Source organism: Roseovarius pacificus, assembly GCF_900142665.1.
In the GTDB taxonomy this organism is placed as follows: Bacteria; Pseudomonadota; Alphaproteobacteria; order Rhodobacterales; family Rhodobacteraceae; genus Roseovarius; species Roseovarius pacificus.
On sequence record NZ_FRBR01000011.1, the window covers coordinates 54,710 to 155,678 of the forward strand.

The 100,969-nt window shown below is 59.9% G+C and carries 93 protein-coding genes and 1 pseudogene (1 of these 94 only partly in view); 31 read left to right on the forward strand and 63 right to left on the reverse strand.

Going from position 1 to position 100,969, the window contains the following annotated elements:
• The 8 genes from BUB53_RS16170 to cydX all read left to right on the forward strand — a co-directional run.
• Positions 1-323 carry the 3' portion of a carboxymuconolactone decarboxylase family protein gene (locus BUB53_RS16170; RefSeq protein WP_073035918.1) on the forward strand. 22 nt of this gene lie to the left of the window's left edge, so only the last 323 of its 345 coding nucleotides appear in the window; its start codon lies off the left edge, out of view; the stop codon is at positions 321-323.
• On the forward strand, positions 323-739 hold the full coding sequence (locus tag BUB53_RS16175) for a DUF488 domain-containing protein (protein WP_073035920.1): 417 nt from the start codon (positions 323-325) through the stop codon (positions 737-739). The genes BUB53_RS16170 and BUB53_RS16175 overlap by 1 nt, the downstream gene beginning before the upstream one ends.
• Positions 723-1,763 (forward strand): NAD(P)H-dependent flavin oxidoreductase, encoded by a 1,041-nt coding sequence (locus BUB53_RS16180; protein ID WP_073035922.1) that lies wholly within the window; start codon positions 723-725, stop codon positions 1,761-1,763. The genes BUB53_RS16175 and BUB53_RS16180 overlap by 17 nt, the downstream gene beginning before the upstream one ends.
• Before the next feature lie 150 nt (positions 1,764-1,913).
• Positions 1,914-3,551, forward strand: coding sequence for a thiol reductant ABC exporter subunit CydD (gene cydD, locus BUB53_RS16185; protein ID WP_073035923.1), 1,638 nt, complete (start codon positions 1,914-1,916; stop codon positions 3,549-3,551).
• Complete coding sequence (locus BUB53_RS16190; RefSeq protein ID WP_073035925.1) at positions 3,551-5,221, forward strand: amino acid ABC transporter ATP-binding/permease protein; 1,671 nt, start codon at positions 3,551-3,553, stop codon at positions 5,219-5,221. The genes cydD and BUB53_RS16190 overlap by 1 nt, the downstream gene beginning before the upstream one ends.
• Before the next feature lie 111 nt (positions 5,222-5,332).
• Positions 5,333-6,943 (forward strand): cytochrome ubiquinol oxidase subunit I, encoded by a 1,611-nt coding sequence (locus BUB53_RS16195; protein WP_073035927.1) that lies wholly within the window; start codon positions 5,333-5,335, stop codon positions 6,941-6,943.
• A gap of 5 nt (positions 6,944-6,948) precedes the next feature.
• Positions 6,949-8,097, forward strand: a complete 1,149-nt coding sequence (gene cydB / locus BUB53_RS16200; RefSeq protein WP_073035930.1) for a cytochrome d ubiquinol oxidase subunit II — start codon at positions 6,949-6,951, stop codon at positions 8,095-8,097.
• 17 nt (positions 8,098-8,114) lie between these two features.
• Positions 8,115-8,228, forward strand: a complete 114-nt coding sequence (gene cydX, locus BUB53_RS16205; RefSeq protein WP_073035932.1) for a cytochrome bd-I oxidase subunit CydX — start codon at positions 8,115-8,117, stop codon at positions 8,226-8,228.
• An 83-nt stretch (positions 8,229-8,311) separates the two neighbouring features.
• Here the strand turns inward: cydX and BUB53_RS16210 are convergent, their stop codons facing one another.
• Genes BUB53_RS16210 through BUB53_RS16225 form a run of 4 tightly spaced genes read right to left on the reverse strand, consistent with a single transcriptional unit; the run spans position 8,312 to position 19,113 of the window.
• Positions 8,312-9,631 carry a hypothetical protein gene (locus BUB53_RS16210; RefSeq protein WP_073035934.1) on the reverse strand — a complete coding sequence of 440 codons (1,320 nt, stop codon included), beginning with the start codon at positions 9,629-9,631 and terminating at the stop codon, positions 8,312-8,314.
• On the reverse strand, positions 9,628-10,206 hold the full coding sequence (locus BUB53_RS16215; RefSeq protein ID WP_073035935.1) for an SCO family protein: 579 nt from the start codon (positions 10,204-10,206) through the stop codon (positions 9,628-9,630). The genes BUB53_RS16210 and BUB53_RS16215 overlap by 4 nt, the downstream gene beginning before the upstream one ends.
• Positions 10,203-12,035, reverse strand: a complete 1,833-nt coding sequence (locus BUB53_RS16220) for a hypothetical protein (protein ID WP_143163248.1) — start codon at positions 12,033-12,035, stop codon at positions 10,203-10,205. Before BUB53_RS16220 ends, BUB53_RS16215 begins: the two co-directional genes overlap by 4 nt.
• Entirely contained in the window at positions 12,016-19,113 is a 7,098-nt protein-coding gene (locus BUB53_RS16225) for a hypothetical protein (protein WP_159437851.1), read from the reverse strand. Before BUB53_RS16225 ends, BUB53_RS16220 begins: the two co-directional genes overlap by 20 nt.
• Positions 19,114-19,260: 147 nt before the next feature.
• Here BUB53_RS16225 and BUB53_RS16230 point away from each other — a divergent pair, with 147 nt between their 5' ends.
• On the forward strand, positions 19,261-20,304 hold the full coding sequence (locus BUB53_RS16230) for a trypsin-like serine peptidase (protein WP_159437852.1): 1,044 nt from the start codon (positions 19,261-19,263) through the stop codon (positions 20,302-20,304).
• A gap of 91 nt (positions 20,305-20,395) precedes the next feature.
• Here the strand turns inward: BUB53_RS16230 and BUB53_RS16235 are convergent, their stop codons facing one another.
• From BUB53_RS16235 to BUB53_RS16280, 10 genes are read right to left on the reverse strand one after another with little or no spacing between them, the layout of a single operon-like run.
• Positions 20,396-21,115 (reverse strand): SDR family NAD(P)-dependent oxidoreductase, encoded by a 720-nt coding sequence (locus BUB53_RS16235; RefSeq protein WP_073035943.1) that lies wholly within the window; start codon positions 21,113-21,115, stop codon positions 20,396-20,398.
• Between the two features lie 4 nt (positions 21,116-21,119).
• A complete protein-coding gene (locus BUB53_RS16240; protein WP_073035944.1) occupies positions 21,120-23,318 on the reverse strand; it encodes an alpha-ketoacid dehydrogenase subunit alpha/beta in 2,199 nt (732 codons plus the stop codon).
• Positions 23,319-23,347: 29 nt separating this feature from the next.
• Positions 23,348-24,511, reverse strand: a complete 1,164-nt coding sequence (locus BUB53_RS16245; protein ID WP_073035946.1) for an iron-containing alcohol dehydrogenase — start codon at positions 24,509-24,511, stop codon at positions 23,348-23,350.
• A 44-nt stretch (positions 24,512-24,555) separates the two neighbouring features.
• On the reverse strand, positions 24,556-24,882 hold the full coding sequence (locus BUB53_RS16250) for an AtuA-related protein (RefSeq protein WP_073035948.1): 327 nt from the start codon (positions 24,880-24,882) through the stop codon (positions 24,556-24,558).
• On the reverse strand, positions 24,879-26,216 hold the full coding sequence (locus tag BUB53_RS16255; RefSeq protein WP_073035950.1) for an acyclic terpene utilization AtuA family protein: 1,338 nt from the start codon (positions 26,214-26,216) through the stop codon (positions 24,879-24,881). Before BUB53_RS16255 ends, BUB53_RS16250 begins: the two co-directional genes overlap by 4 nt.
• Before the next feature lie 51 nt (positions 26,217-26,267).
• The gene (locus tag BUB53_RS16260) at positions 26,268-27,536 is read right to left on the reverse strand and encodes a hydroxymethylglutaryl-CoA reductase, degradative (RefSeq protein WP_073035952.1); all 1,269 of its coding nucleotides are present in this window, start codon (positions 27,534-27,536) and stop codon (positions 26,268-26,270) included.
• 31 nt (positions 27,537-27,567) lie between these two features.
• Positions 27,568-28,332: an SDR family NAD(P)-dependent oxidoreductase gene (locus tag BUB53_RS16265; RefSeq protein ID WP_073035954.1), complete on the reverse strand. Its 765-nt coding sequence runs from the start codon at positions 28,330-28,332 to the stop codon at positions 27,568-27,570.
• 10 nt (positions 28,333-28,342) lie between these two features.
• Complete coding sequence (locus BUB53_RS16270; protein ID WP_073035956.1) at positions 28,343-29,686, reverse strand: TRAP transporter large permease; 1,344 nt, start codon at positions 29,684-29,686, stop codon at positions 28,343-28,345.
• The gene (locus tag BUB53_RS16275) at positions 29,679-30,257 is read right to left on the reverse strand and encodes a TRAP transporter small permease subunit (protein WP_073035958.1); all 579 of its coding nucleotides are present in this window, start codon (positions 30,255-30,257) and stop codon (positions 29,679-29,681) included. Before BUB53_RS16275 ends, BUB53_RS16270 begins: the two co-directional genes overlap by 8 nt.
• Before the next feature lie 7 nt (positions 30,258-30,264).
• Entirely contained in the window at positions 30,265-31,302 is a 1,038-nt protein-coding gene (locus tag BUB53_RS16280) for a TRAP transporter substrate-binding protein (protein ID WP_073035960.1), read from the reverse strand.
• A 131-nt stretch (positions 31,303-31,433) separates the two neighbouring features.
• Between BUB53_RS16280 and BUB53_RS16285 the strand changes: the two genes are divergently transcribed.
• From BUB53_RS16285 to BUB53_RS16305, 5 genes are read left to right on the forward strand one after another with little or no spacing between them, the layout of a single operon-like run.
• Entirely contained in the window at positions 31,434-32,132 is a 699-nt protein-coding gene (locus BUB53_RS16285) for a GntR family transcriptional regulator (protein ID WP_073035962.1), read from the forward strand.
• 26 nt (positions 32,133-32,158) lie between these two features.
• Positions 32,159-32,938, forward strand: a complete 780-nt coding sequence (locus BUB53_RS16290; RefSeq protein WP_073035964.1) for an SDR family oxidoreductase — start codon at positions 32,159-32,161, stop codon at positions 32,936-32,938.
• Positions 32,938-33,888, forward strand: a complete 951-nt coding sequence (locus BUB53_RS16295) for a 3-hydroxyacyl-CoA dehydrogenase (protein ID WP_073035966.1) — start codon at positions 32,938-32,940, stop codon at positions 33,886-33,888. Before BUB53_RS16290 ends, BUB53_RS16295 begins: the two co-directional genes overlap by 1 nt.
• Positions 33,889-33,906: 18 nt before the next feature.
• The gene (locus BUB53_RS16300) at positions 33,907-34,842 is read left to right on the forward strand and encodes a 3,5-dioxohexanoate:acetyl-CoA acetone transferase (protein ID WP_073035969.1); all 936 of its coding nucleotides are present in this window, start codon (positions 33,907-33,909) and stop codon (positions 34,840-34,842) included.
• A complete protein-coding gene (locus tag BUB53_RS16305; RefSeq protein WP_073035971.1) occupies positions 34,829-35,587 on the forward strand; it encodes an SDR family oxidoreductase in 759 nt (252 codons plus the stop codon). The genes BUB53_RS16300 and BUB53_RS16305 overlap by 14 nt, the downstream gene beginning before the upstream one ends.
• 77 nt (positions 35,588-35,664) lie before the next feature.
• Here BUB53_RS16305 and BUB53_RS16310 read toward each other — a convergent pair whose 3' ends face one another.
• Genes BUB53_RS16310 through BUB53_RS16330 form a run of 5 tightly spaced genes read right to left on the reverse strand, consistent with a single transcriptional unit; the run spans position 35,665 to position 41,438 of the window.
• Positions 35,665-36,984, reverse strand: a complete 1,320-nt coding sequence (locus BUB53_RS16310) for a TRAP transporter large permease (RefSeq protein ID WP_073035973.1) — start codon at positions 36,982-36,984, stop codon at positions 35,665-35,667.
• 41 nt (positions 36,985-37,025) lie between these two features.
• Positions 37,026-37,526 (reverse strand): TRAP transporter small permease, encoded by a 501-nt coding sequence (locus BUB53_RS16315; protein WP_073035975.1) that lies wholly within the window; start codon positions 37,524-37,526, stop codon positions 37,026-37,028.
• Positions 37,527-37,583: 57 nt separating this feature from the next.
• Positions 37,584-38,669 carry a C4-dicarboxylate TRAP transporter substrate-binding protein gene (locus BUB53_RS16320; protein WP_073035977.1) on the reverse strand — a complete coding sequence of 362 codons (1,086 nt, stop codon included), beginning with the start codon at positions 38,667-38,669 and terminating at the stop codon, positions 37,584-37,586.
• A gap of 39 nt (positions 38,670-38,708) precedes the next feature.
• Complete coding sequence (locus BUB53_RS16325; RefSeq protein WP_073035979.1) at positions 38,709-40,262, reverse strand: class I adenylate-forming enzyme family protein; 1,554 nt, start codon at positions 40,260-40,262, stop codon at positions 38,709-38,711.
• A 3-nt stretch (positions 40,263-40,265) separates the two neighbouring features.
• A complete protein-coding gene (locus BUB53_RS16330; RefSeq protein ID WP_073035981.1) occupies positions 40,266-41,438 on the reverse strand; it encodes a thiolase domain-containing protein in 1,173 nt (390 codons plus the stop codon).
• 106 nt (positions 41,439-41,544) lie between these two features.
• Between BUB53_RS16330 and BUB53_RS16335 the strand changes: the two genes are divergently transcribed.
• Positions 41,545-42,123 (forward strand): response regulator transcription factor, encoded by a 579-nt coding sequence (locus tag BUB53_RS16335; RefSeq protein WP_073035983.1) that lies wholly within the window; start codon positions 41,545-41,547, stop codon positions 42,121-42,123.
• Between the two features lie 98 nt (positions 42,124-42,221).
• On the opposite strand, the gene BUB53_RS16340 is transcribed toward BUB53_RS16335, so the two are convergent.
• On the reverse strand, positions 42,222-42,890 hold the full coding sequence (locus BUB53_RS16340) for a c-type cytochrome (protein ID WP_084729227.1): 669 nt from the start codon (positions 42,888-42,890) through the stop codon (positions 42,222-42,224).
• Positions 42,883-44,265 (reverse strand): sulfite dehydrogenase, encoded by a 1,383-nt coding sequence (gene soxC / locus BUB53_RS16345; RefSeq protein ID WP_229709575.1) that lies wholly within the window; start codon positions 44,263-44,265, stop codon positions 42,883-42,885. The genes BUB53_RS16340 and soxC overlap by 8 nt, the downstream gene beginning before the upstream one ends.
• Before the next feature lie 83 nt (positions 44,266-44,348).
• Here soxC and BUB53_RS16350 point away from each other — a divergent pair, with 83 nt between their 5' ends.
• The gene (locus BUB53_RS16350) at positions 44,349-45,086 is read left to right on the forward strand and encodes an IclR family transcriptional regulator (RefSeq protein ID WP_073035985.1); all 738 of its coding nucleotides are present in this window, start codon (positions 44,349-44,351) and stop codon (positions 45,084-45,086) included.
• Between the two features lie 128 nt (positions 45,087-45,214).
• Here the strand turns inward: BUB53_RS16350 and BUB53_RS16355 are convergent, their stop codons facing one another.
• The 4 genes from BUB53_RS16355 to BUB53_RS16370 all read right to left on the reverse strand — a co-directional run bounded on the left by BUB53_RS16355 (position 45,215) and on the right by BUB53_RS16370 (position 47,325).
• Positions 45,215-45,703 (reverse strand): VOC family protein, encoded by a 489-nt coding sequence (locus BUB53_RS16355; protein WP_073035987.1) that lies wholly within the window; start codon positions 45,701-45,703, stop codon positions 45,215-45,217.
• Between the two features lie 128 nt (positions 45,704-45,831).
• Entirely contained in the window at positions 45,832-46,185 is a 354-nt protein-coding gene (locus tag BUB53_RS16360) for a DUF1428 domain-containing protein (protein WP_073035989.1), read from the reverse strand.
• Positions 46,182-46,901, reverse strand: a complete 720-nt coding sequence (locus tag BUB53_RS16365; RefSeq protein ID WP_073035991.1) for a glutathione S-transferase family protein — start codon at positions 46,899-46,901, stop codon at positions 46,182-46,184. Before BUB53_RS16365 ends, BUB53_RS16360 begins: the two co-directional genes overlap by 4 nt.
• Positions 46,891-47,325, reverse strand: coding sequence for a VOC family protein (locus tag BUB53_RS16370; RefSeq protein WP_073035993.1), 435 nt, complete (start codon positions 47,323-47,325; stop codon positions 46,891-46,893). Before BUB53_RS16370 ends, BUB53_RS16365 begins: the two co-directional genes overlap by 11 nt.
• Before the next feature lie 67 nt (positions 47,326-47,392).
• Here BUB53_RS16370 and BUB53_RS16375 point away from each other — a divergent pair, with 67 nt between their 5' ends.
• The 3 genes from BUB53_RS16375 to BUB53_RS16385 all read left to right on the forward strand — a co-directional run bounded on the left by BUB53_RS16375 (position 47,393) and on the right by BUB53_RS16385 (position 49,173).
• Complete coding sequence (locus BUB53_RS16375) at positions 47,393-48,076, forward strand: winged helix-turn-helix transcriptional regulator (RefSeq protein ID WP_073035995.1); 684 nt, start codon at positions 47,393-47,395, stop codon at positions 48,074-48,076.
• Positions 48,077-48,367: 291 nt separating this feature from the next.
• Entirely contained in the window at positions 48,368-48,709 is a 342-nt protein-coding gene (locus tag BUB53_RS16380; RefSeq protein WP_073035998.1) for an ArsR/SmtB family transcription factor, read from the forward strand.
• On the forward strand, positions 48,706-49,173 hold the full coding sequence (locus BUB53_RS16385; protein ID WP_073036000.1) for an SRPBCC family protein: 468 nt from the start codon (positions 48,706-48,708) through the stop codon (positions 49,171-49,173). The genes BUB53_RS16380 and BUB53_RS16385 overlap by 4 nt, the downstream gene beginning before the upstream one ends.
• Positions 49,174-49,430: 257 nt before the next feature.
• Here the strand turns inward: BUB53_RS16385 and bktB are convergent, their stop codons facing one another.
• The 19 genes from bktB to hemN form a co-directional block, all read right to left on the reverse strand.
• A complete protein-coding gene (gene bktB, locus BUB53_RS16390; protein ID WP_073036002.1) occupies positions 49,431-50,621 on the reverse strand; it encodes a beta-ketothiolase BktB in 1,191 nt (396 codons plus the stop codon).
• 89 nt (positions 50,622-50,710) lie between these two features.
• Entirely contained in the window at positions 50,711-51,751 is a 1,041-nt protein-coding gene (locus BUB53_RS16395; RefSeq protein WP_073036004.1) for a phosphotransferase family protein, read from the reverse strand.
• A gap of 6 nt (positions 51,752-51,757) precedes the next feature.
• Complete coding sequence (locus BUB53_RS16400) at positions 51,758-53,359, reverse strand: AMP-binding protein (RefSeq protein WP_073036006.1); 1,602 nt, start codon at positions 53,357-53,359, stop codon at positions 51,758-51,760.
• A 14-nt stretch (positions 53,360-53,373) separates the two neighbouring features.
• On the reverse strand, positions 53,374-54,585 hold the full coding sequence (locus tag BUB53_RS16405) for an acyl-CoA dehydrogenase family protein (protein ID WP_073036008.1): 1,212 nt from the start codon (positions 54,583-54,585) through the stop codon (positions 53,374-53,376).
• A gap of 9 nt (positions 54,586-54,594) precedes the next feature.
• On the reverse strand, positions 54,595-55,338 hold the full coding sequence (locus BUB53_RS16410; protein WP_073036010.1) for an SDR family NAD(P)-dependent oxidoreductase: 744 nt from the start codon (positions 55,336-55,338) through the stop codon (positions 54,595-54,597).
• Positions 55,335-57,395, reverse strand: a complete 2,061-nt coding sequence (locus tag BUB53_RS16415) for an acetate--CoA ligase family protein (protein WP_073036012.1) — start codon at positions 57,393-57,395, stop codon at positions 55,335-55,337. Before BUB53_RS16415 ends, BUB53_RS16410 begins: the two co-directional genes overlap by 4 nt.
• Positions 57,392-57,757 carry a Zn-ribbon domain-containing OB-fold protein gene (locus tag BUB53_RS16420; RefSeq protein ID WP_073036013.1) on the reverse strand — a complete coding sequence of 122 codons (366 nt, stop codon included), beginning with the start codon at positions 57,755-57,757 and terminating at the stop codon, positions 57,392-57,394. The genes BUB53_RS16415 and BUB53_RS16420 overlap by 4 nt, the downstream gene beginning before the upstream one ends.
• A 4-nt stretch (positions 57,758-57,761) precedes the next feature.
• Positions 57,762-58,910, reverse strand: coding sequence for a thiolase family protein (locus BUB53_RS16425; RefSeq protein WP_073036015.1), 1,149 nt, complete (start codon positions 58,908-58,910; stop codon positions 57,762-57,764).
• A complete protein-coding gene (locus BUB53_RS16430) occupies positions 58,907-60,781 on the reverse strand; it encodes a TRAP transporter permease (RefSeq protein WP_073036017.1) in 1,875 nt (624 codons plus the stop codon). Before BUB53_RS16430 ends, BUB53_RS16425 begins: the two co-directional genes overlap by 4 nt.
• A gap of 71 nt (positions 60,782-60,852) precedes the next feature.
• Positions 60,853-61,791: a TAXI family TRAP transporter solute-binding subunit gene (locus tag BUB53_RS16435; RefSeq protein WP_084729233.1), complete on the reverse strand. Its 939-nt coding sequence runs from the start codon at positions 61,789-61,791 to the stop codon at positions 60,853-60,855.
• A 24-nt stretch (positions 61,792-61,815) separates the two neighbouring features.
• The gene (locus tag BUB53_RS16440; RefSeq protein ID WP_159437853.1) at positions 61,816-62,727 is read right to left on the reverse strand and encodes an IclR family transcriptional regulator; all 912 of its coding nucleotides are present in this window, start codon (positions 62,725-62,727) and stop codon (positions 61,816-61,818) included.
• Positions 62,728-62,831: 104 nt separating this feature from the next.
• Positions 62,832-63,170 (reverse strand): AtuA-related protein, encoded by a 339-nt coding sequence (locus tag BUB53_RS16445; RefSeq protein WP_073036023.1) that lies wholly within the window; start codon positions 63,168-63,170, stop codon positions 62,832-62,834.
• A 9-nt stretch (positions 63,171-63,179) separates the two neighbouring features.
• A complete protein-coding gene (locus tag BUB53_RS16450; RefSeq protein ID WP_143163251.1) occupies positions 63,180-64,523 on the reverse strand; it encodes an acyclic terpene utilization AtuA family protein in 1,344 nt (447 codons plus the stop codon).
• A gap of 35 nt (positions 64,524-64,558) precedes the next feature.
• A complete protein-coding gene (locus BUB53_RS16455; RefSeq protein WP_073036028.1) occupies positions 64,559-65,650 on the reverse strand; it encodes an NAD-dependent epimerase/dehydratase family protein in 1,092 nt (363 codons plus the stop codon).
• 15 nt (positions 65,651-65,665) lie between these two features.
• Complete coding sequence (locus BUB53_RS16460; RefSeq protein WP_073036031.1) at positions 65,666-66,940, reverse strand: TRAP transporter large permease; 1,275 nt, start codon at positions 66,938-66,940, stop codon at positions 65,666-65,668.
• 5 nt (positions 66,941-66,945) lie between these two features.
• Positions 66,946-67,491, reverse strand: coding sequence for a TRAP transporter small permease (locus BUB53_RS16465; RefSeq protein ID WP_073036033.1), 546 nt, complete (start codon positions 67,489-67,491; stop codon positions 66,946-66,948).
• Positions 67,492-67,593: 102 nt separating this feature from the next.
• Positions 67,594-68,613: a TRAP transporter substrate-binding protein DctP gene (gene dctP, locus BUB53_RS16470; protein WP_073036035.1), complete on the reverse strand. Its 1,020-nt coding sequence runs from the start codon at positions 68,611-68,613 to the stop codon at positions 67,594-67,596.
• Positions 68,614-68,664: 51 nt separating this feature from the next.
• A complete protein-coding gene (locus BUB53_RS16475) occupies positions 68,665-69,714 on the reverse strand; it encodes a cyclase family protein (protein WP_073036037.1) in 1,050 nt (349 codons plus the stop codon).
• Positions 69,715-70,493: 779 nt separating this feature from the next.
• Positions 70,494-71,849 (reverse strand): oxygen-independent coproporphyrinogen III oxidase, encoded by a 1,356-nt coding sequence (gene hemN / locus BUB53_RS16480; protein ID WP_073036039.1) that lies wholly within the window; start codon positions 71,847-71,849, stop codon positions 70,494-70,496.
• A 98-nt stretch (positions 71,850-71,947) separates the two neighbouring features.
• Here hemN and BUB53_RS16485 point away from each other — a divergent pair, with 98 nt between their 5' ends.
• Complete coding sequence (locus tag BUB53_RS16485; RefSeq protein WP_073036041.1) at positions 71,948-72,163, forward strand: DUF1858 domain-containing protein; 216 nt, start codon at positions 71,948-71,950, stop codon at positions 72,161-72,163.
• A gap of 10 nt (positions 72,164-72,173) precedes the next feature.
• On the opposite strand, the gene BUB53_RS16490 is transcribed toward BUB53_RS16485, so the two are convergent.
• Entirely contained in the window at positions 72,174-72,869 is a 696-nt protein-coding gene (locus BUB53_RS16490) for a Crp/Fnr family transcriptional regulator (RefSeq protein ID WP_073036043.1), read from the reverse strand.
• A gap of 100 nt (positions 72,870-72,969) precedes the next feature.
• Here BUB53_RS16490 and BUB53_RS16495 point away from each other — a divergent pair, with 100 nt between their 5' ends.
• The 5 genes from BUB53_RS16495 (at position 72,970) to BUB53_RS16515 (ending at position 78,714) form a co-directional block, all read left to right on the forward strand.
• Complete coding sequence (locus BUB53_RS16495; RefSeq protein ID WP_073036045.1) at positions 72,970-73,398, forward strand: pseudoazurin; 429 nt, start codon at positions 72,970-72,972, stop codon at positions 73,396-73,398.
• Between the two features lie 69 nt (positions 73,399-73,467).
• On the forward strand, positions 73,468-74,667 hold the full coding sequence (locus BUB53_RS16500; protein WP_073036047.1) for an NnrS family protein: 1,200 nt from the start codon (positions 73,468-73,470) through the stop codon (positions 74,665-74,667).
• A 138-nt stretch (positions 74,668-74,805) separates the two neighbouring features.
• Entirely contained in the window at positions 74,806-75,924 is a 1,119-nt protein-coding gene (gene nirK, locus BUB53_RS16505; protein ID WP_073036049.1) for a copper-containing nitrite reductase, read from the forward strand.
• 191 nt (positions 75,925-76,115) lie between these two features.
• The gene (locus BUB53_RS16510; RefSeq protein WP_073036097.1) at positions 76,116-78,263 is read left to right on the forward strand and encodes a malate synthase G; all 2,148 of its coding nucleotides are present in this window, start codon (positions 76,116-76,118) and stop codon (positions 78,261-78,263) included.
• Positions 78,264-78,285: 22 nt separating this feature from the next.
• Positions 78,286-78,714, forward strand: coding sequence for a GlcG/HbpS family heme-binding protein (locus BUB53_RS16515; protein ID WP_073036051.1), 429 nt, complete (start codon positions 78,286-78,288; stop codon positions 78,712-78,714).
• Positions 78,715-78,872: 158 nt separating this feature from the next.
• On the opposite strand, the gene BUB53_RS16520 is transcribed toward BUB53_RS16515, so the two are convergent.
• The 7 genes from BUB53_RS16520 to BUB53_RS23025 form a co-directional block, all read right to left on the reverse strand.
• Positions 78,873-79,367: an SDR family NAD(P)-dependent oxidoreductase gene (locus BUB53_RS16520; RefSeq protein WP_268238469.1), complete on the reverse strand. Its 495-nt coding sequence runs from the start codon at positions 79,365-79,367 to the stop codon at positions 78,873-78,875.
• 15 nt (positions 79,368-79,382) lie between these two features.
• Positions 79,383-79,547 carry a hypothetical protein gene (locus tag BUB53_RS23015; RefSeq protein ID WP_200797811.1) on the reverse strand — a complete coding sequence of 55 codons (165 nt, stop codon included), beginning with the start codon at positions 79,545-79,547 and terminating at the stop codon, positions 79,383-79,385.
• 20 nt (positions 79,548-79,567) lie between these two features.
• On the reverse strand, positions 79,568-80,623 hold the full coding sequence (locus tag BUB53_RS16525) for a glycerol dehydrogenase (RefSeq protein WP_073036053.1): 1,056 nt from the start codon (positions 80,621-80,623) through the stop codon (positions 79,568-79,570).
• Positions 80,624-80,628: 5 nt separating this feature from the next.
• Positions 80,629-80,814, reverse strand: a complete 186-nt coding sequence (locus BUB53_RS23020) for an ABC transporter permease family protein (RefSeq protein ID WP_200797812.1) — start codon at positions 80,812-80,814, stop codon at positions 80,629-80,631.
• Between the two features lie 24 nt (positions 80,815-80,838).
• Positions 80,839-81,471 (reverse strand): carbohydrate ABC transporter permease, encoded by a 633-nt coding sequence (locus tag BUB53_RS16530; RefSeq protein ID WP_200797813.1) that lies wholly within the window; start codon positions 81,469-81,471, stop codon positions 80,839-80,841.
• Positions 81,468-82,328: a carbohydrate ABC transporter permease gene (locus BUB53_RS16535; protein WP_073036056.1), complete on the reverse strand. Its 861-nt coding sequence runs from the start codon at positions 82,326-82,328 to the stop codon at positions 81,468-81,470. The genes BUB53_RS16530 and BUB53_RS16535 overlap by 4 nt, the downstream gene beginning before the upstream one ends.
• A gap of 73 nt (positions 82,329-82,401) precedes the next feature.
• On the reverse strand, positions 82,402-82,677 hold the full coding sequence (locus tag BUB53_RS23025) for a hypothetical protein (RefSeq protein ID WP_200797814.1): 276 nt from the start codon (positions 82,675-82,677) through the stop codon (positions 82,402-82,404).
• Between the two features lie 29 nt (positions 82,678-82,706).
• Here BUB53_RS23025 and BUB53_RS16540 point away from each other — a divergent pair, with 29 nt between their 5' ends.
• Positions 82,707-83,348: an IclR family transcriptional regulator gene (locus BUB53_RS16540; RefSeq protein ID WP_200797815.1), complete on the forward strand. Its 642-nt coding sequence runs from the start codon at positions 82,707-82,709 to the stop codon at positions 83,346-83,348.
• A gap of 68 nt (positions 83,349-83,416) precedes the next feature.
• On the opposite strand, the gene tcuA is transcribed toward BUB53_RS16540, so the two are convergent.
• From tcuA to BUB53_RS16570, 6 genes are all read right to left on the reverse strand, one after another.
• A complete protein-coding gene (tcuA, locus tag BUB53_RS16545) occupies positions 83,417-84,895 on the reverse strand; it encodes an FAD-dependent tricarballylate dehydrogenase TcuA (RefSeq protein ID WP_073036057.1) in 1,479 nt (492 codons plus the stop codon).
• Positions 84,896-84,997: 102 nt separating this feature from the next.
• Positions 84,998-85,711: an ABC transporter ATP-binding protein gene (locus tag BUB53_RS16550; protein ID WP_073036058.1), complete on the reverse strand. Its 714-nt coding sequence runs from the start codon at positions 85,709-85,711 to the stop codon at positions 84,998-85,000.
• Positions 85,708-86,481: an ABC transporter ATP-binding protein gene (locus BUB53_RS16555; protein WP_073036059.1), complete on the reverse strand. Its 774-nt coding sequence runs from the start codon at positions 86,479-86,481 to the stop codon at positions 85,708-85,710. The genes BUB53_RS16550 and BUB53_RS16555 overlap by 4 nt, the downstream gene beginning before the upstream one ends.
• A complete protein-coding gene (locus tag BUB53_RS16560) occupies positions 86,478-87,464 on the reverse strand; it encodes a branched-chain amino acid ABC transporter permease (protein WP_084729237.1) in 987 nt (328 codons plus the stop codon). The genes BUB53_RS16555 and BUB53_RS16560 overlap by 4 nt, the downstream gene beginning before the upstream one ends.
• Positions 87,465-88,334 carry a branched-chain amino acid ABC transporter permease gene (locus BUB53_RS16565; RefSeq protein ID WP_073036060.1) on the reverse strand — a complete coding sequence of 290 codons (870 nt, stop codon included), beginning with the start codon at positions 88,332-88,334 and terminating at the stop codon, positions 87,465-87,467. It abuts the gene before it with no gap.
• 59 nt (positions 88,335-88,393) lie between these two features.
• On the reverse strand, positions 88,394-89,512 hold the full coding sequence (locus BUB53_RS16570) for an ABC transporter substrate-binding protein (protein WP_073036061.1): 1,119 nt from the start codon (positions 89,510-89,512) through the stop codon (positions 88,394-88,396).
• Positions 89,513-89,733: 221 nt separating this feature from the next.
• Here BUB53_RS16570 and BUB53_RS16575 point away from each other — a divergent pair, with 221 nt between their 5' ends.
• Genes BUB53_RS16575 through BUB53_RS16590 form a run of 4 tightly spaced genes read left to right on the forward strand, consistent with a single transcriptional unit; the run spans position 89,734 to position 94,432 of the window.
• Positions 89,734-91,206, forward strand: a complete 1,473-nt coding sequence (locus tag BUB53_RS16575) for an aldehyde dehydrogenase (RefSeq protein ID WP_073036062.1) — start codon at positions 89,734-89,736, stop codon at positions 91,204-91,206.
• A 23-nt stretch (positions 91,207-91,229) separates the two neighbouring features.
• Positions 91,230-92,213: an NAD-dependent epimerase/dehydratase family protein gene (locus BUB53_RS16580; protein ID WP_073036063.1), complete on the forward strand. Its 984-nt coding sequence runs from the start codon at positions 91,230-91,232 to the stop codon at positions 92,211-92,213.
• Positions 92,214-92,229: 16 nt separating this feature from the next.
• Complete coding sequence (locus tag BUB53_RS16585; RefSeq protein ID WP_073036064.1) at positions 92,230-93,015, forward strand: N-acyl homoserine lactonase family protein; 786 nt, start codon at positions 92,230-92,232, stop codon at positions 93,013-93,015.
• Positions 92,933-94,432, forward strand: coding sequence for an MmgE/PrpD family protein (locus BUB53_RS16590; protein ID WP_084729239.1), 1,500 nt, complete (start codon positions 92,933-92,935; stop codon positions 94,430-94,432). The genes BUB53_RS16585 and BUB53_RS16590 overlap by 83 nt, the downstream gene beginning before the upstream one ends.
• A gap of 6 nt (positions 94,433-94,438) precedes the next feature.
• Here BUB53_RS16590 and BUB53_RS16595 read toward each other — a convergent pair whose 3' ends face one another.
• From BUB53_RS16595 to BUB53_RS16615, 5 genes are all read right to left on the reverse strand, one after another.
• A complete protein-coding gene (locus tag BUB53_RS16595) occupies positions 94,439-95,131 on the reverse strand; it encodes a GntR family transcriptional regulator (protein ID WP_073036067.1) in 693 nt (230 codons plus the stop codon).
• Positions 95,132-95,526: 395 nt separating this feature from the next.
• Complete coding sequence (locus tag BUB53_RS16600; RefSeq protein WP_073036069.1) at positions 95,527-97,440, reverse strand: TRAP transporter permease; 1,914 nt, start codon at positions 97,438-97,440, stop codon at positions 95,527-95,529.
• A 6-nt stretch (positions 97,441-97,446) separates the two neighbouring features.
• A complete protein-coding gene (locus BUB53_RS16605; protein WP_073036071.1) occupies positions 97,447-98,427 on the reverse strand; it encodes a TAXI family TRAP transporter solute-binding subunit in 981 nt (326 codons plus the stop codon).
• Between the two features lie 205 nt (positions 98,428-98,632).
• Positions 98,633-99,778 (reverse strand): 2-methylaconitate cis-trans isomerase PrpF family protein, encoded by a 1,146-nt coding sequence (locus tag BUB53_RS16610; protein ID WP_073036073.1) that lies wholly within the window; start codon positions 99,776-99,778, stop codon positions 98,633-98,635.
• Positions 99,779-99,802: 24 nt separating this feature from the next.
• Entirely contained in the window at positions 99,803-100,717 is a 915-nt protein-coding gene (locus BUB53_RS16615; RefSeq protein WP_073036075.1) for an isocitrate lyase/PEP mutase family protein, read from the reverse strand.
• Positions 100,718-100,874: 157 nt separating this feature from the next.
• On the opposite strand from BUB53_RS16615, the pseudogene BUB53_RS22555 reads away from it, so the two are divergent.
• Positions 100,875-100,969 (forward strand): annotated as a pseudogene (locus BUB53_RS22555) (electron transfer flavoprotein subunit beta/FixA family protein); the annotation flags it as partial.

Genomic DNA, 100,969 nt, shown 5'->3' on the forward strand with positions numbered 1-100,969 from the left:
AACCCACCAGGGACCTTGTCGACCGGCGTCATGCCCTGGCACCCGATACCGAAGACGCATTCCGCGCGTTCTCGAAAGCGGTGTTCGCCGAAGGGGCACTCGATACACACACCAAGCAACTCATCGCGGTGGCTGTGGCGCATGTGACCCAATGCCCGTGGTGCATCGAAGGCCATGTCAAGGCGGCCAAGCGTGAGGGGGCCTCGGGCGAACAGATCATGGAAGCCATCTGGGTTGCGTCTGAAATGCGCGCCGGGGCGGCTTGGGCCCATGCGCTTAAAGCGGTAGATCTGATCGACGACGCGGGCCAACGGGACAGCTGATGCCGACCCGACCGTCCGTCTCTGACACCCCCGCCGGGCGCATCCGCATCAAGCGGATTTATCGCGCGGCGCGGGTCTCGGACGGCAAGCGGATTCTGGTCGATCGTCTTTGGCCACGCGGCGTGGCGAAGGACCGCGCCCGGCTGTTCGGCTGGTGCAAGGACATCGCGCCGAGCGATACGTTGCGGCACTGGTTTCATGCCAATCCCGATCAGTGGCAGGACTTCGTCACGCGCTACCGGGCGGAACTCGCCACGCGCGAAGATTTGGTGTGCGAGCTTGCCGGATACGCGAAGGGCGATGTCGTCACGCTGCTCTATGCCTCTAAGGACGAAGAACATAACAACGCCATCGTGCTGCGGGACTACCTGCGCCGATGGTTGGAAAGGGAGGGGAAAAATGATGGACCGGCCTAATGACGAGCCTCTGCGAACGCCGCTTTGCGATCTGCTTGGATGCGAGGTGCCCATTCTGCTGGCGGGCATGGGTGGCGTGTCCCGGTGGGAACTGGCGGCGGCGGTGGCCAATGCGGGGGGCTACGGGATGTTGGGGATGGTGCGCGAACCCACCGACCTGATCACACGGGAAGTCACCGCGATGCAGGCGGCAACGGACCGGCCCTTTGCCGTCAACTTGATCCCGGCGGCGACAGAGCCGCAGTTGCTTGAGGCGCAGATCGCCTGTTGCCTCGATCTTGGGGTGACAGCCTTCTGCTTTTTCTGGGATGTGATGCCGGATGTGGTGGCGCGGGTGAAAAACGCGGGATGTCTCGTATTGCATCAGGTCGGGACGGAGGCCGCCGCGCGACTGGCCGAAAAGGCCGGGGCGGATATGATCATCGCACAGGGGATCGAGGCGGGCGGCCATGTGCACGGGCGAAGCCCGGCCTTCGGGCTGGCGGACCGGATACTGGCCGGGACCGACCTGCCGGTCGTCGTCTCGGGCGGGATCGCGACGGGTGAAGGGCTTGCCGCCGCGTTGGCGATCGGCGCCAGCGGCGTACAATGCGGCACCGCCTTTCTGGCGACGGAAGAATCCTTTGCGCATTCCTATCACAAATCCCGCATCGTCGAGGCCAAGGGCGAGGATACGGTGCTGACCGATGTGTTCGTTCTGAACTGGCCGAAGGGCGCTGCGGTGCGGGTGATCGGCAACAGTGTGACCGAAGGACTCAAGGGCAACTATCTTGGCCACGACCCGGACAGCCTGCCGCGCGAGACCATCGCCCATGACGACGATCAGCCCCGCCTGCGCTTCAGCACGGATTCACCCTTGCGCACGACAACCGGCGATCTGGAAGCGATGGCGCTCTATGCCGGTCAAGGCGCGGGAAATATTCCCGATATCGTCCCCGCCGCGACACGGCTTGCCGGAATCGCCTCGCAAGCCAGAAACATACTGGCAAGTACAGTCCGGGAGGGTTCTGGCCCGGCTTCATGAGCGATTTGGCAAAGGCCCCCAGAGGCGCATAGGGAGAGCCTGTGACAAAGCTGGGACTTTAGAAATATGCCGGCAAGACATATTGACTGTCGGCATGATCGAATCCGTCACACGCCAGCGCCAAATGACGAGCATCGCCATGCCAGAGCCATGCGACACCGATTAGATGCCGATCCCGTCGCGCAGGTGGCCTGGGCCGTTTCAGCGCTGCTTTGGATTCCGCAAGCCTGGTTTGCGGCCTCACTGATTGCTGGCTTGCTGCAACAATCGTCAACGCAAGACATGACTACGAAACTCGCCCTGTTCGCGCTTTTGGGCGGTGTGCGCGTCGGTCTGGATCATTTCGCTCAAACGCGGCTCGTCCGGGATGCGCGACGCTCCGTCGCAACGCTTCGGCAAGACCTTCTGAACCGCGAGGCCGGGCGCAGCCCAAGCGATGACGCCCGGCCCGATTCCGGCGCTCTGGCGGCGCTTCTTACCGAAAAACTGGACATGCTGATCCCCGCGCTGACGCGCTACCAACCCGCGATGATGCGGGTTCGGACAGTTCCGCCTGTCATTCTCGTTCTGGCGCTGTGGCACTCATGGGCCGTCGGATTGGTCCTGCTGGTGGCCGGGCCGCTCATTCCGGTGTTTCAGGCATTGGTCGGAATGGCCGCGAAACAGGCCAGCGCGCAGCAACTGGAAGAGGTATCTACCCTGAACACGATGCTTCTGGACCGCTTGCGCGCCCTGCCCGACCTTCGGCTTCTGGGGGCCGTGGGACGCATGACCGAGGATTTCCGGCTTCGGGCAGATGCCCTGCGCGAACGGTCGATGCGTGTTCTGCGTCTGGCCTTCCTGTCATCGACCGTGCTCGAACTGTTTTCCGCCATCGGTGTTGCCATGGTGGCGGTCTATGTAGGCTTTCTCCTGTTGGGGCAAATCGACTTTGGCTACTGGGCCAGCCCACTGAATGCGACCGAAGGTATCTGGCTGCTGATGCTGGCCCCGGCCTTTTTCGAACCCCTGCGCGAACTGGCCGCCGCCTGGCACGACAAGGCCGCCGCCGAGGCGGTCAATGACGAACTGGACGTACTGCAAGCGGGCGAATTTCTGCCCTTGCCCGGCGGCACCGGCAGGGCACCGGCCCTTCAAGGTCCGGCACATATCCGAACCCGCTCGCTTGGCGTGCAACTGGCGGATCACCGGATCGTTTTTCCCGATCTCGATATCCCGCCGGGTGCACGCGTGGCCCTGACCGGCCCCAGCGGGTCGGGCAAAAGCACGCTTCTGGCTTGTCTCGCGGCCCTGCGCACCCCCGATCACGGGACAATCGAGGTTGCCGGTCATGTGCTCGATCCGGCAACAGCCGCCGCATGGCGCGCACGCCTGGGCTGGTTGCCGCAGGATGTCCATTTCCTGAACCGCAGTCTTCTGGGCAACCTGTTGTTGAACGGGCGCAAGGTTGACGACCCCACTCTGCAAAGCGCCCTGCAAAAGGCCCAGGCTGACAGGATCGTGGCGCGGCTGCCGCATGGGCTGCACACCCGGCTTGGCGAAACCGGCGTGGGGGTCTCGGGGGGCGAGGCGCGGCGGCTGCTTATCGCCCGCCTGTGGCTTTCGCAGGCCGACGTGATCCTGGCCGACGAACCGACGGCGGATCTGGACCGTATAACTGCCGACGCGGTGACCGACGCGCTTCTGGACCTGTCGGCATCGGGGCGCACCCTGATCGTGGCGACACATGATGCCGCACTGGCGGACCGGATGGATCGTGTCGTTTCACTCGACGGAGGGGTGGGCTGATGCGCTGGCTCTGGCGGATCTACCGGCTGCTTTGGCGCTCCGACCGGGTGGCGATGCGGCGCGGGCTTGCCCTTTCGGTCGCGGTCCTTGTCGCGGGTGCGGCGCTGTTGGGATTGTCGGGATGGTTCATTACCGCCGCCGCCGGTGCCGGGCTGATCGGAATGGGCGCCGTTTTCGATGTCTTCCGCCCCAGTGCCGGGGTACGGTTCCTTGCGCTTGGAAGGACAGCCGCGCGCTATGGTGAGCGTGTCCTGACGCATGATGCCACGCTGCGCGCCCTGGCCAACCTGCGCGTGCGGCTTCTGGCAGGCATCGCTGCGCGGCCCTGGCGGCAACTGACGCGGATGCGTGGCTCGCAAACGCTGAACCGGATCGTCGCCGATGTCGATGCGCTGGACGGGGTGATGCTGCGCCTTGCGATCCCGTTCCTTGCGGGTGCATCGACCCTCGGGCTTGGGCTCATGGTGCTGGCTTGGCTGGTCGCACCGGTCGTTGCGCTGTGGGTGGTGGCCGTTCTTGGGCTGGGCGGCGCGGCAGGTCTGGGTATGGCGGCGCGGCGTTCACGCCGGGCGGCCCGACGGGCCGAGGCGGCAATGCAGGCCCTGCGAACCCGGAGCATGGACATGATGCGCGCCAAGACCGATCTGGCCATGCTTGGCGTGCTGGATCGCGCACAAGCAGATTTTCACAACGCGGCAAACCGGATGGAAGCGGCCCGCGCCGAGGTGGACCGCGCCGAACACCGCGCCGCGCTGGCCCTTGGCCTGTCGGCGCTTCTGGCTGCCACGGGCGCATTGGGCCTTGGCGCATCGCTGACGCAAAGCGGCACGCTGACCCCGGCACAGGCCGCATTGGGGTTCTTTGCGGCACTTGCCCTTGCCGAGATATTCGGCCCCCTGCGGCGGGGCATGGCGGATCTGGGGCGCATGACAGACGCGGCTCGCCGTGTCGGGCGGCAACTCGACACGGCAACCGTATCGCATGACCCTGCCGATGTCGAAGGTGACGCCTCGCATACCCGATTGAGCTTGCAGGATGTCGGCTGGCAGGACAACAACGCGTGCGCCCCGGTCATATCGGATGTGACACTGGAACTCGGCCCCGGCGACATGGTCGTGCTTACCGGACCAAGCGGGTGCGGGAAAAGCACGATCCTGCATCTTGCCGCCGGGCTCCTGCATCCGACCGAAGGCCATGCGCTACTCGACGGGCGTAACCTTGCCGACTGGAATGAAATGGAACTGCGGGCGCGCACGGGCCTGCTTGCGCAACGCAGTGTCCTGACACGCGGCACGGTGGCAAGCATCCTGCGCGTGGCCAAGCCCGAAGCCAGCGATGAGGAAATGCGCGCGGTTCTCGACGCCGTTGCGCTGTGGCCGGTCCTGGCCCGGCGTGGCGGATTGCAGGCGGAACTGGCCGAAACCGGCACGGGCCTGTCAGGCGGAGAAACGCGCCGACTGGCGCTGGCGCGGGTTCTGATCCGCCGCCCGGCGATCCTGCTGCTGGACGAGCCCACAACCGGTCTCGATCCGGCAACGGCTTGCGCGGTTCTGGATGGGGTACGGACAATTTGCCCCGACAGCGCAATACTCCTCGCCTCGCATAGCCCTGTCGAAACCGAATGGGCGCGCGCGGCTGGAGGATCAATCATATCAATCGGCAAAGGATAGGAATTTCTGAATATTACTTTGACCTGAATCAAAGATTTATTTGCAATACACCTTATTGATCTACTTGTACCCACGCCAGAAGGCGCCCTTCGGGGCCGGAGAGTAGACATTATGGAACTCGACATTGTTGAGCTGTCTCGCCTGCAATTCGCGATGACAGCCATGTATCACTTCCTGTTCGTACCGCTGACACTGGGCCTGTCGATCCTGATCGCCATCATGGAAACGGTCTATGTGATGACGGGCCGCCCTATCTGGCGGCAGATGACCAAGTTCTGGGGCACGCTGTTTGGCATCAATTTCGTGCTGGGGGTCGCGACCGGCATCACCATGGAATTCCAGTTCGGCATGAACTGGAGCTATTACAGCCATTATGTCGGCGATGTGTTCGGCGCACCCCTGGCCATCGAAGGACTGATGGCTTTCTTCCTTGAAGCGACCTTCGTTGGCCTGTGGTTCTTCGGCTGGGACAAACTGTCCAGGGTGGCCCATATGGTGGTCGGCTGGCTGGTGGCCATCGGATCGAACTTCTCGGCGCTTTGGATTCTGATCGCGAACGGCTGGATGCAGAACCCCGTGGGAGCCGAATTCAACCCCATGACCATGCGCATGGAAATGACCAGTTTCTTCGACGTGATGTTCAACGAGGTCGCGCAGGCGAAATTCGTTCACACGGTATCGGCAGGTTATGTCACCGCCTCGGTCTTCGTGCTTGGGGTTTCGGCATGGTACCTGCTCAAGGGGCGGCATATCGAACTGGCCCGCCGGTCGATGACCGTCGCCTCGAGCTTTGGATTAGCCGCCGCGCTGTCGGTTGTCCTGCTGGGCGATGAATCCGGCTACAGCGCCACCCACACGCAGCGCATGAAGCTCGCCGCGATGGAGGGCATGTGGCACACCGAAGAGGCCCCCGCGCCCTTCACCCTTGTCGCCCTGCCCGATCAGGAAGCGCGCGAAAACCACTATGCGATCAAGATTCCCTATGCGATGGGCCTGATCGCCACGCGGTCCCTAAACAAGCCGATTCCCGGTATCAACGATCTGGTGGCCGAGTCCGAAGAGCGCATCCGCTCGGGTCTCATCGCCTATGACGCGCTGATGACTATCCGTGACGCTCGGGAAAACACCGCGCCTGCGGTTCTTGAAACCTTCGAGGAACACGGCGGCGACCTTGGCTATGCGCTACTGCTGAAACGCTATGTCGAAGACCCGCGCGAGGCCACCGAGACGCAGATCGTGCAGGCCGCCAACGATACCGTGCCCACAGTCTGGCCGCTGTTCTGGTCCTTCCGCATCATGGTGGGGCTTGGCTTTGGCTTCATCGGCGTGATGGCCTACTTTTTCGTGCGCTCCAACTTCGGCAGCCGCAGCTATCCGCGTTGGGCGCTGTGGGCGGCAGTCGCAATCATTCCGACCCCGTGGATTGCTGCCGAAATGGGCTGGTTCGTGGCCGAATACGGCCGCCAACCATGGACAGTGGACGGTGTCCTGCCGACGGCGTTGTCCGTCAGCCACCTGTCGGTCACGTCACTGCTGCTGACGCTGGCGGGGTTCATCACCTTCTACACCGTTCTCTTCGTCATCGAGATGGGCCTCATGCTGAAATTCATCGGCAAGGGTCCGGTTCAGGATGTCGAGGAAACCGAGAAATGGCGCATTCGCCACGAACACCGCCTGCGCACCCATGACGGGCGCGATCCATTTGCAAACCCTGCGGAGTAATCGCCATGATCCTGCATGAAATGATCGACTTCGACATCCTGCGCGTCATCTGGTGGGGCCTTCTGGGCGTGTTGCTGATCGGCTTTGCGCTGACCGACGGCTTCGATATGGGCGTCGGCGCTCTGTTACCCTTCATCGCCAAATCGGACGAAGAGCGCCGTCTGGTCATCAACACCATCGGCCCTGTCTGGGAAGGCAATCAGGTGTGGTTCATCCTTGGCGGCGGAGCGATATTTGCCGCGTGGCCACCGCTCTACGCTGTCAGCTTTTCGGGGTTCTACCTTGCCATGTTCATCATTCTGGCCGCCTTGATCCTGCGGCCCGTGGCCTTCAAATATCGCTCCAAACGTGAGGATCACCGTTGGCGCAACTCCTGGGACTGGGCGTTATTCGTCGGCGGTGCGGTTCCGGCGCTGATTTTCGGCGTTGCCGTGGGCAACGTGCTGCAAGGCGTGCCCTTCCGCCTGACGGATGATCTGTTCTCGCTCTACGAAGGGTCGTTCTTTGCTCTGCTCAACCCGTTCGCCCTGCTGGCCGGGGCGGTGTCGCTGACGATGCTCATCGCCCATGGCGCGGCCTGGGTGGCGGTCAAGGCCGAAGGGCCGGTCGTGGACCGCGCACGCCGGTTTGGCACATTCGCCGGGCTTGCCGCGATGGCGGGCTATGCGCTGGCCGGTCTCTGGCTGGCCGTGGGGATCGACGGTTATACCATGACCACTGAGGCCGTGGTAAACGGCCCCTCGAACCCGCTACTAACCGAGGTTGCGCGCGAAGGTTCGTGGCTGGCGGCCTATGCCGCCCGCCCCTGGATCGTGATCGCCCCCGTGATGGGTTTTGCCGGGATGACGCTGGCCTACCTGTCGCTCTGGCGCGGTGGCGAGGTTTCGGCGCTGCTGTTTTCGAAACTGGGGATCACCGGCGTCATTTCCTCGGTCGGGCTGACGATGTTCCCGTTCATCCTGCCCTCGTCGATCGACCCGCGCTCATCGCTGACGGTGTGGGACAGTTCCTCGTCACACCTGACGCTGTTCGTGATGCTGGGCGCCACGGTGATCTTCATGCCACTGATCCTGCTTTACACCGCCTGGGTCTACAAGGTGCTGTGGGGCAAGGTCACCATGGACGAGATCACGGAAAACAAGAACGCCTATTAAGGAAAGGAGCCCTAACCATGTGGTATTTCGCCTGGATTCTCGGCCTTCCGCTGGCCGCGCTGTTTGCCATCCTCAACGCGATATGGTTCGAGGTGCGTGAGGATTCCCGCCTGATGGAGGACACGGATTAACACCTTCCTGGAGCGCGCCCGCCAAACCGTTCCAATCAGGCAGGGCCACATATGACAGCGCATTGTTTCGGCCACATGCACCCTCACTCCGGCTGCCCGCCTCCCGTTTCAAACGTGACGGATTGAAGGATCACTTCCTCTGAACCAGCCGGTGTGCCTGTTGGAAATCCGATCCCGAGGTCCGGCCGCGAGACGGCTCCCACCGCAGAAAGCAGACTCGTCCGGGTGAGATCCCGACCGGCAATCCGGAGAGCATCGTGCAACACCTCACCGATCAACACGGCATGGGCTCGTATCACCTCGATGTCCTCGGCAACTGCAAGGTCGAGCGCCGTTGTCTCGTGGCGTCCGACAACGACCGTCCCGTCGAAACCGTCAAGCGAGTTGAGTAAATCGACGACATGCGCCCCCGGAACATAGATCGCCCGGGGCCTGCCGATATCCTGCCATGTCAGGGTGCCGGGGTTTCCGGACAGGAAGAACGCACATCCGGCATGTCCCTCCAAATCGCGCGAAACCTCCAGAGACGCCCGGTTCTTTGGAACAAGTCGTGCTTGCACGTCCCGAAATTCCGCCTCCGTCGCAGTCAGGAGAGAGAGCTGTCCGCAGCCATCAGTACCCATCTTGTCGATGAGTGACCCAATAACACGTTCCCGCGATGCGTAAAGACTACGGATCAGGGTGTGATCGTCGTCTTCGGACACCGCCGCAAGTGGGAAGAGAACCGGGATACCGGAGCCGGTAAAATGGGAATGGTCAAACCGGCCTGAAGGGACAGGAGACAACACCGCAACGGTCTGACGCCGCGCCTGATCCACGATCGACGGAAGATCACCCACAAGAGGCCGCAGTTCCACCCGCCTGCCATAGAGACCATTGCGCGGAATTTTCGCCGCAATCACAGCGTCGAGGTTTTGAATCAGGCGACGCCCATAGGCTTCGTGACCCGTCGGAACGGGAACGCCGAAAACGATCCTGTCCGGATGGATGCCTGTCTTCTGCTCTGCCGTAAGCACAGAAAGATATGCAACCAACGAGCCCAAGGTTTCATCGTCGAACTCATATCGGGGCATCAGGTGGCTGATCCGCTTGCCCGACGGTGCAACACCGATTGCGAGCAGATCGCTGAACGACCCCCTGTCATAGGCGGGCCTGCCATGTGCAGGTCGGGAAAGATACTCCCACGCTATCGGAGGGGCATCGCCCTCTCCCCCACCGCGTCCGTCGCGGCGGTGGCATGTTCGGCAAGGGAAGCGGGATGCCTCAACCTTGTTGCTGCCTATGGCAGCATGTCCCGGCACTCCGGCCAGACCTTCGAAAACGGCGCGGCCCGGACCCGGAGGATCGGCGACACCCGGAAACGCCCAGAAACTCAGAAAGATGACCGCCCGAAGCAGCGTCATGCCTCGAAACTGTTGAGCATTCGGATGAGTTCATCCGCATCGGGCATCGACAGAGAGCGGAAATAGCGGCCCGATCCGATCTCTCCGACCAGAAACACCGGATCGTGAAACTCGATATCTGCAACATTCGCATCAGCCGCTTTGAGGATTTCGGAAATCACGGCTGGCGAAGAGGTCAGCCAATGCCATTTCTCACTGGCGCCAAACGCCTCGGCCGCCTCCCGCATCTTTCCGGGCGTATCATGGGCGGGATCTATGGTGATCGTCAGGAGGTGCACCGACCTTGTCACCTCATCTCTGCGATCATCGACGAACTGCAAAATCTGGTTGCCAAGGGGGCAGATCGACTCGCATGTCGTATAGCTGAAGTTGATCACGACAAGCGCGTCCCGATCTATATCGCCCCGCAACCGAAATGCGCGGGCGGACGCATCGAGCATTTCGGCATCGGGCAGGTCAATCCGCGCCTCCTGAAAATTCTCGGGGCCGGATTGCCCAAACGTGGTGAACCCGACAACAGCGGCGGCAATGGGCACGGCCACGAGGATGGAAAACAGAATTGTTTTACGAATCATGACGATACCTCGAGTAATACAGCACTTTTGAGATGAAGATTCTCCGGCAGGGCGAGTGGTTGCAGGGCATAGGGCCCGGGATGGGGAAACCGCACGCGCCCCCTCAGCTTGCCATCCGGTGCACGCAGAGCGGTCATCCTGCCGATCCAGGAGGATGACAGGCTGGGCATCAGAAACTCGACGCGATCGACGGCAATCGGATTGCCCGAACTGTCGTGGAAGGCCAGCTCGATCTCGACATCCTTGCCTGCGGGAACATGGCCCTGTCCGGCATCGACACTCAGGGTAACCAGGTTCGCCTGCTGCATGTCCACCGGGCCGCGCACCCTGAAATCGAGACAGGCGGTCATGCCGCCAATGCCTGTCGTCAGGACAAGTTCGTGATCTCCCCCCGGAACAAGAGCAACGGTTTCGAACACGCCAGGGTCAGTTTCGCGAAAACTGCGGTCAATCACCGCGACACGCGACGGGACACCGCCGCGAAGCCGGACGGAATCCATCGGAGGCATCTCTCCAACCGCCTGATCGTCGTGAAGCAGCCACCCCGTTTGGGTTTCGGGCGAGACGGCAAGCACCTGTGGCGATGGCCAGAGAGGAACCAAAAGGCCCTCCGTGCTCCGGGGCTGCGCCGATTTACGGGCGAGGTCGATCTTTCGAATCTGCGCCCCTCGTCCGGGCGAGACCGAGGACAGGTCGATCAGACCGGCAAAACCGCCGTCCAGACTCAGAAGATAGGCCGCATCGTCGGTAAAAGTGACCTCGGCAAGTGTGCTGTCGGTCAATTCGAGCGGCTGAACCACTTCGGCCCGTGCAACGTCAATCACGACGGCGGCAGCGCCGCCGGGGGTGTATGCGATAGCATAGCGGCCATCCGGGCTGGCAACGACACGCCTTGCCTTGAAACCGAGCGGGACGTCGATGGAGTCGCCCGGTGCGTCCGGATAAGCGATCCGTGCCACCCTGCCGGATACAGGAACAGTTATTGCCGAACCGTCCTGAAGAAGCGCGAGATCGCCGAGAGGCTCGAATTGGGGGGCATCGACCACCGCGCGGCCTGTTGCACCATCGAACACCAGAAGCCCGCCCTGATCGGCAAAGGCGGCCAATAATGGACTTTCCGGTTCGCTGGACTTGCGAAATGTAACGGCGCCATCCCCGACACGGCGAAGGGCATCCGGAGCGTCGAAGGGAAATATGTGACCATCGACCCGTCCGACCCAGATACCGCGTTCGTTTCCTCCTGCAACATCGGACAGCGGTGGCTGACGTTCGAAATGCTGTTTCAGAGCGCCCGTCAGCAACGACAATGACGATATTCCCGCCCCTTCGGCATTCACGAACAAAGCCCGAAAACTGCGTACGTCCACCGCCATGGCCAAGGGACTCCCGTCGAGATTGGCGGCCGCGATCATGTTGGAGGATTGCAGGTTCAGCTTGGGGTCAATAACGCCAACACTGGCGTCTTCGTTCAGCGAAACAAGCAGGATACCGTTCAGGTCAACCGACCCGACCGGCGGCTGCGCCGTCACCCGAAACGCCTGAGCCGCCTCTTCACAGCTTGTATTTCCCTGTGCCTTACTGCGGACCCACCCCGCAACAGTCAAGCCGCGTGGCGCTCGTCCGGTCGTGACATCGGTCAGCGAGACACGCAGCCCGACCGCTGTTCCCGCCTCGGGCCTGACAGGGCGGTGCGTTTCGGGATCGAAGAAGTCCAGCTCCGCAGCAAGGCTCGCCCGCGCGTCCTGTGCCCCGGCGATTTCAGGACCGACAGCCAGCGATATGACCGCCACGACCAGCGCAGCAATAAACCTAGTTGCAGGATGTATCATCGGTATCCAGCCTGCCGGAGGGCACGACATCCAACAGGCCCCATGTTCCACCGGAGCGAAGATGCAAAGGCCCGTCGAACCAGAGATAACAGCCTTCGCGCATGACTTCTGTCAGCGATGCGCTCATTGATTTTCCGGGCGCCAGCAAGGCGGAATGCGGGAATCCGAAATCCGGAAACAGATCGTCGTAATCCTGCGCAATGGTCACGAATGCCCGCTGACGCGCCCGCCCACCCGGATGCACGAGATGGATGACGACTTCTTCTCCGGCTTCGGCGCGCAACACCGGCGTTGCCGCATTGGCCTTGAACACACCATCGCTGAAATCAAAGGCGTTCAGGTTGTAATGGCGCTCAATCGTATCGCTGTTACCGTTTCGTCCGCGCAACACCCGCCCGAAGCTGGCGCTGCGATAGTTTACGCCCTGATCGCCAAGATCATAGCTGTCGTCGCAAACCTCGCATTCGGCGACCAGGCTGGGCGTGACCGCCGTGGAACTTCCGGGGGGCAGATAGCCCTTAAAGATGTCCCCGGTATCGCTGTCGCGCAGGTTCAGCCCGTCCTGCCAAAACAACGTGAACTGGCGGATCGGATGCGTCGTTCCGGCAAGGTCCGTTTCAATCCTGCTGATCCAGACGGGTTGCGATTTCATCGGCGCGGCAACGAAATGGCCCGGAGCGATCTCGGTTCTTGTTTGCCCATCCTCCAAAGTCGCGCTCTTGGGCATGATGTTGACCGACCCGAAAAGCCCATGCGCCCCATGTCCGATGATATCGCCCATCGACTTTATGGGAAGTGCGCCATAGGCATAGGGGATGAAATGGACACCATCCAGAATTGCCGCCTGCGCGTCGCCTGTCAGGTCATCGAGAAGCGCCTGCATAGCCCGATGCCGGTCGGCGGGCAGAATGTTACGCATGACCTGAGGTCCGCTGGCGGCAAGCACACCGATATCCACCAGACGGCTACCGACATGGAACACCGCCTCCGATTGTTCGCTGGGGGTGATCTCGCCAAAGGCAACGAACCCCTCGGATTCAGCGGCAAGCCTGATCTGCGTCCATGCGGTATCCGTCGAACCGAAAGCAGAGCCAAACGCCTCGGAAACCTGTTCTATCGGATCGAAATCCAGATCCTTCGGTGCCGATGCCCGACCCGCGTAGAAAGTCAGAAGTTCGATCTGGCTGTTTCGGGGACTGTCAGGCATATCCATGCACTCATCCGCCGCGCCGCCGCCACCCGGCACCGGGCAGATCGACAATGCCGGATCTTCCACAGCCGGTATGCCCGCAAGCGCCCATGAGCCATTGCCACCGAACGGCATGGCGACATTCTGGCGGTGGTTCAGGACAGGCAAAGGAAAGGTCAGCGCCAGCCGCGCCGAGGGGCGCAGATTGACCGTTTCGGTCTGTTCGAACGTCCATGGCTCGTTTCCGTCGCCTTCGGTATGGCTCCAGACCGGTTCAACATTGAGCGGCACGATGGGCGGCATTCGTGCGTCTCCGAGATCGTCCCAAAGCCCGCTCGGATCGCCCTCACCCGTGTCGCGCAGCGCATTCAGGACGGCGAGTTTTACGCAATCGCCCGCATTCACCGAAAGGACGAACGGTTCGGGGCGGTCGTATTTCCGGATTATCGCCTCGCTGATGGTCGAAAGCCTGATACCCTTCCAGCGCTGCGTGTTACCAAGGTCTTCCGGCGTCACGCTTGCGGGATTTTCCGGCGCAAGAAGCTCTCTTGGATCGACGAGCGCCAGAAACAAGCCGTTCCGGTCGTAATAGCGCGGGCCGTATGGGGTGCCCCAGTCTCCCGCCTCCGAAAGGTGGCCGAACACCGTGCTGGCTTCGATTGCGACGACGGCGGCATAGACACGCGGCGCCTCGTTGGCGCAGCCGAATACCTGCGTCGGCGGGAAGGTGGCGAGAGTGGACGCAATCGCTTCGTTCCCATCCGCAAGCAGCAGCCGACGACTGTTTTCAAGCGCCACGATATCCGTTTCCCCGGCGTTCTCGTGGACCCGGAACAAACCCCAGGCGCCGTTCCACAGGGCATCTGACGACCCGAAGTGAAGCAACGTGTCCGACGCGCGGTCCTGAAGCGAGGGAACAGCCTCGAGTCCCGTCGCCTCCTGCCGGAAAACACCCTGAAACTCGAAATGCTCCGAGATACCGACTTCCTGCGCGGGGATGCGCCCGGTTGCGTTGAAACATTCGCCCAGGAAGGTTTCATATGCGTTCCAGTAGTCCCGGTCGCCCGCATTCGCGAACGCTTCCGGCCCCAGACGCAGCCACATGGAATACTGATCCGGTCGCCCCATGCGCGCTGCATCCAGACGGGTGCAGGCATGGGTCAGGGTTCCTGCCGCGGTAATGTCGTCCAGTATCGGACTGCCGGCGGGAAAGGCCTGATCGATATGGCGCGGCCATGTGTACCCTTCCAGCGTGAAGGTGTGCTGCACTTCCTGCGCACCTTGTATCAGGCGGAACTGCACCTTGTCGCCCGACAGGCTTTCAAAGACCGGCGTGGCCGGATCGCCATGCACCGCCGACAGGAAGACATTCGCCATGTCGCCCCGATCTCCCGGGCGCTGTTGTCTGACCGAACAGGTTTCACGCACACCGGTTTCCAAAGAGGCCACCCAGTGATCGAGCTCCTTCAGATCACAATCCTCGCCTTCCATATTACCTTTGCCCACACGCAGGGGTATGGGCTCCCCGCGATAGTTGACGAGGTAGGGATCGTGGTGATCGACCGAAATGCTTTCGGGGCGCTGCGGTGCGACAACGGGTTTGGCGAGCGGCGCGGCAGGATCTGCGTCCGGGTCATAGCCTGCCGCCTTCTGGCGGTAGGCCATCATCTCCTTGCGCAGATCGTCGAACTCCGTTGCGACAATTTCAACGCCGGGGCTGATATCATGCCCCGAGATATCTCCCGGACGTCCATTCGCGATCCATGCCGGAGCCGCGTTTCCGGCGGGTGCGAAAAACCTGGTTGGATCACTCTCGTCTGTCGCGATTGCCGATCCACAGATATCGCGCAGCTTCTCCGGATCGTCCTGATACCTCGCTTCGCAGACCAGCGTCCCCATACCTTTGAACGTATGCCCTGCCGTTCCGTTCAACGCCGCATCGAACTCCGCCGGGTCCAGCCTGTCCCTTGGATCGTAGAGCAACGCAAAATCGGCCACCGCAAGCGCGAACTCTCGATATGTCCGATCCTCGATGCTGCCGGGACCATTCAGAGACCCGGCCACCGCCTGATCAATCAGCGCCTCGTCGAACCTGTCCACTATATCGGGGTCGTGAATCACCTTGCGCGCACCGACATCGCTGTCGTCAGCAAGAACAAGGGCACGGTCGTTCCTCTGGTCGGTGCATCCGCTGGCCGTGCCAATGCTGTTTGCGGGACAGGTCTGCGAACGCTGTGGCTCGATGACCAGCGCAGTGTAGAAACCGTGCTGCTGAATCGAGGACGGACCGAAATGATCGTGGCTGAAAACGGTCTTCAGCGTCCGGTCGGCAAAACTGTCGCCATCTCCATCGGCGCGCGTCGCGCTGAGGATCGGATCGGCAAACCAGCGTTGTACCGTTGTCTGGAAAAGCTTGCGGTTTTCACCCTCCTGCAATGCCTTGCGCCAGATATCCTTGAACTCCTCCGCAACTTGCCACTTGCCGTCTTTTTCAACGCACAATCCCTCTGCCTCGCGCAATTCCAGCGCGGATAGCGGCCGGTTCGGATTGGTCGCCGCACCGCCGTTCTTCGCGGCGCAGATTCGCAACGCGATTTCATCCGGCGCAAATGTACCGTCCTCGTAATTGAACCCGTTGCCCGACCCGTCGGACGAAGTGACATCGAACTTCACAAGGTGAATGTGCTGGCCGATCGTATCGGTTGGGGTCTTCACCTGGAAATCGTCGAGTTCCAGTTCTTTCGGCAACTCATTGGTATGCCGGAATTCGATGCACTCACCTGAAAGCGCGCGGAAGAAGAACGGCTCTTCACTCGCACTGATCACCGGAGAAATCCGGCGCTGACTGGCAATATCCGCATTCTTGTACTTGCCGGAATTGCGGGTGAGTACGTTGATGCGTGCCTGCGGATCGTGCCAGCCCGCACGGTTGGTCACCAGATCGAGCTGTACCGCGGACGCCTCATAGCGCCGATACCCGACGACCGCCGGATCGGCCGTGAAAACACCGGCAATTTCGGTATCCACAAGGAACGGGTCCGCTTCGGTAATCTGTATCGGACCGATGATTTCCTGCTGTGTGCCGTCATCACCGACCGTGTAGAGTTTCGGGCGATCCTTCGGCGTGGCGTCGGGGTGCACGCGTTTGACCCATCCCGTCACCTCCAGCGCAGTCGCTTTCTTGCGGTCCGCCTCCGGGATGATCGTGGTCGAGAGATCAACGTCACCATCGACGAAGAAAACGGTTCTCTGCTGGTGCATGTAGGAATCCACAGCTTCCGTGACGCTGCCGAGCGTATCAGGAGCGCCGCAAGGATCTGCATAAGGGGCACCGGGTTTACCCGGAGCACCATTCACCGAATAGACACCACCCGGCGACGTATACCCACCCAATACCGGATCGTAAGTGCTGGGTGATCCGTCAGCGGCCTTCAGCGTCAGGCCGGAACCGTCATGATGAAACGCCATCGCCGCGCGCTCGAGCGGCGTGCCATCGTAATCGAGCAGGTTCAGGTCCATCGTCTCGATCTTCATCGACATGTCGCCAAGCGCCAACGCCTTGGCGACAATCTGTTCCTGTCGGATTTCGCGGTCCGTTTTCTCGCCGCCATTCAGCGCATCCTCGAACTCCGCCGCCGTTGGGACGGGATCGAGGTCAGGAACCTCGAACGGAAAAATGCGTTTCCCCGCATTCACGACATGCCGGGGAAGACCGCCGTCAAGGAATTCATCGCCCGGTTCCGAGACCGGATTCCGCGCAATATCCATCGGTGGCTGCGGAGGCCGATGGCCGGGCTGTCCGGCAATGTAGAACGGATATCCCGGCATGGCGTCGACGGTGTCCGTATCGGCCGGCGTATCCGGATCGCCATAGGTGGGCAGTACAGGCCAGGGCTGTCCGGGAAGTGGGACCACAGCCGGGATCGGAGTGCCAAGCTGGCGCGCCAAAGGAAGACCATCCGCATCGGATGCAGGAGCGTTCCAGGCGCCGGTCACCGGATCGACCGAGCCAGGACGGCTTAACTCACGGATTTCCTTCTTCATCTCCGCCAGCGACAGGGATGGCTCCCACTGCCCATCGGGAAGCTTGCGGCTTCCGTCTTCCAACGTATCGTGGACGCGCCATAGCTCCCACATGCCTTGGGCGAAATGCGGATAAAGGTGGCAATGAAAGATCGAATCCCCGACCGTACGGTTGCGGTTGCCCGAACCCAGCGTGTCATACCAGCCGGTCTCGCCGTCCTCGCCACGGCGGTAAATCTCCATCCCGCCGCCGTAGATGCGATATGTGAACCCTTGCTGAGGCGCCACCGTCTGCGAGTCGAGATATGCGCCGCGATTGGCGTCGTTGCCGCTGAACCACTGATGTGCATGGAGGTGGAAAACATGAGTTTCTTTCGGACCGGCATGAAAATTCCGAAAGACGACCGGATCGTTCAGATAGGAATGGTGAACGTTCGACGGATCTTCGCTGAATTGCTCCAGCAATGCGGGATCTCCGTTTGCCCATGACGTCAGAAAGAACTCTTCATACAGGCATTCGATGCAATCCGCGGCGGGGCCGATTCCCTTGCGGTTGGCAAGAACCATCGCACCCATACCGCTGGAACCATAGTTGATCGCGAAACCGTCCTTCACCCCGGCAAGCTGACCTTCGGCGAAAAGACCGAGTTCTTCGTAATTTCGGGTCACGAACGTCTTGAGCTCATCGTGGAAGAAAACCGAAAACTCGCGGTAGATAACGCCTGCCCTGTCAGGATCGCCGTCATATTCCGGAGCGCGGTGAACGATCGCGTTCAGATCACTGTGGACGATTTCATACGCATCGCCGTCCAGTTCGCGCAGCATGTTGAGGATCGGAACATCACTCGGCCCCAGAGCCTCATACGGCGCCATGTCTCCGGCGTTCGTCACCGCATCGAGCTGACCATCTTCCAGACGATCAACGCTCCATGCCGCATCGAAGGCCGCTTTCGAAACCTGGCTCCGGTACCATTGGGTATCCGCCGGTTCCGCCACCACGGCACCAAACAGCCCGTGGGTCAACGAACCACCATCGCCCTCGCCCCCCGATGGTGCTGCGGTCGAAGCCAGAAAATAAGGCCCTTCGCGCTGAATGGCATAAAAACACTCGACAGGATCACCCTGAACGACCGGCGCCAGCCCGATACAGCGATCATCAGGGCGCCCATCGGCCTGTTTGTCATGCGGGTTCGCCACTGCGCGCAAACCCTGGATCGCAAAATTCACGCTTCTGGTGCGGGGCCAGTCTCCACCCTCCGGGGCGGACTCCGGCGACTCCGCGGTCTTGCTTGCGTCACAGGTGGCTTCGCCATGATCGACGCGTGCCTTGTCTCCCCAAGTCACCCAATCGCGCAGTTTCGTCAGAAGAGTGTCGGCCCCGTCCGGTTGCTTACGACAGAACGTCTCGGAAATGCCAGGCGCGGCCTCTCTCAGCAGGTTGTCCAACCGGACATGCAACAGATCACCGACATTTGCCCGCAACGTGAGGGGGCGCGGGCGCTTGCAATCCCTGAGCCGGACTTCACCGGGCCTCAGCGGGCTGCCACCGGCCTCGGTTCCCAGCAAAGCGTCGCAAGCATCGGCGGTGTAATGTTCGGGCGCATCGCTCATCGGTGCAACGTCACGCCGCAGCGCAAAGATCATCCCATAAGGATTGAACGAACCGAACCGATTGTAGACCAGGACCTGATCCAGCGCGACGACATCAGCACAAACCGTTCTCTTCAGGCTCAAGTCCGCAACTTGGTCATGAACGGGTTCGCAGTTCATCGCTGTGCTGTCGTCACTCTCGGCGGCGACAGTAAAAGGTGCTGAAACGAAGACAAAGCAGGCGGCAAATGCGCCCTTGAGGAAAATACGGGACATGAAAAATAACCTCGGGCAGTAAATAAGTTACGCGCGAAATACATGCGCACCACAACCAAAGCCTGCCCGATATGTTATGTTTCTACTATAGCGAGCGAATCTATTTACGTCAAAGAGTGTTGTTTCGACGATTCCAGGGAGGGTTGCATGTCTGATCGCCGATTGAATTTCGAAGAGCGCATTCTTCGGAGACTGCCGCGAAGTCCCGCAAACGAAATCATCTCACGCCGACGCCTCCGGGACAGCAGGCTCGACATTGCGCGCATCAACCGGCTAATGGACCGGGTCCGTGCCGGTGAGACGCTTGACGAAACCGAGACGATCACGCTTTTCTCGATCATATCGCCCGAGCTGCGGCCCGCGATCCCGGTGCTGAACGATCTTCCCGAACCGACGGACCATCCCCTGTGGCTGGACCTGAACGAAAGCGCAACCCAGGACATACTGGGAAAGGTCTGCAAGGCGACCGGACGGATCGAGTACAGTTCCGGCGCAGAGTTCAAACCTTACGGAAGCGGCTTTCTCGTCGCGGACGACCTGATCCTGACCAACCGGCATGTTGCGGATGTGTTTTCGATGTCGGTGCGCGGTATCGGGCATTTCCTGAAGTTCGGTTACGATGTGAGGATCAATTTTTGCCGCGAAATCGACCGCTGGGATACCGATCCGACCTGCACCAAAACGATAACCGAGGTGCTGATGCTGCACCCGTGGTTCGATCTCGCGCTCCTGCGGATTCAGGAAAAACCGGACGGCGCAGAGCCGCTGTCCCTGGCTGTCGCGGATGCTGACACAATTCAGGATACACGCGTTGCAGTCGTCGGGTATCCCTCACGAAATCTGGACGAGAACGTCGATATCCAGCGGCAGGTGATCCGGGAATTCGACAGCAAGCATGTTTCGCCGGGCTTCGTGGACGAGGTCGCCGTAAAATCGTTTGACGGCAAGACCGGGCGGGCGATCGGGCACGATAGTTCCACACTTACGGGAAACTCGGGGTCACCGGTTGTCGATCTGCAAACCGGCAATGTCGTCGGCCTGCATTTCAGGGGAAATGCCGATGGCCTGAACTGGGCGGTACCTGCCTCCGATATCGCTTCGGATACCCGCATCATAGATGCCGGGATATCGTTCGATGGCATCGCTGTGGCACAACAAGGCCCATGGGATACCGCCTGGGCCGTCGTTTAACGGCTGGCGGTCATGCGCAGGTGTTTTACCCCGGCAATGGCAGGCCGGTCGCCTGGCCGCCGGATATGCCTCGGGTCGGCTCCGACCCGCTTCAAACCATGTAGACGCCGCCGTTCACGTCCATTGTCGCGCCGCACATATAGCTTGCCGCTCCGGAACACAGGAAAACGATTGGCTTCGCGATTTCTTCGGGTTTCGCCATGCGGCCGATGGGGATCGACGACGCATCTATGTTGGAGGAGTCCACCATGACCGTCGCTGTCGCTCCGGGGGCAACGGCATTGACATTGACACCATGAGGGGCGGCCTTGGCCGCCATCCATTTGGTCATGGAAATGACACCACCCTTGGCCGACACGTAATGCGGACTGGCACGCAACCCGCCCATGCGCCCGGCAACCGACGCCACCAGAACCGCTTTGCCGTGTTTTTGCGCGATCATCCGGGCGATGGCGGGCCGCATGACATTGATCACCCCCTTGAGGTTGATATCGACCACCCGGTCAAAGGTATCGTCCCAGTCCCCATCGTTCCAATCGTCCCAGGGGCAAAAACCGGCATTGGCAACAATGGCATCCAGCCTTGGCTGCGCGCCGATGAACGCCTCGGCTTGCGCGCGGTCGCGGATATCGAATGCCGCCGTTACCACACTGGTGCCAGCGTCGCGCAGTTCGTCGGCCAGATCGTCGCAACCTTCAAGATCGCATAGCGCCAGATCGGCCCCCAGGCCGGAAAGGATACGCGCGGTTTCCGCCCCGATGCCCCCGGCAGCACCGGTGATCAACACGGTCTTTCCTTCGAATGACAGCATGGCGTTACACGGCCTCCTTTCCGGGTTCGGGCAGGGCGCTGTCGCGCAGCATGGCCAACAATTCCTTGGTGATGTCGTCCTCACCGGCCAGCGCCGCACGCTCCAGCACCCGCGAAACGGTCGGCGGCGCCCAAGCCCCGGTGACACGCTTGACCGGCTGATCGAGATAATCGAAAAAGCGCCGCTGAATCTCGTCCACCAGAAACGCCCCGAACGCAGCCCCGCGCGTGGTTTGCTCGATGATCGCGACGCGCCCGGTCTTGCGCACGGACTGCCCGATCAGGTCATAATCAATATCGCGCTGAGACAGGCTGCGCAGGTCGATCACATCTGCGCCGATCCCCAGGCTGGCCACCAGATCCTTGCAGGTCTCGACCATACCGAGCGACGTCAAAAGCGTCAGATCGCGGCCTTCGGCCACGCGCTTGGCCTTGCCGATAGGGATGTAATAATCCAGATTCTCCGGCACCGGACAGCGGCGTTTATGCAGCGCTTGCGGCTCGATGATCAGAACCGGATCGTTGCAGCGCATCGCGGCATTCATCAGACCCACATAATCGAACGCGTTCGACGGCGCGAGGATATGCCAGCCCGGAAACAGCGCGAAAACGCTGGTCGGGTCCATCGAATGCTGCGATCCGTACCCTTCCAGCCCCGGAAGCCGACACCGCAACACCATCGGAACCTGCGCCGTGCCGTTGAACAGATGCCTGATCTTGCCAGCCTGATTGAACAACTGGTCCGCCGCGACAAGAAAGAAATCGCTGTACATCAGCTCGACGATGGGCCGCAGCCCCGACATCGCCGCCCCGACGGCCAGTCCGCAAAATCCGTTCTCGGTGATGGGAGTGTTGACGATCCGGGTATCGAAGAACTCGGACAAGCCGCGCGTCGCACCGACGGTTCCGCCCCCCATATTCGCCACGTCCTCGCCGAACAGAACGATACCGGGGTCGCTTTTCATCGCAGCGCCCATGGCGGCGGGGATCGCCTCGATGAACGTCATCTCGCGCATCTGTTCGGACGAGAAATCCTCTGCCTCCGCCGCGCGAAGCCCCGAGAATTCCGACATGTCCGAGGTCAGGTGATCGTCAACGCCCGCAGGGTCGGGCCAATGCCCGGCGGGGATCGCCATGGCCGATCCCTTGCCCTCGGTACAACTGTCCGCCGCCGCCTGCATCGCCTCCGACACCGCGGCATCGATGGCGTTCAGTTCGTCCTCGCTGACGATACCGTGCGAGATCAGCTTGTCGCAGAGGAATTCCCAAGGGGACCGGGCGCGCCAGGCCTCCTCCTCCTCTTTGGTGCGGTATCCGAACACACTGCCCGGAAAGGGCGATGACTGATGATAATACCGATAGACATCCGCCTGCACGAAGGCTGGGCGGCCCTGTGTGCGAATGTGATCTTCGGCCCACCGCGTGGCCAGCCAGACGGCCAGAGGGTCCATTCCGTCAACATGAACGCTTTCGATACCATGCGCGCAGGGGCGGGTGTTCAGGTTGGTTTCGAAAGTGGATTGTTCAATCGTCGTCGAAACGGCATAGCCGTTGTTTTCGCAGAAAAACAGAACCGGCAGACGATAGAGCGCGGCAAGGTTCATCGCCTCATGCGTTGTGCCCTGATGAACGGCCCCATCTCCGAAGAACGATACCGTGATCCGCTCGCCGCCCTGCTGCTTTTCGGCGAAGGCATGACCGCAGGCTATCGGCAAGCCCCCCGCGACGATGGCGTTCGTACCCATCACTCCCAGATTTTCCCGCCGCAAGTGCATCGAGCCGCCACGCCCACCGGTCCAGCCATCCTTGAGCCCCAGAATTTCGTGCATCATGCGTCGGATTTCTTCGCGCATCTCGTCCCGCAGGACAGGCTCCGCCGATGGATCGTAATTGTCTGTGTAAAGCGCATTCACGATCTTGGCGACGACCTGATGATGCGCCCGATGAGAGCCGTTCATCATCGTGTCGATGGGCAGCGCCGCAAGGCACCCCCCTGCCCCACCTTCCTGCCCCAGACTGGAATGCGCCGGGCCGTGAACCAATCCGCGCTTGTCCAGCGACAGGATCGTTTCCTCGAACCGGCGCGCGGACAGAACCAGCGTGGTAAGCCGCTTGGCGTCTTTCGTCGATAGCTGCGCCCAATCCGAGTCCTCGGTGACAAGGCGGCGCATGCCGGTTTTCATTTCAAGCTGGGTGAACTTCATCCTCGCCTCCTGCCGGTTCGGGTACGCATTCAATAGGCCGTCTGCAAAAGGTTCAGGAATTCCTGCTGCGTGGTGTGGCGCGGGTTCCAGCGGTTATAGTTCAGCGCATGGCAACGCTCTGCGATCTCGGGCAGGGCCGCCTTTTCGACACCGATATCTCTCAGGCGCGACGGCACGCCCAGATCATCGCAAAGGGCCTCGATTGCGCTGATGGCCCGGCGCCCGGCGGTCAACTCGTCACAGCCGCGCACATCCTCGCCCATGGCCTCGGCGACCTGCGCATACCTGCCGGGCGCGGCGATGAAATTGAAGCGCGCGACATGCGGCAGGCAGGCGGCATTCGCCAACCCGTGAGGCACCGGGTAAAGCCCGCCAATCGCCATCGCCATGCAATGCACGTTCCCGGTTCCGGTTGTGCCAAAGGACATGGCCGCCATGGAGGCCCCGCACAGCATATTCAGCGCGGCATCGGCATTTTCCCGGTTCGCGACATAGGGGCGAATGTTCCCCGACAGGACCCGCATGGCCCTGAGGTTCCATGCGTCCGTGAACGGGTTCGCCAGTTTCGACAGGTAGGATTCAAAAGCGTGAACAAAGGCATCGACCCCGGCATGAACCGCAACATGGCCCGGAACCGTCGCCACCACCTTCGGGTCGAGAACGGCATGGGCCGCAGGACCGAACCGGGCATGGCGGATCGCCATTTTCACATTTCGGGAGGTATCGGTGATAACCGCCGCCCCCGACACCTCCGAACCCGTACCCGCCGTCGACGGGATCACGATCAATGGCAGGGGCGCGACATCGAAGGCATCGACCCCTTCGTAATCCGCGATACACCCACCATTGGTGGCGACAATGGCAGCCGCCTTGGCCACATCGATCGCGCTTCCTCCGCCAATGGCGATGACGGCATCGGCCCCTGCGGCGTTCAGCACATCGAGCGCGCCGTCGACATTGATATCCTTGGGTTCGGGATCGACACCCGAGAATTCGCAGAACTCGACACCGGCCCTTGACAGATCGTCAATCAACCGCTTGTACGCCACCCCGCCGACAAGCGCCGGATCGACGACCATCATCACCCGCGACCATCCCGCCCCGGTCACGATCCGCGTCACCGCCGCCAGTGCGCCATGCCCGAAATGCAACCGTGTCGGGCAATGAAAACTGACGATGTCACCTGACAACATGGAAAATCCCTCCCTTGAAACCGGCTCGCTGTCTCGGATTCATGTCAGCCCCCGTCGCGATCTGTGCTACTGCCAATCGGCAGGCCAAGCAGCGCCGAACTCATGGATTTGCCATGCGTATCCAGGGTCAGCGATCCGACCACCCCGCCTGACAACGCATCCTCCAACACGAAATTCAGCGCCCCGAGCGTCGGCACCTCATAGCGCGTGACCCGGCCCTTCACCTTGTCGCGCAAGAACTCCGCCACACGCTCCTGTGTCACTTCACGACAGAGCAAATCGTAATCGTCAGGGTCACGGGCGATGACAGCGATATTCAGGGTGTTCCCCTTGTCGCCGCTTCGGCAATGGGCGATGTCTCGCAGGATCATGTGGGCTGTGCCTCGTAAAAGGTGACATCGGGGTCGACAACACGCTCATCCAGCAAGGCAGAACACAGCGACACCGCTGCACGCACAGATTTCCATGCCCCGCCACCGCCGGCCGGTCCGTTGGTGTAAAGCGCCTCGACCTCCTGTCCGATCATGCTTGCTGCATCCTTGTCGTCGCTCCGGCCAATGGCGCGCAGGCGCACCTCGTTGGGGGCCGCCGCAGCCCCCGGCAAAGGCCCGTGCAACGCATCGACACCGATCAGATCGACCCGGCCTTCGCGCAAACCCAAAGGCTCCAGCCGCTGCCGGATGACCGAGCGCGCCAACTCCGCCCGCGCCACCGCGCCGGGCCCGGCATAGGAAATCTGTCCCTCTCCAATATATCCGTCATGATAGCTGATCGTGGCCTTGACCTTGCCGGTCCGGGGATGCCCGGTTGCGCCGGTCACACGTACATGATCGGGGCCGATCTGTTCGACTGCGACGTTCGAGAAATCCGCGATCACGTCGGGCTGAAGGTATCGGGCCGGATCGAGAATCTCATACAGGATCTGTTCCTTGACGGTGGCGGGCCGGATCGCGCCGCCCGTGCCGGGCAGTTTGGTGATTTCGACACCACCTTCGGCGTCGATCAACCCGATGGGAAACCCCAGATTGGCGAGGTCCGGCACATCGTTGAACCCCGGATCGGCAAAGTACCCGCCGCATATCTGGCCTGCACATTCCAGAAGATGCCCCGCCAGCGTCCCCTTGCCCAGCCGATCCCAGTCATCCATTCGCCATCCGAAACGGTGAATGAGCGGCGCAAGAAACAATGCCGGATCAGCCACACGACCCGTCAGAACGACATCGGCACCGTTTTCCAGTGCCCGAACGACAGGACCCGCGCCGATATAGGCATTGGCCGAAATGACACGCGGTGCGATATCCGCAAAGTTCAGACCGTTGTCGAGATCGGGCAAGGCCGACCGGCAATAGGCCAGCACATCGTCCCCCGTGACAGCCGCAACACACAGCCCTCCGACACCCAGTTCCGTCGCCAGCCTGGCCACATGGCGGGCAGCAGCCAACGGATTGGCCGCGCCCATATTGCTGATGATCCGCGTCCCGTTGGCCTGACAAATTGGCAGAACTGCCCGCATCCGGGCCTCGAGATGCGGATCGAACCCGCCTTCGGAATCTGACAGGCGGTTCAGTTGCGCCTGAGCGATGGTACGCTCGGCTAGGCATTCGAAGATCAGAAAATCCAGCTCTCCCCTTCGTGCCAGATCGACAGCCGGTCCGATCCGATCCCCGGAAAAACCCGCGCCTGCACCTATTCTGATCGCGGTCATTTCAATGCCCCGCCATGCTCGCAGAAATGCCTGGCCGTGATCTGAACCGGGTCACCCTCGCAACTCCTTCAGCAGCCGCGTTGCGGTGCGTTCGTTAATGTCACCGCTGGCCTTCATCGCCTCGGCAATCCGGACAATCTCGTCACCTGTCGCACCGGCCGTAATCGCGATGTTCTGGGCATGCAACGCCATGTGCCCTTTCTGGATGCCATCCGTCGCCAGGGCCCGCAATGCGCCGAAATTCTGCGCCAGCCCGACCGCCGCCACCATGCGCGACAGTTTCTCGGCGCTGTCTGCGCCCATGATCTTCAAGGCAAGCTGCGCAACGGGGTGAATACGTGTGGCCCCGCCCACGATCCCCAGCGACAAGGGAATCTCGATCGACCCCGCCAGATCGCCGTTCGCGGTCTTTTCCCACCGGGTCAGCGGGCTGTACTGCCCGGATTGTGCCGCGAATGCGTGCGCACCGGCCTCGATGGCGCGGGTATCGTTGCCGGTTGCCAGCACGACAGCGGACACACCGTTCATGATACCCTTGTTATGCGTCGCGGCGCGATACGGGTCGATCACGGCGAAATCCGCCGCCTCCAGCATCGTCTCCACCACCTCCGGGCCGCCGATCTCGTCAGCGGGCCACACGGCTTCGGCCCTGACGATGCGCCGGTCGGCAAGGTTGGACAGGATGCGCAACAAGGACCGCCCGCCGACCCAGTCCGCCAGAACCGGGGCCAACCGCTCGGCCATGGTGTTCACGGCATTTGCCCCCATGGCATCGCGCGTATCCACGATCAGATGCACGACCATGACAGTGCCCTTGCGCCCGTTCAGCAGGCGAACATCCACATCCTGAAACCCGCCGCCAAGTTCGACAAGCACCGGGTCGATATCGTCACAGAACGCCCTGATCTCATCGGCTCTGCGCAAAATCTCGAGACGCGCCCGATGCGGATCGGCCACATCCAGAAGCTGTATCTGCGCAATGGTCAGCGACCCCGCATATGAGGTGCGAAACCCGCCGGTCGAACGACAGCGCCGCGCCGTATTGCACACCGCCGCGATGACCGAGCTTTCCTCGGTTGCCATCGGAATCAGCACGTCCTCGCCATCCACGATCATGTTTGTGGCCAGACCAAGGGGCACCGGCATGACACCGATGGCGTTTTCGATCATCCTGTCCACCAGATCGTCAGGCAAGGCGTCCAACCGGTCCAGTGCGCCAGTCGCCCCCTCGCCCTCGTCAATCCAATCCGACAGGATCCCGAGCCGCTTTTCGCGGCTGAGGGTTGCAAACCCGGACAGTCTTGAGGTGCGTTCGCTCATTTGATTTCACCTTCCATTTCAAGGGCAGGCGTTACGCCCGCATCACAAACCCGCCATCCACCGGGATCGCCGTACCGGTCACAAAACGCGAGGCCGCAGTGCTCAGAAACAGGATGGTTCCGGCAATATCCTGCGGGTCCGCCCATCGGCCAACCGGAGTTCTGTCCCGAACGCGCGCATCCAGATCGGGCATGTCCAGCCGCGCCTGCCGGGTCAGCGCCGTGTCCACCCACCCCGGAAGAACACAGTTCGCCCGGATTCCATCTTTGGCCCATGCCGCCGCCAGACTGCGGGTAAGCTGAACGACACCGCCCTTGGCCGCGGCGTAGGGCGCTGTCATATCGTTGGCCAGAACCGACAACATCGACCCGATGGTGACGATCCGCCCATCTCCCGACTGGCAAAGCTGCGGATAAAAGGCCCGCGCCGTCACGAAGGTGCCGCGCAGGTTCGCATCCATGACGGCATCCCAGTCTTCGAGGCTCAGATCCTGCGGCGCGCCCCGCCGGTTGATCCCGGCGGCGCAAACAATCGTATCGACACCGCCCATATGCGCCTTGGCCGTTTCGGCCAGCTTCTCGACGTCGGCCTCATCCGATGCGTCGGCGGCACAGAACCAGACATCCTCCTTGTCCGCGAGATGCCCAAGCGCCGCCTCACCGCGGTCTTTGGAACGCCCCGAGATCGTCACCCGCGCTCCGGCTTCCAGAAAGGCCTGGGCAGCGGACAATCCGATGCCGCTCGTCCCGCCCGTGATCACAACGCACCGTCCCGTCAGATCGAAAAGATCACTCATGCGAACCCCCTCAATTGACGGTCACGCCCGGCAGCCAGAGCACCAGCGCCGGAAACAGAATACACAGCAAAAGCCCCAGAATCTGGATCAGAACAAAAGGAACGATCCCGGCATAGATATCGCGGATACCCAGCTCCGGCGGCGCGATGCCGCGCAGGTAGAACAGGGCATACCCGAAAGGCGGGGTCAGGAAAGACGTCTGAAGGTTCACCGCAACCAGCACGGCAAACCACGTCAGCGTGATAGCGGAGTTCTCGAATCCGAAATCCAGCCCCGCGATGATCGGCGCGAAAAGCGGCAGCACCACATAACTGATCTCGATCCACTCGAGGAAAAATCCCAGAACAAAGATCAGCCCCATGATCAGGAAAAGCGTCTGATAGGGCCCCGATGCAATCGCCATGACCGCGTCTTCGATCATGTAATCGCCGCCAACACGCTTGAAGATCGCGCTGAACACGGTTGCGCCGATGGCCACGGTCAGGATCATGGCCGTTGTCAGCGCTGTCTCCTGAACGCAATCCACAAGGTTTTTCCACGTCAGTTGCCGCATCACCGCCGCCAGGATCGTGGCCCCGAGGGCGCCGATGGCCGCCGCTTCGGTCGGTGTCGCGACACCCGCGACGATGGACCCCAGCACACCGAGGATCAGAAGCACCGGGGCGATCAGGTGCTTGACCAGAACGGCCAGCGCCTCCAGCGTCGAAACCTTTTCCCCGCGTTCGCTCGGAGGTGCGATGGACGGGTCGATATGCGTGGTGATCAGAATATAAAGCGCATAGAGCCCACCGAGGATCAGGCCGGGGATTACCGCCCCCATGAACAAATCCCCGATGGAGATTTGCAGGATATCCCCGACCAGCACCAGCATGATCGAGGGCGGGATAAGAATACCGAGCGTCCCCGCCGAGCAGATCGTCCCGGCTGCCAGCCGCATGGAGTAATTCTGTTTCAGCATGACCGGCAAGGCCATCAGCCCCAGCATGACCACCGAGGCCCCGATGATCCCGGTACTCGCGGCCATCACGACACCGACGATCGTCACCGACAGGGCCAGCCCGCCGGGGCGCTGCGCGAACAGGCGTTCGAGCGCAAGGAGCAGATTCCTGGCGATATTGGACTTTTCCAGCATCAGCCCCATGAAGACGAACAATGGCACCGCCATCATCAGCCAGTTCGTCAGGGTGCCGGTAAAGATCCGCGATGAAATCGTATTGAGAAAGATCAGCGGCACATCACCGATGAACGTGAAAAGTATCCCCACACCGGCCAGCACCAGCGCAACGGGATACCCCGTGAAAATGCCACCGACGAGCATCAGCACCATCGCGATCGGCAAAATGTATTCAGTCATGCTGTCGGTCTCCGCGCGCAAACAATTCGCCAAGATGCATCAGGATTCGCCCGATCCCCGCCAGACCCAGAAAGACAAAGCCAATCGGCAGGATGGCCTTGATCAGATACCTGTCGGTCAACCCGCCGTAATCCGATTGCTCGCCGGTGTTATAGGCAAACTCGACAAAGCCCAGGCTCAGCCAGCCGATGATGATGCAGAACGGCATGAGGAACAGAAGGTCGCAAACCAGATTGACCCCGGCAGTGACACGCGGTGAAAACCGCGCCGACAGCATATCGACCTGAACATGCGCATTGCGCGACAGCGCATAGGACATACCCAGCATCACGATGACCGCCTGAATATGCCACTGCAATTCAGCCAGCCCCGTCAGGGTCAGTTCCGAGCCGAAAAGCAGAATATCCACATCCCATCTGGCGATCTGGCCCCATTTCATCAACGAGCCGACGACAGCCAGTAATACCAGCGCGATCATCGGCAGGAGCAGCCAGGCCGCAAGACGACCGGGCCATGCGCTTGCCTCGACAAGCGCATGACCGACCCGCTCCAAAGTGGAACGCCGGGTCATCTGGCAATCACTCCGAAGGTGCGGGGATTGTCTGCAGGTTCGACCAGATTTCGGCGTTGGCAAGGTAATCCTGAATGGATGCGTATGCCTCGGCAAAAATCTCGTCATTCGCGGCTTGTTCTTCCAGAACCTCGTTCGCAGCAGCCCTCAGAGCTTCAAGAACCTCGTCCGGGAACCGCCTGGTCTCGACACCCTGCGCGCGGAACTCCTCGATGGTAGCGCCTTGCGGAGCGGGCGCGGTCGCAAGCGACCAGGTCACCGTCGCACGGCAAGCCATCATGATCTGGTCCTGGGTCTGCTCGTCAAAGCCGTTCCAGACATCCATGTTCACGATCAGCGAATTCCAGCTCGCGGGCTGATGCCAGCCGGGGAAATAGTAGTATTTCGCGATTTCCGAGAACCCGAGGGCCTTGTCCACAACCGGCAGCGAGAATTCCGTCGCGTCGATACGGCCACGTTCCAGAGCCACGTACAGCTCCCCGCCCGGAATCAACTGCGTTGAAACGCCCAGCTTGTTGAGAACCTGACCGCCCATACCGGAAATCCGCATGCGAAGCCCCTTGAGGTCTTCCACGCTGTTGATTTCCTTGTTGAACCAGCCGCCCGGCTCGGGTGCCGTCACGTGACAGGGCAACAGCTTGATATTCAGCGGATCATAGGCCTTCTGGACGATTTCAAGCCCGCCCCCTTCCCACATCCAGCCAACAAACAGATCGGGGCCGGGGCCGAACGGCATGGAACCTGCCAGCGAGGCCACTGGGATCGTACCGCCCCAGTACCCGACATAGTCCCAGCCCGCCGGGATCGCGCCCGAGCTCACCTGGTTCAACACCTCCAGCGCCGGAACCAGATCGCCCGCGCCATGAACGCGCAGCTTGACCTCGCCGCCGGTCGCGGTTTCGATATTCTGGGCCAGAACCTCGGCACCTTCACCAAGAAACGTCAGATTCTTTGGAAAGGTGCTTGCGACATCCAACGTTTCGGCCTGCGCCGGAACGGTGGCCGCCGCGGTCAGAGCAGCCAGTAAAGTTGCCTTTAATTTCATAATATTCCTCCCTTTATCCCTCCCGGAAAATCCGGGTGCATCGCGATCGTGGATTGCGGGGTTCACTTGACTTCCTCGGCCCTACACTGCAATCTGAGATCGCAGATCAACGATAACCATAGAAAAACAATATGCAAGACGTTTCCGAGACTCGCCTGACCTTCAAGGCTGCCACCCTGAGGCGCGACAGTCTGCAACAGCAGATTTACGATCACCTCCGCAGCGACATCATGACGGGGGTGTTCAGGCCAGGTGAAACACTCTCCAGCCGCAGCCTTGCCACCGAACTCGGCGTCAGCGCCATGCCCGTCCGCGAAGCACTGACACGCCTGACCACCGAAGGCGCATTGGAGCTCACGACCAGCAGAACACTCCGCCTCAGGCTCCTTACCCCCGAGGATTTCGACGAAATCACCGCCATCCGAACCGACCTGGAAGGCATGGCCGCCGAACGGGCCGCCGAACAGATAACCGGCGATTCACTGGCCCGGATCGGCAAGCTGAATGACGACCTGACTGCCGCCGCCAATAGCGGCGATGCCGACAGGTATCTCAAGGCCAACGCCACATATCACGCCGAAATCTACAAGATATCGGGCTGGCCGCTTTTGCTCAGCATGATCGAACGCCTCTGGCTGATCGTCGGCCCGTCGATCCGGACATGCGTACCCGACCGCGACCATATGGCGACATCGCAGGGCTTTCATGATGCGGTCATGACCGCCCTGACCAAAGGTGATGCCAAGGCGGTACGCGCCGCGATTGTCGATGACATCCAGACCGCCGCCCATGACATCCGTGCGTTTCTCGCCTCGGGCCAGAAACATTGAACGAACGCAGTGAAGGACATAACACGATGACAGCTCCGGCCACCCTCACACCGCCCCCCGGGCTGCGCGTCCTTGTGACCGCAGGAGCCGCCGGGATCGGCAAATCCATCGCCGAAGGTTTCGCAGCCGTCGGCGCACGGGTCCATATTTCGGATGTGGACGCCGACGCCGTCAGCGCCACATGCTCGGACAGGATCACCGGCACCGTCGCCGACGCCGCAAACGAAGATGCGACGCGCGACCTGTTCGGCGAGGCCCGTGAAACCCTCGGCGGTCTTGATGTGCTGGTGGCCAATGCCGGCATCGAGGGGCCGACCGGCCCGATCAGCGATATCAGCGCCGGAGACTGGGACAAAACCCTCGATATCAACCTGAGGGGGGCCTACCTTGCCGCGCGCTTCGCCTCCGAAGACCTGATCGCGAGCCGCGGCAGCTTCATCGGCATCGCCTCGGTGGCGGGCCGCCTGCCCTTTGCCTACCGGACACCCTATGCCGCCTCGAAATGGGGTGTGGTGGGGCTCGCGAAAAGCCTCGCCTCCGAACTGGGTCCACAGGGCGTGCGGGCCAATGCCATCCTGCCGGGGATCGTCGAAGGCCCCCGAATCGACCGGGTCATCAATGCCCGCGCCGAACGCCTTGGCCTGTCCTACGAGGAAATGCGCGAACGCAACCTCGAAAAAGTCGCCCTTCGCCGCATGGTCAGCCCGGATGACATCGCGGCGATGTGCCTGTTCCTCAACACCCCCGGTGGCAGCAACATCACCGGACAGGCGCTGAGCGTCTGCGCCGGCGTGGAGACCCTGTGATGAAGCAAGCCACGAAAACCGCCATCATCGGCAGCGGGCTGATCGGCTGTGCCTGGGCCGTCGCCTTTGCGCGGGGGGGCTGCACCGTGGCCCTCTACGATCAGAACACCGCCGCCGCCGGACAGGCAAAGGACACGTTGACCAACCTCGCCTCCGAACTGGAAGAGGCCGACATGCTGAACGGCCAGACTGCCCACGACATCGTGCAGCGCGTCGGCATTGCGAACACCCTGGAAAGCGCCCTGTCCGGGGCAGCCCATGTGCAGGAAAACGTCCCCGAAAAGCTGGACATCAAACAGCAGGTTTTCGCACAGCTCGACGCAACGGCCCCGCCGGATGCCATCCTGGCCAGTTCCACCTCGGCGCTCCTGCCCTCGGCCTTTACCGAACACCTGACCGGGCGCCACCGCTGCCTTGTCGCTCACCCGATCAACCCGCCCAGCCTGATTCCGGCGGTCGAGATCGTGCCGGCCCCCTGGACCGAACCCGAGGCGGTCGAACGCTGCGCCGCGCTGATGGAGCGGATCGGCCAGAAGCCCATTCGGATGACGCGCGAAATCGACGGTTTCATCATGAACCGCCTGCAAGGCGCCCTGCTGCAAGAGGCCTTCCGCCTCGTCGCGGACGGCATCGCATCCCCCAAGGATGTCGATACCGGCCTGCGCGACGGGCTAGCCCCCCGTTGGGCGCTGCTTGGCCCCTTTGAAACGATCGACCTGAACGCCCCCGGCGGCGTCCGCGATTATGTCGCCCGCTATGGCGCAATGTTCGAAACCATTGCCGCCGGACAGCGCGAAACCCGCGACTGGACAGGCGACACGCTTGACCGGATCGAGCAGTCATGCCGCGCAATGCTTCCTCTGGATCGGATTCCCCAGGCCCAGGCCGAGCGCGACAGTCGCCTGGTGGCCCTGATGAAACATCTCGGACAGCGCAAAACAAACACCTGAACAACCCCGGAGGCCCCGATGCCCAAATCCAACCGCAAGGTCATCATCAGCTGTGCCGTCACCGGCGCCATTCACACCCCTTCGATGTCCCCGCACCTGCCGGTCACCCCCGAGCAGATCATCGCCGACAGCCTTGCCGCCGCTGAGGCGGGCGCAACCATCCTGCACTTGCACGCGCGCGACCCTGAAAATGGCCGCCCCACGCAGGACCCCGACGCATTTCGCGCCTTCCTGCCGCAACTGAAACAGGCGACGGGCGCGGTTCTGAACCTGACCACCGGCGGCAGCCCGCACATGAGCGTCGAGGAACGCATGCGCCCCGCCGCCGAACTCAAACCCGAGGTCGCGTCGCTCAACATGGGATCGATGAACTTTGGCCTTTACCCCATGCTGAACCGCTTCAAGAAGTTTCAGCACGACTGGGAATGCCAGCATCTGGAAAACAGCCGCGATCTGGTCTTCAAGAACACATTCGCGGATATCGAACACATCCTGAAAACCGGCAATGCGAACGGCACCCGCTTCGAGTTCGAATGCTACGATACAAGCCACCTCTACAACCTTGCGCATTTCGTTGATCGCGGCCTCGTCAAGGCGCCGTTCCTCGTGCAAACCGTTTTCGGCCTTCTCGGCGGCATCGGCGCCCACCCCGAGGATGTCTCCCACATGAAGCGCACGGCGGATCGCCTGTTCGGCGACGATTACATCTGGTCCGTCCTCGGGGCCGGGCGCAACCAGATGGCCGTGGCCGCACAAGCCGCGGCCCAGGGCGGCAACATTCGCGTGGGGCTCGAGGATTCGCTGTGGATTTCACCGGGCAAGCTGGCGCAAAGCAACGCCGATCAGGTCCGCAAGGCGCGCGAACTTCTCGCGGGTCTCAGCCTCGAGGTCGCAACCCCGGACGAAGCCCGCGACATGCTGGAGCTCAAGGGGGGCGGGAATGTCGCATTCTGACACCGGCCCGGTTGTCGTCACCGGCGGCAGCCGGGGCATTGGCGCCGCGACGGTGCTGGCCCTGACCCGCGCCGGACGGCCCGTCGCCTTCTCCTACGCATCGAACGATCGGGCCGCGCAGGATCTGACCGCTCGTGTCAGTGCCGAAGGTGGCCGCGCGCTCGCCATCAGGGGCGATGTCACCGACATGGCCGCCATCGAAGACCTGTTCAAAGGCTGTGAACGCGAATTCGGTCGCCCGACCGGCGTTTTTGCCAATGCAGGCATCACCGGCCCGGCAGGCCGTTTCGAAACCCTGCCTCCCGAAACGCTCCGCCGGGTTCTGGACGTGAACATTACCGGCGCGGGCATGACCGTGCAGGCCGCGACCCGCGCCATGTCAACCGCGCATGGCGGATCGGGCGGTGCAATCGTCATGATGTCCAGCCGCGCCGCCGCCCTTGGAGGCGGGAACGAATGGATACAATACGCCGCCTCCAAAGGCGCGATCAATTCCATGACGGTCGGCTTCGCCAAGGAACTGGGCGGCGACGGCATCCGCGTCAACGCCGTCGCACCCGGGCTGATCGACACGGAAATCCACGCTGCCGCCGGTCTCGCCGACCGCCTGCAAACCAAGGCAAAAGACGTGCCGCTCGGCCGGATCGGCACCGCCGACGAAGTCGCCGAAGCGGTGAAATGGCTGCTGTCCGATGCGGCCTCCTATGTCAGCGGGGCGATCCTGGACATTTCCGCAGGACGGTAGGCGCAGGTTTCACACGCAGAACATGACGGCGGCAGAACCGAATGAACCTCGGTTCGACCGGCCTGTGCAACGATCCGTCAATTGACACTCATCAAGGCGGGTAGCCACAGGATGATCTGCGGAAAGAAGAACAAGATGGCGATTGTGACGACCTCCATCAATACGAACCACAATGCACCGCGAAAGATTTGCGGTAGCGGAGTAGACCGGTCGATCCCCGCGATGACATAGCAGTTCAGACCCACAGGCGGCGTGATCAGGCCGATTTCGCACATCTTGACCGTCAGGATACCAAACCAGATCGGATCGAACCCCAGTGATCTTACGGTCGGAAACATGATGGGAATCGCGATAACCATCATTGAAAACGCATCGAGAAACATTCCCAGAGGAACGAATACAAGCAGGAACAGGGCCATGACCAGCAAGGGCGGCAGCCCGGATTCGACCACGAGCTGCGCCAGCTGGTTGGGCACCTGCACCAATGTCAGGAAATAGCTGAACACCGCGGCGCCCATCATGGTGAACAAGATCATCACCGTGGTATTCCCGGTCGAGCGAAAGCTCTCCACCAGCTTGCCCCACAATCCTTCGGAATGTCGCAAGCAATACGCCACCAGCATCAGAAAGGCGGCAAATGCACCCAATGCCCCGGCCTCGGTGGGGGTGACGAGCCCCATGTAGATGCCCCCCATCACCACGATGAACAGCACAAGCACCTGCCAGGCGCGTGTTGTTTCGCGCATGGTTTCATTCCAGCCTGCCTTTTGTGTGACGGCACTGCGTGACGCTCCGTTTCGCGCGATCAGGTAGATACCCGCCATGAACATCAAGGTGGTGAGAAGGCCCGGCACAAATCCCGCGATCAGCATCTTACCGGCTGAGGTTTCCGTAAGTGCCGCATAAAATATCAACAGCACGCTTGGAGGGATCAACACGCCCAAGACACCCCCCGCGGCCACTGCGCCCGCCGACAGGGATGGTTCATACCCCGCCTTTTTCATTTCCGGCATGGCCACGGTGCCGACAGTCGCCGCGGTCGCCACCGACGATCCTGACGTTGCGGCAAAACCCGCACTGGTCAAAATGGATGCCATGGCAAGGCCGCCGGGCAAATGACCGACCCATTTGCTGGCAACGCTGAACAGGCGTTTGCCCACCTGAGCATGATGCGCAAACGCCCCCATCAGCAAGAACAGAGGGATGATCACCAGCGTGTAAACCGCTGTTGTGGAATAGGGCAGTGATTTCAACCGTGTCATCAGAAAGCCGAAATCTTCGACCAGCACGATCCCTGCCGCCCCCGACAGCGCAAGCGCGGCAAAGACCGGCACGCCTGCCCCCATCAGGATGAAGATCAGCGCAACAGCGACATAGGGTGCAAGCGTGGGGTCCATCTGCGGGATCCTTCGATGATTGAAACGTAACCGGCCAAACGTCAGGCTTTACGGGGCTCGGCGACCGTCAGGCAGAGCAATGCGTGAATCGCCATTTGCAGTGCTGCCAGCCAGAGGCCTATGGCAACGCCCGCTTTGGTCCACCAGATCGGCATCTGCACATAGCCCCAGCGGAATTCCCAAATCGAGACAGAGTAGATCGCCTCCTGGGTGGCGGGCCATGCGAACATCAGCAAGGCCAGCGCCCCACCCCCCCAAGCCATGGCGTTGGCAAAACGGCCTCCGCCGCCGCGCAAACGGTCAGGCAACAGGGTGACGCGGATATGTGAATCATCGCGCTGTGCCCACATCGCTCCGAAAAAGACCAGCATCACGAGGCTGAGTTCTGACATCTCGAACACGCCCGAAATCGACTGTCCCAGAATGGCCCGCGCAGCGACATCCAGCGTAATGCCAAACATCAGAAACGCCAGAAAGACCATTGCGACCGCACCGAACAGATTGGACACCACGTTCAGCGCCTTGTTGGCTACGTTTATCATCGTCTTGTCCTTTCGTAGTGCGGTCGCATTGCCTCTCCGGCGAAATAGGCCGGGGCCTTATGCCCTCTGGCTGATCTCGTAGGGACGGCGCAGCGTGCCTTCGGGATCGTATTTGGCGATGGCCGCTTCGATCAGCGATTGCATCTCCTCACCATCTATCCCGGCTTCTTTGGCAGTGGTTTCAACCCATTTCTGAACCTGTGCGGGCTGAACCTCGTTCCGCGCCATTTGCTTTTCGGCATCCGAGATGGTCGAAAGCGTCACGCCCTCGGCCTCGGCGGTCTTGACATAGCGGGCCAACACATCCTCGTAGATGCGACTGAATTCACCGCCATAGATATCGGCCACGATTTCATCCGAAACCTTACGGATGTCATCTGGCAGACCATCGTAAAACTGCTTGTTCATGATGGTGGCTGCCGGTGCGTGCGGGCCATCTCCGATATCGTAGAAGTTAGGTGCGATCTCGTGCAGCTTGTAGGCCACGGCGGTCACGAAATCGAACCCGTAAACCCCATCCAGAATGCCACGCTCGAGCGCCTGATACACCTCGGGGGCGGCCATAGGAACGGCGGTGCCGCCCAGGGCTTCGATCACATCGGTCGCAACGCCGTAACCGCGAATGCGCTTGCCTTTCAGATCGTCCAGAGACTCGATCGGCTCCCGCAGAACAAGGGGGGCATAGTTCCAGTTGGTCCAATAAAGAACCTTGGATCGGTGACGCTGTTCCCATTCGGTCCGCAGCGGGTCGAACTGTTCGTAAACGTCGCGGCAAACCTTTTGCAGCGCGTCGGCATTGTTCATGCGGAAATACCATTCCAGCCCCCGCGTGACCGGCAGCTCCGCCTGATAATAGCCCGGCGAAATCAGTGTCACCTCCGAGGTGCCATCGCGCGCCGCTGCCAGATGTTCACCCACCTTGTTCAGCGACCCCGACCAATAGCGCCGGATTTCCACCTCGCCATTGGTGCGCTTTTCCATTTCGTCGAGATAGTAACGATCGATCCAGGACGGCCCGGCAATGTCCGATACATAACTGTCGAACTTGAACGATGTCGCCGCCAGCGCAAGGCTGGGTGCGCTGGCCACGAAAGCAGAGCCTGCGGCAGCTGCACTGGTTTTAAGGAAAGTTCTACGCTTCATTGGTTCCTCCCTGTAAGCGTGTCGTAAAATGATGCGGCTTCAAACGCTCTCGCTGTGGTCCTCCATCAGCGAAAGCCTTTCGCGAAGGCTGGTTTTCAAAACCTTGCCGTAGCTGTTCTTGGGCAGCTCGGACATGAAGATGTAACGCCGGGGTTTCTTGAACGACGCAATCTGGGATTTGCACCAGGCGTCCAGGGAATCTTTGTCAAGCTGACAGTCCTTGCCGACGACGACGAAGGCTATCACCTCTTCTCCCCATTCGGGATGGGGGGCGCCGATCACTGCCGTTTCGAAGATATCTTCGTGATTGAGCAGCACCTCCTCGACCTCTCGCGGATAGATATTCGTTCCACCAGAGATGATCACGTCTTTGGAACGGTCGGTTAGCGTTACGAAACCATCCGTATCCATCGCACCCAGATCACCGGTACGCAGCCAGCCGTCCACAATCGTTTCGGTCGTGGCTTCGGGATTGCGCCAGTAACCGGCCATCACGGTATCGCCACGCACGACGATTTCGCCCACCTGACCGGGTGCGACTTCATTCATGTTGGTATCGACAATGCGAACCTCGACACAGGATTGCGCAAAGCCTACGGATGCCCGCCGGGCATCGGCGCGCGGATGGGTTGTATCGGCCACGATATCACGGGGCATTGCCGTGATGGTCATCGGGCTTTCGCCCTGCCCGTAGATTTGTATGAATTTCGGTCCGAACACATCCAGCGCATGGTTTATGTCGGCCAGATACATCGGCCCGCCACCATAGGTTACCGATTTGATCCCCTCGCCACGCCACCCCGTGGCCTCGGCGTGAACGAGAAGGCGTTTGATCATGGTCGGTGCGGCAAAGAAAACCAGATTGCCAAGGCTCCGGCCCAGGCCCTCGATCTCGGCAGGGTCGAATCCACAGGATGGCGGAATGACATGCGCCGCGCCCGCACGGACGAACTGAAAGTTATACAATCCGGCCCCATGCGACATCGGTGCAGCATAAAGCGCAACGTCTTGCGGCGTGACGGTATCGACATCCAACGCATAGCTGGTAGCCATCATCCGCAAGTTGTCATGCGTGGTCATGACCCCTTTGGGCCGTCCCGTCGTTCCGGATGTATAGAAAAGCCAGGCGGTTTGATCCCCGCGTGTTTCAGCCGGAGGGAAATAGCTGCCAGCCGAACCGTGGCGCGCAACTTCGGACAACTCTTCCGAATGCAGTCCCAGTTCCTGCGCGGGGTGCTTCAGATCGTCGGTGTTGGAATACAGATCGCCCGTTTCGGTAATGACGACATCGGCCTGAGCATTCTCGACGATCCATGCGGCCTCGCGCGGATGCAATTTGTTGTTGACCGGCACGATAACCGCACCGACCCAAAGCACCCCATAGAGAACCTCCAGGTATTCTGGACAGTTCCTGGCAAAAAGGGCGACGCGGTCACCGGGCTTGATGCCGTATTGTTCCATCAGATGCCGACCGATGGCACAGCTTCGGTGTGCGAACTGCGAATATCGCGCATGCAGCTTGTGCCCGAAATACAGGGCCGGCGCGTCGGGGCGCGTCAGCCCCGACTGGTGAAGCCAATTGGCAAGATTCATCGTTCAGGCCCTGTGTGCTTCCAGAATCGAGACGTAGTTGGCAACAGCAGAACCGCCCATGTTGAATACCAGCCCTAGCTGTGCACCGTCTTTCTGCATTTCACCGGCCTGCCCGGTCAGTTGGCGATAGGCCAGCGCATGCATCGACACGCCCGTTGCCCCTACCGGATGTCCCTTGGCCTTCAATCCGCCGGACAGGTTCACCGGCAACGTGCCATCGCGCAGGACCAGCCCATCGTTGATAGCGCGGGCACCTTCGCCCTTTTTGGCAAGCCCCATCGCCTCGTAGGTCAGCAACTCGGCGATGGTGAAACAATCGTGCACCTCGGCAAAATCAATGTCGCCGAGGGCGATGCCCGCCTCTTCGAATGCCATACCAAAGGCTTTTTCGGGTCCCTCGAACATCAGGAAATCCCGTGCTGACATCGGGATAAGATCACTGACCTGTACCGCAGCGCGGAACCGGGCAGCCTTGTCGAAATTATGTGCATTTTCGGCCGTCGTCAGCACAACAGCTGCCGCGCCATCCGTGACCAGCGAACAATCCGTCAGACGCAGTGGCGGTGCGATTGCCGGGTTGCGTTCGGATATTTCATTGCACTGCTCGAAGGTGAAAGGCTTGTGCATCTGTGCCAGCGGGTTGAACATCGCATTGGCATGGTTCTTCTCGGCAATGCGCGCCATGGCCTCCAGCGGGTCGTCGAAACGATCCTGATACGCCCGCGCAGCCACGGCAAACACCTGTGGAAAACTCAACTTCGCTTCTTCAGGATCGTTCTGATAGCCGGCACCGGCCAGGGCTGTGGTGACATCCGCGGTGGACAGATGCGTCATCTTCTCCGCGCCGACCACCAGAACGGTTTTCGACTTTCCCGCTTGTATGCTGTTCATCGCCGCATGAAGGGCCGCCGACCCCGAGGCACAGGCATTTTCCGCACGCATCGCAGGGGTAAAGCGCATTTCGGGATAGGCCTGATGGATCAGGGACGACGCGAAACCGTCACTCACCATGCCTGAATTGAAATGACCTAGAAAAATCGCGTCGATTTCGGCAGGGTTCACCCCGGCCTCTTCCACGGCTTCGCGGGTGGCATTCACGATCAACTGTTCAAGATTGTCTTCGAGACGGCCAAACTTTGTGTGGCCGCTGCCGACGATACAGATCGCCTGTGTCATGCTGTTCTCCTCCGGTCTGGCCATAAGGGTCGCAGCGAAACGATACTTTCGAAATTGGTGGAACTACGTATATTGCTATGTAAAGCTACGTAGTGGATTACGTGATATGTCAAATCTTCTGGATACATCGACTGCCGCCAAGGCCGCTGAACTCGCCTTTCAGGAATCACCTGTCGCGCAGGCCTTGACCCGGTACCGGCAGATCGTGGTCACCAACAACGCGTTGACGCATTTGTTCGAATTTCGGCGCGACGAGCTCGAGGGGCGGTCGGTCAAACGGCTGTATCCGTCACAAGCCGATTTCACCCAGATCGGCGACAAATGCGAATATCACCTGCGAAACAGTCAGGACACGTATTACGAAGACGAGCGTTTCATGCAGACCAGTGCGAAAGAGATTTTCCTGGCCCGTGCGCGTGGTGTCACGCTAACTCCGGACGATCCTTTCCGCCTGATGATCTGGAGCTTTGAGCGCACTGGCCCACGACAATATCGCTCGGTCAGCCTGACACCACGTGAACGCGAGGTGGCGAACCTCATCGTGAACGGGCACACATCACGCGAAATCGGGGCAAAACTGGGCATTTCCCACCGCACGGTCGAGGTTCATCGGGCAAAACTGATGAAAAAATTCCACGTCCACAACACGGCTGAACTGGTTTCGGAAATCATGGTCGCCGTATGATCGTTTCGGCCCCGTCCACTTTGGCGCACGGGGCCAATCTTCGGGCTATGCAGGGAATGCGCTACCCGGCCAAGCCCGTATCGCATCCCCTCCAGGCTTTACTGGTTCGCGTTCCCGTCGCGTGGGTCTGACACGAAACCGTCGGCATTGGGCATCTGAATCGCGGCCATGCTTTGTGCATCCAGCACCGTGTCGGGAGCGTCGCTTGTGATACCGGCGCGGCCAAGGATGTAGGCGCTTATTGCATAAACCTGATCCGCCGTCAGCGAGCCGGGCGTATCCATGGGCATGGCCCGATACACGTAATCGAACAGCGTCGAACTGTAGGGCCAGTAGCTTTCCACCGTTCTGACCGGTGAATCGCTGGCAAGCGATCCGCGCCCGCCGATGAGCCCCGGCGCTCCGAGCTCCGAGATCCCTTCCAGCTCTTCGCCATGACAGGCCGAACAGAAATCCGTATACAGCTCTTCACCCTCGGCATACGTACCGCTGCCTTCGGGCAATCCCCGGCCATCCGGCATCGCGTCGATGTCGATAGCGGCGATTTCCTCTTCGGTGGCCGGGCGGCCAATGCCGAAGACCAGTTGCTCGGGCGCGATATCTTCGATTTCCGTGGCGCTCGATTGCGGCACCGGGGGCGGGGCCATCTCGCCGGTATCCGCAAGGGCTTCAGGCAGGGCTGCCACGGTCCGTTCAGATGCCTGCTCCTGCCCGAAAACAGGCTGCGACAAGGCGGCCAGGGCGGCAACGATAGTGAAATTACGCATGGACATTTGTCACCTCCCCGCTGGCCGCGATGTGCCAGCTTTGGATTGCGTTCAGATGGTAAACGGATTTCGTGCCCCGCACCTCGACCAGCTCCTGGAGCGTCGGCTGAATATAGCCAGTATCATCCACCGCACGGCTCTGAAGAACAGCTTCCTCTCCGGTCCATGTCCAGGGCAAACGAAAGCGCGTGTGGCACATGGGCAGGATCGGGCCTTCAAGCTCGGCCTCATGCCAGGTCTCTCCGCCATCCGCCGAAACCTCGACACTGGAAATCGCACCGCGCCCGGACCACGCCAGCCCCGTGATTTCGTAATACCCCGCCCGCGGCAATTTCATGGCCCCCGAGGGGAACGTGATGACCGACTTGGCGTCCATCTCCAGCGAGAACTGCCTCGCCGATCCATCCGGCATGAGATCCGTGTATTTCGAGGTTTCCTCGCGCGTCATGAAGGGCTTGTCGCTCACTTCGAGACGGCGCAGCCATTTGATATGCGTGTTGCCCTCATAGCCCGGCAGCAGCAGACGCAGCGGATAGCCCTGTTCGGGGCGCAGCGCTTCACCGTTCTGAGCATAGGCCAGAATTGCATCGTCCATCGCCTTGTCGATCGGAACCGAGCGGGTCATGACCGCGGCATCCGCGCCTTCGGCCAGAATCCATGCGGCACCGTCCTGAATGCCGGCCATCTCCAGCACCGTGGACAGGCGCACCCCGGTCCATTCCGAGGTCGAGGTCAGCCCATGCGTGCCCTGAACGGTCTTCAGCGTCGGCTGGACCCATTCCGTCAGGCCATTGCCCGAGCACTCGATGAAATGCATTCGGCTGACCGCGGGCAAGCGCTTGAGATCGTCCATGGTAAAACGTATCGGCTGATCTACCATACCGTGCAAAATCAATGCATGCGTCCGAGGGTCGATCGCAGGAATGCCACCGTGATGACGCTCGAAATGCAGACCCGAAGGCGTGATGATACCGTGACCGGCGGCCAGCGGTGTCATCGACCAACTGGAATCGAGGCTCGCGGTCGGATAGCGCCAGCGCACCTCGTTCTCGAACTGCGAACGCGATCCATAGCCGCCATCGTCCAGGATGATGCGGCCCTGTTCTTTGGTTGAATCGGGCTGAACCGGATATTCTATCGCGCCCGGAGGCGCCTCCGCCCTCGCCCGGCCACCGGATATGGCGGCGCCGCTCAGGGCCAGCCCCCCGGCCAGCAGACCGCGCCGGGTAAGTCCGTTGAACATGCCCTCCTTGCAGTCGCACTCTTCCGTTTCCTCTTCGGACAGGATGCGTCGCTCCAGTTCGACCAGGCTTTCAGCCATGTGCCGTTCGGCCTGCCCGTATCTGGATGGTGGAAAACGCTCGCTTTGTGACATTGTGTCCTCCCTGGTTGGCTGGCTCTCGACTGGCCAGGATTCTCATTATATGGGAAGGCTGCCTTATAACATGGAGCTTGTAAATGGACGATCGCACTCTCTCACTGCTGGAAGGCATCACTCAGCTTGGAGAGTCCGCCACCGCCCGGACGATCGCCGCGGCCTGCCCGATGCCGCAGGCCACCGCATATCGCCGCCTGTCCGAACTGGAAACGCTAGGTGTTGTGGAACGATCGGGCCGTGGCTTTCGGATCGGCGGGCGGCTCTATCGCCTGCTGGCCTCCGGTCTGAACACCGAGACACTCATCTCGACGGTTTCACCCGCCGCCGCCGCGCTTGCAGAGGCCACCGGCGAGGTCTGTTTCGCGGCCCGCCTTGTCGACACACAAGTCGAGATTTTCCTGACGGAAAGCCCACGGGCCGCAACCGGCGTGTCGGTGGTGCCCCCCTTAGGAAACCGCCCCGCGAGTATCTGTTCAGCCGCAAAGGCGATCCTTGCCCATCTGCCGCCGGGATTGCGGTCTGAAATCCTGGCCGCGTCGGCCGAATATTTCCACCAGCTACCGGCGCGACACCCCGAAGATCTGGAGACAGACCTGATCGGCGTACAAGAGACGGGCATTGCCTATTGCATCGGGGACGAAGACCCGGACTGCGCGAGTATCGCGGCTCCGGTGAAACTGTCGGGCGGCTACGGACAGCTTTGCCTCGGCCTGTCCGGCCCGCGCAGCCGCATAACGGAAAAACTGCGTGGCGAACTGGCCAGTGAACTGCGCTATCATGTCGAACGGCTGGAGGCGTCAGGGAAATTGAACTTCTGAAGCACACGGCCATTCGACTCCGGCAGCCCTAGACACAACCTTGCATGGGTCGCCTACACCCTTGAGGCGCTCCGCGAAGGCGCGCAAGATTCCGTCATGCACCGAAGCGACCAACCCCGCCCCGCGTGTCAGGTCGCGCCCTGCAAGGCCGCCTCGATGCCCGCGATGTCGATTTTCTGCATCTCCATCATCGCAGCCTGCGCACGTGCCGAAGCGTCCCGGTCCGGGTGCGACAGCGCCTCCATCAGGACTCTCGGAGTAATCTGCCAGCGATAGCCCCAGCGATCCTTGCACCAGCCGCACATGATGGGCTCTCCGCCATTACCCACGATGGCATCCCAGAGCCGGTCCGTCTCAGCCTGGTCCTCGGTATAGACCTGCAACGAATAGGCATCGTTGGGTTGCACATGCGGACCGGCATTGAGCAGCGCATAAGGCAGGCCGAGAAGGGTCATCTCGACCACCTGAACGGTCCCGGCTGGCGCGCTCGGCGCTCCTTCGGGCACGCGGATCACGTTGTCCACATGGCTGTCCGGGAAGGTGGCGGCATAGAACTCCGCCGCCGCTTCGGCCTCGGTATCGAACCAGAGGAACACAGCAGCCTTTCGTTTCGTCATCGTTTTTCTCCTCTCAAAGGGCAGTCTTGACAGTGCATCGGAGTGTCACGCGGGTATCTGCGGGACCCGTCCGACACCCTGTCAGAACTGCTGCCCGTCAATTCGCCAGACCTTGCACTGATCACAGTTCAGGCACTGTCCTCGAATATCGGGGTAAAGCCGCCCCACATCATGCGCTTGCCATCGAAGGGCATGTCCATGTCCTGCCAGCGCGGGTCGGTCTGCATGCTGGCGCCGCATTTGTCATGCGTTTCCTTGTCCGGCCAGATCATCCACGAAAAGCAGACCGATTCACCGTCCTCCAGGGCCACCGCGCGATTGAAATCGGTGTGTTTGCCTTCGGGAATCTGATCGCCCCAGGTTTCCATGATCTGCAAGGCTCCGTACTCCCTGAAAAGCGGCCAGGCCTTGCGGGCGCTTTCGATATAAGCCTCCTTGTTCCCGTTCGGGACGGGGGTGAGGAATCCGGCAATATAGGTCATGTCGTCTCTCCTTGTATGGCTTGAAGCTCCGCCATCCATGCGTCGAAACCGGGCGGCGGATTACCCGTGAAACCGGCCATTTGCGCGGCCAGTGCTCTCTGAAAGGCGGGCCGTTCGGTGCCCCGCGCGACATAGTCGGCGAGATTGGGGAAGGGTTCGATCAGCCCTTCGCCCTCGATGATCCGAAGAACGCTGACCATCATCAGGTCACCCGCGCTGAAGCGGCCCGTGAACCACTCCGCCGCCCCGAGCCGAGCCGACGCCTCCTGCAACCGTTCTTCGATCCGCGTGTCGATCCCCGGCAAACGCGGCGCCGACCAGGGTTCGGTGGCCTCGAAGATCGTCGCCATGGAGCGATCCATGATTGGCGGCTCCAGCGTGTTCAGCGCAGCGAAAAGCCATTCGAGCGCCCGCGCCCGCCCGGCGGGGTCCTCGGGCATGAGGCCGGGAAACCGTTCGGCGATATGCCAGACGATGGCGCCGCTTTCGAACAGCGTCAGGTCGCCCTCTTCGTAGGTTGGCACCTGCCCGAACGGTTGCAGGGCACGGTGCGCGGCCTCCTTCTGCTGCCCCTGCGGAAGACAGCGAACGGCATAATCCTGACCGACCTCTTCCAGCGCCCAGCGAACACGCAGGTCACGCACCTGCCCCTTGGCGAAATCCGGCACCCAGTCGAAGGCGGTGATCGTGATCGGGGCGTCCGCCTTAACCGGCATGGGACATCTCCGCCGGCCCCTTCTCGACCGCCTCGGCGCTCATCCACATGGGCTCCCAGATATGTCCGTCGGGATCGGCAAAGCTGCGGCCGTACATGAACCCGTGCTCCTGCACCGGACAAGGATCGCCCGCGCCACCCGCAGCCACGGCGGCGTCGGTGATGGCATCCACCGCCTCACGGTCCGCACGGCTGATACACAGCAGCACCTGTGCTTCGGTCGCGGGATCGACCCGGCGCCGGTCGGTGAAGCTCGACCAGAACTCATGGGTCAGCAACATCACCCGTATATTGTCCGATAAGACCATGCTCGCCGCGAGGTGATTGGTAAATCTGGTGTCCTTGGTGAAACCGATCGCCTCGTAGAACGCCATCGAACGCTCGAGGTCTGCCACCGGCAGGTTTATGAAGATCATCTGTGACATCGCGTTTCCTCCTGAGTCGCGTCGTCGATATGGACAGGCTACGAGAATGAGATTATAAAAAGCAACCATGAAGTTACAAAAAGAAACTAAACCGGCAAAAAACCCCCATGGCCGCTGGTACGGCGATGCCTGCGGCACGGCCTTCGGCCTCGAGCTCCTGGGGGAACGCTGGTCACTGCTGATCGTGCGCGAGTTGATGTTGGGGCCGCGACGCTTCAGCGACATTCGCGCAAACCTGCCGGGAATCAGTGCCAAGGTGCTGACCGAACGGCTTGCCGGGCTCGAGGCAAACGGCGTGGTCCTGCGCTCGACCGCGCCCGAACCCGCACCTGCACAGCTCTACGGCCTGACCGAATGGGGCTATGCCGCGGAACCGGTCATTCAGGAACTGGGCCGATGGGCCGCCGCCTCCCCGCTGCACGACCCGACCCTGCCCCTGTCACCGGTTTCCTTCATGCTCTCGTTGCGAACAATGCTTGATGCCGAGGCGGCACGGGGCATGGAGGCAGAGGTCGTCTTTCTCATCGGCACCGCCCGGTTCACGGCCCGGCTGACGAAAGGCACGCTGCCGGTGACACGGGGCGAAACCGAAACGCCCGACCTCCTCTTCAAGGCCCCCGCCGCACCGCCCCTCGCAGCCGTCTTCTACGGCGACGCCCCCTCCGAGACCGTTGGCGTGCAGGTCACCGGCGATCCGGGGCTGGCACAAAAGTTCACCGCCATTTTCAAGCTCCCGGAACCTTACCTTTAAGGCAGGGGCAACACCCGGTCCTTGCCTGACCAGCCAGTCCCGAAGATCCTGTCAGGTTCTCAAACGAAAAACTCCGCAGTTTTGCCATAAGCCTCCGGCGCAGAGGCCCCGAGCGAGTCAGAGTTGACAGGTGTCAACCAACGGCGCTTCGCCGCCGCCGAGTTCGGGCGGGTATCCCTGCAATTTATTCACTGGCTTGTGGCGAATGATTGTCATTGCTGCATTGCCAGATAGTAAGGAAATTACCTAAGTGTTATTGACACATCTTTCCGCTAGATGTTACTTAGGCATATGGCTAAGTTTGATTCGAACCTCGATCTTTGTTTCTCCGCGCTCGGCGATCCGACACGGCGAATGATCCTGCAACGCCTTGCCCGCGGCGCGGCAAGCGTCAGCGAACTGGCGAAGCCACACGACATGGCGCTTCCGTCCTTCATGGGACATCTCAGGAAACTGGAAGACGCCGGGCTGATCACCTCGACAAAGCAGGGCAGAACACGCGTTTGCGAACTGACCCCTGACGCGTTCACGCCCGCCAGGGACTGGTTGAGCGAGCAAAGCGCCGTCTGGGAAGGGCGCCTCGACCGTCTTGATGATTATGTCACCACCCTCATGAAGGAGCGCGAGAAATGAACCTCAACCCTGAAACGGATCTCAGCTTTACGCGGACCCTCAATGCGCCTCGCTCGGTCCTTTGGGAATGCTGGACAACCCCGGAACACATCATGCATTTCTTTATGCCCAAACCCCACAGCCTCGATGCCTGCGAGATCGACCTGCGGGTCGGCGGCAAGTTCAACACGATAATGAACATCGACGGCCAACAGATAGAGAACAAGGGGGTTTACCTCGAAGTCGTCGATGGCAGGCGGCTTGTCTTTACCGACACCTATAGCGAAGGCTGGGCACCGGCACCCGACCCGTTCATGACAGCCATCATCGAGTTCGAGGACGATGGCAATGGCGGCACAACCTACACCGCAATTGCAAGGCATCGCTCGTCCGAGGCACGGCAGACCCACGAGGATATGGGGTTCTTCGGTGGGTGGGGCACCGTCGCCACACAGCTTGAAGATTACGCGCAATCGCTCTCGTAAGGGAGCGCCGCAGAGAATCGCAACGCGAACGTCCCCGAAATGACCCGGCGATGGATCGGCATGCACGCCGCATCAATTGCGCCAAAACTGATTGGCGCCGATGTTGCAGAGAATTCCCTGCGCGAACCGGGCTGGCCGGATGGCTATGCCCTGATGATTGGCTGATCGAACTGACCTGCCTCGCGCTCTACCTGCTGCCCGGGTCGAGCATACTCGGGGCGGTGTTGAAATCAATAAAGTGACGATCCCGCTTGCAGTCACGCCCCGGTATTTTCCACGATCACAGCGATACCTTGCCCGCCGCCGATACACATGGTGACAAGCCCAAACCGCCCTTTGATCCGTTTCAATTCATAGGCCAGCTTGACCAGCAGGATGGCGCCCGACGCGCCGATTGGATGACCCAGAGCGATCGCTCCACCATTTGGATTGGTCTTGTTTTCGGGAAAGCCCAGGTCCTTTGCTATCGCGCAAGCCTGTGCAGCGAAGGCTTCATTGGATTCGATGACATCCATGTCGGCAACGCTCAAACCAGCACGGTTCAAAGCCTGCCGTACCGCAGGAATCGGCCCAAGCCCCATAACAGCGGGCGCAACTCCTCCGTGACCGTAGGACACGATCTTCGCCAGAGGTGTCAGCCCCCGTTCCAACGCGACCGCGCCTTCCATCAGAACGACAGCGGCAGCGCCGTCGTTAATACCCGAGGCATTGCCAGCCGTAACCGAACCTTCACGGTCGAAGACAGGTCTGAGTTTGCGCATATCCTCAAGAGTTGCCTCGGCGCGAACATGTTCGTCGACATAAAATACAGTTTCGGCACGCCCTTTCTTCACAGTTATCGGAAGAATTTGCTCTTGGAAGCGTCCTTCGGCGATAGCATGTGCTGCGCGCCGATGCGACTCCACAGCCAAACGATCCTGAACATCCCTGTCGATGCCGTATTGCTTGGCCACATTCTCGGCCGTAACCCCCATATGTCCGTTCCCAAAAGGATCGGTCAGGGCGCCAACCATCATGTCGGTTGCGCCGGTGTCGCCCATTTTCTGGCCGAACCTCGCCTGTGACATCAGATGCCCGGCCCGGCTCATGCTTTCTGCTCCACCCGCAATGGCAATTTCAGCATTCCCAAGAAGGATGGCTTCCGACGCGGTGACGACTGCCTGCAAACCCGACCCGCAGAGACGGTTCAATGTGAGTGCAGGAGAAGTTTCCGGAATACCCGCGCGGATGGCTGCGACACGTGAAAGATACATATCCTCCGGCGCTGTATGGATCACATTGCCAAAAACCGTCTGACCGACATCTTTCGCATCTGCGCCGGATCGCACGATGGCCTCTCGCGCGACAGTGGCGGCAAGTTCGCAAGGAGTTATGCCCGCCAGTGCCCCACCCAATTCTCCGATGGCCGTGCGAACACCCGACGCGATGACGACTTCTCTGCTACCCATTTTTGGTCCTCTAAATTCACGGCCCCGCTCCTTACGGAGTTTCCTCGGGCGCTCCTGTGTTCAAAGCCACGTGACGATCGCTACCGCGCTTAAATTGCGTGTGCGCGACCTTCGACTATTTCGAGCGCCCGCTCTGCGAACCGCTCTGCAAGTAAACCAACATCAGCGGCATTCTCCGCCGCTGCGCTGCCTGCCCTCGCCCTGTCGGCGATCCCCACAAAGATGACGGCGAAACGAAACAGGGCGAATACCTTATGAAACGGAAGAAGCGGTGCGCTATCGGGTATCCCTTCCATGTACCGTGCAACGAATTCATTCTCATCGGGTATACCAAGCGCCGCCCGGTCGAGACCGAGAATTCCCCCATATTCTTCAGGTTTGGTATGCCAGGGCATAACGCAGAACCCGACATCGGCAAGCGGATGGCCAAGCGTTGAAAGCTCCCAGTCGAGAATAGCCACCACTTGTGGCTTGGTCGGGTGGAACAACATGTTTCCCATTCGGAAATCGCCATGGGCCAGACGCACCATCCCGTCGTCCTCGGGCAGGTTTGCAGGCAGCCAGTCTGCCAATACATCGAGCGCCGGAATCGGCTCGCTGTTGGACTGTCGCCATTGCTTGCTCCAGCGGTTGATCTGACGTTCGAAATAGTTGCCGGGCTTACCATAATCGTCCAGCCCAACCTTTTCGGGGCGGATGGAGTGCATTTTGGCCATCGCGTCAGCCAGCGCCATCCAGATGCCGCGCCGCTCCTCTGTTGGAAGCTCCTCCAACGCGCAATCTTCGAACACTCTGCCTTCGACCCGCTCCATCAGATAAAATGGTGTGCCCAGAAGTGCCGTATCCTGGTGAAGCAACACCGGTTTTGCCACCGGAACACCCGTCGGGTAAAGGGCCGACATGACGCGATATTCACGCTCAATCGCATGAGCGCCCGGCAAAATGGGACCAACAGGTTTTTTACGCAACACAAGCCGACGGTCGCCATGCGTCACGAAGTAAGTAGGGTTGGATTGCCCACCGGAGATTTTTTCGATTTCAAGATGCTCACGCGCGCCAAAGCGGTCGTTGAGAAAACCATGCAGCGCTTCAGGCGCAAAATCGGTGGCGGATTTGCTTATGGCAGTCATGTCGGACTAGCTTCCCTGTTCGCTTGTCTGGTGTCGCAATTCAAACTTCATGATCTTGCCGGTGGCTGTCTTTGGCAGTTCGGCAAAGACGATCTCACGCGGCACCTTGAAATGCGCCAGACGCGCTCTGCAAAAGAGCCGCAACTCCTCGGGTTCGACTGACCAGCCTGACCTGATCTCGATAAAGGCACAGGGGACTTCACCCCATTTCGGATGCGGCTTCGCAACAACTGCGGCCAGCATAACCGCCGGATGAAGGTGCAAAACGTTTTCAACTTCGAGACTCGAAATATTCTCGCCTCCAGAAATAATGATGTCCTTCGCACGATCCTTGATTTCGATCTGCCCGTCGGGATGCATTACAGCCAAATCTCCGGTGTGAAACACCCCATCCCGAAACGCGTCTTCGGTTGCTTGAGAGTCTCCAAGATAGCCAGCCATGAGAGTATTCCCCTGCAACACAATTTCACCAATCGTGTTTCCGTCCAAAGGCACCGCATTCATCGCTTCATCCACCACCCGGATACGGTTGGCCGCAACATGACGGCTCCCCTGACGGGCAAGCAAGTTCGCCCGCTCACTGGTTTCAAGCACTTCCTCGGATTCATCCAGGGTCCGCAGCGAAACCGGACCGTAGCACTCGGTCAGCCCATACAGATGGATAAACCCGAAGCCCATCTCGTCCATCTGAGAGATAAGTGTGCTTGTTGGCGCTGCCCCACCGGTAGCGACCGTCACACGTTTTGCCGGATCTCGCAAACCGCGTGCCTCGTGGTTGAGTAGCATATAGAGAACGACCGGTGCACAGGCCATATGCGTAACACCGGCGCTTTCGATAGTCTGGAATATTTCGGTCGGGTCGACCTGGTCGAGACAGACATGCACGCCACCCGCCGCCGTGACCGCCCAAGTGTGGCACCAGCCGTTGCAATGGAACATGGGCAGAATCCAAAGGTAAACGGTTCGTTCATTGAATCCGAGTGCCAGCATATTACCGAGCGCATTAAGGTAGGCTCCGCGATGATGAAGTACCGCCCCTTTCGGATGACTGGTTGTCCCTGATGTATAGTTGAGTGCGATCGGCTGCCATTCGTCTGTTATCCGGGCGGTCATATCGGCCGCCAGTGCAGGAGCAGCACCAAGGAGCGCAAGCCCAGTCGCCATGTTACGTCCGTCCGGAGCAAGACCGATGCATGGCAAACCGACCTCTTTTGCCGCAGCCTCGGCAACGGGTTTGCACATTGGATCGGCGATCACCAGACGGCTTTTGCAATGGCCGAGGATGTATTCAACAGTTTCCTCATCAAGCCTCGTATTGATCGAATTCAGCGTAGCGCCCAGCATCGGCACCGCGTAATGTGCTGCCAGCATTTCAGGCCGGTTGGAACACATCATCGAAACAACATCGCCCTGACCTACGCCCTGCGCCTCCAGCCAAGCCGCAAACTCCCTTACGATGCCGTTGAATTCTCCGTAGCTCCAGCTTTGATTGCGCCAGATCACTGCTGCCCGATCAGAGTAGCTGGACACAGCTCGCTCGAGAAAATCCAATGGTGTCAGAGGCCTGAAGTTCGCGTCCCGCGGCGCAAGATATGCTTCGTCCCGCATTGCCGGTGCCCCCCTCAGTTTTCAGTTACATCCCAAGACCAGAAACCGCGGCCCTGTGCCTCGACGTTACGGTGCAGAACCATCTTGTGAACCTCATCCGCACCGTCGACCAGCCGGGCCTGCCGGGCATAGCGATAAATCCATTCCAGCGGCGTGTCCTTGGAATACCCTCGCGCCCCGTTGATCTGGATCGCGGTATCGGCGGCTTTGTGCAGCACATTGGCCACATGTACTTTTGCCATCGACACTTCTTTGCGGGCATAGCCGCCACGGTCCAATTCCCATGCTGCCTTCATTACCAGCATCCGGCCAATCTCGATCTGCATAGCCAGATCCCCGAGCATCATTTGAATGCTTTCACGCTTTGAAAGCCGCTCGCCAAAAGCAAAGCGCTCATGCGCATAGGTGCTGGCTATCTCGACACACCGTTTGCTGAGGCCCAACCAGCGCATACAATGGGTCAAGCGCGCCGGCCCAAGGCGGATCTGGGTCATTTTCAGCCCATCGCCCTCGTTCATGAGCAGGTTCTCGGCAGGTATCTCCATGTCCTCATAGACGATCTCGCAATGGCCGCCATGTTCCTCCGGTCCCATAATCGGAATACGTCGGTCGATACGAAAACCAGGCTCGCTCTTGCCGTGCAAAAACGCCGTAAGGCCCTTGCGCGGATCGTCTGACGTGCGCGCCACGAGGATAAAATGATCCGAGTCCTCAGCTCCTGTGATAAACCATTTTCGACCCCGGATAACATACTTGTCACCCTTTCTGGTGGCGGTGGTCAGCATCATGCCCCCGGGGTCCGAGCCGGAACCGGGATGCGGCTCGGTCATGACGAAGGCCGAACGAACCTTGCCCTGCACGATCGGTTGCAACCAACGTTCCTTCTGGTCCTCGGTCGCAACTTTCTCCAGTACCATCATGTTACCGTCATCCGGCGCCGCCGCGTTAAAGACGACGGGCCCGAAAATCGAGCGGTTCATTTCCTCGTAGCAGACCGCCATACCCATCTTGTCAAGGCCCTGTCCGCCGGTCTCTTCCTTCAACTGCAAGCACCACAGACCTTCTGTACGCGCTTTCTCACGAAGGTACTCCAGAACATCGGTCCTGATGTTTTCGTGCGGGTCATAATTCGCGCGGTCTGCTTCAAGCGGTAAAATCTCGTCCTCCACGAACCGTGCAATACGGGCGCGGAAGTCCTCGATGCGGGGGGGAATAGTGAAATCCATATCAGATCCTTAGAGCGATGAAACGAGGTGACCACCATCCGCCACAATCTCTGTTCCGGTCATGAAACGACTGGCGTCAGAAGCTAGCAGGAGAAGCGGGCCGTCAAGATCTTCGGGCTGTCCAAGTCGTCGCTGCGGAACACGACGGATCAAGGCCTGCCCGGCGTCAGACGCAAAAAAGTCCCTGTTCAGGTCCGTTTCGATATAGCCGGGGCATAACGTGTTCACACGAATGCCATGTCGTGCCCATTCCAAAGCGAGCGAACGGCTCAGCTGGACCACACCGGCCTTGGCCGTGGCATAGGCGGCAACGTGGCCCGCAACCCGAAGGCCGAGGATGGAGGCAATGTTGATAATGCTACCCGGTCGCTTTTCATCGACCAGACGCTGCGCCGCCGCCTGTGCCACGGTGAAAACCCCGGTCAGATCGGTGTCGATCACCCGACGCCAGTCTTCGGGCGTTGTCGAAAGCGCGGGGCCCTCATGGGTAACACCGGCATTGTTGACCACAATATCGTAGGCTGGCCCTTCGAAGGCCGCTTCGACGGACGCGGTGTCACCGACATCCAACAGAACATGGCTTGCCCGCCCTCCTGCTGCGGTGATCCCGGCAACCGCTTCGGCCAACGCGTTTTCACGACGCGCGCCCAGAGTCACCATCGCGCCTTCCCGCGCAAGAACCTGTGCAAAATGCAATCCCAGACCACCCGACGCCCCGGTCACGAGTACCCTTTTACCTTCGAGCTGCCTCATGTTCGTACCTCCAGCAATGCATCCGCCGCCGTTGCGCCATCGGTCGTAGTAATCAGCGGATTGATATCAACCGCGAGCACTTCGCCCTCCGAAAGCAATTCAGCAACTCCCCGAGCCGCCTCGAAAACTGCCTGAGCGCAAAGCCCCTTGCCACCGCGCACCCCGTCGAACAGGGGCCCGATCCGCAGCCGTGAGAGCGCCACCGTCACATCCTCCTGCGTGAATGGAGTCAATAGCAGGCGATTATCAGGCATGGCCTCGACAGCGATCCCCCCATCACCAACGATGACAACTGGTCCGAACACCGGATCGAGATGCCCTCCCACTACAAGCTCGCGTCCCGGTGAAAGCATCTCGGCCGCCAGAACGCCTTCGAAAGCGACATCCATTTCCCCGAGCTTCGTTTTGATTTCGGAAAAATGCCGCGCCACCTCCGCAGGGGTCTTCAGCCCCACACGCACGAGGCCATGCTCGGACTTGTGTGGAATCTGGGGTGAATTCGCCTTCAGGACGATCCCACCGGGACATCCGGCAAGGAAATCCTGCGCCTCTTCCGACGTTGCGCATATCCGCCGTCCAGGCACGCGCACCCCTTTTTCCGCCACCCGAGCAAGCGATGCGAACTCGTCCAGAGTCGTCTGGCCAATGCCGACACCAGCCACGGGTGCAACAGATCCTCCCACCGCATCGCGCATCAGAGCCATATGATCAACAAACTGCGCCAATGCCCGTATCGCGCCATCCTCTGTTTCGAAAGTCGGGATTCCTTTGCGCGCAAAGGCCTCGCGCACCAGGCGCTGTGGTGCGGCCAACACCACGGGCTTGCCATAGGTCCGCATAAAATCCGCCGTATCCTGCGCGAAACGTTCGAAATCATAACCCTTGCCGCTGACCGGAATGCCAATCATCAGGATATCCACATTCGGGTCCGCGCCCACCTCCGGAAGCACTTTGCCAAACAGACCGCTGTCGGTCAGCAACGCAGCGGTAATGTCGATCGGGTTCCGGCTTGCTGCGAAATCCGGCAGCACCCCACGAATGACATCCTCCGTCTGCGGTGCGAAACGAGCCAGATTAAGCCCGTAACGTTCGACCGCATCAGCCGAAAGTACGCAGGTTGCCCCGCTGTTGGACACTATTGCGATCCGCTTGCCCGAAGGCTGCCAGCCTTGAAGATAAAGTTCCGCTGCCTGAACCATCGCCTCTGTCCCCTCGGCACGCCAGATCCCGTGGCGTTCCAAAAAGGCGTCGATCACGCGATCTTCGGTTGCAATGGCACCAGTATGCGAGGCGGCGGCACGCTGCCCATCGGGTGAGCGGCCTGATTTCAGCGCGATAATCGGCACTCCGCGCGCCCGTGCTCTCTCTGCGGCAAGCGCCAGATTAGCGGGATCCTGAAGCGTTTCCAGATAGAGAATACAGAGCTTCACCTTCGGATCGAGTACGACTTCGGCCGCCAGTTCGCTAACGCTCACATCGGCATCGTTCCCCGTGGCATGGCAATGGCCAACACCGATACCACGCTGGCGCAGCAGACCATAGGGCACAACACTCATTGCACCGCTCTGGCTGATACAGGCCACCGGCCCGGCCTCGGGGGGTTCCTCGATAAACATGGTCGAAAAACTCAGAATCGCGCCGGTGTGAAAATCGGCTAACCCCTGGCTGTTCGGCCCCACGATCCGCATTCCGCTGGTGGCGGCAATGGTGCGCATCTCCTCTTCGGCCCGGCGACCCTCTTCTCCGGCTTCGCCAAACCCGCTGGCCATGATGACACAACCCTTCACCCCATGTTCAGCACAACGGTGTAGCGTCTCCAGAACACGCTCCTTGGATACCGCAATAATCGCTGCCTGTGGAACTTCGGGAAGCGCGTCGAGATCCGGATAACACGGCAGATCCTGCACGCTCTCACGACCTGGATTGATAGGATAAATCCGGCCGGAATATCCCATCTCTTTCATAAAGCGGATCGGACGGCCGCCAATTTTTTCAGGATTCTGGGAGGCCCCGAAAATCGCAACACTGGACGGGTTGAGAAGAAAGGAAAGGCTCATATTTTCACCATGGGTTCGAAATAGGGAAGATCGTGAACGGGCTGATCCCGCAGGCGCGCCGTATCTCCAGCGCACAAGTTGCTGTCGGCCAACGCCATAACGCGTAGCCCCTCTGCAATGTCGACAAGGGCAATGGCATAGGGCAGACGCGCCTTCCACTCGGAGGTTGGCGCACGATGCATGGTCGTGCAGGCCACGATTCTCCCGATCCCTCCGGCTTCGCGCCACTCCGGCTCCGGTCGCAGACAGGTGACACAGAAATCCCGTGCAAAAATCTGATTTTGCCCACAACCGGAGCAATGCTGATAGGCGATGCGCCCGGCTGCGTAAGCCGCTGCAATATAGTCACCGATTGCTTTCATTCCGTCACCCCCGATCCGTTTCGAGAACCAATCCGACATGGGCCGAAAGCACCCCGCCATCGGCATGAACATAGCCTGTGCGTGCCGGTGAGGGCACTTGCCGCGCCCCCGCGCGCCGCTGCATCTGCCGTGTCACCTCGGCCATATGCGCCATCCCACCGGCAACGCCCGGATGACCATAGCTCAGCAATCCGCCATGTGTGTTGAGCGGCAGCGCGTTACCCTCGTGGGCACCCTGCGCAATTTGACGCCCGGCCTGCCCACGAGGTGCAAAGCCGGTTTCCTCAAGCAAAACTGCAAGTGTAACTGTGAAACTGTCATAAATTCCGAGGATCTCGACATCTCCGCGTTCCACCCCGGCCTCGGCAAAAGCCCGACCTGCGGCATCGGCCGCCCCATAGTTTTTCGAGTCTGTCGCTATTGAGATATGCTGATGGTGATGCGCCTGCCCTGTACCGGAGATCCTCACTGCGCCGTGCTCAGAGGGCTGTACCGAGATCACAAAGGCCGCAGCGCCATCGGAAATTGGACAACAATCAGCCAGCCGTAACGGTGTCGCAATCGGACGAGAGGCAAGCGCCTCGTCAAGGCTAAGCGGCACGGTAATATGAGCGCCTTCCGTGCGCGCTGCCTGGCGACGCATATAGACGGCAATCTCAGCCAGATCCTCTTCGGTCGCTTCAGTCTGGTGAAGGTATTGCCCCGCTAAGAGCGCGTAATAGCCAGGAATCATCGCACCGAACGGCACCTCTTGCCTGGCATGGCCCACCTGCGCCAACGTCTGGATCGCCTGATCGCGACCGCCCACATTGGTCAGTCGGTTCTCACCGGCCACGACGAGAACGTTCTCGCATTGGCCAGATTGAACAAGCAGTTTGGCCAACATGATAAGTGCAGCACCCGTTGCCCCGCCGAGTTGAAGCGCATTGGCATAAGACGGGCGCAAACCGAAATGTTCCGAAAACAGTGTCGCTAACATCAGATGCGGCATCGCAGTGGAATAGCCTGTCACCAGCCCGTCGACCCGATGGCGTTCCAGATCCGCATCGTCCAACGCGTTACACGCCGCACGGCTCATAAGATCAAGCGTGTCTTCTCCCTCACATCGGCCAAAAGCCGTGAGGCCAACACCAGCGACAAATGCGTGTTTCATGGCGCATTCTCCCGTTCTTCAGAGGTCGTCTCGATTGCGTTAAATGCCGGGCGCGATGCAGCGAAACCAATCCCGATAAGGATCAGCACAGCGCCAACAACATCTGTGGAGATACCCGGGATCAGCATCAGCAACGCACCTGCGGCCAGCGGCAAACGCGAGGCAAACGCGATCCTCCGCCACAGCGAACCAACAATCGCGCCGGCAAGAGCAACAACACCGACGATGGCCGTTGCAACAGAAACAAGTATTTCCAACCATCCGCCCTGCAACACGAGCGCCGGGTCGAGGACGAACATGTAGGGTACGATGAAAGCCGGAACCGAAATCGCCAGCGCGGTCCATCCTGTGCGCGCGGGGTCAGCTTGCGCCACACCCCCAGCCGCATATGCCGCTACAGCCACAGGCGGGGTCACATTGCCAAGAATTGCAAAGTAAAAAACGAACAAGTGCGCCGGGATCGGTGCGACTCCAAGCGACACCAGCGCCGGAATAGTCACTCCGGCCTGCACGAGATAGGCCGCCACCGTCGGCAACCCCATCCCGAGAATCAGTGACGACAACATTGTCAAAACGAGCGCCGCCCAAAGCGATTGCCCGGCCAAGTGCAGAATCGCGTTATTAAGCGTGAGTCCGAGCCCCGTTAGGCTCAACACCCCGACGATCATCCCGGACGCGGCACAGGCCACGGCAACCGGACCCATCGCCCGCGCAGCGGCCTCGATGCCTTCTAGAATCCGCCGAGGAAGTTGCACGATCTCACCACGAAACAGCATGTAGGAAGCGGCAACGACAAGCACCGAGACGCTCCCCAAAACACCGGCCCGCATCGGAGAAAAAGCAAACACCGCCGCCGCCACAACGCCGATCGGCACCAGATAGAGCACCCCAGTCCAGAGCCCGCCCTCAATACGCTCACCTGAACGAGTGATCCCCTGACGCACGGCTTCAAAGTGCACGGCACAGAATATCCCAAGATAAAACAGGAAGGCCGGAACCACCGCCGATACCGCGATGTCCTGATAAGGGCGGCCAACGAATTCTGCGATAACAAAAGCCGTTGCCCCCATAACCGGCGGCATCAGTTGTCCTCCGGAAGACGCCGCCGCTTCGACTGCTGCCGCGAAATGCGGACGGTAACCGTTGCGCTTCATCAACGGGATGGTGATAGCACCGGTCGTCACGACATTGGCTACGGCAGAGCCCGAGATCGTACCCATCATTGCGGAGCCAACGATTGCCGCCTTGGCCGGTCCACCGCGTAGACGGCCTGTCATAGCCAGTGCGAGATCAATCAGGAACTTGCCCCCACCGCAGCGATCAAGCAACGCACCGAAGAATACGAAAAGAAAGATATAGGTCGCCGAGACCCCAAGCGGGATGCCAAACACCCCTTCCTTCGTATAATAGAGGTGATCCACGATCCACGAGAGACCGAAGCCGCGATGACCGAACGCCCCCGGCAAAACCTGCCCCAGGGCGACATAGATCAAAAATACAACGATGATCAGGCCAAATGCCCACCCCATCATCAAGATTGCCACGGCCAACAGTCCCGCCATACCGAGCAGCGCCATCACGATAGAAAGCCCGTCGAGAGGCGTGACATATGCCATTCGGTTGGCAAAAAAATCTGCATTCACAAGGTTATAGATTAGCGAAATCGACAACATGACACTCGCCACCGCCATGATTTTATGGCGCAAGTCGCCTGCCTGCCTGTCCCTGCTCAGCACAAAAGCGGTTGTCGCAGCGAGCACCAAAAGCAGATGGGTATTCCGCTGGGTGAAGCTCTCAAAAACGCCGCTGGTGGCCGTCCAGAAGTGAAAGGCTGCGAGCAAGATACTTGCCGCGATGGCAACATGTCTCACGTTCTGTCTCCTTTTCGGAGTAAGCCAGCCACGCGTTCTGACACGCAACCGGCCCACATCTTCGACCGTGTTTACTGCTGACCGAAGTAGGCGGCTGCACCGGGATGGAGCTCTGCCCCGATACCGTTAGCAGCCGTGTCTGGCCCAAAATTATTCAAGGCTGCGTTGACCGCGTGAAGCTTCTCCGCGTTCTCAACAATCGCGCGCGTGATTTTCTCCACCAGATCTGCGTCGAGATCAGCGTTGGCGATCAGAACGTTGTTCATACCGATGGCCGGAACAGGCTCGTCTTGCCCCTTGTAGGTGCCGCCCGGAATTTCAACGCTGACATAGCCACCGTTTTTCTCTTTCAGTTTCGAGATGCTTTCCTCGTCCATCGGGATCAGGCGTACACCACTACCAAGCGCAGCTTCGGTGATTGCCCCCGACGGAACCGAAAGGATTCCGCAGAACACATCGAGATGCCCGTCCTTGAGTTGCATCGAGGCATCGGCATATGACAACCGCTCAACACGGTCCATGTCGTCATAAGACAACCCGTTGAGATCGAGAATGGCGTGCGTCAGAACATCGGTCGCCCCCCCGACGACGCCTGGATTGATCACCTTGCCCGAAAAGTCCGAAATCGTTTGGATATCGCTGTCCGCGGAAACCGCCATTTGATAAGGTGCCGGGTAAAACCCAACGATCCCGCGAATATTGTCCTGCGTGGCCGGGAAAGAATCGCCAACACCTTCAATCGCATCCACATTCGACGTCGAAAGCGAAAGCGCCAGATCGTATTGTCCCGCATTCGTGCCAAGGATATTTGCCACGGTCACGCCATTTACGACGCTAACGCGAGTGCCGGGTATTTCCTCTTCGATGATTTTGGCCAGCGCCGCGCCCAACGGATACCACGTCCCTCCCGAGGGACCCGAGGCCAGCGTCAGGTTCTGCGCCTGTACGCTGCCTGCAAAACATGTCATGCCAGCCAGCACAAATGCTTTAAGCGTTCTTATCTTCATCATTTCCTCCTCCTTGATGATTGACCGTCATACGGCTTCGCCGTCCCGCCCATCGCTTTCGTGCTGATCAACGAGCCGACCCGACCCGGCTGTTAGTTGCGCTTCAACCATTGCAGCTGCCTCCCGCAAAGCGGAGATAGCCAAATCACGGCGACTACCCGCAAGCCGCTCGGAAATCGCCGCGACAGACAGTGCACCAACAACAACGCCTGACGGATCACGCACGGGAATGCCCATGCCCGTCATGCCCTGAACGACAAAACCGGGAAGGTCTGTGTAGCCATCTGCGCGCGCCTGCTCGACCGCCGCGGCAATGTCCTCGACTTCGACGCGGTACTTCCCAAGCCTCCCGCGCTGCATCTCGATCAGACGGTTCCGCTCCTCTTCTTGCTCCCAAGCCAAGAGTGCCAGGCTGCCCGCCCCTACACCCAACGGCCGCCGACCACCGACATTGAGCGACAACGCTTGAATCGGATAAGAGCCAATGTTTCGGCTAACACAGAGGGAATCGAGCCCATTTGGCACGGAGAGAAAAGCAACGTCCTCAAGCCGTTCAGACAGCATTCCAAGCGCCGGCCGAGCCGCTTGCCGCAACCGTGTCGTCGTCAGCGGCGTACCAAAGCTAGCGCGGAAATCGTCGGAAATCCGATAGCACCGGTTCCTGTCACGATCGACAACTCCAAGGCCGATCAACGTCGAAAGCATACGCGACGTTGATGTTTTATGCATACTGAGCGCTTCTGAAATATCGCGCAACCGCAGCCCCGGCTCAGGTGCGGCACCGATCAAACGCAGCACAGCAACAGCGCGGGTAACGCCCATCATCGCATTGCCGGACGTGTCTCCCACCGTCGATGGAGCAGACGACGGGGTGGCACCGGCCTGACCGCCTGATCCGCCACCTGCTTGGCCAGTTGATCTTTTATCTGTTTCAGTCATCATATTCCCCTCAACGAAACACATTCACCGCAGCATTCAACGCAAAACCATAGTGTTAGAGAACTATCAGAACATTCGTTTCGTTCAGCGCAACATTTTGCACCTCAGCGCAGACGCACCTCAAGCGCGGCAGGAACAGCAATCGGAATATCGAGCACCGCAGCGGCAAGCGTTTTGCCGTAATTGTCCAAACACAAATTTCGTGACACACCGCCGCCCAATGCGCCTTCGCAAACGAAATTCAGAACGCCCAGCCCATCAACTTCGTATCTATGTACGGGCCCGGTAAACGCAGTCCCGAACCGAGCAGCCACGCGCTCGGCGGTTAGTTGCTCTCGAAGAAGTGGATAAAATGCAGGATCATAGGCTATTACAGCAATGTTCGAGGTATTGCCCTTATCTCCCGACCGGGTATGTGCCAACCGGCGAAGCATGACATCCATTGCAGCCTCCTAAACGAATTCAACCCGGCCCGATGCCGCTGTTTTGTCGACCAGCGCCGACCAGATGCCGACCACCTCGCGCACTCGTTCCTGAAACGGTACACGTTTCCCTGTCGACGCAATCCCGGACACAGCCATACCGTCGACCTCACGCCCAACCTTCAACGCTTCAGCGCGATCCAGACAACGCGCGGCGACCCGGACGGCAACCTCATAGGGTTCGCAACCGGGCTCTGGTGAGGCCGCGCCGTGAATCGCATCGACCCCCAAAATGTCTATACGCAAATCCTCGGCCTTAAGCCCCACAATGGCGAAACGTTCCATCAGGATGTGGCGCGCCAACTCGGCTTTCGCGCGCGCACCGGGTCCGGCATAAAAAAACATATCTTCACCGATGAACCCTTCATGCGCCCCAACGGAAACCTTGTAACTTCCCGTCGCAGGCTTGCCTGATATGCCACTTAGACGAACCTGGTCGGGTCCAGTCTCCTCAATCACAGCAGTTGTAAAATCCACGATGACATCAGGCGTGATGTAATTCGCCGGATCGTGCACCTCGTAGAACATCTGTTCAAGAACGGTGCGTCGGTCGAGGAGCCCGCCAGTTCCGGCAATCTTTGTAAACGTCGCGCTTCCATCCGGCTCGACTTCAGCAATCGGAAAACCGAGATTCCACGGCTCAGGAATGTCCTTCACGCCGGGATCGGCGAAATACCCGCCGGTAAGCTGCGCGCCGCATTCCAGCAAATGTCCTATCGCCGCTCCACGGGCGAGGCGCGTAGCATCATTGCGGTCCCAGTCAAAACCATAAATCATCGGCGCAAGAAACAAGGAAGGATCGGCCACTCGCCCGGTAATCACGACATCCGCCCCTGCTTCTAACGCCTCCACAATCGCATCTGCACCAAGATAGACCTCGGCCGAAATCAGGTTTTCTCTAAGTGAGGCCAACGGCGCACCAGTCTCAAGGATAGGGGCTTGCGACCCACACACCGTATCGGTGATGACCGACCCCGTGACCGCGGCAACTTTCCAGTCCCTCCGCCCCAGGGCATCAAGCATCCGGCGAACCGTATGTGCGGCACCCAGTGGATTGATCCAGCCTTGGTTCGAAATGATCCGCGTGCCGTTTTGGATACAATGCGGCAAGACGGCGTTCATCCGATCCTCCAGATAAGTGTCGTAACCAGCAAAACCCTCATCCGAACGCGCCCGGACCTGCGCTGTGGAAATCGTCGCCTCGGCCATGGTTTCAAAGCACAAGTAGTCCAGACGACCTTCGCGCGCGCTCAACTCTGCCGGAGAAATCCTATCGCCCCACCAACCCGAGCCACTGCCAATCCTGATATGCATTTGATCGCTCCCCTCTCGTGACGATCCATCGGTCATCACGGCAGAAATCGTTCCTGGCGATAAATCCCGAACCACTTTCGAAACATGTCCTCGGTATCAATGCATTCGTGAAACCCCGCCTGTCGGATTTTAATCGTGCTCGCGATCACAGGATTGGGCGCCGTCTCTTTGCCCGTAGCCATCTGCCAGTCTGTGTAGCCAAGGCTCTGCCCCACCACCTTGCGAATATCGCGTGGCGCGCGCAGCCCCTGTTCATCGACAATCGCGGCCCAATCCTCAGGGCCCGTTCCATCCAGAAGAGTTTCGAGAAAGAGTGGACGCGCCTCCCCCATCTTCATTTCGAGCGCATCGCATATCGCCGGCCAGACGTTCTGCCAGATGAAGACATCGCCATTGTCGATATTAAAGATTTCGTTGCGGGCCGTTGGCGCTGTTGCAGCCCATGCACACGCCCGTGCGATCAGGTCCGCGTCCACCGCCTGATTGATCCGTTCCGGCCCGCCGGGATAGTGCAGCGGCTCACCCCGCCGACGCTGAAGCGCCGCATACACGCCAATCGCCGAAATCGGGTTCATATTGCTGCCGAAGGCTCCGCCAAACACGATCCGGGGTCGCAAAACTGTAAACGCCCAACCTTGCCCGGCTTGCTTTTCGCGCAAGTAGTCCTCTTGCAACCAATAGAAGTTCTTGTGCTGATGACGCGGCCACTTCTCTTTTGCGGGAATGGGCACTTGCGTTTCGATATGGCTGCCATAGGCTTTTGACCCCTGAAACAACGTAACATGCTCAAGCGGGCTATCCCCAGCCAAGAGCGGCTCCATCACATTGCGCAGCATTCGGTCGTTATTCGTCATTTGCTCCGGGTCGCGCCAACCTTCGATCAAGGCATCGGGCTTTTCGTAAACAGCGGCGTAGAGCACATGAGTGATGTCACTCAGAGCGCCCAGGGCTAAAGCGCAGGCTTGCGTATCGAGCAAATCAAGACTCAAAAACCTGTCATCCCCCTCGGGAACCCGCCGCGCCACCGGCAACACCGACCATCCCTCCGACTCACCAAAATGCCGCAGTGCCGCCTGCCCGATCACGCCGGTTGCGCCAAGGATCAAAATCTTTCTCTTCTCAGTCATTAGATATCCCCCGGATCATTTCATTGTATTTGGCAGCCAGAGCGTAATCTCGGGCCAGACGACAAGCGCGATCACCACGATCAGCACAGCTAGAATGGGTCTGAGCACACCCGCGAAGCAGTCACGCAGAGGGATGCCAGACACTGAAGACACAACGAAAACGTTCATCCCAACCGGCGGTGTAACGATGCCAATCTCAGCCAACAGGATGATCACGATCCCGAACCAAATTGGATCGAGCCCAAGATGCTGCACCACCGGAAGCATCACCGGGACGGTCAAGATCAGGATCGAGATAAGATCCAGAAACAGCCCAAGAAACAGGTAAATGAGTACAATTGCCCCGAGCACCAGCGCGAGCGGCACGTCTGATCCGCCAACCGCCGACGCAAGATTCCGCGCGATGCCCGACATCGTGATGAAATATCCGAAGATCTGTGCGCATACGATGATCAGCCCAATCATGGCTGTGACGGCGCACGTATTTGCAAAGGCCTGTTTCAGCCCATCAAATGTGCAAGTCCGCGTCGCCAGCGCAAAGACAAAGGCAGCAAGCGCGCCAACTGCTGAGGACTCAACTGGCGTCGCAACCCCCGTATAAATGAGCCCTGTCACCGCTCCAAACAGACAGAGAAACGGCATCGCCACGCGGAGAGAAGCCAACCTTTCCTTCCAGCTGTGTTGAACTGCGTTTTCTCGCCGTGGGGTCGTTAGCCAGATCGTCAGCGATAGCACCAGCGTAACGAACAGCCCTGGAACGATCCCCGCAATCAAGAGCGCCGAGATATTTGTGCCACTCAAAAGACCATAGAAAATCAACGCAACACTCGGCGGGATCAACATGGCGATTGTGCCTGCCATCGACACAATGCCGGCGGCCGTGCGCGGCTCTACGCCATCTTCCAACATCGCGGGAATGCTGGTTCGTGCCAGCGTCGCCGCCGCCGCCGTGCTTGACCCTGAAACGGCACCAAACAGCGCCCCGGTTACAACTGTGGAAATGCCAAGTCCGCCTTTCAAACGCCCAGCCCACACCGAGACAGCACGAAATAAGTTGCTTGATATGCCACTCATTCCAATGAACTCCGCCATCAAAATGAACATTGGAATGGTCAAGAGCTCATAGCTCGCCAGTGAGGACTTCGGAGCCGTCGACAGAATTCCGATCAACGAGGGCATTCCTTTGAGAAGGTAAATTCCCACAACCCCAGCCAAGGCGAGGCTCAACGCCACCGGGATACTCAACACGAGCAGGATCAACAGCAATGCGATAGGCAGAACGATATCCATCGTAATCAATCCTCGAGAAAAGCGGCGCGCCAGGCGATAAGAACCAGCCTAACGGAAAGCACCAGAAAGCTGCCGCTGATGATTGCGCCCGTGGGCCATGTCGGCCACCGCACAGATCCAAGCAGCGTCTCACCCGCCTCAAAGCTTGTCATGGCCTCGTCAGCGATCAGCCACCCGATCACGGCGATGAGCGCCGCAGCAACCATCATCAGCGCCGGATAGACACCTCGCATCAAACGCCTGGGAAAGTTGTCAGCGAAGAAATCGACAGACAGATGTGCACCAATCCGCATCCCATGAGAAAAAGCGAGATAATAGGCTGCAGGCATCAGGTAGAGCATGACAAAATCAAAGGACCAGCCTAACGGACTGCTAAACCCATAGCGCAGAAAGACATCTACGGCGGTCAGGACCATGGCGACGGCAATGGCAATTGCACAGATAAAGAAAAGCAGACGTTCGATCACCGTCGTCGCGGTATCAATCTTATTGTAAATCCCGCGAAACAGGCCGCCACCGCCAGGGGATGGCGCGTCGGAAATGGAGTTCATGAATGTGCTCCCGATCTGGTATGATGCCACCGCCCGGAAGAGGCTGCGCGATGGTGGTTGGATGCCAGATCACCCCGGCATCCAGTTTACCGCATGATCCGACTAACGGTTTGCGATTTTGCGGAACTGATCATAGATGTCCTGGCTCGAAACTGGGCGCCCAGCCAGCCCCTCGATCCATTGCTCATGTACCTTTCCGAACCGTTCCTCGGCTTTTGCGATCTCAGCGTCGGGCAGATCCAGCGGTTTAATGCCATGTACAGTTTCCAACCGCTCAAGACTCTCAGCCCAAGTCCGGTTAACAAAGTCGCAATAGTGATCAGTGGCGTATTTCCCGGCTTCGATGAGCGCCGTCTGTTCTGCCTCACTAAACCGGTTCCAGGTGCCTTCGCTGATCGAATAGGTCACAACAAAGCTACCTGTACTGAGATTAGGCGTGACGTTATTCAGCGCTTCCTCAAGTCCCCAGTCCTCGACCAATGGAACCGGCCAAAGCAAACCGTCAAGTGTTCCACGCGACAACGAGGGAAGCGTTTCAGATCCCGTCATCCGAATTGCGTTGGCCCCCAATTCCGTCGCTGTCATCTCCATCGGGCCGCCAGCCGTTCGGATATTCAGCCCTTCAATATCATCAAGCGCCGCAATCGGTGTCTCTGTCGTCAGAATGCTGTAAGGTCCAAGATTTCCGGCAAACAACAGCCGGATGCCGTTCGGTTTGAACTCGGCCTCATAGAGCGCTCCTCCGGGCTGAGCCATTTCATAAACCGCATTAGCCAGAGCACAGGAATCGAGCGGCATGCCCGGAAGCTCTGACACCGTCGTCAGCGGAAATTTGTCCGTGATATAAGCCGGCGATACGTGCGAAACATCTGCAACTCCGGTCTGAAGCAGACGTAGCATCTCGCCGCCTTTGCCAAGCTGTTCAGCCGGAAAATACTCAAAGGTAATTTCCCCATCCGACAGCTCCGTTGCCTTGTCCATAAAGACCTGCGCTGCCTCACGCGTCGTTGAGGCCGCCGGCACCTGCCAGTCGGCAAACGTCAGCGTCGTTTCGGCTGAAACCGCTTGTGCAGACATGCCTAGCGCCAACCCGATTGCAAATTTGTACGTCGTCTTGATCATCTATTTTCCTCCCTTAAGTGACCAAAAAATATATCCGTGCCTGCCGACCCCTTAGACCGTAGCGACAGGCGTGACCGGAGACCCGACAGCCCCCGGCAGCCGCAACGGTGGAGCCGTTAGCAAAAACCTGTGCCGTCCTCTTGCCGCCAACCATTCCGCAAGCGGCGTCAAGTGCCACAATTCACCAAGGTGAATACCCAACCGGAACAAGCAAAGATTGTGCAACGGCAAGATTGAACAGCAGGGATTTGGCAATGACGCCGGATAATCCTCGACAGCGTAATTGTCGCTCGCAATCACCGATATCTGAGAGCGCGTGATCCATTCCTGTAGCTTTGGATCACCACCATCCAAAACTGCGCAACTTGTGTTGATGATTTCGGGATCGGGGTCTTTCTTCATCCCCAAAATGACATCGGCCAGTCCAGTGTGAAGGCATAACATATCGCCGGGCTCCACAACCACACCGTCCCGCGCCATCACGTCCATCAGTGCGTCATAGCCCACAACTGTACGTGCATCACCAAAATGACGACGGAGGTCGATCATCACGCCCCGCCCCTGCACTCCGGTCTCAGCCATATTTTCGATGCCCAAGGCCTTCGCGCCTGACGTGCTGTGCGCTGGAATCGGTCCGGCAATACCACAGTCTTCGGCGCTTTCGGGGCCTACAACATCTTCATTCGCCCGATAGCCGTTATAGTAAACAGGAAGTGGATTACCGTCGTCATTCACATCGAACATCGCTCCGACATGACACAGACCATCCCATTGTGTTGAATATTGTAGATGAAGAACCGCAAGATCATCCGACAGAACATCCTGCGAATCAGCATTTTGACCGGAATAGACGTAGTTCATGTTCACCCCGCCGTGACGCAAACACGGGCGCAGGATCGGCGGATGCCGGTTCTCGTTCATCCTATTTCCACCAGGATAATCGAGCGGTAAGCTGAGGCAAAACGAACGGCCCTCCCGCACTTCCGTTGCCGCTGCAAGAACACGCTGCGACGTCAACAGGTTCAGACGCCCCTTTTGATCGTCCGGCCCAAAATCACCCCAATTTGAGCCTTCGGGCCGCTTCTTCCAACGCATGCTCATCCCAACAGATCCTCCGTTCCGTTGTCGCCGACAAATCCGGCCTCTACCGGGGCGGCCAGACGCTCTGCGACGCTCAACGAGCACCGCTTATGACCGTCGCATAGCGTCGCATTCCGGCTATGTGGCCGCCTCTCTCCTCAGGAACGCAGCCCGCGTCATCCCCGACGCAAGGCCATGCAAATCGACAAGCATCGCCGCAATCAACCGGCAACATCCGGACGAAACGATAAACTTACCTTTTGTTTCGTTCAGCGAAACTTTTTTCGGATAGAACCCACAACATGGGCCATCCTGAAACGCATCAAGGCCCTTTTCGAGACGCAGATATACTCGTTCTACAACCACCGGACACCTGCCATAGCAGCGCTCACGGGCATACACCGTTCCGCGTGGCGAAACCAAAGCACTTGTCTATTGCAGTTCCAGGTTCCGGCGTATGGTCGGAGCCACTGCACGCCGCCCCATTTACGGCGTGCAGTGGCGGGGCGCGGACCGTGTGGCACTTGGCCTCTAAGAGCCGTGATAAAGTAGGGTCGCCCCCGTCTTTCACCTGACCCGAACGGATACCCGAGGGTCGCGCCTCGGAGGACAAGGATGGGAGCGAAAGATGACGGATCATATCATCGGCATGGATATCTCGAAAGACCGGCTGGATGCCTGTAACGCCGTCGCCGAGGCCACCGCATTTCGCCGTTGGAACGAGTGGGCGAAGGCCCCAACATGTCCGGACAATCAATGTAGCTATCGCTCGACATGGACAAGATACCCTGACACCCCCCTTACGACGCCTGACTATAAACCGCGCCAATATCGCTGTAGGCGTCGTAGGCGCTGGCGATTATTCGGGTCAGGGGCTTTCCCTCCTGCCGTATCGACAGGGCGTCATCGTCAAGTGAGACGAACTCATCGAACCGGGCCGCAACCTGCCGGTGGATCGGTTGAAGGCGATCCGCGTCGGGGCCGAACTCGGAGGAAAGCGCCGGGATGTTCAGCGTCAAGTCGCACATCAGCATCTCTATCGCGCGGGCGCGCAGGCGGTCGTCCTCGGACAGGACATGGCCGCGCGATCCGGCCAGCTCACCCGCCGCGATGCGTTGCGCATAGGCGGCCGTGGCGGGCGCGTTCTGGACATAGCCGCCCGGCAGTCGCGAAATCGACGAGGCACCGAGCCCGATCAGCACCGGGCAATCGTCCGCGGTATAGCCCTGAAAGTTGCGCCGGAGCCGACCGGACCGGGCGGCGCGGCACAGTTCGTCATCGCTGCGGGCGAAATGGTCGATCCCGATGGCAGCGAACCCGGCATCGGTAAACAGCTCCGCCGCGGTTTCGGCCAGTCCGTAACGGGCACGTTCGCCAGGCAGGGCCAGTTCGTCGATCAGCTTCTGCCGTTTCGACATCCAGGGCACGTGGGCATAGCCGAACAACGCGATCCGATCCGGGGCGAGGTCCAGAACTTTGTGCACCGTATCGACCAGGCGTGCCTCGGTCTGGTGAGGCAACCCGTAGACCAGATCGGCATTGAGCGAGCGTATCCCCGCATCGCGCAGGTCATTCACACAGGTCCGCGTGACATCGAAGGGCTGAATGCGCCCGATCGAGGCCTGCACAAGCGGGTCGAAATCCTGAATCCCGATCGAGGCCCGGTTCATCCCCTCGTCGGCGAGCGCGGCGATCCTGGCGCGGTCCACCATGGTCGGGTCGATTTCGACCGAGAATTCCCAGTCATCGGTTGGCGGAATGACGGCTTTTACGGCCCCGGCCAGACGGTGAATCATGTCGGGGGGCAAGATCGTCGGCGTGCCCCCGCCCCAGTGCAGGCGCCCCATCCGAACGCCTTGCGGCAGGATGTTACGCATCAGGGCGAGTTCGCTTTCCAATGTTTCCAGGTAGCTTTCCACGGGGCCAAGCGTTTTGGTCCCCTGCGTGCGGCAGGCGCAGAACCAGCAGAGCCGTTCACAAAACGGGATATGAATATAGACCGAAACCGGCTGGGCCGGGTTGAGGCCGGACAGTTGCTCTTGCTGGAACGGGCTGCCCGTCTGCGTGGTGAAGACCGGCGCGGTCGGGTACGAGGTGTAGCGGGGCACCCTGGCATCGAAGAGACCGAGGGATTCGAGGCGTTGCATCTGTTTCATAGATACACATTGCCAGTTCCATCCCGATCCGACTTTGCGATCCCGCAAAGTCATGCGTCATGAGATGGCGCAGACTGCGGATGATGCAGGAGAGACATATGAAGCGCCCCGACATAGACGATCCCGATCTGCCGTTGACCGAGCTTTTCCGTTATTGGCCACGCGCGTCGTTGCCATTCCTCGATCATGGAATGCTGTGTCCGGGATGCCCCATCGCACCGTTCCATACGGTGATCGATGCCTGCGAAGAATACAACCTGGACGAGGCAGCGTTTCGCGCTGAACTTCGCCGCGCTGCCTTGGAGACGCATTGACGATCCGGACCTAGCTATTGCTTTGGCTGAGCACCACAAGCCGGTGGGGGTCCGTCACGACGACGTGTTTCCGGGTCGATTTCACGATCCCTTGCTTTTGCCAGCCCGACAGCAGGCGACTGACCGTGTGCAGTGTCGTTCCGGTCATGTCAGCGATGTTCTCGCGTGTGATAGGGAACGCGATCTCGATACCGTCTTCGGTCTTGCGCCCGCTCTGGTTCGCCATACGCAGAACCGTGGCGGCCACGCGCTGCTCGACCGCCTTGGTGGCCATTTCGGTGAGCGAGGCCTGAATTTCGCCGAGCCGGAGACCGACGGTCTTGTAGCTTTCGGCGGCAAAGCTCGGATAGCTGTCGATGAACGGGCCCCACAGTCTCATGGGCCAGCTCAGGACGATCGACTCGGCGGCGGCAATCGCCGTGGCCGGATAGGTCTCGCGCTGAAGCGCCCGTGCGATGCCGAAAAGCTGACCGGGCGAGATGTGCAGAACGATCACCTGTTCGCCGGTTTCCGTGGCGCGCGACACGCGAACGAACCCGTCGAGCAAAAGAAAGAAATGATCCGCGTCGAACCCTTCACGGAAGATCGCCTTGCCTTCGTCGTACCGGCGCGAGATCGCCTCGTCGAGGATGGCGCGTATCTGTGGCCGCTCCAATTGGCTGAAGGGCGGCAATCCGGTCAAAAGGCTTTCGTCGAGCTTTGCCACGAAACGATCCGAAGTTTGTCAAAGGGCAACGTTCATGAACGTCAGGCATCGCATATCGGGACCGTCAATGACAACCGGATTAACAGGAAAGGAAAATCCGATGTTCAAATATGCGATGGCAACCGCTGCGCTGGCCCTGATGGCGACAACCGCCGCTGCCGAGACATTCGAGGTCGAACTGCTCAACCGCGGTGAAGCCGGGGTGATGGTATTCCAGCCCGACTTTATCGAGGCGCAGCCCGGCGACACGATCCGCTTCGTGCCGACCGACAAAGGCCATAATGTCGAGTCCATCGGCGGCATGCTTCCCGACGGGGTCGAGGCTTTCAAATCCGACTACAACACCGAGTTCGAACTGCAGGTGGATGCCGAAGGCGTATACGGTGTGAAATGCACCCCGCATTACGGGATGGGCATGGTGGCCCTGATCCAGGTCGGAGAGGCCGGCAACCTGGCCGACGCCAAGGACCAGAAACAGCCCGGCAAAGCCGCCAAGCATTTCGACGCACTGTTCGCACAGGTCAAGTAGACCGTTTCACAGGGCGGCGCCCGGAGGTGGCGCCGCCCTTCTTCCATCTGCCTTCCGAAGGAGACCGTGATGACCCGTTCCGCGTATGATGGCCCGGCGCTGTTCTCGTATGGCTTCCGTCCATTCTTTCTTGTCGCGACGGCCTATGCCCTCGGTGTCGTGCCGGTCTGGCTGTTGATCTGGCGCGGCTCGATCCCACTGAACGGACATCTTGCGCCGGTTTCCTGGCACGTACATGAGATGCTGTTCGGTTACGGTGCCGCCGTGGTCGCGGGATTTCTCTTTACCGCCGTGCCAAACTGGACGGGCCGTATGCCGACCCGTGGCTGGCCCTTGATGACACTTCTGGCGCTCTGGATCTTTGGCCGGTTGGCCTGTGCGGGTGTCCTGGGCCTGCCGCCGACCGCCGTCATGGGGGTCGATGTCGCCTTTCTGGCAGCCGTGGCGGCGATGGTTACGAGGGAAATCGTGGCTGGCCGCAACTGGCGGAATCTCAAGGTTCTTGTCCCCGTGACGCTGCTCATGGGCGCAAACGCGATGCATCACGTCGAGGCGATGCAATATGGCACAGCCCCTTACGCGGAACGTGCAGGGATCGCCACGCTGGTCTTTCTGATTACCCTGATCGGCGGGCGGATCACCCCGAGCTTTACGCGCAACTGGCTGGCTAGGACGGGATCACCGGGACGGCCTGCGCCCTTCGGTATATTCGATGCCGTCTCGTTGATCGTGGGGGCGGGCGCTCTGGTACTTTGGACAATCACGCCTCAGACTCAGGTCACGGGCATTGCGCTGGCCGTTGCGGCAGGGCTGCACCTCCTGCGCCTGCTGCGCTGGTTGGGTATTTTCACGCTCGGATCGCCGCTGCTGACCATGCTCCACATCTCCTATGCCTTCATCCCGCTTGGTCTTGCCGCCGCATCGCTGGCCGCTTTCGGGCTCGCGGAACAGGCGACACCGTCGCACCTGCTGGGGATCGGGGCGATCGGAGGCATGACACTTGCCGTGATGATGCGGGCGACGCTCGGCCACACGGGGCGCGAACTGGTCTCGGGCCCAATCCTGAATCTCGCCTTCGTGGCGATTGCCGGCGCGGCGCTGGCCCGGATCGCCGGGTCGTCCGATGTCTTTCCCGGCATCGACGGCATCCACCTTGCCGCCGCGCTGTGGACCCTGGGCTTTGGCATGGCGCTGCGACGGCTTCTGCCGTGGCTCGTTCAGCCACGGGTCCAGCCGCGCCGCCCCTCGCGTGCCCCCGGCCGCGCATGACGCTGCTTGCGGGGTTGGCGAAACATCGTCGGCCCCGGCACGAAAACCGGATCGAAGATTGCTGATCCGCAAAGAAGGCCAGCCGCCTTTTCGTTAGTCTTCCCACAAGAACATCGGAGAACGAAAAGGAGTGTCCTGATGCTTACCCGAAGAGCCGCTCTGCTTGGTGTCGCTGGCGCAGCCGCCTCACCGCTTCTGGCCCGCGCAACCCGCGCCGAAGAGGCGATGACGCCTCTCGCCGTTCCTCTCGACCTGTCCAACCTCAAGCGCATCAGGCGCGAGTTGGTGCGCCCGCCCTTTGCGCACGCGCACGAACAGGTGGCACCCGAAGAGCCGCGGATTGTCGAATTCACCATGACGATTGTCGAACAGGAAATGCAGATCGACAATGACGCCTACGTTCAGGCCATGACCTTCGACGGCTCCATGCCGGGCCCTCTCATGGTGGTGCATGAAGGCGACTATGTGGAACTGACACTGATCAACCCTGCGAGCAACATGATGCCGCACAACATTGATTTCCATTCGGCCACGGGAGCCATGGGCGGTGGCGCGCTGACCCATGTCGCGCCGGGCGAAATGACTGTTCTGCGGTGGAAAGCGACACGCCCCGGAACCTTCGTTTATCACTGTGCGCCGGGCGGCCCGATGATCCCCTGGCATGTGGTCTCGGGCATGAATGGCGCCGTCATGGTGCTGCCGCGCAACGGGCTGAGGGACCATAATGGTAGGAGAGTGTCCTATGATCGCGTCTACTACATCGGAGAACAGGATTTCTACATTCCGCGCGATGATAACGGCGATTACAAGCGATTTGCCGATCTCGGGGAAAGCTACCCTGAAACCGAAACGCTGATGAACGGCTTGATCCCGACGCATGTTGTCTTCAACGGCGCGGTCGGCGCACTGACCGACGAGAAGGCGTTGACCGCCAAGGTGGGCGAGAAGGTTCTTTTCATTCACAGTCAGGCCAACCGCGACTCGCGCCCGCATCTGATAGGCGGACATGGCGACCTCGTCTGGGAAGAGGGCAAGTTCAACAATGCCCCCTTGCGCGATCTCGAAACATGGTTCGTGCGTGGAGGATCGGCGGCGGCGGCAATCTATGAGTTCCTGCAACCCGGTATCTACGCCTACGTGAACCACAACCTGATCGAGGCGGTAAATCTTGGCGCGACGGCGTATATCTCGGTCGAGGGCGAATGGAACAACGATCTGATGGAACAAGTCGTCGCTCCGACTGCGATCACGTCCTGAACGGGGACGCTACCACTCACGACAGAACAGGGCGGTCGCCAAAGTGGCCGCCCTGTTCCAATTCCCCTACTCGATACATTGGTAATAAGTTTTAACCAATTTTGTTGCCGATCGGAAACTCTGGGGTTAGATATCGGGGAAATCAGCATACAAATGTATGCCTGACCAGACCAGCAATGGAGGACTCCGACATGGCGCAACGCATCGAAAAGCACAGCCTTCAGGTGGCCGGGCCACTGGCCCGCTTTATAGATGAGCAAGCGCTGCCGGGCACGGATGTGTCGGCTGATGATTTCTGGTCGGGCTTTGCCGCGCTCGTCGAGGAAATGGCTCCGAAGAACAAGGCCTTCCTTGAGCGGCGTCAGGAATTGCAGGATCAAATCGACGATTGGCACATCCGCCACCGCAATCAGGCGCATGACCACGAGGCCTATAAACAGTTCCTCAGCGATATCGGCTATCTGGTCGGGGAAGGCCCGGATTTCGAGATCGGGACATCGAATGTGGACCCCGAGATCGCGCTTGTGCCGGGGCCGCAACTCGTGGTGCCGATCACCAATGCGCGATATGCGCTCAATGCCGCGAACGCCCGCTGGGGAAGCCTGTATGACTGCCTTTACGGCACCGACGCGATGGGCACGACCCCGCCCAGGGGCGGCTATGACCGGGGCCGGGGCGCGCGCGTGGTGGCCCGCGCGCGGGTGTTCCTGGACGAGGCCTTCCCTCTGGAGGGGACCAGCCATGCCGATGTGCGCCGCTACTACGTCCAGGGCGGGGTGCTTCTGGTAGACGATTGCCCCTTGGCCGAGCCTGAAAAATTCGTGGGCTATCGCGGGAACCCCAAGGCCCCCGATGCCATCCTGCTGCGCAACCACGGCCTGCATGTCGAACTGATCTTCGACCGCGCGCATTTCATCGGCTGCCGCGATCAGGCACTTCTGGCCGATGTGCAGATCGAAAGCGCCGTCTCGGCCATCATGGACTGCGAGGATTCCGTCGCCTGTGTCGATGCCGAGGACAAGGTTCAGGCCTATGCCAACTGGCTGGGCCTGATGCAGGGCAATCTTGAGGCGACGCTCGACAAGGGCGGCAAGACAGTTACCCGCCGCCTGAACGGGGACCGTCACTATACCGCGCCCGATGGCAGCGATCTGACCCTCAAGGGCCGGGCATTGATGTGGGTGCGCAATGTGGGCCACCTGATGACCAACCCCGCCATTCTGGACGCGCAGGGCAATGAAATTCCCGAGGGTCTGATGGATGCCGCGATCACCACGCTGATCGGCATGCACGACCTCAGGCGCGACAGCGGCAATTCGGTGCATGGCTCGATTTATATCGTGAAGCCCAAGATGCACGGCCCCGAGGAAGTGGCTTTTACCGACGAGATTTTCACGCGGGTGGAAGAGTTCCTCGGCCTGCCGCAATACACCGTGAAGATCGGCGTGATGGACGAAGAGCGCCGCACATCCGTCAACCTCAAGGAATGCATCCGCGCCGCCAGGCATCGCGCGGCCTTCATCAACACCGGCTTCCTCGACCGGACGGGCGACGAGATCCACACCAGCATGGAAGCCGGCCCGTTCAGCCGCAAGGATTTCATCAAGCGCAAGGCATGGATCAGCGGTTATGAAAATCAGAATGTCGATATCGGCCTGGAATGCGGGCTTTCGGGCAAGGCGCAGATCGGTAAGGGCATGTGGGCCATGCCCGACATGATGGCCGCCATGCTGGAGCAAAAGATCGAACACCCGAAATCCGGCGCCAACTGCGCCTGGGTCCCCTCGCCCACGGCGGCCACGCTGCATGCGCTGCATTATCACAAGGTCGATGTCTTTGCCGTTCAGGACAGGCTCAGGGCCGGTGGGCGGCGCGCCTTTGTCGACACGCTTCTCGATATTCCCACGGCCAGTTACCGGAAATGGTCGAAAGAGCAGATCGTGAAAGAAGTCGAGAACAACGCCCAGGGCATCCTTGGCTATGTCGTGCGCTGGATCGATCAGGGGGTCGGCTGCTCGAAGGTGCCCGACATCAACGATGTGGGCCTGATGGAAGATCGCGCAACCTGCCGCATCAGTTCTCAGCATATCGCCAACTGGCTGCACCACGGCGTGATCAGCGACAATGAGGTCATGGCCGCAATGCAGAAGATGGCGCAAGTGGTGGATCGGCAGAACGCCGGCGATCCCGGCTATCGGCCCATGGCGCCCGGATTTGACGGTATCGCCTTCCAGGCGGCCTGCGATCTGGTCTTCAAGGGCCGCGAGCAGCCTTCGGGCTATACCGAGCCCGTGTTGCACCGCCGCCGTCTGGAACTCAAAGCCGCGCAGGCGTCATAATTCAACCTGACAGGAGCACATAATGGCAGAACTCTCGCTCAATCGCGCCCGCTCGATCATCCGCAAGGCCCTGGCCAAAGGCCGCGAGGAAGGTTTCAAGCCGCTTTCCGTCGTGGTGCTGGACACTGGCGGCCACGTGAAGGCCTTCGAACGCGAGGACGGTGCCGCTCCGGGCCGCTTCGGCATCGCCCAGGGCAAGGCTTACGGTGCGATCATGCTGGGCATGGCCGGTCGCGCACAGATGGCCCGCGCCGAACAGCAGGCTTATTTCATGGCCGCCGTGAACGGCGTCTACGGCGGGCAGGTCGTGCCCGTGCCGGGTGGGGTTCTCGTGCGCGACCAGCGCGGCAACATCATGGGCGCCGTGGGCGTCACTGGAGACACCTCCGACAACGACGTAATCGCCGCCGTCGCCGGAATCGAGGCCGTGGGTCTGACACCGGAAGAATAGGTCGAAACAACACGTTCTTATGTCGATGCTGATCGATGCACCGCGTAGCGCCGCCCTTGCGTAAGGTAGCGGTCAGTTCATGGGTCGTTAAAAAAGCTGGAACTGGTCCGGCCTTCGTCGCCTGGGGGCCTGAATGTTCCGACACCGCCCTCAAGCCATCAAGCGGCATGATAGCCACCATCCACCGGAACGATTGCACCATGGACATAACCCGCCTCAGCAGACAACAAGAAGGCAACAACATGGGCGATTTCCTTTGTTTCCGCCCACCGGCCCAAGGGGATACGCACGTCGATCTTGCTCTTTCGCGAAATATCGCTGCGCGCTCCCTCCGATATGCGTGTTTTCACCCAGCCGGGCGCCACGGCATTCACCCGCACGCCGCGCGCACCCCAGGAAACCGCCTGTGATCTGGTAAGCGCCGCCACGGCGCCCTTGCTCGCGCCGTATGCCGGGGCAACCGGATTTCCGAACCAGCTCCACATGGAGGCGATATTGACAACAGCACCGCCCGCGCGCTCAAGCGCCGGCAAGGCCGCACGCCCGACCACCAATGCGCCCGTGACATTGACCGACATCACCTTCTCGAACACGTCCGGCGACCATTCCTCATCATATCGGATGATACCTGCGCAAGTCACGAGCCCGTGCAACCGGTCTATGTCCCCCTAAAGCGCTCCGAGAGCCCCTTCATTCGTGACATCCACCTCGGCGAAATCGGCATTATCGGGGAAATTATCGTCCCGTTCGAGCCCGATCGCGAGCACGTGCCAGCCACGTTCGGCCAGAAGTGACGTGACCGCCAGTCCGATACCCGTTCCACCACCGGTCACGACCGCCTTCATCGCCCCCATCATAACGCGTGCGTCCGATCAAGGCTGCGCATGGCGGCGACGAGATGCTCTGCATTCAAAGGGCGCATGTAATTCGAGGCATAGGGTGCCCCGAGCGACACTTCTGCAATTCTCTGAAAATCCTCATCACTGCTCACGTCCTTGTCAGCGAACGATGTGGGAAGTCCCAGCCGGTCGAAAAACCCGATCAATTCGGCTATCTCGGCCTCACTCCCCTGCCCTGCCGCAAGCTGCGTCAGCGTCCCGAGCGCAACCATCTCGCCGTGCAGAAGGCCCGAGAGCTGCGGCATCACCGAAAACCCGCGCACCATGGAATGCGCGACCGAAAGCCCGCCGCTTTCAAAAGCCAGGCCACTAAGCAGGATCGTTGCCTCGACCACGCGTTCGAAAGCCGCATTCGGGGTTGTCGATTTCATCGCGGCTTCGGCATCCGCGATCAGAATGTCCCGTGCGCGTTCGACAATCGCCTTGGTCAACTCCGTCGGTGTGCCCCCAAAGAAATTGGTGCCGCCACCTTCGAGCGCTCCGGCCAATTCATAGGGCTTTGACATGGCATCCCCAATGCCAGCCGCGAGGAAGCGCCTTGGGGCTCCGGCGATAATCTCGGTATCGACCAGCACCATGGCTGGGTTGGTCTTCATGTGACGCACACCTTCGACTGCGTGATCGGGTGTGTAGACGACGGCAATATGACTCGTCGGGCTGTCATTCGATGCAATGGTCGGCACAATGCCCACCGGCAGGTCACACATGATCGCGGCCCCCTTGGCCATGTCGATTGCCTTGCCGCCTCCGATCCCCAGCACGATGCCGGAATCCCCAATCTCCTCGGCCCTCGCCCGGATTTCGGCATCGGTGCACTCACCGCCAAAAGCGAGAAGACGCGCCTCCGGCAACTGCTTTGAAATCCGCTCTCCAAGCAAATCGAACGCGACCGGGTCAACGATCACCGCTGCGGGACCTCTGCTTACGAACGCAACCTCTTCAGCCAACCGGTCAATCGCGCCGGGGCCCTGCACATATCTCTGGGGAGCACCCAGTATTCGCATAGTCATTGGAATTATCCTTTAACAGCACCCGCGGTCAGACCTTGCACGAAGTACCGCGAGAGCAACGTGAACGCGACGAACAACGGCATGGCGATCAGCGTCGAGCCAGCCATGACATCGCCCCAACGCAGATCGAAAGCACCGATCATCGAGGCGAGTCCCAGCGGTACTGTCTTGTTGGCGTCGTACCCGATCATCACGAGCGCAAAGGTGTAATCCGTCTAGGACAGCAGAAAGGAGAAGATTGCCACGGTAACGAGCCCCGGCACGGACAACGGAAGCACCACGCGCAAGAAGGCTCCCAACCGGGTGCATCCGTCAACCATCGCTGCCTCTTCCAACTCGAACGGCATGGTCTTGAAAAACCCCCACAGGAACCAGACACCCAACGGCATGGTGATCGTGAGGTGCGAGATAACCAGCGACATCAGAGTATCGTTGAGGCCTATGGCCGCGAACATCGCATAGAGCGGAATTGCCATCAGCAACGGGGCAAACATATAAGCGTATAGCATTCCCGCGATGATCATCTGCTTGCCCCGGATGCGCTGCCGGGTCACCCCGTAGGCAATCATGATCGACAGGACCATCGTCAGGGCGACAGTACTTAATGCGACAATAAGGCTATTGAGAAACTGTCGCGGATAGTCGGTTTGTGCGAGCAGGCTGTAGTAATACTCCAGCGTCAGGGTGCGCGGAACGAGCGTTGGATTTAGAAGCATCTCCTGCGTCGGCCGCAGCGACGAAACCACCATCCAGTAGATTGGGAAAGCGCTGTACACTGTCAGGATCAGCACGCCGGCATAGAGCGCCACGCGCTTGACCAGGCGCTGTTGCGCAAATGGTCGCTTCATTTGGCGTCCTCCATCGGAAAGATGCGGAAATAGAGAGTCACGGCGACCATCAGCACCAGGAAAGAAAGTGTCGCGACAGCCGCGCCGCTACCGATGTCATAGAGCGAGAAGGCCTCACGATAGGACAACACCGGCAGGTGTTCGGTTGCTCCCAGTGGGCCACCCTTCGTGGTTAGCCAGATCACGTCGAACTTGTTGAACATCCAGACGCCGCGCAACAAGATGATGACTGTCAGGATCGGACGCAACGACGGCAAGGTAACGTGGAAAAACCGGCGCACGGGCCCGGCGCCATCAACCCGTGCTGCCTCGTAGAGCTGCGAAGGAACAGTTTGCAGGCCAGCCAGGAACGTGGTGGTGACGAATGGCGTCCAAAGCCAGACCGAGATCGCAATAACCGAAACCATGGATGCAGTTTCGGTCTCGAACCAGTAAATCGGCGGCAGCCCGAGTTCGTCCATGAGAACGGTCACGATACCGAGGGAGCCATCGACCATCCATTTGAATGTCAGCACGGCAACGACCGTCGGCAACAGGTAGGGCAGGAAAGCCACGCCCCGCAAAACGGCCCGCCCCCGGAACGGCTGGTTGAGCAGCAGCGCGAAACCGATGCCCAGAATGACCTGCAGCATGATCGCAAATCCGGCATAGACGACGCCATTCCAAAGCGCGTTCCAAAATTCTCCGCTGACCAGCAAAGCGCTGTATTTCTGGAAGCCGATCCAGACCGGATCGGATGTAAGCGACGGCATGTCGTAAAAGCTGAGCGACACCGCATAGAGCGCGGGCCCCACGATGAGGATCAGCGTCGTCAGAACACCGACGGTAAGAAACCCGGGTAGCAACCAGCGCGTCATAAGGAAACCTCCCTAAGAGGACAGTACGGTCGCGGGGCACGGTGCGCGCGACGCACACACGCCCCGCGTTGGGTCAGGCGATGAGCTTGCGCATCTTGTCGGCGGCCATGCTCACGGCATCTCCCGAGGCTTCACCGCGCAGGATCTTGTTCTGCAACATCTCCGGCAAGACGAAGGACTCGAAGACCTTGCCCGGCCGCACATCGGGCGCCGGACCTTGCGTATCGATCGACGTGACAGTGATGGATTCGTCTGTCACCAGTTCGCGCATTAGTTCGATCTCGGTTTCGTATTTCTGGATCAACGGATTGTCGCGCCAGCGATCATCCTCATAGAGATCAAGCCGCAAAACGAAAAAGTCCGGCCACCCTTGCGGATGTGGTCGCGCACTTTGGCTGGCCCCGCTCCAGCGCCTTCAACATTCTCTCGACATTGATTGAAAACGGCTATCTCTATGAACCGCAGGCGCGATCGGGGTATTATCCAACGCCGCGATGGCTCCAGATCGCCAATGCCTTCACCGAAGGGGAACCGATTCCTGATCACCTGCTTCAGGCCATGTCGACACTGGCGGCGAAAACAGGCGAAACAGTATGCATCTCGGCCGCCAGCGGAATGTTCGCAGTGTTTCTGGACGTAGTCGAATCCCCGGCGAGTATTCGCTATGCAGCAACACCGGGAAAACGTGTTCCGATCCATGCCACGGCATCCGGTCAGGCGCTGCTATCGCAACTCTCGGAACATGATCTGGGCGTTCTTCTGCGCAAAGTTAACTATGAAAAATATGGCGAGAACACACCGATGAATGCCGACGAGGTCGTTGCTCAGATCGAGGCCGGCCGTCGCCGCGGCTGGTTTCAGTCCGCATCTCATTACTCGCCCGATCTGGGTGGTGTTGCGGTGCCGTTTGTTGAAGGGCATCGCGTCTTTGCCGTGACAGTTGCAGGCCCCTTGTATCGCGTGAGCGACAAAGCAGAGCAGCATGCGATGCTGTTGAATAGCCTTGTCGGAGACAGCTAGGGCACGGAAATTTTCAATAACTCTGGCCCGCCCATAGGGCGGGCCTGCAATCGTTTTTGAGTGCCGGATCAGGACACGTAATCCGCCGCGCTTTCGCCTGCGAGTTTGCCGAAGACCGAGCCCGACATAAGGCCCGTTCCACCCGGATAGTTTTCATAAAACAGACCACCGACAAGCTCCCCGGCGGCGTAGAGTCCGGGGATGGACTGATCGGTCATGTCCTGCACTTCGCCCTTGGTGTTGATTTGGAGACCACCGAAGGTAAAGGTGATGCCGGTCGTGCAGACATAGGCCACGTAAGGCGGCTTGTTGATCGGCAGCGCCCAGTTGCTTTTCGGCGGCTCAATCCCTTGGGTCGCAACACCGTCCAGGATTGCCGGATTGTAGTCTCCACCCTGACAGGCATCGTTGTATTCTTTGACCGTCGCGGCCAGCTTTTCGGGATCGAGATCCAGCTGCTCGGCCAGCCCTTCGATCGTGTCGGACTCGGCTTTGGTGACTTCGCGGATGCGGTATTCGTCACGCAGCTTGTCAACGGTCTGCTGGTCGAAGATCTGGATCGCGGTGCGGTTCGGCTGGGCCATGATTTCCCGGCCGTATTTGGCGTAAGTCAGGTTACGGTAATCCGCGCCCTCGTCGACAAAGCGTTCACAGTCGGTATTGACCATGATGCCCAACGGATAGGAGTGCTTCTGGAAATTGTCGAGAATCCACCGGTCACCATAGGGTGGCGCCGAGATATCCCATTCACAAGCGTGGCAGGACGACCAGTTGCCATAGGGTTTCGCGCCGATCTCAAGCGCCATTTTGATACCTTCGCCCATATTGTGGCGAGTACCGCGCACACGGCAGAGATCCCAGCCAACACCCAGGTAACGCACGCGCATCTCCGGGTTGGATTCAAAGCCACCGCTGGCGATGATCACGGCCTTGGAGGTGATTTCACCATAACCTTCCCTGGTGCGGATTTTGACGCCGGTCACGGTGCGGTCTGCTGACTGGAGCAACCCAATAGCGGCGGTGCCGTAGCGAATCTCGATACCCAGTTTTTCGGCTTCCGCCAATTCAGCTTCAACCAGGCCGGCACCACCGCCGACGGCTTCGATATTCACGCCGCCGTAGAAATGGTGTTTGCCATCCACCAGAAAGGACTGGCGTCCAAACATCGGCACGAAGCGGATATTATGGCTGCGCAACCAACCCATCGTCATACGTGAGCGATCCACCAAGAGGTTGGCCAAGTCTTCGTCACATTGATAGCGCGTCACTTCGCGCATCTGATCCATGAAAAATTCGCGGCTATGCGATGGCAGAACGATCATATCCCGCTCACTGTCGGACAAGTCGGTCAGGATGTCCTTGCTGACATCCTCCAGACCTTCATGGGCAAATCGGAAGCCGCCGGCGGTAAAATAGGAGTTGCCGCCTTTTTCGTCTTCTGGTGCACGTTCCAGGACCAGGGTTTTGGCCCCGTTCTCATGCGCCGACATGGCGGCACAAAGCGCAGCGTTGCCGCATCCCACGACGATCACATCGTATTCACTCATTTCCTTTTCTCCTTCAGTCAGTTGCCGCCCAAAACGGCCTCAAGTTGCACGGCGTTTCATCCCGCGCAGCGGCGGGGTTTCACGCTGAAAATTCGATTTCGCTCAGCCGCCCAGATACGCTCGACGCACGTGTTCGCTGGCCGCCAACTCTGCACCGGTGCCGCTCAGGCTGATTGCCCCGCTTTCGATGACATAAGCACGCTGGCAAAGGCGCAACGCCATGTTGGCATTCTGCTCCACCAGAATGATCGAGATACCCTCCTCGCGGTTGATTTCCTCGATGATCTTGCCAATCTCCTGCACCCGGATCGGCGCAAGACCGAGCGAAGGTTCGTCAAGCAACAACAGCTTGGGCCGGGCCATGAGCGCACGCCCGATGGCCAGCATTTGCTGCTCACCCCCGGACATGGACCCGGCGGCCTGCGTGCGACGCTCCAGCAGACGCGGGAAATAGCCATAAACCCGCTCCATAGTCCTGGAGATTTCGTCCTTGTCGGATTTGAGGTAAGCGCCAAGTTGCAGGTTTTCTTCCACCGACATTTGCGGGAAAACACGACGCCCTTCCGGCGACAATGTAATCCCGAGTCCCACGACCGACGGCGGCGCCAGACCCGAAATCTGTCGGGAGCCAAATATAATCCGGCCGGATTTTGGCGGGGTCAGCCCCATGATGGCCCGTAGTGTCGTGGTCTTGCCCGCCCCGTTGGAGCCGATCAACGCGACGATCTCGGCTTCTCCGACTTCCAGCGATACGTCACGCAAAGCCGCGCGCACACCATAATATACATTGATGTTTTCAACAGTCAGGCTGGTCATGATACCGCCTCCGTGCCCAAATAGGCTTCGATTACTTTGGGATTGTCCCGGATTTCTTCGGGCGTACCGGCGGCGATCAGTTCCCCATGGTCCAGCACGATGATGCGGTCACAGATACCCATCACCAGACGCATGTCATGCTCGACGATCAGCACACTGGCCTGGCCGCTCTCATGAATGCCCCGGATCAGTTTGCCCATATCCATGGATTCCTCGGGGTTCAGGCCAGCCGCCGGTTCATCCATCATGATAAGCTTGGGTTTCGACGCAAGCGCCACCGCGACGCCAAGTCGGCGCTGGTAACCATAGGGTAAGGAATCGGCAAGCTCTCCGTGCACATGATCAATGCCGACCTGCTTCAGGATTTCCAGGCATTCCGCCTTTGTTTCGGCCTGTGCCCGTTGCGACGCCGCAGTGCCCATCAGCGAACCAAGGAAGCTGTCCTTGCTGCGCACGAACGCCCCGCGCACCACGTTTTCAAGCACGGTCGACTGCGGAAAGACGCTCGTCGCCTGATACGTCCGGGCCAGACCCATCTGCACGATATCGCAGGTCCGTTTACCGATGAGATTCTCCCCTTCGAAGGTGATCGACCCGCCGCTCGCCGGACTTGTGCCGCTCACCACGTTGAAGCAGGTGGTCTTACCCGCGCCGTTCGGACCGATAAGCCCCACGACCTCGCCCTCTTCCACGGAAAACGACATGTCCTTGATCGCGTGCAATCCGCCGAACCGTTTGCTCATGTTCTTGACATTGAGAAGCGTGCTCATTTTGCTCCCCCGATCCGCGCGAGTGTACGTGGCAGAGAGATCAAACCACCGGGCATGACCCTCAGCACCACGATCATGATCGCGCCATAGATAATGTGCTGAAGCCCTTCGAAATCGCGCAGGAATTCCGGCAATGGTGTCAGGAAGGCGGCGCCCAGAACAGCGCCCCAGAACAGCGACCGCCCTCCGACGACAAGCATGGTGATATAGGCCACCGAATTGTGAAAGGTGAAGGTATCGGGCGAGATGAAGCGGATGTAATGCGCCATCAGGGCGCCGCCGAGACCGGCGATGCCGGACCCGATGGCGAACGCGATGACCTGATATCGCGCCGTGTCGATGCCGCAGGTTTCCGCCAGATTGATATTCTGTTCGATCGAATTGAACGCCCGTCCAAATGTCGAACGGTTCAATGCCCAGACGAAGACCAAAACCATCAGGAACATCGCGAACGCCAGGTAAAAGAACATCGGACGCGGACCGAAGCTGATACCGAAAAGCGTGACTGCCTTGATTCCGATAAGGCCGTTGGCTCCGTTGGTCATGCCGGCCCAGTTCAGCGCAAGCAGCGTGAACATCTGCCCGAACAAGAAGGTCACAAGCACAAAGTAGACGCCACGCAGCCGCAGAATCACGGCACCCAGAGCCGCCGCAAGTGCCGCGGTGGCCAGCGTGGACAATACCAGCGACAAAGCGGGCGGAATGTTCAATCTCATCGAAATGATCGCCGAAATATAGGCTCCCAACCCGGCGAATGCGGCATGGCACAACGACAATTGTCCGACCGAATAGATGACCCAAAGGCTCAGGGCGAAGATGCCACTCAGAAGCGTCAGGTTCACGATGTGAACGTAGAAGAGGTTTGGAAGAAGCCCCGGAATAAACGCCGCAACCGCACAGGCAACAGCAATCAGGGCAATGCGAAACCAGACAGAACGGCCGACGTTCTCTGCGTCAGGTGCGTTTTCATTCAGAATAGTCACTTAAGCTTCCTTTTTACCCATAAGGCCGGAGGGGCGGACCAGAAGAATTGCAATGACGAGGCCGAGTTCCAGCATGTCGGCGACAACCGACCCAAGGAAGGTCGCACCATAGCTTTCGATCATGCCGAGAAGCAGCCCACCAAGCAGGGCACCGGGGACCGATCCGAGGCCGCCAAGGATTACAACGATAAAGGCCTTCAGCATCGGTGCGGTGCCCACGAAGGGGGAGACCGAAAAGACAGGTGCCATCAGTGCGCCGGCGACTGCAGCGAGCGCTACGCTCAACCCAAAGGCAAAGGGATATATGCGCCCGACATCTATACCCTGGATCAGGGCCGCTTCCTGGTCTTGCGCAACCGCTCGCATTGCGCGGCCCGTTTTTGATTTCTGCATGAAGAGCCAGAAAATCCCGACCACGAACGCGGCGGCAACGATCACGAAAACGCGCGACCACGAGAAGACCACCGGGCCCATTCGCACCAGGCCCGACACGACCTCGGGCATCGGACGTGGCGAAGCGCCAAAGAACATCAGCGCGCTGTTTTGCAGCACCACCGAAATACCGAGTGTCGCGATCATCCCGGTCAATTCATCGGTGCGGAGCGGCCGGATGAGCACCCATTCGATGATGGCACCGGCAATGCCGACAACGGCGATGGCGATCAGGATCGTCGCGACAAAAGGCAGCTCCCATTGCGCATAGGTGAAAAATGCGATGAACGCGCCAGCCATGTAGAACTCGCCATGGGCAAAGTTCACGATCCGCATGATCCCGAAGACCAACGTGAAGCCGATGGCCATCAGGGCATACATCATGCCGATGACCAACCCGTTTACCCCAGACTGCACCAGGAGAGTCGTAATATCCATTTAAAGTCTTCCTGTGACTGTGTGCAGCGGCGCCCCAGGGGCACCGCTGCATGTCAGTGTCACTCACATGCGTCGACGGTACAGGTGGCAACCACTTCGGGCTTGCCGCCGGTCACCTTGCCAATCGCATACGGCACGAATTGCTGGCGTTTTGTTCCCCAGAAATCCTCACCGATCCAGCTGACCTCGCCAGCCGGGCCCTCGTAGCCGCTGATCTTGGCCATTTCGGCGACGATGGCATCAGCGTCGGAAATCGTGCCAGCCGCTTTCATCGCTTCGAACACCATGTTGATGTTCGAGTAAAACAGCGGGCTGAAGGCATTCATCGTACCACCGTAGGCTTCAATATATCGCGCCTGATAGTCCTGAACGGAATCCAGTCCCCCATCGAATTCCATGTGGACATAAAGCCCCTCGGATGCATCCGGCCCGGCCACGGCCAGAATATCATTCGTGGCGTCACCGCCGGTCCGGACGATATTGCCTTCGAAACCCAACTCGCGCAGCTGACGCACCAGAAGACCGGCGGTCTGCGGCGGGCTGCCGTCCAGCTCGAACGTATCAATGCCCTGTGCAAGAAGGCGGGTCAGGAGCGGAACAAAGTCGACGCGGCCACGTTCGTAGAATTCCACGGCCGATGCATCGGCCCCGGCGGCCTCATAAGCCGAAGAGATGTCATTCGACATCGCCTGACCGGTCTCGTCGTTCGGGAACAGCGAGCCGATCTTTTCCGCACCAAGAGACTTCACCACCCAATTGATTTGCGGCTTTGCGTAAACCTCCGTCGGCAGAACCGCCCGGAAGCTATAGGGGTATTCCGGGGCCGCGGCGACCGGTGTAAAGCCAGCGGTGATTGTAATCTTCTTGTTTTCTGTGGTCGTCGGCACCAACGCGGCCAATGGCGCAGAGCCAAGCGGGCCCACGATGAACGCGGCTTCGTCTTCGAACACCAGACGATTGACTGCGGTAAGCGCATCGTTCGGATTGTAATGGCTGTCGTAGGCCGCGATATCAATCGTGTATGTTTTTCCGCCAACCTCAAGGCCACCAGCGGCGTTGATATCTTCGGCGGCAAATTCGATTGCGGCCTTCATGGCAGAACCCCAGGCGGCAGCACCGCCTGAGAGGGGACCGACAAGACCGACGGTCATGGTATCTGCGGACGCGGCAGACGCCATAGCAAGGGCAGAAGCGCCAAAGGCCAATGCTGAAAGTTTCACGGTATTCCTCCTTATTGGATGTCGCACGCCTCCCAACGTGCGCTGACAGTTTTGTGGCACATGATTCCCGCTCACGTCAACTGTTGACACTTAACAAATGACAGGCTCCATGTTGAAAGTCAACTGTTGACACTAATCGTTTTTAAATCCAAGTTGCCGACACAAAGAAGGAGGAGATTATGGTCGAATATGGTCTGTATATCGGCGGCTCGTGGGTCGCGCCAAAGGCGGGAAAACTGTTCGACGCAGTAAACCCTTTCACTGGTGAATGCTGGGCACGTGTAAGCGAAGCGGATGCAGCCGATGTAGATCATGCCGTGACGGCCGCAACAACCGCGCAAGTGGGCTGGGCCGCAACCAACGGTGCGACTCGCGCCAGGATCCTGAACAATATCGCGGATATCATCACCGAAAACGCCAAAAACATGGCGGTTTTTGAAAGCACCGACAATGGCAAGGTGATCCGTGAAACCGAATCCCAGATGCTCTTTGCCGCTCGTCTGTTTCGCTTCTACGCGGGCTATGCCGACAAGCTTTTCGGCAGCACGATCCCACTCGATAGCCCCTCTGTCCTTGATTACACGACGCGCGAACCCTACGGCGTCGTCGGCCTGATCACCGCCTGGAACTCTCCGATTACGCTTTTGTGCAACAAATTGCCCGCAGCCCTTGCCGCCGGAAATACCGTGATTGTGAAACCTTCCGAGCATGCCTCGGTCTCAACCCTGGAACTGTGCAAACTCTTTGAAAAAGCGGAGCTGCCCGCCGGGGTGGTGAATGTGGTGACAGGCGCGGGCCCGACAGGTGCCGCCATTGTTACCCATCCCGGCATCTCCAAAGTCAGCTTTACCGGCAGTCCCGTCGTCGGACGCAAGATTGCGGCCACCGCCGGTGAACACCTGAAACCCGTGACGCTGGAGCTCGGCGGGAAATCCCCTAACATCATTTTTGACGATGCCGACCCGGAAGCCGCAACCATAGGCGCATTGGCGGGCATATTCGGCGCGACCGGCCAAACCTGCGTCGCGGGATCACGTCTGCTGGTGCAACGCGGCCTCTATGATGAGATCGTATCACGGCTTGCCGCCCGTGCCGAAGAGATCCGCCTGGGCGATCCGCTGGATCATGATTCTGAAATGGGGACGGTAGCCAACAAACCACAGTTCGATCGGATCATCGCCTCCATCGAAGCCGCGAAATCGGCTGGTGCGCGGCTGGTGACGGGCGGCGGAGCAGCCACCGGCGACCACTTGGGCAATGGCCTCTTCGTGCAGCCAACCATCTTTGCTGATGTCGAAAACAGCATGGATATCGCACAGTCCGAAATCTTTGGCCCCGTTCTTTCCATACTGCCCTTCGACACCGAAGAAGAAGCGGTGCAAATTGCCAATGACATTCCTTTCGGCCTCGCTGCCGGAATCTGGACCCGCGACATTTCCCGCGCCATGCGCCTTGTCCCGAAAATGAAATCCGGCGTGGTTTGGGTGAACACGTATCGCGTGGTCGCCGCACAGGCACCTTTCGGCGGAACCAAGGAAAGCGGCTTTGGCCGGGAACGCGGCGAACAAGGCATCATGGAGTTCACCTCCATAAAGAACGTCATGATTGATTATTCGGATCAGGCCCGCGACCCGTTCGCCATCAAGAACTGATCCACTAGAGAAGGAAGACATACATGGAGATCAAAAACGGATGTTTCATGGTGACCGGTGGCATCAGCCTCATCGGTTCGCATGTAACGGAACAGTTGCTCGAAGCCGGTGCAAAAGAGGTCATCCTCTTCGATAACTACTCGCTCGGCTCCACCGATATGATTTCACATATCCTGACCGATGATCGCGTACGCCTGGTGCGCGGCGACATCACCCGGATCAACGAACTTTATGACGCGCTTGACGGCGTTGATGGCATCTTTGCGATCGCCGGTTTTCTCACTCTGCCCTTCGCCGCCAATCCGGCGCTAGGTCTGACGGTGAACGCGCTTGGCCATGTGAACGTGTTAGAAGCGGCGCGGTATCGTGGCGTTAAAAAGGTCATCTTCTCGTCTTCCGTGGCCACCTACGGCGATCCCGAACCGGGCACCATCGACGAAGAACGCCCCTTCCGTTTCCACACAATGACACCTCCCGGAGTGCTGTACGGTAGCACCAAGATTATCGGCGAGCAGCTCGGTCGGCTTTATTCGGACAAATACGGCGTGGAGTCCGTTTCGCTGCGCTACGCGACCGTTTACGGCGAACGTCAGCACTACCGAGGCGTGAACGCGCTTTACATCATCGAAACCTACGACAAGCTGATGGCGGGCGAAGCACCGCAAATTCCGGGCGATGGCAGCGAAGTGCATGACTACGTGCATGTCTCGGATGTGGCCCGCGCCAACCTTGCGGCCATGGAAAGCAACGTGACGGCCGAAGCTATCAACATCGCCTCCGGAACCGCGACCAATCTCAATCGCCTGTTCGAGATCGTGGCCAAGATCGTCGGGTCCGACATCAAGCCCGTCTATAAAGACAAGGAAGGCGCCGTGCGCGTCACGACCTCGGCATCTTTGGATTTCTCCATCGAAAAGGCCGAGCGCATGATGGGCTGGAAACCGCAGGTCGATATCGAAGAGGGTATAGCGCGCCTGATCAAATGGCGTCAGGAACAAGACGACTGACACCGGGGGAAAGACCATGTCCGAATACGAAATCCACGCGATCAAATATGCTTCGATGGACCGCAAGCGGTCCGACAACTTCATTGGCCACGACCCTCATGACGGACCGATGCCGCTCGACTTTTTCGTTTGGGTGGTAAAAGGCGAAGCCGGAACTTTCGTGATCGACACCGGATTTGACGAAGCCACCGCCACCATGCGCAACCGCAAAGTATGGCGCCCGGTGGCGGACGGCCTGAAAGCGGCCGGGGTAGACCCCAACGCCGTCAGCGATGTGGTTATCACTCACATGCATTACGATCACTGCGGGAATCACGAGCTGTTCCCGCAGGCGAAATATCATCTGCAAGAGCGCGAAATGGCATATGCTACAGGCCCCTGCATGTGCCACCATGCCCTGAACCATACCTTTGAACTGAGCGATGTTCAGACCATGGTGAAACGGGTCTTCGAAGGGCGCGTATGTTTCCATGACGGGGTGCGCGAAATCGCTCCGGGCATCACCGTGCACTGGGTCGGTGGCCATTCCCGCGGCCTTCAGGTCGTGCGCGTGCGCACCCGGCGCGGCTGGGTCGTACTGGCCTCTGACGCCTCGCATTATTACGAAAACTTCGAAACGGCCTCGCCCTTCCCCGTCGTGGCCGATGTGGCCGAGATGCTGAACGGCTATGACACGATGTTCGAATTGGCCTCTTCGCGCTCCCATATCGTGCCCGGCCATGACCCGCTGGTACTTCAGCGCTACCCGAATTCCGGCTTTGGCGAGGGGATCGTGCGGCTCGACGCCGACCCTCTGGAATAACCCTGAACACACAGGACTGATCATGACCGAGACAACACGCACCGCGGCGGGGCCCTCCGCAGCGATCGCCGCCTTCGCGGCAAATACCCGTTACGAAGACATTCCTGCCAATGTGCTGGAGCGAGCGCGCATTCACATTCTTGATGGCCTGGGGCTCGCCGTTGCATCGGGAAAATTTCCCTTCGCCGGCCCCGTGCTTGCCGCCGTCGAAGAACTGGGCGAAGGCCCTTGTTCGGTGATCGGCACTACACGCAAGGCCACCCTGCGCGATGCCGCAATGGCAAATGGCGTATTGATTCACGGGCTGGACTACGACGACACGCACCTGCAAGCAATCGTTCATCCAACCTCGGCCGTACTCCCCACCGTTTTGGCAATAGCAGAGCAAAAAGATCTGACGGGCCGCGAAGCCTTGACCGCCTTTTGCATCGGCATGGAAATAGCGATCCGCCTCGGTGCCGCAATCAATGGCGGAATGCACCACACCGGGTTTCACGCCACCGGGGTCATCGCGCACTTCAGCTCGGCGGTGGCCGCCTGCTGCCTTATGGGCGCCACTGAACGCCAGCACATCGACGCTATTGGCATCGCCGGCAGCACCGCGTCGGGTATTCAGGTGTTCCTGGAGGAAGGCGCCTGGACCAAGCGCCTTCACCCCGGATGGGCCGCGGCGGGCGGCATCACCGCAGCCACCCTGGCGCGCCATGGCTTCGTCGGCCCGAACCGCGCCCTGGAGGGTCGCTTTGGCCTGTTCGAGACCCACCTGCACCAATGGAAAAAAGACGTGGTCGGGCATTATCTTACCGATGGGTTCGGTGAGACCTGGATGATGGCCGACACGGCGCTCAAGCCCTACCCCGTCTGCCACTTCATTCACGGGGCCGCCGATGCCGCTCTGGAACTCCACAAGGAAATCGATGGGGCCGCAATCGAAAGCGTTGATGTCTTCCTTGCCAGGGACACGATGAAGATCGTCGCCGAGCCGATCGAGCGCAAACGCCATGCCCGCAACGAATACGAGGCGAAATTCAGCGCCCCCTTCGTCGTGGCCGCGACGCTGCTAAAAGGGCGCTTCGGCCTGCCGGAACTGACGGATGACGCCATCGCGGACCCTGCGGTGCAGGATCTGGCGGCACGTTGCACCTGCCACGAGGACCCCGATAGCCTGTTCCCGGAATATTTCTCGGGCGGAGTGCGGATCAAACTCAAGGATGGGCGCGAGGTGACCCGTCACGTCCCGGTCAACAGCGGGGCGGGCGACCGCAAGATGACACTGGAAGAAACCACAGAAAAATTCCTCCAGAACACCGGAATGATTATCGACGACGCCCACGCCATGTCTATCCGTGAGACGGTTGTCGGACTGGACAACGCAAAGGTTGCAGACCTCATGGCGCGCCTGCGGTTCAACGCCTGAGGCTACTCACTCATCGGCCGAAGCGGCGGCACCTGTTTCCGCCTCAGTCCGCTCCATCGCCATACGTGCATGCTTGCGCGCATTGGAAAGATGGGTTCGCATCGTCTTCTCGGCCGCATCGGGATCCTTCGCCTTCAATGCATCGACAATCGCATGGTGTTCGGCCAGGGCCCGCTTGGCCCGGCCCGCCATGGTCGAGGATTTGTAGCGGTAAATGCGCAAGAGATCATAGAGGTCTTCGGTCAGAAGCGAGATCAGAAACTCGTTCTTCGATGCCTTCACGATACGAAAGTGGAAATCGAAATCGCCGCCCTGTTGGTAATACCCGTTGGGCAGCGATGTCTCTTCATGGGTTTCCAGAAGCTTGCGCAGTTCGTCCACCTCATCCTCCCCGATCTGGGTCGCTGCCAAACGCGCTGCCATACCTTCAAGCGCCTCACGAACGCGCAGGAGTTCTTCCAAACGTGCGGGCGAAAGATCGACAACGCGCACGCCTTTGTTGGCCGTGCGCTCCAACAGGCGCCGCCCCTCCAGCCTGCGAATGGCTTCACGCAAAGGCCCCCTGCTAATTCCATAATCCGCAGCGAGAACTTGTTCGAAAACCCGCTCACCTGGCGCGAGCTCACCGCCAATGATTGCCTCTTCCAGCCGTTCCGCGACCGTGTCGACAAGGGATTTGGCTTGAATCTTATTCTTCATTCCCGACCTCAAATCTTTGGCGCGAACACCCCATAACTCCGCATTCGAATGTAAAGTGTAAACATTTGACAAACAATAGTCTTGAGGAATTTAGTTAGCCCGCCCGGGACGCCACATCCGACCAAACTGCATGGAAGACCAATGTCATCTGCAAACGTCCCTTGTTTGCAAGGGGTTTTTTCGAACGGCATTGATCAAGGCAGCGCGCGATTGTGTATCCTGCCTGCCCAAAAGTCGTCATATCTGGCGTAAGGGCTACAGTTACATATCACTTCGGTGATATCAGCATTGGTGCGCGATGCGCAAACCCGACGGGCGGGTCCGATGACATTGGCGACAGGGCATCCATCCGGTCTCTGCATCGCTCACCCTAAAGAATTAATCTTGGCAGGGCTTTACGGTGCATCCATACCAGAACCGATGCCGTGGACCTTACGAAACGGTCGTCCGATCACCAGTCCGATAAGGCATAGCCCGGTTCCGATGCCCAGCAACACGGAGGATGGGAAGACAACGCAAACAGCCGCAATGCCGAATATCAAAACCGATATCACCCAGCTACCGAGCATTTTGCAGCCGGATAACAGAACGGATACGCAGACCACCAGTATCAGGCCCGAAAGAATTGCCTCACCGATATCAAGCGCTGAGCCGGACCACAGAATACCAGGATGTGTAAGAAACATGAAAGGAACGATATAAGTAACCGCACCAAGCCGCACCGCATTTACCGCGACTTTCCACCAGGACGTATCTGCGATCGAAGCCGCCACAAAGACCGCAACGCAAAGCGGCGGGGTAATGACCGAGATCGTGGCAAAATAGAAGACAAACATATGTGCGGCCAGTGGGGGGATGGATATGGCGATCAGTGCCGGGGCCATCACAGACGCAACCAGCACATAGGCGGCAGTCGTCGGCACACCCATCCCGAGGATTAGGCAGACCACGGCCGCGATAAGCGCCACAAGAAACAGGTTCTCACCACCTGTTTCAACGGTCATGGCCGAAACGGTGATGCCAACTCCGGTCAGATTTAGGAGGCTGACAAGAATTTGTGCACCCGCCAGCATGATGAAAACCACAACAAGGCCGGTGCCCGCATCTTGAAGGCCCTGGAAAAGACTGCGCCCGGTGCGGGCAATGTCTCGATGAGCCCACAGGTCAGCGATAACGAAGGGTATGAGCATACAAATCACCCCGAAAGACGCAGCAAAGCCAACCGACCGGCCATCGGTCAGCATCCACATCAATCCGCCGATCCCCCCGATGATCGGAAACAACCGACCAAAGCTCAGGCTTTGGCGGGCCTGCTGAATGTCTTCCTCAGGCACAAAGCCCAGATTGCGCCTCAGCGCGATCAGGTGAATCGTCAACAGCGCCGCGCCATAGAACATCGCTGCGGGAAGCAAGGCGGCCAAAGCGATGCGCAGATAATCCACACCGACCATTTCCGCCATGATGAATGCCGCCGCGCCAAGAATGGGCGGGGTGATCTGCCCGCCCGTGGACGCAACAGCCTCGACCGCGGCAGCAAGAGGTGCGGGATATCCGATCTTTTTCATCAATGGTATGGTCATTGAACCGGTGGTAGCCACATTGGCAACAGCACTGCCGTTCACGGTCCCGAACGAGGCCGAGGACAGGGTGGCAATCTTGGCCGCGCCGCCAACCCGGCGACCGGCCACGATCACCGCCAGATCCATGAAGGTGGCTCCGGCGCCGGTGCGCAATAGCATGGCGCCGAACAAGACAAAGGCCGCGATCACCGTCGCCGCGATGCCGGTCAACTGTCCCCAGACACCGATGTCAGACAACAAGAGTGTCTCCGTAACGAAATAGAGATCGAAGCCACGGTGGCCCAGACTACCGTCGATCCGGTCCCCGAAGGCCACATAAAGCAGGCCCAGCACCACCAGCAATGGAAACGCAAGACCCACGGTGCGACGGGACAAATCCAGGATTGTCAGTGTCAGGATTGCCATCAATGCTATGTCAGAGAGATCTGCGTAGGGCAAAGTGGTCATTATGCTCTCGGCAGACATGACAACCATGCCGCAGGCTGCCATCGACCCTGCCCAGAGAAGCCCATCCACCAAAAAGCACAGGGGCCCCAATCGGCCGCCAGGACTCAGCGGAAACTTGAGCAGGCCCAGACTGATGACCATGGCAAGCAGGGACGCGCGCTGTACCAGCGCGGGGAACGGTCCGGCAATGGCGGTCCAGACGATAAATGCACCGATAATCAGAGCAAGTGCCTGGGCCGCCGTTGCACGAATGCGGGGAGTAGTCGCAACCAGAGAAGACACCTCTGATTAACTTTCCGGCCGCAGATGGTCAGGAATCTGAAGGCCAATTTCCTCGTAATACCGGATGGCGCCCGGATGCAGGGGTGTCACCGCAAGGTCCATGGTCAACTGAGGAATGTCGCTCCCTTGCAGACCGGCAAAAGCCCCGGCCTGCAGCTGATTATCCTCAACCACAGCCTTGGTCATTTGGTAAGCTTGCTCCTCGTCCAGTTCCGGTCGCGCCATGATACCGGTTGCGTAGGCCCAGGTCCTGTATCCCGGAATACCCTGTCCGGCTTCGTCGTCACCGACCTCGACGACCGAAAGATTGCCGAGATTCTCCTTGATGGTAGCGACCTGGCCGTCATTCAGGCTCAGTACCCGAATCGGCGTCAAAGCCGCGATTGATGTGGTTGAGGAATCAAGTTTACGCCCGGCGCCCGATTTCACATAGCCGACCACGCGGTTGTCCTTGATCTGATCAACCACATCACCGGTCGAGCCGCGCACCCAATCCGCCTCGATCTCCAGGGTTTCAAAGACGGCGTTCGCGGCGGCTTCGGTGCCGCTGCCTGCAATCCCGGGATTGAATTTCGTGCCCACGAGACCCTCAAGGGATGTAATGCCACTGTCTGCGCGAACAATCACGTTCTGGATGGTCGCGCCATAGATCCAGAGCATCTGGCCATTATAGGCCTTGCCCTCGAAATCACCTTCACCGTTCACCACGTCATAGGCGACATTGGTCGTAACAATTCCAAGATCGGCCTGGTTGCGCTGGAGGCGGCGCAGGTTGTCCCGGGCACCGCCCGTCTCGATCACAGTGACATCGACGCCGCTGTTCGCCTTGTGAATGGCTTGGGTCGCTGCAACAGCATAGGCATAATGACTGGATGCAGCCGAGGTCGTTGCCATAGCAAGACGGGCCTCTGCCCATGCACTTCCTGCCAGCGTGGATGCGGTAGCCAGCCCGAGGGCAAAGGCTCGTGTTGCGATTGTTACGCTCATGTCTCTCTCCCTTTATCCCCGATCCGGCCACTGCCTCCCTCCCCGGAGGTTCGATATCGCCAGATCGTATGATCCAAAGACTATACAAAATCTCAATACAGTCAACTGTTGACAGTCAACTATGTGAAATTGCCCCCGATGAAATACAAGACTCCTAGCCGGTGCCGTTACATCCGCGGTCCCGCCGGGATCCCTTCGCCGAAGGTCAATCCTCTGCCACATAATGAACGGTTCCTGAAAAAAGCTTTCTCGCAGTCCGAAACACCGATCCGCTGACTGCGCGGGGGGCCTCGCCAGAAGTGTCGACATCCCCATCCACCAGAATCGTTCCCGAGGGATGTGAAATCGTTATCGGCCCCTTAGTCGTCGTGCAGAACTTATGCGGCAGAGTCCCGGGCGTGCGGCAGGCCAGCGCAAGGCACACGGAGCCGGTGATCGGGACCGCGCGATGTGGACGTTCCATCGAAAGCATCCGCACCATGACAGACACCTTCCCGGCAGGCACGACTTTGCCCGCAAGCGTTGTGCAATCCACCGGTGGGGCGACTATGGCCACCTTGGGGATACTCGGCATCGCGGCCGCGGCGTGGAGATCGGCGGTCATGCCCATGCGTGTCGATCCGATGCAGCGGATGGCCTCCATTGCGGCCATGAACTCCGTGTCGGCCTCGAGCGTTCCAGGGTCTTCGGCCCCGGTCTTGCCCAGATCGGCGGCATCCACGAAGACACATGGATTGGCGGCGTCCACAAGGCTTGCGTGCACGACACGCCCATCCGGAAGCTCGATCCGGTCAACGGCCCGCCCGGTCGGCAGAAGCGCACCGGTCTTGGTCCCTCCAGGGTCCAGAAACGACAAGCGGATCGGCGCTGCCGTCCCCGCGACTCCGTCAATGGCCAAATCTCCCCCTGGCTCAAGCTGCCCTGCACACACCGGAAACCGGCTTTCGATGATCTTGCCGGTATTGGTATTGTGTATCCGCACGGTCGCCTCTCCGTCAGGAGGGCAGGCAATCAGCCCGAGATCGAGCGCGGCCGGTCCGACAGCCGAACTCATGTTGCCGCAGTTGCCACCGTAATCAATCAGTGCATCTCCAACCGAGACCTGCCCGAAGGTATAGTCCAGATCGGCATCGTCACGGCTTGGCGGCGCAAGTATGCAGACCTTGGACAACGAGGAAATACCCCCACCCATCCCGTCAAGCTGACGACCGTAAGGATCGGGCGATCCCATGGCCGAAAGGATGACCTGATCGCGCGCCTGCGGCTCTTCCGGCAAGTCGCATTGCAGAAAGATCAGCGCGTTCGAGGTGCCTCCTCGCATGAAAAGGGCGGGGACTTCTTTCAGTTGCATGTGTTTCGACATTCGCCTTTGTTTCTATGCCCCTTCGTAACGCTGGGACAACGCGTCAAAGATGGGTTTGCCGACGATCCTCTGACGTTCGTCGAAATCAGCCAGCCGATCCGAGACCTCGTACAGGGATCCATGTTCCTTGAGCGACCCCAAGACTTCCTGCACCGCCTTTACCGAAGCCTGAAGCGCGGCGTTGGCGTAAAGTACGAACGCGAAACCGGACTCCTTGAGATAGTCAAGCTCGACCATCGGCGTGCGCCCGCCAACAACGAAGTTGATCAGCTGCGGGGCCGGCAACTGGCTGATCGCCTTGATCTCCTCAAGCGTTTCCGGGGCCTCGACAAAGATGATGTCAGCGCCTTCCTCGATCATGGCGTGCGCACGCTCCATGGCGGCTTCAAACCCGAGAACGGCGCGCGCATCCGTGCGGGCTATGATCTGTAGATTGTCGTCCTGACGGGCATCGAGACAGGCGCGCAGCTTTCCCAGCATTTCGCCCAGAGGAACGACATCCTTGCCCGAGAAATGGCCACACTTCTTCGGAAACACCTGATCTTCCAGTTGCACGGCAGAGGCCCCGGCCCGCTCCAATCGTTGAAACGTGGTATAGGCATTGAGCGCATTGCCAAAGCCGGTGTCCATGTCCACAACCAGAGGAAGCTGGCAGACATCGCTGATCCGGGCCGTTGTCTCGACCAGATCCGAGGCCGTCACCAGCCCGAGATCCGGCATACCCAGATGTGTGTTGGTCAACCCAGCCCCAGTCAGATAAGCGGCATGGAACCCGAGATCTTCAATAATTCGCGCGGTAAGCGCATTCGCAGCACCGGGCAGGAGCGCGGCTGACTCCTCTGCAACGAGCGCCTTCAATGCTTTGCGACGACCTGGCAAGTCATTCAACGACCGGCCCCCATCGAGGGCTCCGAGCTTGTCAGTCATAGTTTGTTCTTTCCTACTTGTCCTGCTTCGATCTAAGAGACATACGGACATTATGTCAACTGTCAACATTCTACTTGATCAAGTTCGAGCCAGGCTTTAGGGCAAGGAACCGTCAAGGAGGTGTATGCCTCATTCCGGAAAAGGAGAAATTACAGAGATGAAGGTACTCGTACCTGTCAAGCGCGTGATTGACTACAACGTGAAGGTTCGCGTTAAGGCGGACGGGAGCGGTGTCGATCTGGCGAATGTGAA

Coding starts and splice junctions, on each gene's coding strand:
- BUB53_RS16400 (WP_073036006.1), bottom strand. CDS start 53,359: ATGCGGGACGAAGCATATCTTGCGCCGCGGGACGCGAACTTCAGGCCT.
- BUB53_RS16265 (WP_073035954.1), bottom strand. CDS start 28,332: ATGAGTGATCTTTTCGATCTGACGGGACGGTGCGTTGTGATCACGGGC.
- BUB53_RS16335 (WP_073035983.1), top strand. CDS start 41,545: ATGTCAAATCTTCTGGATACATCGACTGCCGCCAAGGCCGCTGAACTC.
- BUB53_RS16585 (WP_073036064.1), top strand. CDS start 92,230: ATGTCCGAATACGAAATCCACGCGATCAAATATGCTTCGATGGACCGC.
- BUB53_RS16355 (WP_073035987.1), bottom strand. CDS start 45,703: ATGACGAAACGAAAGGCTGCTGTGTTCCTCTGGTTCGATACCGAGGCC.
- BUB53_RS16350 (WP_073035985.1), top strand. CDS start 44,349: ATGGACGATCGCACTCTCTCACTGCTGGAAGGCATCACTCAGCTTGGA.
- BUB53_RS16300 (WP_073035969.1), top strand. CDS start 33,907: ATGCCCAAATCCAACCGCAAGGTCATCATCAGCTGTGCCGTCACCGGC.
- BUB53_RS16315 (WP_073035975.1), bottom strand. CDS start 37,526: ATGATAAACGTAGCCAACAAGGCGCTGAACGTGGTGTCCAATCTGTTC.
- BUB53_RS16570 (WP_073036061.1), bottom strand. CDS start 89,512: ATGGCGTCTGCCGCGTCCGCAGATACCATGACCGTCGGTCTTGTCGGT.
- BUB53_RS16445 (WP_073036023.1), bottom strand. CDS start 63,170: ATGGATGTCATGCTTCGCCGGTTGGCACATACCCGGTCGGGAGATAAG.
- BUB53_RS16405 (WP_073036008.1), bottom strand. CDS start 54,585: ATGGATTTCACTATTCCCCCCCGCATCGAGGACTTCCGCGCCCGTATT.
- BUB53_RS16530 (WP_200797813.1), bottom strand. CDS start 81,471: ATGAAGCGACCATTTGCGCAACAGCGCCTGGTCAAGCGCGTGGCGCTC.
- BUB53_RS16610 (WP_073036073.1), bottom strand. CDS start 99,778: ATGCAACTGAAAGAAGTCCCCGCCCTTTTCATGCGAGGAGGCACCTCG.
- BUB53_RS16575 (WP_073036062.1), top strand. CDS start 89,734: ATGGTCGAATATGGTCTGTATATCGGCGGCTCGTGGGTCGCGCCAAAG.
- BUB53_RS16550 (WP_073036058.1), bottom strand. CDS start 85,711: ATGACCAGCCTGACTGTTGAAAACATCAATGTATATTATGGTGTGCGC.
- BUB53_RS16330 (WP_073035981.1), bottom strand. CDS start 41,438: ATGACACAGGCGATCTGTATCGTCGGCAGCGGCCACACAAAGTTTGGC.
- cydX (WP_073035932.1), top strand. CDS start 8,115: ATGTGGTATTTCGCCTGGATTCTCGGCCTTCCGCTGGCCGCGCTGTTT.
- BUB53_RS16500 (WP_073036047.1), top strand. CDS start 73,468: ATGACCCGTTCCGCGTATGATGGCCCGGCGCTGTTCTCGTATGGCTTC.
- BUB53_RS16595 (WP_073036067.1), bottom strand. CDS start 95,131: ATGAAGAATAAGATTCAAGCCAAATCCCTTGTCGACACGGTCGCGGAA.
- BUB53_RS16240 (WP_073035944.1), bottom strand. CDS start 23,318: ATGAAGTTCACCCAGCTTGAAATGAAAACCGGCATGCGCCGCCTTGTC.
- BUB53_RS16215 (WP_073035935.1), bottom strand. CDS start 10,206: ATGATTCGTAAAACAATTCTGTTTTCCATCCTCGTGGCCGTGCCCATT.
- BUB53_RS16395 (WP_073036004.1), bottom strand. CDS start 51,751: ATGACTGCCATAAGCAAATCCGCCACCGATTTTGCGCCTGAAGCGCTG.
- BUB53_RS16455 (WP_073036028.1), bottom strand. CDS start 65,650: ATGACTGAGAAGAGAAAGATTTTGATCCTTGGCGCAACCGGCGTGATC.
- BUB53_RS16225 (WP_159437851.1), bottom strand. CDS start 19,113: ATGTCCCGTATTTTCCTCAAGGGCGCATTTGCCGCCTGCTTTGTCTTC.
- BUB53_RS16385 (WP_073036000.1), top strand. CDS start 48,706: ATGAACCTCAACCCTGAAACGGATCTCAGCTTTACGCGGACCCTCAAT.
- BUB53_RS16285 (WP_073035962.1), top strand. CDS start 31,434: ATGCAAGACGTTTCCGAGACTCGCCTGACCTTCAAGGCTGCCACCCTG.
- BUB53_RS16450 (WP_143163251.1), bottom strand. CDS start 64,523: ATGCATATCAGGATTGGCAGTGGCTCGGGTTGGTGGGGCGATAGGATT.
- BUB53_RS16475 (WP_073036037.1), bottom strand. CDS start 69,714: ATGAGCATGCGTTGGAAGAAGCGGCCCGAAGGCTCAAATTGGGGTGAT.
- BUB53_RS16495 (WP_073036045.1), top strand. CDS start 72,970: ATGTTCAAATATGCGATGGCAACCGCTGCGCTGGCCCTGATGGCGACA.
- BUB53_RS23020 (WP_200797812.1), bottom strand. CDS start 80,814: ATGATCGGGTACGACGCCAACAAGACAGTACCGCTGGGACTCGCCTCG.
- cydB (WP_073035930.1), top strand. CDS start 6,949: ATGATCCTGCATGAAATGATCGACTTCGACATCCTGCGCGTCATCTGG.
- BUB53_RS16245 (WP_073035946.1), bottom strand. CDS start 24,511: ATGTTGTCAGGTGACATCGTCAGTTTTCATTGCCCGACACGGTTGCAT.
- tcuA (WP_073036057.1), bottom strand. CDS start 84,895: ATGAGTGAATACGATGTGATCGTCGTGGGATGCGGCAACGCTGCGCTT.
- BUB53_RS16465 (WP_073036033.1), bottom strand. CDS start 67,491: ATGAACTCCATTTCCGACGCGCCATCCCCTGGCGGTGGCGGCCTGTTT.
- BUB53_RS16290 (WP_073035964.1), top strand. CDS start 32,159: ATGACAGCTCCGGCCACCCTCACACCGCCCCCCGGGCTGCGCGTCCTT.
- BUB53_RS16325 (WP_073035979.1), bottom strand. CDS start 40,262: ATGAATCTTGCCAATTGGCTTCACCAGTCGGGGCTGACGCGCCCCGAC.
- BUB53_RS16195 (WP_073035927.1), top strand. CDS start 5,333: ATGGAACTCGACATTGTTGAGCTGTCTCGCCTGCAATTCGCGATGACA.
- BUB53_RS16565 (WP_073036060.1), bottom strand. CDS start 88,334: ATGGATATTACGACTCTCCTGGTGCAGTCTGGGGTAAACGGGTTGGTC.
- BUB53_RS16275 (WP_073035958.1), bottom strand. CDS start 30,257: ATGACCCGGCGTTCCACTTTGGAGCGGGTCGGTCATGCGCTTGTCGAG.
- BUB53_RS16280 (WP_073035960.1), bottom strand. CDS start 31,302: ATGAAATTAAAGGCAACTTTACTGGCTGCTCTGACCGCGGCGGCCACC.
- BUB53_RS16510 (WP_073036097.1), top strand. CDS start 76,116: ATGGCGCAACGCATCGAAAAGCACAGCCTTCAGGTGGCCGGGCCACTG.
- BUB53_RS16435 (WP_084729233.1), bottom strand. CDS start 61,791: ATGATGAAGATAAGAACGCTTAAAGCATTTGTGCTGGCTGGCATGACA.
- BUB53_RS16535 (WP_073036056.1), bottom strand. CDS start 82,328: ATGACGCGCTGGTTGCTACCCGGGTTTCTTACCGTCGGTGTTCTGACG.
- BUB53_RS16605 (WP_073036071.1), bottom strand. CDS start 98,427: ATGAGCGTAACAATCGCAACACGAGCCTTTGCCCTCGGGCTGGCTACC.
- hemN (WP_073036039.1), bottom strand. CDS start 71,849: ATGAAACAGATGCAACGCCTCGAATCCCTCGGTCTCTTCGATGCCAGG.
- BUB53_RS16175 (WP_073035920.1), top strand. CDS start 323: ATGCCGACCCGACCGTCCGTCTCTGACACCCCCGCCGGGCGCATCCGC.
- BUB53_RS16460 (WP_073036031.1), bottom strand. CDS start 66,940: ATGGATATCGTTCTGCCTATCGCATTGCTGTTGATCCTGCTCGTGTTG.
- BUB53_RS16555 (WP_073036059.1), bottom strand. CDS start 86,481: ATGAGCACGCTTCTCAATGTCAAGAACATGAGCAAACGGTTCGGCGGA.
- BUB53_RS16305 (WP_073035971.1), top strand. CDS start 34,829: ATGTCGCATTCTGACACCGGCCCGGTTGTCGTCACCGGCGGCAGCCGG.
- BUB53_RS16580 (WP_073036063.1), top strand. CDS start 91,230: ATGGAGATCAAAAACGGATGTTTCATGGTGACCGGTGGCATCAGCCTC.
- BUB53_RS16270 (WP_073035956.1), bottom strand. CDS start 29,686: ATGACTGAATACATTTTGCCGATCGCGATGGTGCTGATGCTCGTCGGT.
- BUB53_RS16515 (WP_073036051.1), top strand. CDS start 78,286: ATGGCAGAACTCTCGCTCAATCGCGCCCGCTCGATCATCCGCAAGGCC.
- BUB53_RS16320 (WP_073035977.1), bottom strand. CDS start 38,669: ATGAAGCGTAGAACTTTCCTTAAAACCAGTGCAGCTGCCGCAGGCTCT.
- BUB53_RS16295 (WP_073035966.1), top strand. CDS start 32,938: ATGAAGCAAGCCACGAAAACCGCCATCATCGGCAGCGGGCTGATCGGC.
- BUB53_RS16360 (WP_073035989.1), bottom strand. CDS start 46,185: ATGACCTATATTGCCGGATTCCTCACCCCCGTCCCGAACGGGAACAAG.
- BUB53_RS16440 (WP_159437853.1), bottom strand. CDS start 62,727: ATGACTGAAACAGATAAAAGATCAACTGGCCAAGCAGGTGGCGGATCA.
- BUB53_RS16370 (WP_073035993.1), bottom strand. CDS start 47,325: ATGTCACAGATGATCTTCATAAACCTGCCGGTGGCAGACCTCGAGCGT.
- BUB53_RS16230 (WP_159437852.1), top strand. CDS start 19,261: ATGTCTGATCGCCGATTGAATTTCGAAGAGCGCATTCTTCGGAGACTG.
- BUB53_RS16415 (WP_073036012.1), bottom strand. CDS start 57,395: ATGAGCCTTTCCTTTCTTCTCAACCCGTCCAGTGTTGCGATTTTCGGG.
- BUB53_RS16180 (WP_073035922.1), top strand. CDS start 723: ATGATGGACCGGCCTAATGACGAGCCTCTGCGAACGCCGCTTTGCGAT.
- BUB53_RS16190 (WP_073035925.1), top strand. CDS start 3,551: ATGCGCTGGCTCTGGCGGATCTACCGGCTGCTTTGGCGCTCCGACCGG.
- BUB53_RS16260 (WP_073035952.1), bottom strand. CDS start 27,536: ATGAGCGAACGCACCTCAAGACTGTCCGGGTTTGCAACCCTCAGCCGC.
- dctP (WP_073036035.1), bottom strand. CDS start 68,613: ATGATCAAGACGACGTACAAATTTGCAATCGGGTTGGCGCTAGGCATG.
- BUB53_RS16340 (WP_084729227.1), bottom strand. CDS start 42,890: ATGCGTAATTTCACTATCGTTGCCGCCCTGGCCGCCTTGTCGCAGCCT.
- bktB (WP_073036002.1), bottom strand. CDS start 50,621: ATGGGTAGCAGAGAAGTCGTCATCGCGTCGGGTGTTCGCACGGCCATC.
- soxC (WP_229709575.1), bottom strand. CDS start 44,265: ATGTCACAAAGCGAGCGTTTTCCACCATCCAGATACGGGCAGGCCGAA.
- BUB53_RS16420 (WP_073036013.1), bottom strand. CDS start 57,757: ATGAAAGCAATCGGTGACTATATTGCAGCGGCTTACGCAGCCGGGCGC.
- cydD (WP_073035923.1), top strand. CDS start 1,914: ATGCGACACCGATTAGATGCCGATCCCGTCGCGCAGGTGGCCTGGGCC.
- BUB53_RS16590 (WP_084729239.1), top strand. CDS start 92,933: ATGACCCGCTGGTACTTCAGCGCTACCCGAATTCCGGCTTTGGCGAGG.
- BUB53_RS16365 (WP_073035991.1), bottom strand. CDS start 46,901: ATGCCGGTTAAGGCGGACGCCCCGATCACGATCACCGCCTTCGACTGG.
- BUB53_RS16525 (WP_073036053.1), bottom strand. CDS start 80,623: ATGACTATGCGAATACTGGGTGCTCCCCAGAGATATGTGCAGGGCCCC.
- BUB53_RS16255 (WP_073035950.1), bottom strand. CDS start 26,216: ATGACCGCGATCAGAATAGGTGCAGGCGCGGGTTTTTCCGGGGATCGG.
- BUB53_RS16310 (WP_073035973.1), bottom strand. CDS start 36,984: ATGGACCCCACGCTTGCACCCTATGTCGCTGTTGCGCTGATCTTCATC.
- BUB53_RS16425 (WP_073036015.1), bottom strand. CDS start 58,910: ATGAAACACGCATTTGTCGCTGGTGTTGGCCTCACGGCTTTTGGCCGA.
- BUB53_RS16375 (WP_073035995.1), top strand. CDS start 47,393: ATGAAGTTACAAAAAGAAACTAAACCGGCAAAAAACCCCCATGGCCGC.
- BUB53_RS16380 (WP_073035998.1), top strand. CDS start 48,368: ATGGCTAAGTTTGATTCGAACCTCGATCTTTGTTTCTCCGCGCTCGGC.
- BUB53_RS16210 (WP_073035934.1), bottom strand. CDS start 9,631: ATGACGCTGCTTCGGGCGGTCATCTTTCTGAGTTTCTGGGCGTTTCCG.
- BUB53_RS16615 (WP_073036075.1), bottom strand. CDS start 100,717: ATGACTGACAAGCTCGGAGCCCTCGATGGGGGCCGGTCGTTGAATGAC.
- BUB53_RS16410 (WP_073036010.1), bottom strand. CDS start 55,338: ATGAGGCAGCTCGAAGGTAAAAGGGTACTCGTGACCGGGGCGTCGGGT.
- BUB53_RS16250 (WP_073035948.1), bottom strand. CDS start 24,882: ATGATCCTGCGAGACATCGCCCATTGCCGAAGCGGCGACAAGGGGAAC.
- BUB53_RS16235 (WP_073035943.1), bottom strand. CDS start 21,115: ATGCTGTCATTCGAAGGAAAGACCGTGTTGATCACCGGTGCTGCCGGG.
- BUB53_RS16485 (WP_073036041.1), top strand. CDS start 71,948: ATGAAGCGCCCCGACATAGACGATCCCGATCTGCCGTTGACCGAGCTT.
- nirK (WP_073036049.1), top strand. CDS start 74,806: ATGCTTACCCGAAGAGCCGCTCTGCTTGGTGTCGCTGGCGCAGCCGCC.
- BUB53_RS16220 (WP_143163248.1), bottom strand. CDS start 12,035: ATGATACATCCTGCAACTAGGTTTATTGCTGCGCTGGTCGTGGCGGTC.